Origin of the sequence: Klenkia marina, from assembly GCF_900101025.1 — a bacterium.
Classification (GTDB): Bacteria; Actinomycetota; Actinomycetes; order Mycobacteriales; family Geodermatophilaceae; genus Klenkia; species Klenkia marina.
In genome coordinates, this window is sequence record NZ_FMUH01000001.1 from 56294 (window position 1) to 168195 (window position 111902).

Consider the following 111902-nt stretch of genomic DNA (forward strand, 5'->3'; position numbering starts at 1 on the left):
CCGACGACGAGGCCGGACCCGCCGGTGAGCAGCGTCCCGCCGATGACCACCGCGGCGATGGCGTCGAGCTCCATGCCGATGGCGTGCAGGCTCCAGCCCGAGAGGATGTACAGGCTGAACAGCAGGCCACCCAGGGCGGAGCAGAAACCGCTGATCGCGTAGACCGCGACCTTGGTGCGGCCGACCGCCAGGCCCATCAGGCCCGCGGACTGCTCGTTGCCGCCGATGGCGTACACCGTGCGGCCGAAGCGGGTGCGGTGCAGCACGTACACCGCGATCGCCACCACCACGAGGGCGATGAGGACGCCGTAGGTGAGGTAGGTGTTGCCCGGCAGCTCGATGACGTTCTGCGCCAGGCCGGTGAACAGGTCGTCGCGGATGGGGATCGAGGGCTCGCTGATGACGAAGCACAGGCCGCGGGCCAGGAACATCCCGGCCAGCGTGACGATGAACGGCTGCAGCTGCAGGTGGTGCACGGCCGCGCCCATCGCCCAGCCCAGCAGCGTGCCGGTGGCCAGCACCAGCACGATGACCAGCGGCGCGGCCCAGCCCTTCTGCAGCAGCGAGGCCGCGATGACCGTGGACAGGGCGACCACCGCACCGGAGGACAGGTCGATGCCGCCGGTGAGGATCACGAAGGTCATGCCGACCGCGAGCACGATGAGGTGCGCGTTGTCCACCAGCAGGTTCAGCGCCACCTGCGGGTAGCCGAAGTTCTCGTACCGCAGCGTGCCGGCGCCGAAGAGCACGACGAGCAGGAGGGCGGTGACCAGCACGGAGAACGTGCTGGACCCGGTGTCGGTGCGGCGCAGCCAGGCGTAGGCCGCCTGCCCGAGCGAGCGGTCCGGCCGCTCCGGGGCGGGCGCGGGAGCCGTGCCGGTGGCGCTGTCGGTGGCGGTCATCGGAGTGCCCCCTGGTCGGTGGTGGTGGGCTCGGCTGCGGTCGCGTCGGCGGGCTCGGCCGAGGATGCGGGGGTCAGGGGACGGACGTCGTCCCCTTCGACGGCCGGCACCGGGACGGCCGGCGAGGTGCTGGTGCGCGCCGATCGCCGGCGGCGGCCGAGCGCGGCGCGGATGCGCGGGGCCTGCAGCAGGAAGACCGCGATGATGACGACGGCCTTGAACAGCCGCACGTACTCGTCGGGCACGCCCATGGTCAGCGTGGTGGTGGTCAGGGTCTGCAGGATGAGGGCGCCCAGCACCGTGCCGGTCAGCGAGTAGCGACCACCGGCGAGCGAGGTGCCACCGATCACGACGGCGAGGATCGCGTCGAGCTCGATGAACAACCCGGCCCGGTTGGCGTCGGCGGCGCTGACGTTGGCGTTGGTCATCAGGCCGGCGACCGCGGCGGTGAAGGCGACGAAGACGTAGACGGTCCAGGTGATCGACCGCGAGCGGACGCCGGCCAACCGGGCGGCCTCCGGGTTGGTGCCGACCGCCTCGATCAGCGTGCCCAGCGCGGTGCGGCGGGTGAGCGCGGCGACGACCAGGAGCACCAGCAGGGTGAGCACCACCTGGGCCGGCAGGCCGAGGACGAAGCCACCGCCGAGCCAGTCGAAGGCCGGGTTCTCGGCGGTGATGATCTGCCCGTCGGTGACCAGCATGGCCAGCCCGCGGCCGGCCGTCATGAGCACCAGCGTCGCGATGATCGGCTGGATGCCGACGACGGAGACCAGGAAGCCGTTCCACGCACCGAGCACCAGGCCGACGGCCAGGGCGGTGCCGATGGCGACCGCGGCGGTGGCCGGGGACGTCGGGTCCGACGACCCGTCGATGATCGTGAAGCTGACCGCGCCGGAGATGGCCAGCACGGCGCCGACGGAGAGGTCGATCCCGCGGGTGGCGATGACCAGGGTCATGCCGACCGCGATGAGCAGGGTCGGGGCGACGTTCTTCAGGACGTCGACCGGCGAGCCGAACAGGTGGCCGTCCTGGATCCGCAGGGCGAAGAAGCCAGGGTTGACGACGGCGTTGAACACCAGCAGCACGAGCAGCGCCGACGCCGCCCACACCACCGGGGAGGACATGTCCAGGCGCCGCCGCGTGCGGGGCTCGGTGGGGGTCTCAGGCACGGTCGCCTCCACTGGCGATCAGGTCGACGACGGAGTCGAGGGTGGCGGTGGAGCCGTCGACGTCGGCGACGGTGCGGTGGTCGCGCAGCACGGTGATGCGGTCGCTGATCCGCAGCACCTCCTCCAGCTCGGCGGAGACGAACACGACCGACATCCCCTCGCTCGCCAGCTGGCTGACCAGGGCCTGGATCTGGGCCTTGGCGCCGATGTCGATGCCGCGGGTGGGCTCGTCGAGCAGCAGCAGCCGCGGCTCGGTCAGCAGCCAGCGGGCCAGCAGCACCTTCTGCTGGTTGCCGCCGGACAGGTTGCGGATCAGCGCGTCGGGGTGGGCCGGGCGGATGTCGAGGGCCTTGATGTACTTGGCGACCAGCTCGTCGCCCTGCTTGGTGGGGATGCGGCGCAGCCAGCCCCGGCGGGCCTGCAGGGCCAGCAGCACGTTGTCGCGCACGGTGAGGTCGCCGACGACGCCCTCGCCCTTGCGGTCCTCGGAGCAGAACGCGATGCCCTCGGCGATGGCCGTGCGCGGGGTGCGCAGCTTGACTGGGCGCCCGTCGACCTCGACGGTGCCCGAGCTCGCGCGGTCGGCGCCGAACAGGAGCCGGGTCAGCTCGGTGCGACCCGAGCCCAGCAGCCCGGCCAGGCCGGTCACGCGCCCGGCGTGGACGTCGAGGTCGGTGGGGGCGATGGCCCCGGTGCGGCCGAGGCCGCGGGCGCGCAGGCGCGGGACGGCGTCGGCGGGGGCCTCGTGGGCGGGCTCGCGCTCGAGGTGCTCGAGGGTGGACAGCTCGCGGCCGATCATCTCCTGCACCAGCTGCAGCCGGGGCAGCTCGGCGGTGCGGTGCTCGGCGACGAGGCGGCCGTTGCGCAGCACCGTCATGCGGTCGCTGATCTCGTAGACCTGGTCGAGGAAGTGGGACACGAAGAGGATGGCGACGCCGCGGTCGCGCAGCGTGCGCACGACCCGGAACAGCTCGGCGACCTCGCCGGCGTCCAGGCTCGAGGTGGGCTCGTCGAGCACCAGCACCTTGGCGTCGGTGTCGACGGCCCGGGCGATGGCGACCAGCTGCTGCAGGGCGATGGGGTGCCGGCCCAGGATGCTGCCGGGGTCGAGGTCCAGGTTCAGCTCGGCGAGCACGCGGCGGGTGCGCTCACGGGAGGCACGCCGGTCGATCGACCCGCGCTTGCGGGGTTCGCGACCGAGGACGACGTTCTCGGTGACCGTGAGGTTCGGGCAGAGGTTGACCTCCTGGTACACGGTGCTGATGCCCGCGGCCTGCGCGTCGGCCGGCGTGGCGAACTGCTGCTCGACGCCGTCGACGGTGACCGTGCCGCTGTCGTAGCGGTAGACCCCGGTGAGGGCCTTGATGAGGGTCGACTTGCCGGCTCCGTTCTCGCCCATGAGGGCGTGGACCTCGCCGGGGAACAGGCGCAGCCCCACCCCGTCGAGGGCGCGGACACCGGGGAACTCGATGGTGATGCCGGACATCTCGACCACCGGGGCGGCGGCCGGCCGGGGTGCTGCGGTGCTCATGGGCGAAGGTCTCCAGGAGTAGGGGTGCCCCGCCGCCGGGGACGGCGGCGGGGCGGGTGGCCGGGTCCCGCCACCGACGGCGGGACCCGGCCCGGGGATCAGTACTGCCGGTTCGGCAGGGCCTCGATCGCCTGCTCCTGCGTGAAGGTGGTCTCCTCGGTGACGACCCGCTTCGGGACGTCCTCACCGGCGACGACCTTCTCGGCGAGGTCCATCAGCTGACCGCCCAGCAGCGGGTTGCACTCGACGATGAAGTTGATCTTGCCGTCGGCGAGCGCCTGCATGCCGTCGCGGACCGCGTCGACCGAGATGATCTGGATGTCCTTGCCGGGCACCTTGCCGGCGGCCTCGATGGCCTCGATGGCACCCAGGGCCATGTCGTCGTTGTGGGCGTAGACCGCGTTGATCTGCGGGTTGGAGTTGAGCATGGCCTCCATGACCTCGCGGCCACCGGCGCGGGTGAAGTCACCCGACTGCGACGCGACGACCTGGATGTTGTCGGTGCCCTCGATGGCGTCGGCGAAGCCCTCCTGGCGGTCGAGGGCCGGAGCGGCACCCGTGGTGCCCTGCAGCTCGGCGACGTAGGTCGGCTGCGAGCCCCAGTTCTCCACGGCCCACTCGCCGGCCTTCTTGCCCTCCTCGACGAAGTCCGACCCGAGGAAGGTCTCGTAGAGCGAGTCGTCCTCGGAGTCGACCGAGCGGTCGGTGAGGATCACCGGGATGCCGGCGCGCTGCGCCTCGAGCAGCACCGAGTCCCAGCCGGTCTCGACGACCGGGGAGAACGCGATGACGTCGACCCGCTGCTGGATGAACGAGCGGATGGCCGAGATCTGGTTCTCCTGCTCGCCCTGCGCGTCGGAGAACTGCAGCTCGATGCCGGCCTCCTCCGCGGAGTCCTGGATCGACTGGGTGTTCGCCGTGCGCCAGCCGCTCTCGGCACCCACCTGGGAGAAGCCCATGGTGATCGAGCCGTCCTCGCCCCCACCGCCGGAGCCGCCGCTGCCGCTGTCGCTGCTGCCGCAGGCCGTGGCACCGAACGCCACCGCGACCGCCATGGCAGTCACCACCGTCTTCTTGAACACCGCTGTTCCTCCACCTGTCGAGCCGGGCCGGGGGTCCCCGGCGCGTTCTGGGCCGAAGTGTTAGCGCTCACACATGTGGGGTCAAGCACATCGTGGGTAACGAATGTGCAACGGATCAGCTCGGGCTATGACGCGACGAAACGGGCCTCAGGGCTGCTTGACGGCGACCTGTGAGCGCTATCAGACTGCGGCGGCCCGTTCCCCCTCCAGCTCCGGGAGACCCCTCGCATGAGCGCCCTGCACCCCACCGGCGAGCAGCACGACCTCGTCCTCGACGACGTCCGTGCCGTGGTCACCGAGGTGGGCGGGGGGCTGCGCAGCCTCACCGTGGCCGGCCGCGACCTGGTGGTCGGCTTCCCCGTCGACACCCCGCGCCCGCTCTACCGGGGCTCGGTGCTGGCGCCGTGGCCCAACCGGGTGGCCGACGGCCGGTACACCCGCGACGGCCGCACCCAGCAGCTGGCGCTCACCGAGCCCGACCGGGGCAACGCCCTGCACGGCTTGACCTGCTGGAGCGCCTGGCGACTGCTCGACCGCACCGCCTCCGCCGTCCGGCTGGGTGCCCGCATCTGGCCGCAGCAGGGCTGGCCGCATCTCCTCGACGTCGTCGTCGGGTACGAGCTCACGCCCACCGGGCTGCGCTGGACCGTCGAGGGCCACAACCCCGGCGACGGCCCCGCGCCCTGGGGCAGCTCGGTGCACCCCTACCTGGTCGCGGGCCCCGGGCGGGTCGACGACTGGGAGTTCGAGCTGGCCGCCGAGCAGGTGCTCACCGTCGACGACGAGCGGTTGCTGCCCACCGGGCTGGTCGACGTCGGCACCACCGACCTGGATTTCCGGGCCCCGCGCCCGCTGCGCGGGGTGGCGGTGGACCACGCCTACACCGGGGTGGCCGGCGGCGCCCGGGCCACGGCCACCGTGCGGGCCGCCGACGGCGGCGGAGTGGCCATGCACTGGTCGGCCGAGGACCTGCCGTGGGTCCAGGTGCACACGGCGGACCGGCCCGACCCCGCCGACGACCGCGTGGGCCTGGCCGTCGAGCCGATGACCTGCCCGCCCGACGCGTTGAACACCGGCACCGACCTCGTCGTCCTGGCGCCCGGGCAGTCGCACACCGCCGCGTGGGAGATCGAGGCGTTGCAGCCGTAGCGTCACCGGGCATGGACCTGCCCCCGGCGCTGCTCGACCTGCTCCGCTCCCCCGCCCCCTGCTTCGTCGCCACGCTGATGCCCGACGGCGGGCCGCAGCTGACCCAGACCTGGGTCGACGCCGACGACCAGGGCCGGATCCGGGTCAACTCCGTCGCCGGGTTCCGCAAGGTGCGCAACGTCGAGCGCGACCCGCGGGTGGCGGTCAACGTCGCCGACCCGGCCGACCCGTCGCGCTACTTCGCCGTGCGCGGGCGGGTCGTGGACATCACCGCCGTGGGGGCGGTCGAGCACATCGAGCAGCTGTCGCAGAAGTACACCGGTGGGCCCTACCCCTGGTACGGCGGTCGCGACCAGCAACGGTTGGTGCTGACCATCGAGGCCGACTCCGTGCACTCGCCCCAGGGCTGATCCCGGTGGACCCGACGACCCCGCTGCTGGACGCCCTGCCGCGACTGCCCAAGGCCGAGCTGCACCTGCACGTCGAGGGCACCCTCGAGCCGGAGCTGGCGTTCGCCCTGGCCCAGCGCAACGGCGTGGTGCTCCCCTACCCCGACGTCGCGGCACTGCGGGCGGCCTACGACTTCGGCGACCTGCAGTCGTTCCTGGACCTCTACTACGCGTGCATGCCGGTGCTGCGCACGGCCGAAGACTTCCACGACCTCACCGCGGCCTACCTCGAGCGGTCCCACCGCGACGGCGTCGCGCACGCCGAGCTGTTCGTCGACCTGCAGGTGCACCTGGCCAACGGCATCCCCGCCGACGCCGTGCTCGACGGCATGCTGGCCGCGCTCGCCGAGGCCCGCCGCACGCGGGGCACCACGGGCGGGGTGATCCTCGCCGTGGTGCGCGACCGGCCGGTGGCCACCGCGCACGAGGCGCTGGACGCCGTCGCCCACCGGGTGCACGACCTGGTCGGCATCGGCCTGGACTCGGCCGAGGTCGGCTACCCGCCCGCGCTGTTCGTCGAGGTCTTCGAGCGCGCCGCCGCCCTCGGCCTGCACCGCGTGGCGCACGCCGGCGAGGAGGGCCCGCCGTCCTACGTCGTCGAGGCGGTCGAGCTGCTCGGTGTCGAGCGGGTGGACCACGGCATCCGGGCCGTCGAGGACCCGACGCTGCTGGCCCTGCTGGTCGAGCGCGGCATCCCGCTCACGGTGTGCCCGTTGTCCAACGTCCGGCTGCGGGCCGTGCCCGACCTGGCCTCGCACCCGATCCGGGCCCTGCTGGACGCCGGGGTGGCGGTCACCGTGAACTCCGACGACCCGGCCTACTTCGGCGGGTACGTCGGGGCGAACTACGCGGCCCTGGTGCAGGTGGGGTTCACCGCGCCCGAGTTGGCCCGGTTGGCCGCGGCGTCGGTGCGCGCGTCGTTCGCCGACGACGCGCGCAAGGCCGAGCTGCTCGCGCAGGTCGACGCCTGGGCGGTGTGACCCGCCGTGCCGTTCCTGACCCGCCCGCACGTCGAGCAGCTGGCCGGCGGTGAGTGGTCGCTGACCGAGCCGCTGGTCTACGCCGGCCGCAGCGAGCAGTGGATGGTGCCGACCGGCTTCGTCACCGACTTCGCCTCGGTGCCCGTGCCGGTGCGGTGGCTGATCCCGGCGGACGGGCCCTGGACGGCGGCCGCCGTCGTGCACGACTGGTTCTGCGAGGTCGGCATCGCCGCCGGGCAGGTCTCCAGCCGGGACGCCGACGGCGTCTTCCGCCGCATGTGCCGGGAACTGGGGACGCCGGTGCTGCGCCGCTGGCTGATGTGGGCCGGCGTGCGGTGGGGCGCGGTGGCCAGCCCGGTGCGCCGGCCCGGGTTAGCCCGCGACCTGCCCGCCGTGCTGGCCATCTCGGTGCTGGCCGTGCCGCTGGTGGTGCCGGTGTCGCTGGTGGTCGGCATCGGCCTGGCCGTCGACGCCGTCGTCGACCGGGCGCTGACGCTGGCGCTGCGCCTGACCGGCCACCCCGCCGACCCGCCCGGATCCTGGCTCGACGAGCGTGTCGTCCCGCCTCAGAGCAAGCCGGACAGCCGGTAGAGCACCAGTGACCCGGCGACGGCGACGTCCAGGCTGGAGCCGGTGCCGACCATGGGGATCTCGACGGCCAGGTCCACGAGTTCCAGCGCTTCCGGCGGCATGCCGGTCTGCTCGTGCCCGAGGACGACGACGGTGCGCGCGCGAGCAGCGGGGAGGTCGGCCAACCGGACCGACTCGTCGGTGAGCTCGACGCCGATCACCTGGGTGCCGTCGCGCCGCTGGCGAGCGAGCCAGCTCAACTGGTCCCCGGTGGACGGCGCTCCGCGGCGCGCCGGGGCCATCGTCGACGGAGGGTCTCGTCCCAGGCTTGCCCGCGCGACGCCTCGTTGCGCCTCGTTGCGCCGGGCACACGGGAAGCAGTCGATGACGGCGTCGGCGCGGCACCGACAGGCGGGCAGCGCGCAGCACCGGGCTCGTCCCAGTCGTCCGTCCTACTCGATGCGGGGGCCGATGATGATCTCGGTGCCGTCGGGGCGGTGGGTGCGCCATCGGCCGCCGGGGTCGCGTTCGACGCGGAAGCCGTGGTGGACCTTGGTGTGGTGGGGTTCGCACAGCAACGCCGAGTTGGCCAGCGAGGTCTCCCCGCCGTGCGCCCAGTGCACGAGGTGGTGGACGTCGGCCCAGTGGTGCGGTGCGCCGCAGCCGGCGAACACGCAGGTCTTGTCCCGGGCCACCACCGCCCGCCGCAGCCCCGGGGTGACCACCCGGTGGGTGCGGCCCACGTCCAGCGGGGTCCCGTCGGGGCCCATGACGATGCGGGAGACGGTGGCGTCGCAGGCCAGCCAGCGGGCGCGGGCGGCGGAGATGGTGGCCCCGAACCCCATCGCCGCGGTGGCGGGGCCGGTGCCGTCGGCGACCAGGTCCTCGACTCCGATGGTGACCACCACGTGCGGCTTCACGCTGCGCAGCACCGGCAGCCCGCCTGCGCCCAGCTGCCGGTCGGCCAACGCCACCAGCGCATCGGCCTGGCGCTGCACCCGCGTGCGCAGGTCGCCTTCGGGCCGGTCGGCCTGCACGATCGACTCCAACGCCGTCTTGACCTTCTCCCCACCGACCGCATCGAGGTCGAACCGGCCGGTCACCGTCCCATCAGCGTGGGTGCTGATCGACAGCGCCCGCTGCTGCACCGGGTCCGGCTCCACCCCGTCAGGGTCCAGCGCCTCCACGAACGCGTGCACCGCGGTCACCAGCGCCCGGTGCGAGGACGTCACGGCCACCTCGGTCCAGGCCCGGTCGAACACGCCCAGGTCGATGCCCTGCAGCTGCGCCGCGGCGCGCTCGCGGTCCCCCACCGCCGAAGCCACCACATCGACCTGCGCGGCGGACACCGTGCCGTCGGTGAACGCCTCACCCATGACCGGGAGATGCTCCACGGCACGGCCCACCCGCACGATCCGCGAGGCCTCAGCACCGGGCAGGTGCAGGTGCCCGATCAACCACGACCGCACCGACACCAACCCGTCGACCTGCACCGCCTGCGTCAGCTCCGCATGCCGCGCCAACCGCGCCAGCACCGCATCCAGCCGGTTGCGCTCGGTCGCCAGCTCACGCATCTGGTCCAGCACCTGCACCGAGGACAGGTGGTGCAACGTCTCGACGTCGTCAACCAACAGATCCAGATCAGGGGCGGTGAGCACTGCCGACTCGCTCATTCCTACCCCTCCAATCCGTTCGAACACCTGATCGAAGAATACTCGACGGCGGACGGCGCGACAAGACGAAAGGCGAGGTCAGAGCGTCATCACATGACCGCACACCGTCAGGGGATGAGGCGCTCGGCGCGGTAGCGGTCGAACAGCCGCAGGAACGAGTCCTCGGTGCGCACGTAGCCGGTGAACCCGAGCAGCCGCGACCGGCTCATGTCGGCCAGCACCTCGATCTCGCGGCCGAGGTCGGAGTCGGTGTGCCACCACGACGCCACCCGCGCCAGGTCGGGCTCGACGAGGTCGTGCTCGGCGACGACCTGCGCCCACACCGGCTCGGCGTCGGCCATCTGCTGCTCCAGCGGCTGCGGCTCGGCCGGGAACCCGGCGGACTCGACGCCGAGGGCGTCGGCCAGCCGCGGCCACATGTTCCGCCAGCGGAAGACGTCGCCGTTGACCACGTTGAAGGCCAGGTCCGCCGCGGCCTCGGTGATCGACGCCCAGATCATGTGGTCGGCGAGCTGGCCGGCGTCGGTCATGTCGACCAGCGAGTCCCACTGCGTCCGCGAGCCCGGGAAGACGAAGGGCCGGCCCGTCGCCCGGCAGATCGCGGCGTAGGCGGCCAGCGTCGAGCCCATGTTCATCGCGTTGCCGACCGCGTGCCCGATGACGGTGTGCGAGCGGTGCACGCTCCAGGTGAAGCCCTGCTCCGCCGCGGCGGCGAACAGCGCGTCCTCCTGGGCGTAGTAGAAGTTCTCGACCGGCAGCCGGTCGGCGTCCTCGAGGAACGGGGTGTCGGGCATCTCGCCCTGCGCGTAGGCCTCGAACGGGCCGAGGTAGTGCTTGAGCCCGGTGACCAGTGCGACGTGCCGCAGGCTGCGGCCCGGCGCCAGCGCGGCGAGCAGGTCGGCGACCATCGCCTTGTTGACGACGATGTTCTCGGCCTCGGTGTCCTGCTTGGACCAGGCGCAGAAGAAGACGTGGGTGGGCCGCAGCTCCCCCAACGCCTCGGCCAGCGAGTCGGGCGAGCGCAGGTCGGCCCGGACGTGACGGGCCGACGAACCGGGCACCGGGTTGCGCGACAGGCCCGAGACCTCCCAACCGCCGGAGGTCAGCTTCTCGACCAGCGCGCTGCCGGTGATGCCGCTGGCGCCCACCACGAGGGCGTGCGCGCCGAGGAAGGGCGGGGTGGGGGTGCTGTCGATGCTCATCCCCAGGGGCAGCACCGCCCGTCGTCCTGGTGTTCCGCACCCGGGCCGCTAGCGTCGGCCGCGTGACGACGACCCGTGCGCTGCTGGCCGTGGCGCTCGCGGCGACGGTGCTGACCGGCTGTGCCGCCGACCGGGCGACGGTGCTGCAGCCGATCGCCACCCCGGTCGAGCGGTGGCTGGCCGCGGAGCCCTCGCTGATCGCGCACCGCGGTGGCAGCGCCGACTGGCCCGAGGGCACCACGTTCGCCTACGACCAGGCCGCCGCGTGGTCGCCGGACCTCGCGCTGGAGGCCCCCGTGTGGCTGACCGCCGACGGCGTGTGGGTCGTCTGCCACGACGCGACCACCGGCGCCGAGTTCGACGTCGACCTCGACATCGCCACCAGCACCTGGGCCCAGCTCTCGCAGCTGCGCACGGTCGACGGCGGCCAGCCGCTGGCCCGGCTGAGCGACGTGCTCGCCGCGCACCCCGACCGCGTGTGGCTGGTCGACGACAAGCCGAGCGCCGACGTCCCGGGGTTGCTGGACCTGCTCGACGCCGCCGGCGGTCCGGGTCGGTTCGTGGTGAAGGGCTTCTTCAGCGGCCGGGCGTGGACCGAGCAGGCCCGCGCCCGGGGCTACACGACGTGGGGCTACTACTACCCGACGAACATGGCCGACTTCGCCGCCACGCAGTCGGCGTGGGACATCGTCGCGCTGCAGTGGGACGCCCCGGCCGCCGACTGGACGACGGCGCTGGCGACCGGCAGGCGGGTGTTCGGGCACGTGGTGCGCGACGACGCCCAGGCGCAGCAGGCACTGGCCGCCGGGGCCACCGGTCTCATGGTCGCCGGGGTCACCGAGGTCGTCCCGCGCTGACCCTCCCGGGCGAGAGCACGGCGGGGCGGCTCGACGGGCGACGCGCGGGCGCCGACCATGGGCGGCATGGACTACCTGCGGCAACTGCAGTCCGAACGCCCGCTGCTCTACATGCTCGTGCTGCTCGTGGGCTTCTTCATCGCGTTCCAGCTGATCATCTTCATCGCCCAGCTGATCCTCGGTCCCTTCGGCCTGCCCGGCTGGGCCCCGCTGGCGCTGGTGCTCGTCGTGGCCGTGGTCATCGCCCGCCGGCAGAACTCCCGGTAGCTGCTCCCCCGCTGCGGACCGGTCGGCAGGTCAGCCCCGCAGGAGCTCGTCCAGCCGCCCGTCCGCAGCCAGGTCGCGCAGCCACGCCAGCGCGCCGTCCCGGTCGGTGAACGCCCCGTCGTCCTGGGCAGCCAGCGCGACAGCCAGGACGGCGCCGAACCCCGGGCCCGGGGCGTGCCCGAGGGCGACGAGGTCGGCGCCGCGCAGCAGGGGCCGGCCGGGACGGCGGTCCACCCCGGCCGTGGCGGCCAGCTCGAGCCACGCCGTGGTCGGGTTCGGACCGGACCCGGCGCCCCGGCCGGCGTGGTCGGCGCCGCACACCAACGACCACTCGGTCATCGTCGCCGGGACCAGCCGGCGGGCCAGCCGGCGCACCGCCGCACGGCTCGGGCCCTGCGCGGTGGTGGCCACCATGTGCTCACGCACGACGGGGACGACACGGTCCACCAGGGACGGCGGCGCGCCGATCCCGGTCAGCAGCTCGCGGGCCACGTCGGCACCGGCCTCGGCGTGGCCGTACGAGGTGATCCGGCCGTCGGCCCGGTGCTGCGTGTGGGTGGCCTTGCCGACGTCGTGCAGCAGCGCGCCGAGGACGACGACGGTGCGGTCGTCGCCGGTCAGCCCCGCCGCGTCGGCGAGCGCGGCGGCGGCGTCCCCGGCCAGTGCGGAGTGGGTGAGCACGTCGCCCTCCGGGTGCCAGCGCGGGTCCTGCGGCACGCCGGCGAGCCGGGCCAGCAGCGGCACGTGCGCGAGCCAGCCCGACGCCTCCAGCGCGGCGACCGCCGCGCTCAGGTGCCGGCCGGTCTCGCCGATGCCTCGCCACTCGCCCCAGATGCGCTCGACCGGCAGGTCGCCGAAGGGCAGCGTGCGGCACAGCTCCGCGGTCTCGCGGGCCAGCCGGAAGCCGAAGCGCGCCGCGAACCGGACGCCGCGCAGCACCCGCAGCGGGTCGTCGCCGAAGGCGGGCCCGGTGTGCCGCAGCACCCCGTCGCGCAGGTCGGCCACCCCGCCCACCGCGTCGAGCAGCTCCCCCGTCAGCGGGTCGACCATCAGCGCGTTGACCGTGAAGTCGCGCCGGCGGGCGGCGTCCTCGGGCCGGGCGCCCGGGCCTGTCGTGGGCACGGCGACGTCGAGGTCCTCGCCGTCCCGTCGGACCTTGAGGACGGCGAACGAGCGGCCCACCTCGTCGACCCGGCCGACGGTCTGCAGGGCGCGGCGCAGGTCGTCGAGCCCGAGGCCGAACACCTCGAGGTCGACGTCCTTGGGCGTGCTGCCGGGGGCGAGCAGGGCGTCGCGCACGCAGCCGCCGACCAGGTAGGGCTGCCCACCGGCAGCGCTGATCGCCCGCACCGCGGCGTCGGTCGCGCCGCTCAGCGGGAAATCGGCTGTCCGCACCGTGGTCACCCTGGGAGTGTGACGGCCGTGTCAGCCCGCATTCGGTCGTCGGTCGTGCTCGGGGACCGGTCGCTGCCGGCCGGGTACGACCACCCGCACGCCTCGGAGGAGGCCCGGCGCATCGCCGAGGAGGGCACGATCCTGCGGGTGCAGGTCGGGTCCGGGGTGCACGGGACGTCGATCGGCGGGCAGGACGACCGCGACGAGATGGGCATCTGCCTGGAGCCACCGCAGTACGTCACCGGGGTGGCCCGGGTGGGCGACGGGATCCCGTTCGAGCAGTACCAGCGGCACACCGTGTGGGACCGGCCCGGCGGGCTGGCCAACCGGTCGGGCGCCGGCGACCTCGACGTGGTCGTCTACTCGGCGCGCAAGTGGGCGAGGCTGGCGCTGGCCGGCAACCCGACGGTCCTGCTGCTGCTCTTCGTCCCGGACGCCGAGGTGGTGCACCGCGACGAGGCAGGCGCGGAGCTGGTCGACAACGCGCACCGGTTCGTGTCACGGCTGGCCGCCGACCGGTTCCTGGGCTACCTGACCGGCCAGCGTGCGGCGATGACCGGTGAGGTCGGCGCGCACACCAATCGGCCCGAACTCGTGGCGCTGCACGGGTACGACACCAAGTACGCGATGCACGCGCTGCGGCTGGGGGTGCAGGGCGTCGAGCTGCTGAGCACCGGCCGGATCACGCTGCCGGTGCCCGAGCCCGACCGCTCGTACCTGCGTGCGGTGCGCCGGGGCGAGGTGCCGCTGGCCGAGGTGGTCGCCGCCGTCGACGCCGCCGAGCAGCGGCTGATCGGGCTGCGGGAGAGCTCGACCGTCCCCGACGAGCCCGACCGGGCGTGGGTCGATGCCTGGCTGCACCGCAGCTACCTGGCCTCCTGGGCCAGGCAGCCGACGCTGCGCCGTTGATCGGTGGGCCGGTCGGGTGACGATCGAGCTGGGCGGTCGGCCTCGACGAGAAGCTGCACCGCACGACGAAGGCCGCCCACCCGGTGGGTGAGCGGCCAGTCGATGGTGGAGCTGAGGGGACTCGAACCCCTGACCCCCACACTGCCAGTGTGGTGCGCTACCAGCTGCGCCACAGCCCCTTGCGACCCGGTCTGGTGTGTCCGAGCCGTTGACAACCATACAGTCCCCCGGCGGCCTCCCCGCAGGGGGGTCCCGGTCATCGGCGTGTCATGACCGGGACCCCGCACGGGTCAGCCGAAGGCGCGGTCCAGGGCCAGGTTGAGGTCCAGGACGTCGACGAACGGCGCCCCGATGAAGCCCAGGTCACGGCCGTGGGTCGCGGCGGAGACCAGCGCCTGGACCTCGGACGGCGACACCCCGCGAGCAGCAGCCACCCGGTCGACCTGGATCGCCGCGTAGGCCGGCGAGATGCCCGGGTCCAGCCCGGACGCCGACGTCGTCACCGCGTCGTCGGGCACCGCCGACTCGGGCACCCCGTTGAACGAGGCCACCTCCGAACGCCGGGACGCCACCGCGTCGGCGAGCTCGGGTGACGACGGACCGAGGTTCGACCCCCCGGACGCCGCGCCGTCCCAGTCCCCCGCCGACGGCCGGGACTGGAAGTACTGCGGCAGCGGCGCGCCGTCGGCGTCCACGAAGCCCTGGCCGATCAGCGACGACCCGACCACCGTCCCGCCGGCCGACGTGACCAGCGATCCGTCGGCGCGCGAAGGCACCACCACCTGGGCGAAGCCGGTCATCAGCAGTGGATAGGCGAGGCCGAGCACCACCGTGGCGAGCAGCAGGGCACGGACAGAGGCGAGCAGTTGACGAGTCATCACGAGATCCCGGGAATCAGAGACACGAGCAGGTCGATGGCCTTGATCCCGACGAAGGGCAGCACCACGCCGCCGACGCCGTAGACCAGGAGGTTGCGGGAGAGCAGCGCGGACGCCGTCCCGGGTCGGTACCGCACACCGCGAAGGGCGAGCGGCACCAGCGCCACGATGATCAGCGCGTTGAAGACGACCGCGGAGAGGATCGCCGACTCCGGCGAGTGCAGGCGCATCACGTTGAGCGTGTCCAGCCCGGGGAAGACGGGCGCGAACATCGCCGGCAGGATCGCGAAGTACTTGGCCAGGTCGTTGGCGATGGAGAACGTGGTCAGCGAACCGCGGGTGATCAGCAACTGCTTGCCGATCGCCACGATCTCGATGAGCTTCGTGGGGTCGCTGTCGAGGTCGACCATGTTGCCGGCCTCCTTCGCCGCCGACGTCCCGGTGTTCATCGCGACGCCGACGTCGGCCTGGGCGAGCGCCGGGGCGTCGTTCGTGCCGTCCCCGGTCATCGCGACCAGCCGGCCGCCCTCCTGCTCGCGAGCGATGAGCGCCAGCTTGTCCTCCGGCGTCGCCTCCGCCAGGACGTCGTCCACCCCGGCCTCGGCGGCGATCGCCCGGGCCGTGGCCTCGTTGTCGCCGGTGATCATCACGGTGCGGATGCCCATGCGCCGCAGCTCGTCGAAGCGCTCGCGCATCCCGGGCTTCACGACGTCCTTGAGCTCGATGACGCCGAGCACCCGGGCGCCGTCCGGACCGTTCTCGGCCAGCACCAGCGGCGTCCCACCGGCGGTCGAGATGTCCGCCACGACCGTCCCCACCGAGGGGTCCACGGAACCCTCGAGGCCACGGACCCAGGCCTGCACGGCCCCGGCGGCACCCTTGCGCAGCTGCCGGCCCCCGGGCAGGTCGACCCCGCTCATCCGGGTCTGCGCGGTGAACTCCACGAACTCCGCCCCCGCCGGGCGGTCGACCGCTCCCCCGCCCAGGACGACGACCGACCGGCCCTCCGGCGTCTCGTCGGCCAGCGACGCGAGCACGGCGGCGCGGGCCACCTCGTCGTCCGACGCCGAACCGACCGGCACGAAGCGGGCGGCCTGCCGGTTGCCCAGCGTGATCGTGCCGGTCTTGTCCAGCAGCAGCGTGCCGACGTCGCCGGCCGCCTCCACCGCGCGGCCGCTCATGGCCAGCACGTTGCGCTGCACCAGCCGGTCCATCCCGGCGATGCCGATCGCGCTCAGCAGCGCGCCGATGGTGGTCGGGATCAGGCAGACCACCAGCGCGATGAGCACGGTCATCGACTGCCCGGCGCCCGCGTAGACCGCCACGGGCTGCAGCGTCACCACGGCGAGCAGGAACACGATGGTCAGCGACGACAGCAGGATGTTCAGCGCCGTCTCGTTGGGCGTCTTCTGCCGCGCGGCGCCCTCGACCAGCGCGATCATCCGGTCGACGAACGTCTCGCCGGGCTTGCTGGTGATCTGCACGACGATGCGGTCCGAGAGCACCGTCGTACCGCCGGTCACGGCGCACCGGTCGCCGCCGGACTCGCGGATCACCGGGGCGGACTCCCCGGTGATGGCCGATTCGTCGACACTGGCGATCCCCGCCACGACGTCGCCGTCGCCGGGGATCTGCTGCCCGGCGACCACGACCACCCGGTCACCCGGGCGCAGGTCGGCGGCCGCGACCTCGCGGCCGTCCTCCGTGATCGCGACCGCGGTGGTCTTGGCCCTGCGCAGCGAGGCGGCCTGCGCCTTGCCACGGCCCTCGGCCACCGACTCGGCCACGTTGGCGAACAGCACGGTCAGCCACAGCCAGACCGCGATGGCCCAGCCGAACACCGTGGGTTCGAGCACGGCCAGCACGGTGGAGAACACCGAGCCGACCCAGACGGTGAACACCACGGGCTGGCGCACCAGCCCCCGCGGGTCGAGCTTGCGCACGGCGCCGGCCAGCGCCGGACCCCACTCGATGGTCGGCCGGGTCTGCTCGGGGGCAGGGGTCCGGTCCAGGACGGCGGTCATGAGAGCCCTTCGGCGAGCGGCCCGAGTGCGAGCACCGGGAAGTAGGTGAGACCGACGACCACGAGGACGACGGCGGTGAGCAGCCCGGCGAACAGCGGGCGGTGGGTGGGCAGGGTCCCGGCGGTGACCGGCACCTTCCCCTGGGCGGCCAGCCGGCCGGCCAGCGCGAGCACCAGCACGATCGGCACGAAGCGGCCGAGCAGCATCGCCAGCCCGAGCGCGGTGTTCCAGAAGGGCGTGTTGGCACTGAGCCCGGCGAACGCCGAGCCGTTGTTGTTGCCGGCGGAGGTGAAGGCGTAGAGCACCTCGCTCAACCCGTGCGGGCCGCTGTTGAGCATCCCGGCCTGCCCGGCGGGCACCGCGACGGCGACCGCCGTCCCGACCAGCACGATCGCCGGCGTGGTCAGGATGTAGAGGCTGGCCAGGGTCATCTCGCGGCGGCCGAGCTTCTTGCCCAGGTACTCCGGCGTCCGGCCGACCATGAGCCCGGCCACGAAGACCGCGACGACGGCGAGCACGAGCATCCCGTAGAGGCCCGAGCCGACCCCGCCGGGCGCGACCTCGCCCAGCATCATGTTGAACAGCGTCACCATGCCGCCCAGCGGCGTGTAGCTGTCGTGCATCGAGTTGACCGCGCCGGTCGAGGTGAGCGTGGTGGCCGCGGCGAACAGCGACGAGAGCGGCCCGCCGAAGCGCACCTCCTGGCCCTCGGGCAGCGCCCCGGCCTGGAAGGTGCTGATCAGCGACACCGACACCGCGGCCAGCAGGCCCATCACGCCGAGGATCGCCAGCCCCTGCTTGCGGTCGCCGACCATGCGGCCGAAGGTGCGCGGGAGCGAGAACGGGATCAGCAGCATCAGGAAGACCTGGAACAGCGACACCCACGCGGTCGGCCCCTCGAAGGGGTGCGCGGAGTTGGCGTTGAAGAACCCGCCGCCGTTGGTGCCCAGCTCCTTGATCGCCTCCTGCGAGGCCACCGGACCGCCCGGCACGAACTGCGACCCCCCGGCCAGCGTGGTGACGTCGGTGCCGGCCGACAGGTTCTGGACGACGCCGCCGAGCACCATGACGACCGTCGCGACCACCGCCAGGGGCAGCAGCAGCCGGACGACGGCCCGGGTGATGTCCACCCACGCGTTGCCCAGCCGGTCGGTGCCCCGGCGCAAGAACCCCCGCACCAGGGCCACCAGGACAGCGAGGCCCACCGCGGCGGACACGAAGTTCTGCACCGCCAGGCCGGCCATCTGCACGAGGTGGCCCATCGTCGACTCGCCCGCGTAGCCCTGCCAGTTCGTGTTGGTCACGAAGCTGACCGCGGTGTTCCAGGCACTGGAGGGCTCGACGCCCGGCATGCCGTTGCCCAGCGGGAGCAGTGCTTGCAGTCGCTGCAACGAGTAGAGCAACAGCACGCCGACCAGCGAGAACGCCAGCACGCTGCGCAGGTAGGTGGGCCAGCGCTGCTCGGCGTCGGCGTCCACCCCGACCACGCGGTAGGCCAGCTTCTCCACCCGCCAGTGCTTCTCCGCGGTGAACACCCGGGCCATCCAGTCGCCCAGCGGCTTGTGCGCCAGACCGAGGGCCAGGACCAGGAGGCCGACCTGCAGCCACCCGGTCATCAGAACCTCTCCGAGAACAGCAGGGAGGCCAGCAGGTAGCCGACCAGGCCCACCGCCACCGCCAGTCCGACCACATCGAGCGCAGTCACAGCTTCTCCACCCCTCGAACAGCCAGCGCCAGGAGTCCGAAGACCGCCAGCGTGAGGAGCACGTAGACCACGTCGGTCACCGAGGATCGCCTTCCGCACCGGGGCCCGACCCGTCGTCGGGCCCTCGCAGCCGGCGACGCTAGGAGCGGCCGGGGCCGCTGCCCCCGCTCTTGACGCGTCCTTGACGCCGCGCTGCACCGCCCTTGACGCCGTCCTGACGTGGGCTGCCCGGCGACCGGGCAGTGGCGGCCGGCCCACCCGGCGTGCCGGCGCGAGCCGTCGACCGCAACTGCGCAATCAGCCCGGCGGCGTCACCCCGGACGGGGGATCCTGACGCGACCTTGACGCCGCACCCGGCCACCTCGGCCCCCCGCGGGGTGATCATGGAGGGCATGGGTCGGGGAACGCTGCGCGTCTACCTGGGCGCCGCCCCCGGCGTCGGGAAGACCTTCGCCGCGCTCGGCGAGGCCCGCCGGCGCGCCGAGCGGGGTGCCGACGTCGTCGTCGGGGTCGTCGAGACCCACGGCCGCGACCGGACGGCGACCCAGCTCGAGGGCCTCGAGGTGCTCCCCCGCACCACCGTCACCCACCGCGGGGTGGCGCTGCACGAGCTCGACGTCGACGGCGTGCTGACCCGCCACCCCGAGGTGGTCGTGGTCGACGAGCTCGCGCACACCAACGCGCCCGGCTCGCGCAACGCGTACCGCTGGCAGGACGTCGAGGCGCTCGTCGCCGCCGGCATCTGCGTGATCACCACCGTGAACGTGCAGCACCTGGCCAGCCTCACCGACGTGGTCGCGCAGATCACCGGCGTCGTGCAGGGCGAGACGGTGCCCGACGAGGTGGTGCGCCGGGCCGACCAGATCGAGCTGGTGGACATGAGCCCCGAGGCGCTGCGCCGCCGCCTGGCGCACGGCAACGTCTACCCCGCCGACCGCGTCGACGCCGCGATGGGCAACTGGTTCCGCATCGGCAACCTCACCGCGCTGCGCGAGCTGGCCCTGCTCTGGCTGGCCGACCGGGTCGACGAGGGCCTGCGCCGCTACCGCGCCGAGCACGACATCGACCACGTCTGGGAGACCCGCGAGCGGGTCGTCGTCGCCCTCACCGGGGGTCCCGAGGGCGAGACGCTCATCCGGCGGGCCTCCCGCGTCGCCCGCCGGCAGGGCGAGGGCGACCTGCTGGCCGTGCACGTGCTGCGCTCCGACGGGCTCGTCGACGCCGGGTCCGCCGCGCTGCGGGCGCAGCGGGCCCTGGTCGAGTCCCTCGGCGGCAGCTACCACCAGGTGGTCGGCGACGACGTGGCCGCGGCGCTGCTGGAGTTCGCCCGAGGCGCCGACGCCACCCAGCTCGTCGTCGGCACCTCGCGGCGCAGCCGCTGGGCCCGGGCGCTGCGCGGCGGCGTCGGCGGAGCGGTGGTCGCCGGTTCCGGCGAGATCGACGTGCACATCGTCACCCACGCCGCCGCCGGCTCCCGCGGGCTGCGGCTGCCTCCCCTGACCGGGGCGCTGACCGCCCGGCGGCGCTGGGCCGGGCTGGCGCTCGCCGTCGTCGGCATCCCCGCCGTCACCGCCGTCTGCCTGGCGGCCGGCTCCGCCCTGTCGCTGGCCAGCGTGCTGCTGGTGTTCCTGCTGCTGGTGGTCGCCGTCGCCCTGGTCGGCGGGCTGTGGCCCGCGCTGGTGGCCGGCGTCGTCGGCGCCCTGGTCGAGAACTGGTTCTTCACCCAGCCCACCGGTCGCCTCACCGTGGCCCGGCTCGACGACCTGGTCGCCCTGGGGGGCTACCTCGTGGTCGCCGTCGCCGTGGCCACCGTCGTCGACCGCTCGGCGCAACGGGCCACCGTCGCCGCCCGCTCCCGCGCCGAGACGGCCCTGCTGGCCTCGCTGTCGCGCTCGGTGCTGGCCGGCAACCGCGGCCTGCCGAGCCTGCTGGAGGAGGTGCGCGAGGCCTTCGCGATGCAGTCGGTGGCCCTGGTCGAGGCCGGCGCGGTGGTCGAGTCGTGCGGCGACCCGGTCGGCGACGTCGACGCCCTCGCCGTCACCGACGACCTCACCCTGCAGCTCACCGGCCGGGCGCTGGCCCCGGGCGACCGGCGCGTGCTGGTGGCCTTCGCCGAGCAGGCCGCCCTCGCGCTGCAGCAGGGCCGGCTGGCCGCCGAGGCGCAGCAGATGTCCGCCGAGGCCGAGAAGCTGGCCGCCGGCAACAGCATGCGCACCGCCCTGCTGGCCGCGGTCAGCCACGACCTGCGCACGCCGCTGGCCGGGATCAAGGCGGCGTCGTCGGCCCTGCGCTCCAGCCAGCTCGCGCTCACCGACGCCGACCGCGCCGAGCTGGTCGAGACCGTCGACGAGTCCGCCGACCGGCTGACCGGACTGGTCGACAACCTCCTGGACATGAGCCGCCTGCAGGCCGGGGCGCTCACCCCGGTCACCGCGCCGGCCGACCTGGTCGGGGTGGTGCACCGGGCGCTGACCTGGCTGGAGGACCCCACCCGGGTCACCGTCGCCGCCCCCGACGACCTGCCCCCGGTGCTCGCCGACCCCGGCCTGCTCGAGCGCGTGGTGGCCAACCTGGTCGACAACGCCGCCAAGCACGCGCCGACCGGCCCGCTCGCGGTCACCGCCGGCCGCCTGCCCGACCGCGTCGAGCTGCGGGTGGTCGACCGCGGCCCCGGCGTCGCCGTCGCCGACCGCGAGCGGGTGTTCGCGCCGTTCCAGCGGCTCGGCGACGCCCCCGCCGGGCACGGCGTCGGGCTGGGGCTGGCCGTCGCGCGCGGGCTGACCGAGGCCATGGGCGGCACGCTGGAGGCCGAGGACACCCCCGGCGGCGGGCTGACGATGGTGCTCTCCCTCCGGGTCGCCGCGTGAGCCGCGTCCTCGTCGTCGACGACGACGTCCAGCTGCTGCGGGCGCTGCGGATCACGCTGCGGGCCGCCGGCCACGAGGTGGTCACCGCCCCCGACGGGACGACGGCGCTGCGCGAGGCCGCGGCCAGCCACCCCGACGTCGTCGTCCTGGACCTCGGCCTGCCCGACCTCGACGGCACCGAGGTGCTGGCCGGCCTGCGCCCCTGGTTCACCGGCCCGGTGCTGGTGCTCTCCGCCCGCGCCGACAGCCGTGACAAGGTGGACGCGCTCGACGCCGGCGCCGACGACTACGTGGTCAAGCCCTTCGACATGGACGAGCTGCTGGCCCGGCTGCGCGCCGCGGTGCGCCGCCGCGTGCCCGAGGGCGGCGACCCGGTCGTCATCACCGAGCACTTCACCGTCGACCTCGCCGCCCGGCAGGTGACCGTGGACGGCGTCCCGGTGCGGTTGACCCCCACCGAGTGGGCGCTGCTCAGCGAGCTGGTGCGTGCGCCGGGCCGGCTGGTCGGGCAGAAGCAGCTGCTGCAGTCGGTGTGGGGCCCGGCCTACGAGACCGAGACCAACTACCTGCGGGTCTACCTGGCGCAGCTGCGCCGCAAGCTCGAGCCCGACCCGTCCACCCCGCGGTACCTGCACACCGAACCCGGCATGGGGTACCGCTTCGTGAAGGACCCCCCTGCCCCCCGCCACTCGCAGGCTCGCAGCGGGCCCCTGCAGGAGGGCCGGACGGGCGAGGACTGAAGGCGGTGTCCCTAGAGGTCGACGCCGCGGTCGGCGAGCCACTCGACCGGGTCGACGCGCTCGCCGTCCATCCCGCCCTGGTGCACCTCGAAGTGCAGGTGCGGCCCGGTGGACTGGCCGCGGCTGCCCAGCAGGGCGATCGTCTGGCCGGCCTCGACGGTGTCGCCGGCGGAGACCTCGATCTCCTCCATGTGCCCGTACACGGTGACGTCGCCGCTCACGCCCAGGATGTAGACCGCCTGGCCGTAGCCGCTGGCCGCGCCGGCCCGGAGCACGACGCCGTCCTCGACCGCGTACTCGGGGGTGAGCATGGGGGCGGCGAGGTCGACGCCCCAGTGCATCGCGCCCCAGCGCATGCAGAAGCAGGTGGTCATGCGGGCGCCGTCGACCGGGGCGACGACCGTCGGACGGGCGGCCTCGGCCGCCGCGGCGGCCTCGGCGTCGCGGGCGGCGCGGGACGCCGCGACCTCGGCCAGCCGCTCCTGGGCCTGCGCCTCGGTGATCGCCATCTGCGGCAGCACCGCGGTCTCCTCGGCGAAGGAGGCGTACTCCGACGCCTGCAGGGCCTCGACGACCCCGGTGTCGGGGGCCGCGCCGGCCGGGGTGGGCGAGGGCAGACCGAGCACACCGGCCAGGACGCCGCCGAGGGCCAGCGCGACCAGCAGCGCCGCCGGACGGCGCCGTCCCCCGAACAGCCCGATGGTGCCCCGACCCGCCATGCCGCGTCCCCCGTCGTCGCCCGATCTCTGCGGCGCACAACGTAACGAGCCGTGACCCGGCTGTGACCCCCCGTTCGGCGCGTCGCCCGGGACACGCCGGAGAACGAATCCCATCGATGTCATTCGGGCCCGTTCGGGCCGCACGACGGAGGAGTCGGTCAGTGGTGCGGCGGGGGCGCCGGAGCCGGTGCGGGCACCGCCAGGGGCACCCCGGTGGCGTCGCGGGCGGCCGTGCGGCGGGCCAGCACCGCCACCCCGACCACCAGCCCGACGACGCCGACGACCTGGCCGGCGGTGGCCAGCGCGCCCGGCGCAAGCCGCTCGCCGTAGACCGGCGCGGCCAGCCCGACGGCGACCAGCGGCTCGAGCACCGCCATCACCGGCAGGCACTCGATGAGGGCACCGGACTGGTAGGCCCACTGCGCGAAGGTGATCGACGCGGCGCCCGAGAGCAGCAGCACGTAGAGGGTCCACGAGGTCAGCAGCTCACCCGGCGGGTGGGCGACGACGTCCTTGAGCAGCAGCCCGGTCATGCCGAACCCGAAACCGGCCCCGCAGCCCAGGGCCAACGCCTTGTGCGGAGCTCCCGGCCGGAGCGCCCAGAGCGCGGCCAGCACCATCACCCCGGCGGCGGCGGCCAGGCACACCAGCAGCGGACCCGGGCGGGCGTAGGCCCCGCCGTGGTCGGGCCGGGCCGACACCACGAACAGCCCCAGGGTCACCGCCACGACCCCCGCCGAGATCCACTGGCCCTTCTCGGGCAGCAGCCGGTCGGGGTGCCGGCGGTCCACCAGCGCACCCAGGGCCAGCGAGATGACCAGCCCGCCCGAGAGCAGCGGTTGCACCACCACCACCGGGCCGAACTTCAGCGCCGCGGCGTGCAGCAGGAAACCGCTCAGGGCCGCGGCCTGCCCGCCGATCCAGGCGCGGTTGCGCACCAGCTTGCCGACCAGCCGCAGCACCGCGCCCTGCGGCAGGTCCTGCCCGGCGACGGTGGCCGCCCGGTGCTGCACGACGGTGGAGACGGCGAACGCGCACGCCGACAGCAGGGCCAGCAGCACCGCCAGCCCCATGTTCGGCGAGGCGCCCGACGGCGGCGCGGCCGCGGCGAGCACCTGGACCCCGTTCACGGCTGCGAGCCTGCCACGGTGCGCCCGGCTGCGCGGGTCACGCGGGGACCGTGGCCGATCCGGCGTCGCGGGAACGCCGCGCGGCGAGCACGCCACCCACGACCAGCCCGGCCCCGCCGGCCAGCAGCACGGCCACCGCGGCCCGGCCCAGCAGCGTCGGCCCGGTGGTCAGCACGTGCGCGGTCCAGAGCACGTCGACGTCGGGCAGTCCCTGCACCAGCAGCAGCCACCCGGCCACCACCGCCAGCACGCCGGTGAGCCCCCCGCGCCCGCGCCGCGCGGCGCGGACGCCCAGCACCGCCACCCCGGTGACGAGCAGGGCCGGCAGCAGCGCCGACAGCACCGCACCCAGGTGCCCGCCCTGGGTGACCGCCGGAGCCGGGGTGGCCAGCGCGTGCCACAGCGACGCCGCGGCACCCAGCCCGAGCGCACCCCCCAGCGCCGCCGGCCCGCGCAGCCCGGCGAGCACGACCAGCGAGAGGAGGACGACGTAGACCGGCCACAGCAGCCAGGCCGGCGGCGGGGGCGACCAGGTGAGCTCGCCGGCCACCTCGACGTCCCGCTCGCCGTAGGTCATGGGCACGGTCCAGGCGAACACGGTGTGGTCGACCGTCGGGTCCGCGGCCACCGCCGGGGGCAGCTGGCCCTCGCTCATCCAGTGCGTGCGGTGGTCGTGCCAGGTGTACTGCGGCTGCGTGGACACCTGCACCCAGTCCGGCTCCGCCGCCGGGTCGGGGTCCGCGTCGGCCGGCAGCGGCGTGCGGCCGTACCGGTCGAGGTTGATCGTGGTGGCCGGGCTGAGCCGGTTGCGCCAGACGCCGTCGGGCCCGATGCGCAGGTAGGGCTCGCCCGAGTAGCCGGGCACCTCGAGCTCGGTGCCGGTGCTGTTGACCACCTCGAGCTCGTCGCCGAACTGCAGCACCCGCACGGTGACCCCGGGCAGGTCCGGGGTCACCGACAGCACGGCGCCGTCGAAGTCGCTGCCCGCCCGGCCGTCGCCGACGTGCGCCGACGCCGGGCCGGCCAGCGCGAGGACCCCCACCACCCCGAGCAGGACGGCGAGCAGCCGGGCGCGCAACATGCTCACTCCGCGGCGACGAGGGCCAGGTCGTGGGCGATGTCGCGCGAGGTGTTGCCGGCGTCGAAGGCCACGCTGGCCTGCCCGTCGGTGCCGTAGAGCAGCAGCAGCGACGAGTGCTGCTGGCCCATGTCCTCGGCCAGCGGTACCCCGGCGGCCAGCTGCGCGGCGTCGATCTGCGCCTGGTCACCGGTGAGCCCGACGATGGCCGGGGCCTGCCCGGTGCCGAAGCGGGCCAGGTACTCCCCCAGCACCTCGGGGTTGTCCCGCGCCGGGTCGGTGGTCACGAAGACCACGTGCGTCTTCTCCGCCACCGCCGGGTCGACCGACTGCAGCGCGATCGCGACGTCGGCCATGGTGGTCGGGCAGATGTCGGGGCAGTTGGTGTACCCGAAGAACAGCAGCGTGGGCCCGTCGGCCGTCTGCGCCGCGAAGTCGTAGGCGGCGCCGGTCTGGTCGGTGAGCGTGAACGCCGGCTTCTGGTACGGGCTCTGCAGGTACAGCCCGTCGTAGGGGTTGCTCGGGCCCGACACCGTGGCCGGCGCCTCGCCCGCGGAGTGGTCGTGGCCCCCGCCGCTGCTGTCGGCGTCGGCGGTGCCGCCGCATCCGGCCAGCAGCAGGCCCGCCGCCAGCAGGGCGGCGGCGAGGGGACGGCGTCGCGAGCTCACCCGCCCACCGTACGACGGCGTGCGCGCAGGCCGAGGGCCAGACCCGCGACACCGGCGACCAGCCCGAGCCCGCCCAGCACCAGGGCGGTCACGGCCAGCCCGTCGCCGTCGCCGGACTCGGCCGCCGACGCCGTCTGCGCGGTGTCCGTCCCGGTCGAGCCGCCGTGGTCCGAGCCGTGCGCGTCGGCCGCGCCACCGCCCTCACCGCTCAGCGAGAGCACCGGAGCGGGGTACTGGGGCTCGCCCTGGCCCTCGACGGTGGGCTCGATCCAGGCCGCCTCCGTGCCGTCGCTGTAGGTCTGCACGACGGGCAGCGTCACCTCGTCGGCGTCGGGGAAGGGCCCGCCCAGCAGCCGGAACTGCTGGAACTGCCCCGGCGCGATGCCGCCCCCGGCGTCGGCGGTGAACTGCACGACGCCGACCGCCTGGCTGATGGTGTCGCCGTCGCTCTCGACCGGCGGGTCCAGCTGCGTGGTGGTCTGGGTGATGGTCCAGCCGGCCACCGGCTCGGCCTGCACGAACGTCAGCGGGGTGTCGGTGGGCAGCTGGATGCGCAGCGACACCGTGCTGGCCGTGTCGCTCTCGTTGGGCACCCGGAAGGTCATCACGCCGTAGCCGCCGGCGGTGGCGTCGTCGGAGGACACCCGGACGTGCGCGGAGGCGATGCCGGTGCCGCCCACGAGGGCGACGGTGGTGGCCACCGCCAGGACGGCGGCGCGGCGGAGCGTGCGGGACATGGTTCTCCTCGGTCTCGGGGGTGGGGCGGGCGTCCGGCTCAGCGGACGGGGAACGTGGTGTCGGCGGTCAGGGCGGTGAACTCGTCGAGCCGCACGGTGACCGTGACGGTCCAGGTGCCGGTGGTCGGGATCGCGGCGTCGCCGATCGAGTGGCCGGGGCCGGCGGGCTGCAGGTCGACGGCCAGCGGGCCGATGCCCTGCGCGGCCTCGGTGAGCGTCACCCGCAGCTCCTGCGGCTGGGCCAGCTGCCCCTGCTCGTCGAAGAGGTAGACGTGCAGGACGTTCGGCCCGGGCCGCGCCGGGTCCAGCGAGAGCTGCACGCTGCCCTCGGTGCCGGTGGCGCTCATCAGCGGGAGGGTGACGTCGACCGGCTGGGCCAGCGCGGCCTTGGCCGGCGGGGTGCCGACGAGCACCGCCGACAGCGCCAGCACCACCGCGCCGACGGCGACCTCGAGCAGCACCGACCGGCGGAACGGGCCCACGTCGGCCACGGCGGCCCGGGTGCGCGCGGCGGCCGCGTCGTCCACCTCCTGCGCGAGGGCGTCCGACCCGTCGCCGGGCAGATCGTCGGAGGTCGCGCTGAAGGCGTGCGCGACCACGGTGCGCCGGCCCGGGCGGGGCGCCCCCAGCCGCTGCTGCACCCACACCCGGCTGACCCCGGCCACGGCCAGCACCGCCAGGACGAGCACCAGCTTGGCCACCAGCACCCAGCCGTAGGTGGTCGAGACCAGCGCCTCGGGCGAGCCGACCTCGCGGACGCTCTGCACCACGCCGGTGACCACCAGCGCCGCGACCGACCCGGCGGCCAGCCGGCTGTACCGGGGCAGGGCGGCGGCCAGCTCGTCGCCGGGCACGCCGGGGCGCAGCACGGCCGCGAGCAGCACGGCGAGCCCGCCCAGCCAGACGGTCATGGCCGCGACGTGCACCGCGGTGACCGCGACCGCCAGGCCCGGCAGCGCGCCGGCGACCGGGTGCCCGGTGGCCGCGGTGGTCAGCACGAGACCCGCGCCGAGGACGCCGCCGGCCACCAGACCGGGGGTGCCGACCGTGCCGGCGCGGAGGGGGCCGCGCAGCAGGACGGCGGCCAGCGCCCCGGCCAGCACGACCCGCACCAGCAGCGTCGCCCCGTAGGCCGAGGACGCCGTGGTGCCCAGCAGCTGCGGGTCCACCGCGCCCAGGACGCCGGTGGCCGCGGCGTAGGGGCCCTGCAGCAGGAACGACAGCACCGCCCCGCCGGCGACCGCGCCCAGCCCGCCCAGGGTCAACCGGCGGGCGCGGGGCGAGGCCCAGCCGGCCGGCCAGCACAGCACGAGGAACACCGGGACGCCCAGCCCCAGGGCGATGCCGCCGAAGCCCAGCCAGCGGGCCACGGGCAGCAGCGTGCCGACCACCAGGTCGACGTCGCTGCCGGCCTCCACCTCGGTGGTGGGCACCAGCTCGCCGTCGCCGACGACGAACGCGTAGGCCCCGGAGACGGGGTGCGAGTCGGCCGAGACGACCCGCCAGGTGACGACGTAGCTGGCGTCGGGGAGGTCCGCGCGCAGCGGGATGGTGAGCAGGTCGTCGGTGACCGAGGCCGCCCCGGTGTCCACCCGGTCGCCGTCGGCCCCCAGCACCCGGGCGTACCCGGCCCCCAGCGACACCGACTCGTCGAACTCGACCGTCACCTCGTCGGGCGCGGCCTCCAGCCGGGCGCCGTCCGAGGGGGACGACGTCACGACGGTGGCGTGCGCGCTGGCCGGGCCGGCCGTGCCGAGCAGAACGGCCATCCCGGCCAGCAGCACCAGCACGAACCGGGCGGGGAGGGACCGCCTCACGCGAGCACCCGCACGCCGGCCGCCGCCCGCCCGGCCCGCGGCCGGCGTCCCCGCCAGGCCTGGGCCGCCGTCAGCAGCAACCCGACGACGAGCAGCAGGTGACCGACGACGCGGTCGGCGTGCACGTGCCCGGCCTCCAGGTCCCCGACCGTGGTCACGGTCAGCACCACGGTGAACGTGAGCAGGAAGGGCAGGGCACCCGCGGCCAGCCGGGGCAGCGCTGCGCAGGCCAGGAAGGCGGCGGCCAGGCCCAGGTTCCAGGCGCCGGTCTCGTGCGCCATGTGGACCGGGGCGCTCATCGCCCCGGCTCCGTGCAGCAGCGAGGGCGTGGCCAGGCCGATCTGCCCCACCCCGACGGCCAGCAGGGCCAACCGCAGGGCAGTGGAGACCAGTCGCGCACGGGCGGCGGCCGCGGCCCCCGGCAGGCGCGCGGGCAGGGCTGCCAGCACGGCCGCGGTCAGGTCGGGCACCGCCGGGGCGGGGGCCAGCCGGGCGCGCCGCGTGACCGAGGCGGCGGCGGACTCCCAGGACGCGCAGGCCGGGCACCCGGCCAGGTGCTCGGCGAGCGCGGCGGCCGGGACCGGGGAACCCTCGCCGTCCATCCGGGCCGAGGCCGCCTCGCGGAAGCGATCGCAGTGCATGGTGGGGTGGTCGCCGCCCGGGCCCGCGTGGTTCCCGGCGGGTCCGGGAGATCCGGTATGGGCTGGCTCACAGGTCACACTGGAGGGCGTGAGCGAACCCGTCGACGAGCTGGCCCGGGTCGCCGCGGCCGCCGCCACGGGGGACCCGGTCGCCGCCGCCGCGTTCGTGCGGGCGACCCAGACCGACGTCTGGCGGCTGTGCGCGCACCTCGGCGACCGGCAGTCGGCCGACGACCTCACCCAGGAGACCTACCTGCGGGCCTTCGGGTCGCTGCACCGCTTCGCCGGCCGCTCCACGGTGCGCACGTGGTTGCTGTCGATCGCCCGGCGCACCTGCGCCGACGCCATCCGCTCGCGGAAGCGGCGCCGGATGACCCTGGTCGGCGACGACGAGCTGCTCGAGCGCCCCGAGACCGCCGACCGGGTGGCCGAGGGCGCCGCGGTCGACGACCTGCTCGCCCGGCTGCACCCCGACCGCCGCGAGGCCTTCGTGCTCACCCAGCTCATGGGGCTGCCCTACGCCGAGGCGGCCGAGGTGGCCGGCGTGCCGGTGGGCACGATCCGCTCCCGCGTCGCCCGGGCCCGCGCCGACCTCGTCGACGCCCTCGACGAACGCACCGACGAACGCACCGACGGCGGCACCGGGGAGACCCGCGCCGCCAGATGACGGGCGGGTGAACGGTTGGTGGAGGCAAGGGGGGCCTAGGCTCCCCGCGTGCCCTTCAGCCTCACGCCCAAGGACTCGAGCTTCTACGAGATGTTCACCGCCTCGGCGCGCAACCTCGTCGAGGCCACCGCCGTCCTCGGGGACTTCGTGCACGACCACACCCGGCGCGACGAGCTGGCCAGCAAGCTGCGCGACCTAGAGCACGCCGGCGACGACGCCACGCACGCGGTCTTCCGGCAGCTGAACTCCAGCTTCGTCACCCCGTTCGACCGCGAGGACATCTACAACCTGGCCAGCGACCTCGACGACGTCATGGACGCCATCGAGGCCGCCGCCGACCTCGTCGTCCTCACCGGGCTGGGCACCCTGCCCGCCGAGATGGGCCAGCAGGTGGCCCTGCTGCAGCGCTGCGCCCAGGTCACCGCCGACGCCATGCCGCGGCTGAAGGCCATGAAGGGGCTCTCGGACTACTGGATCGAGGTCAACAGCCTGGAGAACGAGGCCGACAAGCTCTACCGCCGGCTGCTGTCCCGGCTGTACTCCGGGGAGTTCGACGCGCTGGAGATCCTCAAGCTCAAGGAGGTGGCCGACCAGCTCGAGGAGGCCGCCGACGCCTTCGAGCACGTGGCCAACGTCGTCGAGACCATCGCGGTCAAGGAGTCCTGACCCCGCCGTGGACGGGCTCTTCCTGGCGATGGTCGTCATCGTCGTCGTCGCGCTGGCCTTCGACTACACCAACGGCTTCCACGACGCGGCGAACTCGATCGCCGTCGCCGTCTCCACCAAGGCGCTGACCCCCAAGGTCGCCCTGGCGCTGGCGGCCGTGATGAACCTGGTCGGGGCGCTGATCTCCACCGAGGTGGCCAAGACCGTCGGCGCCGGGATCATCGACACCCCCAGCGGCTCCGGCGGGCTGCAGATCGTGTTCGCCGCGCTCATGGGCGCGATCACCTGGAACCTCATCACCTGGTACTTCGGGCTGCCCAGTTCGTCCTCGCACGCCCTCATCGGCGGGCTGGTCGGCGCCGCGCTGGCCGCCGTCCACTCGGTGCAGTGGGCCGGCATCGTCGAGAAGGTCGTCATCCCGATGGTGCTCTCGCCGCTGGTCGGGTTCGGGCTGGGCTACCTGTTCATGCTGGCCATCCTGTGGTCCTTCCGCGGCGCCAACGTCACCCGGGCCAACCGCGGTTTCCGGTACGCCCAGATCGTCAGCTCGGCGACGATGGCGCTGGGCCACGGCCTGCAGGACGCCCAGAAGACGATGGGCATCATCACCCTCGCGCTGGTCACCTCCGGCCAGATCGACACCTTCGAGGTGCCGCTGTGGGTGGTCATCGCCGCGGCCCTGGCAATCAGCGCCGGCACCTACGCCGGCGGGTTCCGCATCATGCGCACCCTGGGCCGCCGGATCATCCAGCTCACCCCGGCCGGCGGCTTCTCCGCGCAGACGGTGGCCTCGACGGTCATGGTCACCACGGCGACGGTGTTCGCCGTCCCGGTGTCGACCACCCACATCACCACCACCTCCATCATGGGTGTCGGCGCGACCCGCCGGTTGTCGGCGGTGCGCTGGGGCGTGGCCGGGAACATCGTCGTGGCGTGGGTGTTGACGCTGCCGGCCGCGGGCACCGTGGCCGCGGGCGTCTACTGGCTGACGCACGCCGTCGTCGGCTGAACCGGAGGCTCCCCGTGGCCGGTCTGCAGCTGGGCACGGCGCCGGCCCGGTGGACGCTGCTGGCCACCGTCCTCGCCTCGGCGATGGCCTTCCTGGACGCCACGGCGGTCAACGTCGCCCTGCCCACCATCGGCCGCGAGCTCGACGCGTCGCTGTCGGGCCTGCAGTGGACGGTCACCGGCTACACCCTCGCGCTGGCCGCGCTCGTGCTGCTCGGCGGCGCCCTCGGTGACCGGTTCGGACGGCGTCGCGTCTTCGTCGTCGGCGTCGTGTGGTTCGCGGCAGCCTCGCTGCTGTGCGGCCTGGCCCCCTCGACCGGCCTGCTGGTCGCCGCCCGCGCGCTGCAGGGCGTCGGCGGGGCGCTGCTGGTGCCCGGCTCGCTGGCGATCATCCAGTCCTCGTTCGCGGCGGCCGACCGGGCCCGGGCGATCGGGCTGTGGTCGGGGCTGGGCGGCATCGCGGGGCTGGGCGGGCCCTTCCTGGCCGGCTTCCTGGTCGACACGGTGAGCTGGCGGTGGGTGTTCCTGCTGAACGTGCCGCTGGCGGTGGCCGTCGTCCTGGTGTCGGCGCGGCACGTGCCCGAGAGCCGGGACGCCGCCCACCACGGCCGCTTCGACGTCGCCGGCGCCGCGCTGGCCGCCCTCGCCCTGGGCGGCACCACCTACGCCCTCATCGACGCCGGCCGCGGACCGGGCACCTGGGTCGCGCTGGCCGCGGGGCTGGCCGGCGCCGTCGGGTTCGTGCTGCGCGAGCGCTCCGCGCCCGACCCGATGCTGCCGCTGGGCGTCTTCGCCGACCGGCAGTTCACCGGCGCGAACCTGACCACCCTGGCGGTGTACGGCGCACTCGGGGGCTTCTCGTTCTTCCTGGTGCTGCAGCTGCAGACCGTGCTCGGCTACGACGCACTGGCCGCCGGCGCCGCGTCGGTGCCCTCGATCCTGCTCATCTCGCTGCTGTCCTCCCGCGCCGGCGCACTCGCCACCCGCATCGGCCCACGCATCCCCATGACGGTCGGCCCACTGGTCGCCTCCTCCGGCGTCCTGCTGCTGTCCTTCGTCGACGACGGCTCGCGGTGGGCCACCGGGGTGCTGCCGGGCACGGTGCTGTTCGGGCTGGGCATGGCCCTCACCGTGGCACCGCTGACCGCCACCGTGCTGGGCGCCGCCCCCGACCACCTCGCCGGGGTGGCCAGCGGGGTGAACAACGCCGTCGCCCGCGCTGCGCAGCTGCTCGCGGTGGCCGCGCTGCCCCTCCTGGTGGGTCTCGGCGGAGACGACTACGCCCGCCCCGACACGTTCACCGACGGCTACGCGCTGGCGATGCAGCTGTGCGCCGGGCTCATCGCTACGGGCGGCCTGGTGTCGCTGGTGACCATCCGGGACGACGTCCTGGAGCCCGATCCCACCTGACGGGACGCACCATGCCCCGTTTGTTCATCGACCTGGTAGACATTGGCCTCGTGCCGACGTCCTGCCTGCTCCCGGGAGACCTCCTGGTGAGCCGCATCCACGTCGACCTCGGGCGCGTCACCACCGCCGGCTGTCCGGCCCGCTGACCACCCCCAGGGCTCTGCTGCCCTGACCCCGGCGCGGGTGCGCGGCCGGGGCGGACCCCTTCGCCACTCCCCCTCCCTGGAGCACCGCTGTGCGCACCCTCATCCTCTTCGCCCTCGTGGGCCTGGGCGCCCAACTGGTCGACGGCAGCCTCGGCATGGGCTACGGCGTCACCTCGACGACGCTGCTGCTGGCCGTCGGCGCGAGCCCGGCCGCAGCCTCGGCCACCGCCCACCTGGCCGAGATCGGCACCAACCTCGCCTCGGGCGTCTCGCACTGGCGATTCGGCAACGTCGACTGGAAGGTGGTCTGGAAGGTCGGTGTGCCCGGCGCGGTCGGCGCCGCCGCCGGTGCCACCTTCCTGTCCTCGCTGGACACCTCGGTCGCCGCGCCGCTGATGAACACGATCCTGCTGGCCCTGGGCCTCTACGTGCTCGTCCGTTTCACCCTCCGCGGCCTCAACCGGCAGAACCTCGGCAAGCCGATGCGCCGCCGCTTCCTCTTCCCGCTCGGCCTGTTCGCCGGCTTCATCGACGCCACCGGCGGCGGCGGCTGGGGCCCGGTCGGCACCCCGGCCATCCTGGCCAGCGGCCGCATGGAGCCCCGCAAGGTGATCGGCTCGATCGACACCTCCGAGTTCCTGGTCTCGGCCTCCGCCTCGGTGGCCTTCCTGCTGGCGCTCGGCTCGCAGGGGATCGAGCTGGTCTGGGTGCTCGGCCTGCTCGCCGGCGGGTTGGTCGCGGCCCCGATCGCCGCCTGGCTGGTGCGGCACGTGCCGCCGCGGCTGCTCGGCTCCGCGGTCGGCGGGATCATCGTGTTCACCAACACCCGGTCGCTGTTCAACGCCTTCGAGGTCGCCGACGCCGTCCGCTGGCCGGTCTACGCGGTCATCGTGGTCGTCTGGGTCGGCGCGGTGGTCTGGTCGTGGAAGCAGTACCGGGCCGACACCGAGGCCGAGTCCGTCGAGGCCGCCCAGCGCCTGGAGGCCGAGCGCCGCGAGGAGCTCGTCCGCCGCCTGTCGCAGGAGGACGGCGTCCCCGCCGGTCGCCCCCAGGCCCCCCGCGACTGAGCCCCCTCCCCCGCACGACCCGGTGATCATGGGGTCGTCGCCGGCGACTCGCCGTCGACCGGCGCGCCCCCGAGCGACAACCCCATGATCACGTCCGGGGCAGGGCCAGCAGGCGGGCCTCCAGGTCGGGCGGGAGGCCGGGGAGGTCGTCGCCGCCGGGTGCGCCCGCGGCCTGGAGCCACGCCCAGGTGTCAGCCACCGTGTCGCGCAGCGGGCGGCTGGGCAGGCCGAGCTCGCGGGCGCGGGTGGTGTCGACGTCCCAGGCGGTGCGGGCCGTGTCGGCCGGCAGCCACAGCGGCAGGTGGACCCACGGCTGCACGCCGGCCGCGAGCAGGTCGTCCTCGGGGACGACGACCCACTCCGCGTCGCCGCCGGTGACCTCCCGGCAGGTGTCCAGCAGGCCGCCGAGGGTGGTCATCCCGGCCGGCCCCGTGGCGTTGACCGGACCGGACACCTGCCCGCACGCCGCCACCAGCCAGCCGGCCAGGTCGCGGGCGTCGACCAGCGCCATCGGCTGGGCCAGGGCGTCGGGGACGACGACCGGGCCACCGGCGGCGATCCGCAGCAGCCACCAGCCCAGCCGGTGCACCCGGTCGTGCGGCCCCACCACGAGGCCGGCGCGCGCGGTGAGGAGCCGGTCGCCGAGGGCTGCGCCGAGCACCCGCTCGGCGTGCGCCTTGGCCGGCCCGTACTCGTCGTCGTCGGTGTCCCACGTGGGGTCGTGCTCGCTGCGCACCGGCCCGGGCGGCCAGTCCCGGTAGGCGTTCAGGCTGGACACGAACGCGTAGCCGGCCGGGTCCAGCACCGCGGCGTGCTCACCGGCGGCCCGGGTGCGGCACGAGGTGTCGACGACCAGCTCGGGCGCCCAGGCCAGCACGTCGCCGGGCAGCGGCTGCTCCCGGTCGCCCCGGAACGCCCGGACGCCGTCGGGCGGGTCCCCGGACACCCCGCGGGTCAGGGTGGCGACGTCGTGGCCGGCGGCCAGCGCCGCGTCGACGACGTGCCGGCCGAGGAAGTGAGTACCGCCGAGCACCAGGACCCGCATGACCCCACCCTCGGGTCGGTGGCCGGCCGGCGTCCAGCCGGTTCGCCGAGAGCCGATGCATTGCGCGCGACCGACCGGGTAGGGGCTCCTCCGACGTGCACCCCACCAGGAAGAGGTCCGGCATGCCGGTCATGGCCATCATCGGAGCAGGACGCGGGCTGGGCGCGGAGACCGCCCGCCGGTTCGGCAGGGAGGGCTACGACATCGCGTTGATCGCCCGCAACCAGCAGCGGGTCACCGACCTGGCGCAGGAGCTGTCGGGCGAGGGCATCACCGCCGGCGGGTTCGTCGCCGACGTCCGCGACCCCGACTCGATCACCCACACCCTCGACACCGCCGCCCAGGCGATGGGGCCGGTCGAGGTGCTGCAGTACAGCCCGCTGCCGGACAAGACGTTCCTGCGCCCGGTGCTGGAGACCACCGCGGCCGACCTCGTCGGCCCGGTGGAGTTCTCGGTCTACGGGCCGGTCGCCGCCGTCCGGCAGGTGCTGCCGGGCATGCGGTACCTGCCCGACGGCGCACGGCCCTCGATCCTGTTCGTCAACGGCGGGTCGGCGGTCGTGCCCAACTCCGGCGTCGCCGGCACCAGCATCGCCTTCGCCGGGCTGACCGCCTACGCGCAGATGCTGCACGAGGTGCTCGCCGACGAGGGCATCCACGTCGCCCAGCTGGTCATCCCGGGCGCGATGGTCGACGGCGACCCGGTGAAGGGCCCCGACGTGATGGCCGGCCACCTGTGGGGCCTGCACACCGGGCGCAGCGACTTCCGCCACCAGGTCGAGGGCTCGGACTAGGGGAAGGACCCCGTCGCCCCCCGGATCACGCTGCGCGCGACCCGGGACCCTGCGACGGGGCCACGAGAGCTGCACGATCCAACTCGGCCCCGTCGTCGGTGGGGCGGGCGGCGCCGCGCACGGTCGGCGTCCGCTCCCCCGCCTCGACGGCGACCGGGAGCCGGTTCTCCGCCGGCGGGGTCGGGCAGGTGGCCAGGTCGGTGTAGGCGCAGGGCAGGTTGACCGCGCGGTTGAGGTCGACCTGCACGCTGCCGTCGGCGGCGGGCACCAGGTCCAGCGAGCGGAACGGGTAGGTGGTGTCACCGGACGTGGCGTCGGAGAACAGCACCATGACCGCCCCGTCGCCGTGCCCGGGGAAGGCGCGCAGCGCGTACGGGGTGCCGTCGAGGGTGAACTCCACGGTGCCCGGGGCGTCGTAGACGTGCTCGACCCCCTCCAGCACACCGGGGACAGCGGTCGGCCGCGGCGCGTCGAAGGCCACGAACCGGCCGGGCACCGACCACCGCGGGTCGGCCGGGAAGGCCGGCGTCCCGGGGTGGGCGGCGAGCAGGGGCGAGCGCGGGTCGCGCACCCGGACGACGTACCGCCCGCCGCGCTCGGCCACCTCGACGGCGACGTCGCCGTCGTGCAGCAGCCGGCTCTCGCGCAGACCGAGCTCACCGACGACGTGCTCCCCGGTCACCCGGGTGCCCTCGACGACCAGCTCGTCCCCGTCGGCCAGCTCGACGACCACGCCGCGGGAGTCGGCCCACCAACGACCGGGTGAGCCCGGGGCGGCTACCGGGTGCTCGCCGAGCCAGGTCAGCGAGGTGACGGCGAGGAAGCCGTGCGGGTGGGTGAGCTGCTGCTCGCGGATGCGGTGCCAGGCGGCCCACTCGTCGGCGAAGGTCTGCGGCACGGTGCTGGTCATGCCCGGCACAACGACGCCGGGCCGCGCGGTAGTCCTCAGCCCGCGGTCTGCACCGGGATCTCGCCGGTGCGCAGCGCCGGGTGCTTCCCGGCGGCGGTCAGCACCGCGCGGGCGGTCAGCGCCGCGCCGGGGTGGGCGGCCATGCGCAGCGCGCGGGCGCTGAACAGCGCCTCGGTGCCCGGCGGGACGACGAGCAGTTCGAGGTGCTGGGCGTCGGGGCCGCAGGTCAGCGAGACCAGCTGCGGGTCACCGGTGGCGAACCCGCCGACCCGCACCAGCCGGTCGCCGACGGCGAGCTTGCGCGGGACGGCGTGCCAGGTGGCGAAGGGGTAGGTGAAGCGGGTGACCTGCACCCCGCGGCGCTCGAGCGCGGCGACCAGCTCGGGCAGCTCGACCGCGAGGTCGGTCGAGCGGGGCCACCACGCGCCGTGCAGGCCGGGGCCCGCGTCGGTGCGCAGGCTGACCCGCACGTCGATGCCTCCGCGGAAACCCGGGAGCTCCTGCTCCCCGATCCACGCCGCCCGGTCGGCCACCGGCACCACACCCCTTGCTCCCCCGGGACCACCGGCCCCGCTCATCCACGCTAGGCCCGCCCGCACGGGACCTCCTACGGACACGCCACGTCCCATCCGCCCCATCACCCCCACGGGGAGCCGTCACGCGCTGTGACCACGCGGCTGCGATGGCCTCCGCTGAACCACCGTCATACGACGCTGAGGCACCACTCCCGGCCGGAAGTGGTACCTCAGCGTCGAACGACGGCCCGCGTGGGCCGCTGATGGTCGGTTACTCGCCGACCTTGGGCTTCTTGTTGCGCTGGCGGCCGCGGACGGTCTGGTCCAGCTCGACCTTGCGGATGCGGACGACCGTCGGGGTGACCTCGACGCACTCGTCCTCGGCGCAGAACTCCAGCGCCTGCTCCAGGTTGAGCACGCGCGGCGGGATCAGCCGCTCGAGCTCCTCGGAGGTGGACTTGCGCATGTTGGTGAGCTTCTTCTCCTTGGTGATGTTCACGTCCATGTCGTCGGGACGCGAGTTCTCACCGACCACCATGCCCTCGTACACCTCGGTGCCGGGCTCGACCATCATCTGGCCGCGCTCCTGCAGCGAGAACATCGAGTAGGTGGTGGCCACGCCGGAGCGGTCGGCCACCAGGGAACCGGTGGGCCGCGCGCGCATCTCGCCCAGCCACGGCTCGTAGCCCTCGAGCACGTGGTTGAACACGCCGGTGCCGCGGGTCTCGGTGAGGAACTCGGTGCGGAACCCGATGAGGCCGCGCGAGGGGGCGATGTACTCCATGCGCGCCCAGCCGGTGTCGTGGTGCACCAGGTTCTCCAGCCGGCCCTTGCGGATGGCCAGCGCCTGGGTCAGCGTGCCGACGTACTCGCCGGGGGTGTCGATGGTGACGCGCTCGACCGGCTCGTGCAGCTTGCCGTCGATGGTCTTGGTGACCACCTGCGGGCGGCCGACGGTCAGCTCGAAGTCCTCGCGGCGCAGCTGCTCGACGAGGATGGCCAGGGCGAGCTCGCCGCGGCCCTGCATCTCCCAGGTGTCGGGGCGCTCGGTGGGCAGCATGCGCACCGAGACGTTGCCGACCAGCTCCTGGTCGAGGCGGTTCTTGATCAGGCGGGCGGTGACCTTCTTGCCCGACTTGCCCGAGATCGGCGAGGTGTTGATGCCCATCGTGATCGAGATCGAGGGCTCGTCGACGGTCAGCGCCGGCAGCGGGCGCGGGTCGTCGGGGTCGGCCAGGGTGTCGCCGATGCCGATGTCCTCGATGCCGGCGATGGCGACCAGGTCGCCGGGGCCGGCGCTCTCGGCCGGCACGCGGGTGAGGCCCTCGGTCGACAGCAGCTCGGTGATCTTGACCTTGGTGATGGTGCCGTCGACCTTGCACCAGGCCACCTGCTGGCCGCGCTTCATCTCACCGGAGTGGATGCGCAGCAGCGCGAGGCGGCCGAGGAACGGGGAGGCGTCGAGGTTGGTGACCTGCGCGCGCAGCGGCTCCTCGGCGTCGTACTCGGGGGCCGGGATGGTCTCCAGCAGGGTCTTGACCAACGGGCCGAGGTCGGGGCTGTCGGGCACCGTGCCGTTCTCGGGCTTGGTGAGCGAGGCCTGGCCGGTGCGGCCGTTGCAGTAGACGATCGGGAACTCGAGCGACTCGGCGGGCAGGCCGGCGTCCTCGAGGAGCTCCATGAAGAGCTCGTAGCACTCGTCGACGACCTCCTCGATGCGGGCGTCGCCACGGTCGGTCTTGTTCACCGCGAGGATGACCGGCATCCCCTTGCCGAGGGCCTTGCGCAGCACGAAGCGGGTCTGCGGCAGCGGGCCCTCGGAGGCGTCGACGAGGAGCACGACGCCGTCGACCATCGACAGGCCGCGCTCGACCTCACCGCCGAAGTCGGCGTGGCCGGGGGTGTCGACGATGTTGACCACGACGGGGTTGCCCTCGTCGTCGGCCAGCCGGATGGCGGTGTTCTTGGCGAGGATGGTGATGCCGCGCTCGCGCTCGAGGTCCATGGAGTCCATGACCCGGTCCTGCGTCGTGTCGTTGTCGGTGCCTTCGCCCTTGGCGCGGCCGAGGGCGCCGGCCTGCCGGAGCAGGGCGTCGACCAGGGTCGTCTTGCCGTGGTCGACGTGGGCGACGATCGCCACGTTGCGCAGGTCGTTGCGGGTGGGCATGGGGGAACGGCACCTCAGGAGCTCGGGAGTGCGCAGCGCTGCACGCCGCGGGGTCGCCGTCCGGCGACCCTCCCATGGTACGCGGCGCGAGGCCCCCTCCCGGCGTGTGCGCGGTCACCCTCCCCCGCCGTGGTCAGGCCAGCAGGTCGTCCAGGGCCGCGGGCTCCGGGGTGGCCGCCAGCTCGCAGCGGGCGCCGACCACCTGTTCCTGCCCGGGCGGCTCGACGGCCAGCCGGTCGGTGCGCTCGTCCACCCGGACCTCGATGCCCGCGGACACCGCCAGCTCGGGGTCCAGCCGGGCCAGCACGTCGCCGCAGGTGCCGGTGAGCTCGGCGCGGACGTCGTCGTCGAACCGCTCTCCCGGTGCCGGTCGCCGCCCCTCGGGCAGGGCCAGGTCCACGTACTGCTGCGCGGCGGCCTCGCCCAGGGTGCAGGTGGTGGGCGCGCCCACCGGGGACGTGCACGACTGCAGGCTGGGCGGCAGCGGCTGGTCGGCCGACACGGCCCGCACGTCGACCCCGCCGTCGATGGTCCGCCCGGTCGGCGCCAGGTACACGCAGGCCACCCAGCGCTCACCGGCGTCCCACTGCTCGCGGGTGGGCAGGCGCACGGCCGGGCGCAGCGCCCAGCTGCGCGCGAAGCCCGCACCCATCGCCAGGGCATGGGCCTCGACGGCGTCGAACTGGGCGCGGCAGCCGGGGGTGGCGCGGCTGCGCAGCTCGGCCTCGTCGTTGGCCGTCCGCCGGTCCTCCAGGGTCCACAGCCCCTGACCGCTGCTGTCGAAGGCCAGGTCGGCCGGGGCGAACCCGTCCGCGCCGACCACCACACCGCCGTGGGCCGCGCCGCAGTCCGCCGGGTCGCCGACCCCGGCGCCGTTGAGGTACCCCACCAGGTCGGTCACCGGGGCCAGGCAGTCGCCGACGACGGGCACCTCGGACCCGACCGGGGCCACCAGCGGCGCGACGGCGTCGAGGCCGGCCGGTGCCGCGCCGACCAGTCCCCGACCGGCGGGGGCGTCCAGACCGGGGACCTGGACGTCGGCCCCGGAGGCGGCGGACCCCGTCGACCCGGTGGCCCGCTCGTCGGCGGGCGCCTCGGGGTCGGTGCAGGCCGACACCAGCGCCAGGGCCAGCAGCACGGCCAGCAGCGGCAGGGCGCGGTGCGCGGAGCGGGTCGTCAGCACTGTTCTCCTCGGACTCGGAGCGCCACTCTGCCCGATCGGACCCCGTCCGGCCGGGCGATCAGCGGTCGGCCACAGCGTGGGAGATCCCGGCGGCCACCGCGGTGACCGTGCCGACGGCCAGCCAAGCCGGCCAGCCGACCCCGATGGCCAGCACGTGGGCGAGCACGAACGCGACGAGGTAGACCACCGCGAGCCCGGCCGTGACGGCCCAGCCGCGCCGGCGCCGCCACAGCCACCCGGCAGCCACGCCGCCGGCGACGAACACTGCACCGCCGAGCGCCCGCACGCCGGTGCCCTGCGCGATGGCGAACCCGGCGGCCAGGCCGACCGCGACCGGGAGGGCACTGGGTAGGTCACGGGTCAGCGAGGAACGGGTGGGCGTGCTGGTCGACATGGTGCCCAGTGTCCCCGATCAGCCGCGCTGGGCGGCCTGGACGGCGGCCGTGAGGCCGGCGGCGGTGCGGTCGGTGAGCGTCGTGCCGTCGACGAGGATGGTGGGCGTCGAGGTCACGCCGTCCTTCGACGCCTGCTCGGTGGCCCCCTTCACCCACTCGCCGTAGACCAGGTCCGTGATGTCGGTGCCGACGTCCTCACCGGTCGCGCCGGCCTGCTGCGCGAAGGCGACCAGCTGGTCGTCGGTGAGGCCGGCGCCGTCCCGCTCGTCGGGCTGGTTCGCGTAGAGCAGGTCGTGGAAGGTCTCGTAGGCCTCCGGGCCGGCGGTGGAGGCGACGACGGCGGCCGCGTTCAGCGCGCGGGTCGAGTAGTCGTCGTTCTGCGCCGAGTCCAGGAACGCCATGCCGTGGTGGACGATCTTCACCGTGCCGGCGGTCGCCAGCTGCTCGAGGGTCGGCCCGGCGGCGTCCTCGAACTGCTTGCAGACCGGGCACTGGAAGTCCTCGTAGAGGTCGACCGTGACCGGGGCGTCGGCCTGGCCGACGGTGAACGTGTAGCCGTTGCCGCCCGCGGACGTGTTCCCCGGCCGCGCAGCGTCGGCGGCCACCGAGGACCGCGAGGTCTGGACGACGATCGTGACCACCACGGCGATGACCACCAGCACGGCGCCGACCGCGCCGCCGATGCGCACGCGGGTGCGTCGCCGCTCGGCGGCCTGCGCGGCGGCCTCGGCGGCCCGCTTGGCGGCGATGCGCTGCCGGGCGGCTTCCTTCTTGCCTGCACTGCGGGACGTGCTCATGGGGTCGCGGTCTCCAGACGGGTGGCGAGGGCGAGACGGGAGTGCGGCCAGCGGGCCAGGGCGAGCGCGACCAGCAGCATCGCGGTGTCCCGGGCGACCTCGGCCGGGTAGGCGGTGTCGGCGGCGTCGACCTGGCCGCCGCCGCCGAAGCAGCCGCAGTCGATCTGCAGCCCGCGCGCCCAGGCCGAGACGATGCCGACGAGGAAGACCACCAGCAGCGCCGCGGTGGCGAGCGCCGCCGTCCGCACGAACAGCCCGGCCAGCAGCGCGAGGCCGACGGCGATCTCGACCACCGGCAGCCCGAAGGCGACCGGCCCGACCAGCCCCTCGGGGAGCAGCTGGTAGGCGCGCACCGCACGGGCGGCAGCGGCCGGGTCGGGGAGCTTCAGCGCCCCGGCGACGACGAGGACGCCGCCCAGCAGCAGCCGGGCGGCCAGCGCCAGCCAGGGGCGCGCGACATCGATCCGCACGACCCCACAGTCGTCGCCCGACCCCCAGGAGTTCCTGGGGGCAGCCTCAGAGATCGCTGGCGAACGCCCGCACGCGGGCTGCGAACCGCTCGGGCTCGCGCAGGTGCGGGTGGTGGCCGAGGTCGGCGCCGGTCCCGTCGGTCCAGTGCTCGACGACGGCGGTGGGGATGCGGGCCGTCAGCCAGGCCGCGTAGTCCGGGCCCGGGTCCAGCCCGTGCAGGGAGAGCACGGGCACGCGGACGGCGGCCGCGGTGCGCTCGACGAACGCCTCCAGGTCGCCGGGCGACCAGTCCAGCAGCGGCGTCCAGATACCGGTGACCACGTCCTGCCGGGGACGGCGGCGCGCGGCCAGCGCGGCGGCCTCGTCGCCGGGGGTGCTGCCCTGCATCGAGGCGAACATGGCCGCCATGAACCCCTCGAACTCGGGCGTGGAGCCGCGCAGCAGCGGCGCGGCCTGCTGCACGCCCGCCTGCAGCCCGCCCAGCGCAAGCGGCTGGTCGACGTCGACGACGCCGCGCACGGGGTGCCGGGCAGCCAGCACGACGGCGAGCAGCCCGCCGAGGGAGTGGCCGACGACGAGCGGTGGCTCGTCGGTGCCCACCGCGGCGGCGACGTCGTCGGCCATGTCCTCGAGGTCGTAGCCCTCGGCGCGCGGGGAATCACCGTGCCCGCGCAGGTCGACCTGCACGACGGAGGCCCACGGGGTGAGCAGCGGGACGACCGGGGCCCAGAAGGTGCGGTCCTCGGTGATCCCGTGAAGCAGAACGAGGCGGGGGCCCGAGCCCTGGACGGCGGTGGCGAGCTCCACGGTCATGCGCGCATGGTGCCGGACGCGCGAGAGCCCCGGTACCCATCGGGGTGCCGGGGCTCTCGTCAGCTGCGTCAGGCGGTGCGGAGCACGGCCTCGATCTCGAGCTCGACGGAGATCTTGTCGCCGACGACGACGCCGCCGCCGTCCATGGGCATGTCGATGTCGACGCCGTACTCCTTGCGGGAGATCTCGGTCTTGCCGGAGAAGCCGGCGCGCGTGCCGCCGTAGGCGTCGGGGCCGAAGCCGTTGAGCTCGAGCTTCAGCTCGGTGGGCTTGGTGATGCCCTTGATGGTCAGGTCGCCCTCGACCACCCAGTCGTCGCCCTTGGCCTTGACGCCGGTGGAGCGGAAGGTCATGACGGTGTGGTTGCCGGTGTCGAAGAAGTCGGCCGACTTGATGTGGGCGTCGCGCTGCTCCTGGCGGGTGTCGATCGAGTCCATGTCGATCGTGGCCTCGACGGTGGAGGCGGTGGGGTCCTCGGCGGTCACGACGACGCCCTCGAACTTCGTGAAGTAGCCGCGCACCTTGCTGACCATCATGTGACGGACCGAGAAGCCCACGGTCGAGTGGCTGGCGTCGATGTCCCAGGTGCCGGCGAGGTAGCCGGGGATCTGCGTGCTGGTCATGGTGGTCTCCAAGTCGTTGAGCGTTTGACTGCTTCGCCGGACCGTAGCGTAGTTGAAGGCTTGAGCATTCCGCTAGTACCCTTCGGAGCATGTCCGCAGAGGTGTCGGCTCCGTCACAGCCGCGTTGGCTCAGCCCCGACGAGCAGCGCGCCTGGCGCGCCTGGCTGTACAGCACCCTGCTGCTGCAGGAGCGGCTCGACCGCGACCTCACCCGCAGCACCGGGATCTCCCATGCCTACTACGAGATCCTGGTGCAGCTCTCCGAGGCCCCTGACCGGGCGCTGCGCATGAGCGACCTCGCCGACCGCTGCCTGTCCTCGCGCAGCCGGCTCTCCCACGCCGTGTCGCGGCTGCAGGAGCGCGGCTGGGTCGCCCGACGCACGTGCGAGACCGACGGCCGCGGCCAGCTCGCGGTGCTCACCGACGAGGGGTTCGGGGCCCTCGAGCAGGCCGCACCGGTGCACGTCGAGAGCGTGCGCAGCCACCTGTTCGACCAGCTGTCGGCCGAGCAGGTGGCCGCCCTCGAGGACGTCGGCCGCACCCTGCTCGCGCACCTCGACCCGCCGGCGGCTCAGCCGAAGTAGCGGTCCGGCGTGATCGGCAGGTCGCGCACCCGGCGGCCGGTGGCGTGCCAGTAGGCGTTGCCGATCGCCGCGGCCGCGCCGACGATGCCGATCTCGCCGATGCCCTTGGCGCCCAGCGGGTTGTGCGCCTCGTCGACCTCGTCGAGCCAGTGGATGTCCATCGCACCGACGTCGGCGTGCGCAGCCACGTGGTACTCGGCCAGGTCGTGGTTGGCGAAGTGGCCGCGGCCGGCGTCGAGCACCGTCTGCTCGTGCAGCGCCATCGACAGCCCCATGGTCATGCCGCCCAGGAACTGCGACCGGGCGGTCACCGGGTTGATGATCCGGCCGGCGGCGAACACCCCGGTCATCCGCGGCACCCGCACCTCGCCGGAGTCGCGGTCGACGCGCACCTCGGCGAAGTGCGCCCCGAAGGCGTGGCTGGACAGCTGCTCGGCCTCCTCGCCGGGGCCGCTGGACCCCGTGACGGTCAGCCCGCCCGGCGGCACCTCGCGGTCGCGGAGCTCGTCGGCCGCGGCCAGGATCGCCGGACCCCACGAGGTGATCCCGGTGGAACCGCCGGCCCCCGAGGCCTTCGGCAGCCGACTGTCGGCGATGCGCAGGTCGACCTGGTCCAGCGGCACGCGCAGGGCGTCGGCGGCGATCTGGGTGAGCGCCGTGCGCGCCCCGGTGCCGATGTCGCTGGCGTCGATGCTCACCACGTACGGCTGCCCGGGCACGGCCTGGATCCGGGCCTCGGACGGACGACGCCGGGTCGGGTAGGTCGCCGCGGCCACACCGGTGCCCACCAGCCACCGGCCGTCCTCGCGCACGCCGGGCCGCGGGTCGCGGCCGGCCCAGCCGAAGCGCTGCGCGCCCTCGGTCAGGCAGGCCACCAGGTTGCGGGTGCTCCACGGCACGTCGCGCTCGGGGTCACGGGCGGGCTCGTTGCGCAGCCGCAGCTCGACCGGGTCGATGCCCAGCTCGACCGCGAGCTCGTCGACCGCCGACTCCAGCGCGTACATGCCCGGGGTCTCCCCCGGCGCCCGCATGATCGTCGGCGGCGGCACGTCGAGGCGGGCCAGCCGGTGCGTGGTGCGCCGGGCGGGGGCGGCGTACATGAGCCGGGTGGCCGTGGCGGTCTGCTCGGCGAACTCGGCGTTCTGCGAGGTGTGCTCGACGACCTCGTGGCTGATCGCGGTGAGCGTGCCGTCGGGCTGCGCGCCCAGCCGCAGCCGCTGGATGGTCGGCGTGCGGTGCCCGACCAGGGTGAACATCTGCTGCCGGGTCAGCTCGACCTTCACGGTGCGACCGGTGACCTTCGCCGCCATGCCGGCGATCAGCTGGTGGACGTGCGTGAACGCCTTGGACCCGAACGCCCCGCCGACGTGCGGCGAGGTGATGTGCAGCTGGTCGGCCGTGATGCCGAACGCCTCGGTGATGACCGGCACGAGGTTGTGCGGGCCCTGGTTGGCGTCCCACATGCGCAGGACGTCGCCGTCCCACCGGGCGACGGTCGCGTGCATCTCGATCGGGTTGTTGTGCTGCACCGGGGTCGTGTAGGTGACGTCGACCGACACGGGTGCGGCGGCCAGCGCGGTGTCGACGTCCCCGATCACGGAGTCGGTCTCGAACCCGGCCATGAGCTGCTCGGGGGCGTAGAGGTCGGTGCGGTCGGCGGTCAGGACGACGTCCGGGGCGCCGGACTCGTAGGTGACCTGCACCCGGGCGGCGGCGTCGCGCGCGACCTCCGAGGTCTCGGCGACGACGGCGGCCACCGGCTCGCCGACGTACTGCACCTGCGGGCCCTGCAGCACCCGCAGCTCCTCGACGACGTCGCCGAGTCGGGGCGCGTCCTCGTGGGTGAGCACCGCGAGCACCCCGGGGACGGCGGTGGCCGCCGCGCTGTCGATCGCGGTGATCCGGCCGCGGGCCACGGTCGACTGCACGAGCGCGACGAACACCGCCTGGGCGCCGAGCTCGTGCTCGTAGGCGTAGGGCGCCCGGCCGCGCACCTTGTCCGGCCCCTCGAGGCGGCGGACGTCGCTGCCGACGGCCCGCTCAGTGGTGGCGGTCATGAGCGAGCCTCCGTGGAGATCTGGAGCAGGGTGCGCGTGATCATGTTCGTCGCCATCGGGACCTTGAAGGCGTTGTCGGCCAGCGGCCGGGCGGCAGCCAGCTCGGCCTCGGCGGCGGCCGCGAAGGCCTCCTCGGTCGCCGGGCCGCCGCGCAGGGCGTCCTCGGCGACGGTCGCCCGCCACGGCGCGTGCGCCATCCCGCCGAGCGCGATGCGCACGTCGCGCACGCATCCGCCGTCGAGGTCCATCGCCGCGGCGACGCTGACCAGGGCGAAGGCGTAGGAGGCCCGGTCGCGCACCTTGCGGTAGCGCGAACGGGTGGCCCACGGCAGCGCCGGGACGTCGATGGCGGTGATCAGCTCGCCGTGGGCCAGAGTGGTGTCCCGGGACGGGTCGTCGCCGGGCAGCCGGTGCAGCTCGGCCATCGGCACGGACCGCTCGCCGCCGGCACCCAGCACCCGTACCTGGGCGTCCAGGGCGCGCAGCGCGACCGCGAGGTCGGAGGGGTGCGTGGCGATGCAGGTGTGCGCCGACTCCGGGCCCTCGTCGGTGGCACCCAGCACGGCCAGGTTGCGGTGCAGCCCGGTGACGGCGCCGCAGCCCGAGCCCGGCGCCCGCTTGTTGCACGGCATCGTGGTGTCGGTGAAGTAGGTGCAGCGGGTGCGCTGCAGCAGGTTGCCGCCGGTGGTCGCCCGGTTGCGCAGCTGCCCCGACGCCCCGGCCAGCAGTGCCTGGGCCAGCAGCGGGTACCGCTCGCGCACCCGGCGCTCGGCGGCGAGGTCGGCGTTGGGCACCGCGGCGCCGATGCGCAGCCCGCCGTCGGGGAGGTCCTCGACCTCGGTGGAGGTCAGCGTGCGGACGTCGACCAGGACGTCGGGGGTGGCCACGCCCAGCCGCATGAGGTCGACCAGGTTCGTGCCCCCGCCCAGGTAGGCACCCTCGGGCTCCCCGGCCAGCAGGGCCACGGCCCCCGCGGGGTCGGTGGCCTTCTCGTAGCGGAACTCCCTCACGCGCGCACTCCCTGCTCGACGGCGACCTCGGCGATGGCCGGCACGATGTTCGCGTACGCCGCGCACCGGCACAGGTTGCCGCTCATCCGCTCGCGGATCTCGGCGTCGGTCAGCTCGGTGCGCTCGGCCACGAGGTCCTCGGTGACCGCGCTCGGCCAGCCCTGCGCCACCTCCGCCAGCACCCCGGCGGCGGAGGCGATCTGCCCGGGCGTGCAGTAGCCGCACTGGTAGGCGTCGTGGTCGACGAAGGTCTCGTGCAGCCGGTGCGGGCCCTCCCCCGCCAGCCCGTCCGACGTCGTCACCTGCGCCCCGTCGGCGGTCACCGCGAGCACCAGGCAGCTGTTGACCCGGCGGCCGTCCAGCAGCACGGTGCAGGCACCGCACTGGCCGTGGTCGCAGCCCTTCTTCGCACTCGTCACCCCCAGCCGTTCGCGGAGCGCATCGAGCAGGGAGGTGCGGGTGTCGACGGTGGACGCCCGCCCGGCGCCGTCCACCTCGAGGGTGATCTCTCGGTCCACGGGTCCTGCGGTGCCCCGTCCGGGGGGTCGACGAAACGGCCTCAGGCCAGGTCGCCCGGTGGCTGCGGCCAGCCGAACCCGACGCCGTCCAGGGGCGCGGCGAACCGGGCGGGCCGCTTCTCCAGGAACGAGGCCACGCCCTCGGCGGCGTCGGCGCCCGACCCGAGCTCGACCAGCGCACGGGACTCGGCCCGGTGGGCGTCCCACGGGCTGGACGCCGACAGCATCGACCACAGCAGCTGGCGACTGGTGGCCACCGAGACGCCGGAGGTGTTGTCGGCGATCTCGTGGGCCAGCCCGTAGGCGGTGTCGAGCAGCTCGGCGTCGGGGACGACGCGGGAGACCAGCCGGCCGCGCAGCGCCTCGGCAGCGTCGAACACCCGCCCCGTCGCCACCCACTCCATCGCCTGGCTGATCCCCACGACCCGGGGCAGGAACCAGCTCGAGGCGGCCTCGGGCACGATGCCGCGGCGGGCGAACACGTAGCCGAAGCGCGCGGACTCCGCGGCGATGCGGATGTCCATCGGCAGGATCATCGTGGCCCCGATGCCCACCGCCACCCCGTTGACCGCGGCGATGACCGGCTTGCGCAGCGCCGCGAACGGCAGTGCGCCGATGCCGCCCCAGTCGCGGGCCACGCCGTCGATGGTGCCGGCGCTGTCGGCCTGCGCGCTGCGGTCGAACGTGCCCGCCCGCTGCAGGTCGGCACCCACGCAGAAGTCCCGGCCCGCGCCGGTCACCACGACCACCCGGACGGCGTCGTCCGCGTCGGCGACCGCGGCCACCTCGGCCAGTTCGCGGGCCATGACCGGGGTGTAGGCGTTGCGCCGGTCGGGCCGGTCGAGGGTCAGCGTGCCGACCCCGCCGTCGACGGCCCAGGACACCTGCTCCCACTGCCGGCTCACGACAGCGCCCCGGCGAGCACGAGGCCGGCGACGACGTCGTGGTGCTCTGCGGCGTCGCCCAGCAGGAGCCGGTCGACCTTGGCCCGGCGCCAGTACAGGTGGGCGTCGTGCTCCCAGGTGAAGCCGGTGCCGCCGTGCACCTGGATGCAGGTCTCGGCGGCCCGCTCGAGCACCTCGGCCGCGAACGCGGTCGCCGAGGCGGCCGCCAGGGGCAGCTCGTCGGGGGCGGTGTCGGCGGCCCACGCGGCCCACCACACCAGCGAGCGCAGCTGCTCGACCCCGACCCAGGCGTCGACCAGCGAGTGCTTGACCGCCTGGTACGAGCCGATGGCGCGGCCGAAGGCGTGCCGCTCCTTCGCGTAGGCCACGCCGAGCTCGACCGCCCGCCCTGCGGTTCCGAGGTCCTCGGCAGCCAGCGCGACGAGCGCGACGTCGCGGGCCCGCGCCCACAGCTGCTGCGCGTCGGGGACCAGCACCCGGGTGCCGGTCAGCGTGACGACCCCCAGGCCCCGGGTGGCGTCCATCGGCCTGCCGGTCGTGACGTCCCCGCCGCCGACCACGAGGTCGCCGTCGACGAGGGCCAGGAAGGTGTCGGCGCCGACGGCGTCCAGCGCCGGGTGCTCGCCGTCCACCACGCAGAACGATCGCGACCCGTCGGCCAGCGCCGCGGCGAGCTCCGGCTGGTCGGCCAGCAGGACGGCGGCCCGCGCCGCGGTGACCAGCGACGGGCCGGCCAGCACCGCGCCGGCCTGCTCGGCGACGACCGCGAGGTCGAGCACCGACCCGCCCGCACCACCGGCCGCCTCGGGCACGGTGATGCCCAGGAAGCCGATGTCGGCCAGCGCCTGCCGGCCGGGGGCGAGCGGGCCGCCCTCGAGCGCCGCGCGGGCCTGCGCCGGGGACGAAAGGCCTGCGAAGAACTGCCGCGCGCCCGCCGCCGCGTCGAGCTGGTCCTGGTCGAGGTCGAAGTTCACCGAGCGCTCCCGAAGGCGTTGAAGGGGCGGTGCTTGTCCTCGCGGGGCTCCGGGGGCAGGCCGAGCACGCGCTCGCCGATGATGTTGCGCAGCACCTCGTCGGTGCCGCCGGCGATGGCGATGCCCGGCAGCCAGGCCTGGTTGCGCTGCCAGCGGCCGGCGTCGTCGTCCCCCGGTCCGGCGGCGAAGACGGCGTCGTCGCCCAGCAGCCGCACCCCGGCGTCGGCGACAAGCTTCGCAGCGGCCGTGCCGGCGAGCTTGCCCGCGCTGGCCTCGGGACCGGGCAACCCGCCCTGGCTGATCGCGGTGAGCCGCCGGTAGCCGGTGTAGCGGTTGGCCAGCGCCGCCACCGCCGCCCGGCCCACCGCCTGGCGGGCCAGCACCTGCCGGTCGGCGGGCAGGCCCGGCAGCTTCGCGGTGGCCAGCCGGGCCAGGGACTCGACCGACAGGCCCAGGTCGTTGCCCCCGCCGCCGACGGCCACCCGCTCGTTGAGCAGCGTGGTCAGCGCGACCCGCCAGCCCTCGCCGGGCTCGCCCAGCCGCTCGGAGTCGGGGATGCGGACGTCGTCGAAGAACACCTCGTTGAAGTCCGACTGCCCGCCCATCTGCCGCAGCGGCCGCACCGTCACCCCGGGGGCGTGCATGTCGACCACGAACATCGTCAGGCCGGCGTGCTTGGGGCGGCCGGGATCGGTACGGGTCAGCAGGATGCCGAAGTCGGCGACGTGGGCCAGCGTCGTCCAGACCTTCTGGCCGTTGACCACCCAGTCGTCGCCGTGGCGGACGGCGGTGGTGCGCAGCGCGGCGAGGTCCGACCCGCTGGCCGGCTCGCTGAACAGCTGGCACCAGACGTCGTCGGCGCGCAGCAGGCGGGCCAGGTACCGCTCGTGCTGCTCGGGTGTGCCGTGCGCGATGACGGTCGGCCCGCACATGCCGATGCCGATGTGGTTGATCAGGCTGGGCACCCGGGCGCGGGCCAGCTCCTGGCCGACGATCGCCTGCTGGGCCAGGCTGCCGCCCTGACCACCGTGCTCGGCGGCCCACGCCACCCCGACCAGCCCGGCCTCGGCCAGCACGCGCTGGGTGCGGCGCAGCGCCTGCTCCTGCTCGCGGGGGTCGGCGGCCTCCTCGCCGGCGTCCAGGTGCACCAGCTCGTCGGCGTGCTCGGCCAGCGCCTGCCGGACGCGGGCCCGGTAGGCGGCCTCGTCGGGTGTGTCGTCGAAGTCCACGGGGGTGGCACCTCATCCTCGTCGTCGAGTGGGGCTGCCCCGCATCCTCCGGTCGGGTGCACGAACGGTCAACCCTGACTGTCCGGTCGGTACGATGACCCGATGGAGACCCGCAGCCGCAGCGAACGGAGCGCCGACAGCCGCGCCCTGATCCTCGACGCCGCCGTCGCCTGCCTGGTGTCCGACGGCTACGCCGGAGCCTCCACGCTCGCCGTCCAGGCCCGGGCCGGGGTGTCCCGCGGGCGACTGCTGCACCACTTCCCCTCGCGCGAGGAGCTGCTGGTCGCGGCCACCTCGCACCTGGCCGAGGCCATGCTCGCCGAGGCCGCCGACCACGCCGTCGAGGTCGGCGCCGGCATCAGCGACGAGGCCGAGCGGGTCGACCGGTGCGTCGAGCTGATCTGGGCCACGTTCTTCGAGCCGCCGTTCTGGGCGGCGATGGAGCTGTGGAACGCCGCCCGCACCGACGAGGCGCTGCGCGCGGCCCTGCGGCCCCAGGAGCGCCGTCTGCGGGTGGCGATCAGGGCGGTGGCCGACCGCATCTGGGGGCCCACCGTCACGGGCCACCCGCGCTACCCGGTCATCTCCGAGCTGCTGTTCACCTCGATGCGCGGCGTGGCGATGGCCTACGCCTTCGAGGACCGCCCCCCGGCCACCGACCCCCACGTCGTGCTGTGGCAGTCGATGGCCCGGGAGCTGCTGGTCTGATCAGCGCGGCGCCATGCGGATGGCGCCGTCGAGGCGGATGACCTCGCCGTTGAGCATCGGGTTGGCCACGATGTGGGCCACCAGCTGGCCGTACTCGTCGGGCTCGCCCAGGCGGGCGGGGTGCGGCACCTGGGCGCCGAGGGAGGCCTTGGCCTCCTCGGGCAGCCCGGCCAGCAACGGGGTGTTGAACAGACCCGGCGCGATGGTGACCACGCGGATCGCCTCGCCGGCCAGGTCGCGGGCGATCGGCAGGGTCATGCCGACGATGCCGCCCTTGGACGCCGAGTAGGCCGCCTGCCCGATCTGGCCGTCGAACGCCGCCACGGAGGCGGTGTTCACGATGACCCCGCGCTCCTCGCCCTGCAGGTCGGCCGAGAGCATGCGCTGCGCGGCCAGCCGGATGACGTTGAAGGTGCCGACCAGGTTGACCTGGATGACCTTCTGGAACGCGTCGAGGGGGAAGGCGCCCTTCTTGCCCGCGGTCTTGATGCCGTTGCCGATGCCGGCGCAGTTGACCGCGACCCGCAGGGTGCCGAGCTCGGCGGCCAGGTCGAGAGCGGCGGTGACCTGCTCCTCGCTGGTGACGTCGCCGGCGGCGAAGTGCGCACCGATCTCGGCGGCCACGGTCTCCCCCGCCGAGCTGGGCAGGTCGAGCAGCACGACCTGGGCGCCGGCCTCGCGCAGGCAGCGGGCGGTGGCCAACCCGAGGCCGGAGGCACCCCCGGTGACGACGGCTACGGCATCGGTGACGTCCATGGATCTCCTTCAGGCGGGCTCGGGCAGAGCGTGGCAGTCAGGGTTGACCGTAACGGATCGGCCGGGCGAGCATGACGCCCACCACATCCCCCTCCCCACGGAGTCCCCTGTGCAGCAGACCCGGCACGACAGCGGCTGGCGCGGCATGACCATGAGCTCCCAGCTCGGCCGGCACGCGCGGTCGACCCCCGACGTCGTCGCCCTGCGCTTCGAGGGCCGCGGCCTCACCTACGCCGAGCTCGACGAGCGGGTCACCCGGCTGGCGCACGCCCTGGCCGACCGGGGCGTGCACGCCGGCGACCGGGTCGCCGTCCTGGCGCTGAACGGGCCCGAGGTCTGGGAGGCCTACCTGGCCGGCGTGCGGCTGGGTGCCGTCGTCGTCCCGGTGAACTTCCGGCTGGTGGCCGCCGAGGTCGCCTACGCCCTCACCGACAGCGGCGCCGTGGCGCTGGTGGTCGACGCCGCGCTGGCCGACGTGGCGGCCGCCGCGCGGGCCGAGGCGCCGGGCGTGGCGACGGTGCTGCAGATCGGCGCGGAGTACGAGGCGGCCCTGGCGGCTGCGTCGAGCGACCCGCTGGACGTCGAGGTCGACGAGTCCGCGCCCGCCTTCATCATGTACACCTCCGGCACGACCGGCCGTCCCAAGGGCGCCGTGCTGACCCACCGCAACCTGCTGATGCACGCCTTCAGCCAGGTGGTGACCAACGGCGTCGACCCGACGGCGGAGCGGGTGCACGCGCCGGGCACCCCGATGTTCCACATCGCCGGGCTGGCCGGCGGCCTCCCCCCGCTGCTGCTGGGCGGCACGCAGGTGGTGCTGCGGTCGGGCGGGTTCGACCCGGTGGCGACGCTGGACCTCATCGAGCGCGAGCGGGTCAACAGCATCTTCCTGGTCCCGGCGATGTGGGCGGCCGTCGTCGCCGTCCCCGGCATCGCCGAGCGCGACCTGTCGTGCCTGCGCCGGGTCAGCTGGGGTGCCGCACCGGCCTCGACGACCCTGCTGCGCACCTTGATCGACACGTTCCCGCAGGCCGAGGTGATGACCGCCTTCGGGCAGACCGAGTGCAGCCCGGTGACCACGCTGCTGCGCGGTGAGGACTCGATCCGCAAGCTGGGCTCGGTCGGCACCCCCATGCTCAACGTCGAGGTGCGGGTGGTCGACGAGCTCATGCGCGACGTGCCGCAGGGCGAGGTGGGGGAGATCGTCTACCGCTCGCCGATGGTGATGAGCGGCTACTGGGGCAAGCCCGCCGAGACCGCCGCGGCGTTCGAGGGCGGGTGGTTCCACTCCGGCGACCTCGTGCGCCAGGACGAGGACGGCTACTACTTCGTCGTCGACCGCAAGAAGGACATGATCATCAGCGGCGGCGAGAACATCTACTGCGCCGAGGTCGAGGACGTGCTGGCCGCGCACCCGGGGGTGGCCGAGGTGGCGCTCATCGGCGTCCCGGACGAGCGGTGGGGTGAGGCGCCGCTCGCCGTCGTCGCCCCCCGCGACCCGGCGTCCCCGCCGACGTCGGCCGAGCTGACGGCCTGGTGCCGCGAGCGCCTGGCCCGCTACAAGTGCCCGCGCGAGTTCACGGTGGTCGGCGCCCTCCCCCGCAACCCCAGCGGCAAGGTGCTCAAGACCGACCTCCGGCGGGAGCACGCCGCGGGCTCGCTGGTCAGCGACCCCGCCGTGTAGCCCGCGGCGCACGGCTCATCGAGTGGCAGCTCGGCCCCGGCTGCGCTCAGCCGTCACGCGAGGTCGGCCCTCAGACGCCGCGCCAGACCGGGGGGCGCTTCTCGGCGAAGGCGCGGGCGCCCTCCTGCGCGTCGGCGGAGCTGAAGACCGCCTCGGTCACGGTCGCCTGGTGGTCGAGCAGGTCGCGGTCGGTCCAACGCACGGCGCCGGCGACCAGCTGCTTGGTGGCACGCAGGGCCAACGGCCCGTTGACCGCGATGCGCCCGGCCAGCTCGCGCGCCCCGGCCAGCGCCCCGCCGGGCTCGGTGAGCGCGTTGACCAGGCCGAACCGGTGCGCCTCGTCGGCGCTCATCGGGTCGCCGGTCAGCGCGAGCTCCATGGCCCGCTGGTAGGGCAGCGTCTTGGGCAGCCGCAGCACGCCGCCGCCGGCCGCCACGAGCGAGCGCTTGACCTCGGGGATGCCGAACCGGGCCTCGCGCGAGGCCACGACGAGGTCGCAGGCCAGCACCAGCTCGAAGCCGCCGGCCAGCGCCCAGCCCTCCACCGCGGCGATGAGCGGCTTGGCCGGCGGCGCCTCGGTCAGACCGGCGAACCCGCGCCCGGGCAGGGAGGGCCGCTCGCCGCGGGAGAAGGCCTTGAGGTCCATGCCCGCGCAGAAGACGCCGCCGGCCCCGGTGAGCACGAGGACGGCGACGTCGTCGCGGGCGTCGAAGTCGTCCACGACGGCCGCGAGGGCCTGCGTCGTGGCCAGGTCGATCGAGTTCTTCGCCTCCGGGCGGTTCAGCGTGATCACGCCGACCCCGTCGGAGACCTCAGCGAGCACCGTGTCGGTCATGGCCGCATGTCTGCCAGGTGCAGCCGAGGCAGTCAACCCTGACCGTCAGGAGGTGGGCGCCAGCTCCCGCTCGATGTCGGCCAGGCTTCGGTTCTTGGTCTCCGGCACCGCCTTGACCACGTAGACCAGCGACAGGACGGTGACCACGGCGTAGAGGCCGAACGTGGCCGTCTCGCCGATGGCGGCGATGATCGACAGGTAGCTGACCGCGACGACGAAGTTGGCCACCCAGTTGGCCATGGTGGCCACCGACGACGCCCGGCCGCGCACCGCGAGCGGGAAGATCTCGCTGATCAGCAGCCAGACCACCGGGCCCAGGCTGATCGCGAACGAGCCCACGTAGAAGGCCAGCACGACCGTGGTGACGACGGCCCCGGCGCCCTGGACGTCGAACAGGAACGCCACGGCCAGGCCGACCAGCCCCAGCACCATGCCGCTCATGCCCCAGATCAGCAGCGCCCGGCGGCCCACCCGGTCGATCACCTTGATGGCCACGATGGTCATGACCACGTTGGTGAGGCCGACGACCAGCAGCGCGAGCAGCGCCGCCTGCGAGCCCAGGCCCGAGTTCTCCAGCACGGTCGGGGCGAAGTAGATGACGGTGTTCACGCCGGTGATCTGCTGGACGATCGCCAGCGTCACCCCGAGGACCAGCGCCGGCCGCAGCTTGGGCGCCAGCAGCGAACGCTTCTGGCCCTTCTCCTCCTCGGTCGCGGTGCCGCGGATGTCGTCGATCTCCTCGGTGATGGCGTCCTCGGAGTCGCGCAGCGTGCGCAGCACCTCGCGCGCCTCGTCGTCGCGGCCCTGCCGGACCAGCCAGGCCGGGCTCTCGGGCTCGCGGACCATCCCCAGCCCGAGGACGACGGCCGGCAGCAGGGCCAGCCCGACGCTGATGCGCCAGTCGCCGCTGCCGGCGAGGAAGTAGGCGACCAGCTGGGACACCAGGATGCCCAGCGTCACCGACAGCTGGTTGAGGCTGACGAGCGCGCCGCGCCGCTCGGGCGGGGCGATCTCACCGATGTAGACCGGGACGACGAAGGACGCCGACCCCACCCCGACGCCGATGAGGAACCGCGAGAGCAGCAGCACCCAGAACGCCGGCGCGACGATCGACAGCAGCAGGCCGACGACGAAGACCAACGAGGTGGCGATGATCGCCCGGCGCCGACCCAGGGAGTCGGCGACCCGGCCCGCGACCAGCGCCCCCACCGCGGCGCCGACCAGCAGGATGGACACCACGGTGCCCTGCAGGAACGGGGTGTCCAGGGTGAAGTCGTCGCTGATGTTGGGCAGGACGCCGCCGATCACGCCGGTGTCGTAGCCGAACAGGATGCCGCCGACCGCGGTGAGCGCGGCGGCCTTGGTGACCGCCCGCCGGTGCGCGGCGGTGGCCTGGGGGGTCGTCATGGTGGTCCCATCTCGTTGCAACTCTCAACTACCCGAGCATGGTGCGCCTGCGCGGCGCCCACGGCCACCCGAGGTCACCCGCACCGCCCCCGCACGACGCAGCAGCCGCGCCGCCCCGGTGCGGGGCGACGCGGCTGCTGCGTCGTGGGCGGGTGCGGTCAGCGGGCGGAACGGCGGGCGACGAACGTGGTCAGACCGCCCAGGCCGAGGAAGAGACCGGCGAGCAGCAGCAGGCCGGCCGGCTCGGCACCGGTGCTGGCCAGCGCGGCCGGGCGGGCCGGGTGGGCCGAGACGGGGACCACCGGGGCCGGGCTGGTGACCACCGGCGGGGCCGGGGCGACCGGCAGGGGCTGCGGCGCGGTGCACGCCCCGAGCTCGACGTCGTCGCCGCCGATGGTCGCCAGCGTGCGGCCGTCGACCACGAGGGCGACCCCGACGAAACCGGACAGCGGGACCGACCCGCTCAGGCTGACCAGGGGCAGGGTGCCGGCGAAGCCGGTGCCGGTGACCTCGACGTCCTGGCTGGCAAGCTCGACCACGCCGCCGTCGGCGGTCTCGCCGACGACCCCGATGCCGTAGACGCCGGGGGTGAGCCCGCGGACGTCGACGGTGGCCAGCACGGCGTCCGGTGCGGTGCAGTCGCGGGCCAGGGAGATCGCGGCCTGCGCGGTGCAGGCGTCGGCCGCGGCCGGCACCTGCACGACGTACGGGCCGAACGCCTGGTCGCCGACCAGGACGCCGAGGGTCAGCTCGGTGACGCCGTCGAGCACCTCGGGGGCGATGCGCACCGGGATGCCGCCGTCGACGACCAGCGACGGGACGTCGACCGTGCCGCCGGGCAGCAGGACCTGGACGACGACCTCGGTGCCGTCGGCGAGCTCGGTGCCGCTGACCACCACGGAGAGCTCACCGAGGCAACCGCGCACCGGCGTGGCGGTACCCCGGGCGCCCGCCGGGCTCGAGCCCGAGGCGGTGGCCGGCGTGCTCGACGACGTGGTCGAGGTCGACGAGGTGGAGGTCGACGAGGTGGTGGAGGTCGTCGTGGCCGGAGACGTGGTGGCCGAGCTGGTGGCCGGCGTGCCGGACGTCGTGGCGGCCGGGGTCGTCGTGGCGGGCGAGGAGTCGCCGGACGAGGAGCTGCTGGCCGAGGAGCTGCTGGGCGAGGAGCTGCTGGCCGAGGAGCTGCTGGGCGAGGAGGACCCGTGGGCCGCCGCGGCCCCCGCACCGCCGAGGAGCATCCCCGCGGTCACCACCGCGGCGACCGTCGTCCGTACTGCGAGAGCCCGCACGGAGCCCACCTTTCGTCAGCCCCGGGAGGAGGGCGGGTCGCGGGCCGGATGGCCCGTCGGTGACGGACCGTGACAGCACAGCGGCCGCACAGCCACTCCGATGGGCGTCCCGACCGGGTGAACCCGTCACGCTTCACTCCCGGACTCGCGTGCCGTCACCGGGCGTGACCGAGACCTGACGAGCAACGTCACACCCCGGGCTCGACAACGGATGTGACCCGGGCCACCCTGGGCCAGGTGACCGACGCTTGGCCCGCCGACCTGCCCCGCTCCCTCGACTACCCGGCGGTGCCGGTCGGGTCCGTGCTCCGGGCGGGTGTGCGCCGGTGGGACGACCGCACCGCGTTCGTGCACCACGGCACCGCGCTGACCTTCACCGAGCTGGGCCGGCGGGCGCACGCGGTGGCCGCCGGGCTGGTCGAGCGCGGGGTGGCGCGGGGGGACGTGGTCGCGGTCCACCTGCCCAACTGCCTGCAGTACCCCGCCGTCTACTACGGGGTGCTGCTGGCGGGGGCGACCTTCTCCCCCACCAACCCGCTGCTCACCCCGACCGAGCTGGCCCACCAGCTGGCCGACTCCGGCGCCCGCACGCTCATCACGTGGGAGGCCTGCCTGCCGGCGGTGCGTGCGGCGCTGCCGGGCACCGCGGTGACCACCGTCGTCGTCACCGGTCCGCAGCAGATCGCCGACCCCGGGGCGCCCGTCGAACTGCCCGAGGGCGCCGTCGACCTCGCCGACCTGCTGCGCGCCGACCCGGCCGACGCCCACCACGACGCGGGCCTGGACCCCGCATCGGCCCTCGCGCACCTGGCCTACACCGGGGGCACCACCGGCGTCAGCAAGGGCGTCGAGCTGCCGCACCGCCAGGTGGTGACCAACATCCTGCAGTCGGCCTGCTGGTCGACGGGGTCGCTGCCGGTCCTCGACGAGCACGGCGACGTGACGCTGGACCAGGTGGGCCCGGCCGAGGAGTACCCGGTGCGGCTGGGCACCGCGTGCGCGATCAACCTCACGCCCTGGTTCCACGCGATGGGGGTCATCGGCTACCTCAGCGGCCAGGTGCTCTGCGGGTCGACCGTGGTGATCCACGACCGCTTCGACCCCGTCGCCTACGTCGCCGACGCGGTCGCCCACCGGGTCACCGGCATCGGCGGCGCCCCACCGGTGTTCGCCGCCCTGCTCCAGGTGCCCGGCATCGACGAGGCCGACCTGTCCGGCGTGCGGGGCATCTCCAGCGGCGCCGCGCCGCTCGCGGTCCCCCTCATCGAGCGGCTGCGTGCGCTGCTGCCGCAGGCGGTGATCGGTGAGGGCTACGGGCTCACAGAGGTGACCATGCAGGCCACCGGCAACCCGTCGGCCCGGTCGGGGCTGCGAAAGGCCGGCACCGTCGGGCTCCCCGTGTTCGACACCGAGGTCAGCATCCGGGCGCTGGACACCGGCGAGGAGGTGCCGGTCGGCGAGCGTGGCGAGATCTGCATCCGCGGACCGCAGGTGATGCGCGGGTACGCCCACCGCCCCGACGCCACCGCGCAGTCCATCGACGCCGAGGGCTGGTTCCACAGCGGCGACGTCGGCGTGCTCGACGAGGACGGCTACCTGGCCGTGGTCGACCGCACCAAGGACATGCTGCTGCACAAGGGCTACAACGTGTTCCCGCGCGAGCTCGAGGAGATCCTGCTGGGCGTGCCGGGCATCGCCGGGGCCGCGGTCGTCGGCCGGCCCGACCCGATGGCCGGCGAGCTGCCGGTGGCCTACGTGGTCCGGCGGGACGACGAGGCCGGCGCCGACCTGACCGAGGCCTCGGTGATGGCCGCGGTCAACGACCGGGTGACGCCCTACAAGCGCCTGCGCGACGTGGTGTTCACCGACGCCATCCCGGTGTCGGCGGCGGGCAAGGTGCTCAAGCGGGTGCTGGCCGAGCGCGAGCGGGCGGCCGTCGGCTGACCCGTTCGAGCGGTCCGGGGGCGCCCCACGGCGGTGGGCTCACTACTGTCCCTGCGGTGACCACGGGATGCTGAGCGACCACGGCGGTGTGCAGCTCGCGCACACCGAGCAGTCCCCGTTCCGGCAGGTCGGCAAGCGGGTGGTCATCGCCACCGTGGTGCTGGTGGCCACCGTGCTGATCGTCTACTTCGACCGCGACGGGTACCGCGACAACAACGGCGGTGAGCTCTCGCTGCTCGACGCCACGTACTACGCGACCGTCAGCCTCTCCACGACCGGCTACGGCGACATCACCCCGGTCACCGCCAGCGCCCGGCTGGTCAACATCCTGCTCATCACGCCGCTGCGCGTGCTCTTCCTGCTCATCCTCATCGGGACCACCCTCGAGGCGCTGACCGCGCGCTCGCGGGAGGAGTTCCGGGTCCGTCGTTGGAGGTCCACCGTGCGCCAGCACGTCGTCGTGTGCGGGTACGGCACCAAGGGCCGCAGCGCCATCCGTGCGCTGCTGGCCAACGGCACGGACAAGGAGCACATCATCGTCGTCGACCCGAGCCCGACCTCGATCGACGAGGCCAACTCGATCGGGCTCACCGGCATCGTCGGCGACGCCGGCCGGGCCGACGTGCTGCGCCGCACCTCGATCGAGAAGGCCCGGGCCGTGGTGGTGGCCGCCAACCGCGACGACACCGCCGTCCTCATCACCCTCACCGTGCGCCAGCTCAACCCGAGCGTGCCCATCACCGCCAGCGTGCGCGAGGAGGAGAACGCCAGCCTGCTGCGGCAGAGCGGGGCCGACTCGGTCATCACCTCCTCCTCGACGTCGGGCCGCCTGCTGGGCCTGGCCACCGACAGCCCGCGCGTGGTGGCGGTGGTCGAGGACCTGCTCACCGCCGGGCACGGCCTGGACCTCACCCAGCGCACGGTCACCAGCGCCGAGGTGGGCATGGGTGCCCGGCAGCTGCGCGACGTGGTGCTGTCGGTGACCCGGGGCGGGCGCACGCTGCGCTTCGACGACCCCGCGATCGGCACGCTGCAGAGCGAGGACGTGCTGGTCGTCGTCCGCTCGAACTAGACCCGCACCCAGGTCGTCGTCGGCTCCGACCGACCCCGCAGCACCACCTCGTCCGCGCGCCGCCAGTGCGCGCGCTCGGCCGGGTCGGCCGCCTGCACCGCCTCCTCGCTGGCCACCGCCCGGCCGTCGTGGTCCTTGGCCAGTTCCGTGAGCCGGGCGGCGGTGTTCACCGCGTCGCCGATGACGGTGTACTCCGACCGGCTGTCGGCCCCGATCTGCCCGGCGACGACGTCGCCCCAGGCCACCCCCACCCCGACCTCGACCTCCCCGGCCTCGGCCACCGCCGCGCAGATCGCCCGGGCCGCCCGCAGCGCCGACCCGGCGGCGTCGGGCAGGGCCTGCGGGGCCCCGAAGACGCACAGGGCGGCGTCGCCCTCGAACTTGTTGACCAGCCCGCCCTCGGCCTGGGTGGCGTCGACCACGACGGCGAAGAACCGGTTGAGCAGTCCGACCATCTCCTGCGGGCCGAGCCGCTCGGCCAGCGAGGTGGAACCGGCGACGTCGACGAACAACGCGGCGACGGTGCGGGTCTCCCCGCCGAGCTCCACGCCGTTCTCCAACGCGCGGCTGGCGACGTCGGCCCCGACGTGCCGGCCGAAGAGGTCCCGCAGCCGCTCGCGCTCGGCGAGCCCGGCGGCCATCGTGTTGACGCCGTTCTGCAGCAGCCCGATCTCGCCGGCGTCGTCGACGACCAGGTGGACGTCGGTCTCGCCGTCCCCGATCCGCTGGACGGCGTGCCGCAGCTGGCGCAGCGGCGTGCCGACGCCGCGGGCCACCAGCAGCGTGCCCAGCAGGCCGACCACCAGGCTGACCCCGGGCAGGAACAGCGCGGTGAACGTGCTGGGGGTGCCCTGCCCGGTCGGGTCGAGCACCAGCAGCATGAGGCCGACCATCGGGACGCCGCTGGTCAGACCCCAGGTCAGCAGCATGCGCCGGCGCACGTTCAGGGTGCGCGGCTGGTCCGGCGGGTGGGCGGCCAGGGCGCGGGCGGTGACGTGCCGGGCGGCCCGGGCGACCAGCAGGTAGCTGACGCCGGCGGTGACGAAGCCGCCGAGGACGACGGAGATCCCGATGCGCAGCCCCACCAGCGGCTCGGGGTAGACCGAGGCGGAGACGACGCCCAGGCCGACCGCGGCCACGGCCCAGGTCCAGGCCACCAGCCGGGCGATGTCGGCGGGCATGCGCAGGGCGATGACCACCTCCTCGGGAGTGGGGGTGCGTCCGGCCCACAGCCAGCGGTTGGTGCGGCGCTGCTTGTGCAGGCCCAGGGCGACGCCGACCGGCAGGGCGAGCACCAGGTACCCGGCGCCGACGATGCCGGTGACGAGCCGGCCGGTGGGCGACTCGACGTCGCCGCCGCCGTTGACCCCGAGCAGCAGCACCGCCACGACCGCCGCGCCGACGACGTTGGCGACGACCACCAGCAGCGCGATGCCGGGGGCGACGACGCGGTCGGCGGGTACGACCCGGCGGATGCCGGGCACGACGACGCGCAGCACGCCCCGGGCGACGCGGGTGATCACGAGGGCTCCACGGCCTGACCCAACGACAGATCGGCCCCGCGGACACTCCGACGCGCCGGATGCGCCCGGGAGGACCACCCTGGGCCGGTGACCGATCAGGACCGGAACCCGTCCGACCGCGAGGGCGGCACCGCGCTCAAGCGGGCCATCAGCGGCAAGCTGCTCTACGTCTTCGTCCTCGGCGACGTGCTCGGCGCGGGCATCTACGCGCTGATCGGCGAGGTCGCCGGCGAGGTGGGCGGCGCCGTGTGGGTGCCGCTGCTGGTCGCACTGGCCCTCGCGATGCTCACCGCGGCCTCCTACGCCGAGCTGGTCACCAAGTACCCGCGGGCCGGCGGCGCCGCGGTCTTCGCCGAGCGGGCCTTCGGGGTGCCGCTGGTGTCGTTCCTGGTCGGGTTCTGCATGCTCGCCGCCGGGGTGACCAGCGCGGCCGGGCTGGCCCTGGCGTTCAGCGGCGACTACCTGACGGTGTTCCTCGACGTCCCCGCCGTCCCGGCGGCGGTCGTGTTCCTGGTGCTGGTCGGGCTGCTCAACGCCCGCGGCGTGCAGGAGTCGATGCGGGCCAACCTCGTGATGACCTGCGTCGAGGTGAGCGGGCTGGTGTTGGTCGTCGTCCTGGGCGCGATCGTCCTCGGGCGGGGGGACGGCGACGCGTCGCGGGTGACCCAGTTCCCCGAGGGGGTGTCCGCGGGGTCGGCGGTGCTGGCCGCCGCGGTGCTGGCCTACTACTCGTTCGTCGGCTTCGAGACCTCGGCGAACATGGCCGAGGAGGTGCGCGACGTCCGGCGGGTCTACCCGAAGGCGCTGTTCGGGGCGCTGCTGACCGCCGGCGCGGTGTACGTGCTGGTCGGGCTGGCCGCCTCGGTGGTGCTGGCCCCCGATGAGCTGGCGTCGTCCTCGGGCCCGCTGCTGGCGGTGGTGCAGGCCAGCGGCGTGGGCATCCCCGACCAGGTGTTCTCCGCCATCGCGCTGGTCGCGGTCGCCAACGGCGCGCTGCTCACGATGATCATGGCCAGCCGGCTGGTGTACGGGCTGGCCGAGGAGCGTCTGCTGCCCCCGGTGCTGTCGCGGGTGCTGCCGCGCCGCCGCACGCCGTGGGTGGCCATCGTCGTGACCACGGTGGTGGCCATCGGGCTCACGCTCACCGGCGACCTGGCCACGCTGGCGACGACCGTCGTCCTGCTGCTGCTGTTCGTCTTCCTGTCCACGAACATCTCGGTGCTCGTGCTGCGCCGCGACCACGTCGAGCACGACCACTTCACGGCGCCCGTGGTGCTGCCCGTCCTGGCCATCGCCTCGTGCGTGCTGCTGCTGTGGCAGCAGGAGGCGGGCACCTGGCTGCGGGCGGCGATCATGCTGGCCGTCGGGGTGGTGCTGTACCTGCTGGCCCGCGTGACGCGCACCTCTACCGCGGAGACGCCCGGGCGGTGAGGATGGGTCATGCCGGTCGCCCAGCCCACGCCGCACGACATCGCGCTCATGGCCGGGCGGGCCGGCTACGTGCTCAAGGCCAACGACCGCGGCCGGTTCACCGTCGCGTCGCCGACCCTGTACCCGCACATGTGGAGCTGGGATGCCGGGTTCGTCGCCCTGGGCATCGCCACCGTCTCGGTGCCCCGGGCCCTCGACGAGCTCCGCACGCTGCTGACCGGGCAGTGGGGCACCGGGATGATCCCGCACATCCTGTTCCACTCCCCCAGCGACTACTTCCCCGACCCGGACCGCTGGCGCACCCAGGTGGCCGCGGCGCGCCCGGCCGGTGTGCTCACCAGCGGCATCACGCAGCCGCCCATCCACGTCATCGCGCTGTCGCGGATCCTGCACGACGCCCGGCGGCGGGGCGGGGGCGACCAGGAGCTCGCCGAGCGGTTCGTGCTGGACACCTTCCCGCAGTGGCTGGCCTGGCACCGGTACCTGGCCACGGCCCGTGACCCCCATGAGCACGGCCTGGTCGAGATCCACCACGGCTGGGAGTCCGGCATGGACGACTCGCCCCGCTGGGACGCCCCGTACTCCCGGGTGCACCCGGGCGCGATGCCACCGTTCACCCGCCGCGACCTCGCGCACGTCTCCGACCCCTCGCAGCGGCCCTCGGACGCCGAGTACGCCCGCTACCTGTGGCTGGTCGAGCAGAAGGTGCTCACCCGCTACGACGACGCGGCCTACCGGGCCACGGGCGACTTCGTGGTCGGCGACGTGCTGGTCTCGGCGCTGCTGGCCGCCGCCTCGGACCTGCTCGCCGACATGGGAGCCGAGCTCGGCGCCGACCCGGCCGGCATCGAGGAGTCCCGCGCGATCGCCCGCCGGTTCCGCACCGGGGTGCTGCGCACGGTCGACCCGGCCACCGGCCTGGCCCGTGACCTCGACCTGCGCACCGGTGAGCACCTGGACGTCGAGTCCGCCGCCGGGTTCGCGCCCCTGCTGTGCGGCGGGGACGACGCCCTGCTGCGCCGCCAGCGCGACCTGTTGCTGGGGCCGAGGTGGTGCGGGCACTCGCGGCTGCGGTGGCCCGTCGTCCCCTCGGTGTCCCCGGCGTCGCCGGCCTTCCGCGAGCGCACCTACTGGCGGGGCCCGCAGTGGCCGGTGCTCAACTGGCTGATGGCCTGGGCGCTGAACCGGTCGGGCGAGCAGGAGGCGGCCAACGCCCTGCGGCTGGCCGGGCTCGCCCAGCTGGTCGACTGCGACTTCGCCGAGTACTACGAACCGCTCACCGGTGAGCAGCTGGGCTCGCGGGACCAGTCCTGGACGGCGGCCATCGCGCTGGACTTCCTCGCCGCCCGCCGTCCCGGTCGCCGCAGGCACGTGCGCCTGCTGACCGCGGAGCTACCCGCGGTCACCCCCGCCGGCCCCCGCTAGGAACCCCTCGACCGCGTCCGCCAGCGGCCCCAGGACGGCGGGTGGCAGCGCATGGCCCATGCCCGGGATCCTCACCAGCCGGGCGTCGCCGAACGCGTCGGCCAGGCGCTGCGCGTTGGGCGGCGGGTAGGCCGGGTCGGCGGGGGCCTCGACCACGAGCACCGGGACGTCGACGGCGGCCAGCTCGGCGCCCCGGGCCAGCCCGCCCTGGTCGGCGACGGCGTGCGGGGTGGCCGGCAGCAGCCCGCCGGAGTGCGCGGCCACCCGCTGCTCCAGCGCCACCCACTCGCCCGGGTCGACGTCGAGCTGGTCGCCGTTGAGCCGCCGCCAGTGCTCGGCCCGCCACGCGAGCTCGGCGGCGTCGTCCCGTGGCTCGGCCATGGTGGCCCAGAAAGCCAGCAGCTCGTCCGACGGCGGCGGTGCCGGGTCACCCGCGGCCCCGCCGAGCGGACCGGTGCAGAACAGCGTGGCGCTCCGCAGCCGGTCGGGGTGGTCGAGCAGCAGCAGCTGGGTGAGCAGGCCGCCCATCGACATGCCGACCACGTGCGCGCGGTCGATGGCCAGGCCGTCGAGCACGCCGACGGCGTCGGTGGCCAGGTCGCGCAGGGCGTAGGTGGTCCCCCGCGTCGACCGGCCGGTGTCGCGGTGGTCGTAGCGCACCACCCGGTGCGTCCGGGCCAGCCGGTCGACCAGCGCGTCGGGCCAGACCAGCCCGGACGACGCCGCCCCCATCACCAGCAGCACGGCGGGCGCGGCCGGGTCCCCGCGCTCCTCGACCCACAGCTCGACCCCGTCGGCGACCGGCACGGTGCGTTCCATGCAGCCGACCGTGCCGGACGCCGGTGCCGGGCGCGAGCGGTTTCTCAGACCTCGGTGGCCAGCAGCTCCGTCAGGTTCGCGTCGACCGCGGCCAGGTAGGCCGGCTCGAACCCGAACAGGCCGAAGTGGCCGGCGATGCTGGGCAGCACCCGGACCTCCGCGCCCGGGACGAGCTCGGCCTCGCGGCGGCAGTCGCGGGGCGGGAAGAACATGTCCTCGTCGATCGGCATGACGAAGGTCTTCGCGGTCACCCGGCTCAGCGCTGCGGCGAGGTCGCCGTCGGTGTGCCGGGCGACGTCGCCGCGCTGCCACTTCCAGCCCATCGACAGCAGCGCGTTGGGGTCCATGGCGCCGAACACGGCGCGGGTGAACCGTTCCTGGAACTCGGTGAAGGTGTCCCAGCTGGTGTCGGGCAGCTCGATGCCCTTCCAGAACCCGGACCGCCAGAACTCGGTCGACAGGCCCATGATCGCCCAGATGTCGGCGTGCCGGGCCAGGCCGGCCGCGACCTCGGTGTGCGACGTGTACTCACCCCCGTTCCACCCGGGGTCGGAGGTGATGGCGTCCATGAGGGTCTGGGTGAACAGGAAGTCGTGCGGGGTGTTCTGCGCGGTGCCGGCGATGGGGGCTGCCCGCAGCACGGCGTCGGGGTAGCGCACCGCCCACTCGTAGGTCTGCTGCGCGCCCATCGATCCGCCGACGACCAGCGCCCACCGGTCGATGCCGAACAGCTCCTGGGTGAGCTGCCGCTGCGCCCGGACGTCGTCCCCGATGCGCACCTTCGGGAACCGCGACATCGCGATGCTGGGGTCGTCGGTGGTGTGCGGGGACGTCGAGAGCCCGTTGCCGATCTGGTTCACCACGACGATGAAGTACCGCTCCGGGTCCAGCGCCCGGCCCGGCCCGATGTAGACCTGCCACCACGTCGCGTGGGTGCCGCTGAACCAGGTCGGGACCAGGATCGCGTTGTCCTTCGCCTCGTTCAGCTGACCGTAGGTGGCGTAGGCCAGCTGGAGGTCGGGGATCGTGCCGCCCTCCTCCAGGTCGAAGGCGCCCAGGGAGTGCAGGTGGTAGGCGCCCTGCACCTCGGGTGAGTAGAACGGGTTCTCGATCACGAGCAGCTCCTCGTCGAGCCGGATGGGGTGACGCCGCTCACCATGGCCCATGACCGGCCCGACCGACAGACCTGCCGTCGGGCAGGATCGTGCCCATGCCCCGCCCGTTGCCGAAGCTGCCCACCACCGTCGTCGGGAGCCTCCCGCAGCCCGGCTGGCTGATCGACCGCGACCGGTTGGGCCACCAGTTCCCGCCGCGGGTGCGCGCCGCCGAGCTGTGGCGCATCCCGGCCGACCAGCTCCACGAGGCCCAGGACGACGCCACCCTGGTCACCATCCGCGCCCAGGAGGAGGCCGGGCTGGACATCATCGGCGACGGCGAGATCCGGCGGGAGTCCTACTCCAACCACTTCGCCACCGCGCTCGAGGGCATCGACCTGGACAACCCGGGCACGGTGCGCAACCGCTCGGGCCTGGACATCCCGGTGCCGCGGATCAGCGGCCCGATCACCCGGCCCCGCCCGGTGCAGGCCGACGACGTCCGGTTCCTGCGCGCGCACACCGACCGGGCCGTGAAGATCACCGTGCCGGGTCCGTTCACGATGGCCCAGCAGGCGCAGGACGACCACTACGGCAGCGACCGCGAGCTGGCCCTGGCCTACGCCGACGTCGTCCGCGCCGAGATCGCCGACCTGTTCGCCGCCGGTGCGGACATCGTGCAGCTCGACGAGCCGTGGCTGCAGGCCCGCCCCGACGTCGCCCGGCAGTACGGCGTCGAGGCGCTGAACCGGGCCCTCGAGGGCGCAGCCGGCACCACGCACGTGCACCTGTGCTTCGGCTACGCCGCGATGGTCGCCGAGCGGCCCGACGGCTACTCGTTCCTTCCCGAGCTGGCCGACGTCGCGTGCGACGCCGTCTCGGTCGAGACCGCCCAGTCGCACCTGGACCCGACCACGCTGGAGCCCCTGCGCGGCAAGGGCATCGCGCTGGGCGTGCTCGACCTCTCGACGCCCGAGGTCGAGACGCCCGTGCAGATCGCCGACCGCGTGCGCCGGGCGCTGGACCACGTCGACGTCGAGAAGCTGGTGCTCTCCAGCGACTGCGGCCTGAAGTACCTGCCGCGCGAGGCGGCCGCGGGCAAGATGCGGGCCCTGACGACGGCGGCCGAACTGGTGCGCGGCGAGCTGTAGCGGTGGCCCTGCTGACCTTCGCAGGCAGGCTGACCGCCGACCCGGTCGTCGACCGGTCCGACCGGACCCTGTCCGCGGAGTTCGTGGTGGCCGAGTCGACCGGGGCCTACGTCCGGGGTGAGTGGGTGCCGCACGCGGTGCCCACCACCCGGTGGGTGCGCACCCCGCACCAGCTCACCGACGCGGTGGCCGCCACCCTGCGGTCCGGCGTCCACGTCGTCGTCACCGGCCGCGAGCACACCGAGCTGCGCGGCCGGCACGAGGTGCGGGTGGTCGAGGCGGTCCGGGTCGGCGTGCTGCTCGCCGCGGAGCAGACGGTCACGGTGCACCCGCACCCCGGGCCGGGCAGCTGGTGGCCCACGGACGTCTGAGCCGTGCTCAGCCGGCCCGGGCCTCGGCGACCTGGGCCAGGGCGACGTCGAGCGAGCGGACGGCACCGTCGGGGTCGACCCGGGCCAGCGCGAACGCGGCCACCACCAGCGAGGTGCAGGTGTCGGCGAGCGGCCCGGGATCGCGGGCGGGGAACCGCGCTGCCACACCGCGCTCGAACGCCGTCCGCAGCTCGGCGCGGTAGCCGGCCACGACGGCGCGCACGGCGGCGTCGGCGCCGATCGGCGCGGTGGCCGCGTTGACCAGCAGGCACCCCTGCCCGGCCCCGGCCGGGTCGGCGGCCGCGATCGCCGCCCGCAGCCCGTTCAGGTACCCGACCAGCGCGTCGGGGGCGACGACGTCACCGGTCAGGACGGCGAGGCGCGGGCGGACCACCTCGTCGAGGTAGCTCTGCACGGCGGCGTCGAAGAGCCCCCGCTTGCTGCCGAACGCGTGGTAGATGCTCGACCGGTTCAGCCCCGTGGCGCGCTCGAGCTCGGGCACGGAGGCGCTCTCGTACCCGTGGGTCCAGAACACGTCGCGGGCCGCACGGACGGCGGTCTCGGTGTCGTAGGCCTGCGGTCGGGCCATGGTTCCTCCTCGTTCTGGACCTTCCGTTGCAGGATAGTCGGCTCGCGCGCTATCGTGCAACGGTCGGTCCACAACCCGGAGGTCAGCATGGTCGTCGCAGGTCTGGTGCTCGTCGGCGTCGCTGCCGCGATCCACCTGTACATCTTCGTGCTCGAGTCGCTCGCCTGGACCGGCGAGAAGGCCCGGGCCACCTTCGGCACCACGCCCGCCGAGGCCGAGGCCACCCGGTCGATGGCCTTCAACCAGGGCTTCTACAACCTGTTCCTGGCCGTCGAGATCGCCGCCGGCATCGTCGTCGTCGCGGCCGGGGCCACCGCCGTCGGCGCCACGCTGGTGTTCGTCGGCGCCGGCTCGATGGTCGCCGCCGGGCTGGTCCTGCTGACCAGCGACCGCTCCAAGACCCGACCCGCCCTGATCCAGCTCACCCCTCCCCTGCTCGGCATCGCGCTCCTCGCGGCCGGGCTCGCCCTCTGACAAGGAGACACGTCATGACCGAGAGCACCCAGATCCAGCTGGTCAACCGCCCCCAGGGGTGGCCCACCCCCGAGGACTTCCGCACCGTCACCGTGACCTACGGCGACCTGGCCCCCGGCCAGGTGCGCGTGCGCAACGAGTTCCTCTCCGTCGACCCCTACATGCGCGGCCGCATGAACGACGTCAAGAGCTACGTGCCGCCCTTCGCCCTCGGCGAGACCCTGACCGGCGGCGCCGTCGGCCGCGTCGTCGAGTCGACGTCGGAGGCGCACCCCGTCGGGTCGCTCGTGCTGCACAACTTCGGCTGGCGCGACGTCGTCCAGGAGGACGCCCGCGGCTTCCGGGTGCTGCCCGAGATCCCCGGCGCCCCGGCCTCGCTGCACCTGGGCATCCTCGGTCTCACCGGCATGACCGCCTACGTAGGCCTCACCGCCATCGCGCAGCTGAAGGAGGGCGACACCGTGTTCGTCTCCGGCGCCGCGGGCGCCGTGGGCTCGGCGGTCGGCCAGATCGCCAAGCTGCTCGGCGCCGGCCGCGTGATCGGCTCGGCTGGTTCGGCCGAGAAGGTCGCGCTGCTGACCGAGAAGTACGGCTACGACGCCGCGTTCGACTACAAGGCCGGCCCCGTGCTCGACCAGCTGCGCGACGCTGCCCCCGACGGCATCGACGTCTACTTCGACAACGTCGGCGGCGACCACCTCGAGGCCGCGCTCGCGGTGCTCAACGACGGTGGTCGCGCGGCCCTGTGCGGCGCGATCAGCGGCTACAACGCCGACGAGGCGCCGGCCGGGCCCCGCAACATGATGAACATCATCAAGGGCGGGCTCACACTGAAGGGTTTCACGCTGGGCAACTACTCCCACGTCGCCCCGGAGTTCCGCGAGCACATGACCACCTGGTTCGCCGACGGCGAGATCGCCTACGACGAGACGGTGGTCGAGGGCGTGGAGAACACCGTCGAGGCGTTCCTGTCGATGATGCGGGGCGCGAACACCGGCAAGATGGTCGTGAAGATCTAGCCTCAGTCCTCCGGCAGCTCGGCGAAGGCCCGCTGCGCGCCCCGGTACCAGTCCATCGACTTCTTCGGGTGCCGCCAGCGGGCCTTCATCGCGTCCCGGGCCTCCTGGTGGGTGGAGTCGCCGGCCGCCTCGCGCTCCTTCAGGTGCTGGTCCTGGGCGTTGATGACGGCGTTCGCGTCCTCGCCGCGGTGCGGGTGGTCGCAGGGCCCGCCGAGCTGGGCGCAGGTCATGGTCTTCATCGGTGCTCCTCCGTCGTGGTGGTGTCCTGCTCCTGCGACGACGGCGAGGCCGCCGGTGTGACCGACCTGCGCTCGACGCCGTCGAGCACCCCCGGCTCGGCCCGGAAGACGATGCCGGCGACCCGCCCGTCGACCACGGTGAAGTCGAAGACGACCTTCGCCTCGCCGCGGTGGTACCAGGCGTAGCCGGGCCGGTCCTCGACCAGCACGGGCAGCGCGGCGTGCGCACTCCCGTCGAAGAACGCCGCGACGGCCTCCCGGCCGTCGATCCGCTCGGGGGTGCCGGCCCGCAGGGCGGCCGCGTCGGCGGTGACCCCGGCCCCGGGCGCCAGCAGCTCGAGCAGCCGGGCGAGGTCTCCCCCGCGGGCGGCGGCCATGAACGCGTCGACCACCACCCAGTCGGCCAGCCGGTCCTCCGCGGCCGGCTGCGCGACGCGCGCCCGGGCCCGCGACGCCAGCTTCCGCGCCGCGGCGGGGGTGGTGTCCAGGACGGCGGCGACGGTGCCGAACTCGAACCCGAAGCTGTCGTGCAGCACGAAGGCCACCCGCTCCCGGGGCGGCAACCGGTCCAGCACCACCTGCAGCGCGACCCCCACCGTGTCGGCCAGCGCGACCGCGTCGGCCGGGTCGAGAGCGGTGTCCGGGACGTCGTCGACCTCCTCGACCGGGCTCGGCACCCGGGCCTTGAGCCGGTCCAGGCACAGCCGGGTGGTGACCGTGGTCAGCCACGCGGGCAGGTCCAGCACCTCGACGTCGGTGCGGTCCAGCCGCAGCCACGCCTGCTGGACGACGTCCTCGGCCTCCGCCCGGTCGCCCAGCACCCGGGCGGCCAACGCCGTCAGCCGGTGTCGCTCCGCCTCGAACTCCTCGACCATCCCCTCGACCATCTCCACGCCCTCCTGACGACCCGGCCCCACCGGGTGTGACCGGGTCGGAATCGTCGTCAGGATGCGGTAGACAGCACGCCGTGGACACCCCCGCCCCGCACGCCGCCGACACCCACGACCTCATCCGGGTCGTGGGCGCCCGTGAGAACAACCTGAAGAACGTCGACCTCGAGATCCCCAAGCGCCGGCTCACGGTGTTCACCGGGGTGTCCGGCTCGGGCAAGAGCTCGCTGGTCTTCGCCACCATCGCCGCGGAGTCCCAGCGGCTGATCAACGAGACCTACCCGGCGTTCCTGCAGGGCTTCATGCCCAGCCAGGCCCGCCCCGACGTCGACCTGCTCGACGGCCTGACCACGGCGATCATCGTCGACCAGGAGCGCATGGGCGCCAACCCGCGCTCGACGCTGGGCACCGCCACCGACGTCAACGCACTGCTCCGCATCCTGTTCTCCAAGATCGGCACCCCGCACATCGGCTCGGCGCAGGCCTTCTCGTTCAACACCGCCACGGTGAGCGGCAAGGGCGGGCTGACGGTGGAGAAGGGCGACCCGGCGGCCGGGAAGAAGGTCGAGCGCCAGGAGTTCCGGGTGCAGGGCGGCATGTGCGCCCGGTGCGAGGGCCGCGGCTCGGACACCGACTTCGACCGCAGCGCACTCTACGACGACACGAAGTCCATCAATGATGGTGCGCTGACCATCCCGGGCTGGTCGATGGACGGCTGGCAGGGCCGCATCCTGCGCGGCTGCGGCCTCTTCGACTGCGACGTGCCGATCCGCGACCTGCCCGAGCGCGAGCTGCGCGCCCTGCTGTACCAGGACGCCACCAAGATCAAGGTCGAGGGCATCAACCTCACCTTCCTCGGCATCATCCCGCAGATCCAGAAGACGTTCCTGAGCAAGGACGTCGACGCCATGCAGCCGCACATCCGCGCCTTCGTCGAGCGCGCGGTCACCTTCACCACCTGCCCCGACTGCGCCGGCACCCGGCTCAACGACACCGCGCGGAGCTCCCTGGTGGCCGGCAAGAACATCGCCGAGCTGTGCCAGATGCAGATCAGCGACCTGGCCGAGTGGGTGCGCAAGCTCGACGAACCGAGCGTGGCGCCGCTGCTGGCCGGCCTGCGCGACACCCTCGACGCCTTCGTCGAGATCGGGCTGGGCTACCTCTCCCTCGACCGCCCGGCCGGCACGCTGTCCGGCGGCGAGGCCCAGCGCACGAAGCTCATCCGGCACCTGGGCAGCTCGCTCACCGACGTCACCTACGTCTTCGACGAGCCCACCATCGGCCTGCACCCGCACGACATCGGCAAGATGAACACCCTGCTGCTGCAGCTGCGCGACAAGGGCAACACCGTGCTGGTGGTCGAGCACAAGCCCGAGACCATCGCCATCGCCGACCACGTCGTCGACATCGGCCCGCGGGCCGGCACCGCCGGCGGCGAGGTCTTGTACCAGGGCTCGCTCGAGGGGCTGCGGGCCAGCGGCACGCTCACCGGCACCCACCTCGACGACCGGGCGCGGCTCAAGCCGGAGGTCCGCACCCCGACCGGGGTGCTCGAGGTCCGCGGGGCCAGGACCCACAACCTCCGCGACGTCGACGTCGACGTCCCGCTCGGCGTGCTGACCGTCGTGACCGGCGTGGCCGGGTCGGGCAAGAGCTCGCTGGTGCACGGGTCCGTCGCCGGGCGCGAGGGCGTGGTGAGCATCGACCAGAGCGCGATCAAGGGCTCCCGCCGCAGCAACCCGGCCACCTACACCGGACTGCTCGAGCCGGTGCGCAAGGCTTTCGCCAAGGCCAACGGGGTCAAGCCCGCCCTGTTCAGCGCGAACTCCGAGGGCGCGTGCCCCTCGTGCAACGGCGCCGGCGTGATCATCACCGAGATCCCGACCATGGGCACCGTCTCGACCCCGTGCGAGGAGTGCGAGGGCAAGCGGTTCCAGGCCGCGGTGCTGGAGTACACCCTCGGCGGCAAGAACATCGCCGAGGTGCTGGCACTGCAGGTGACCGAGGCCCGGGAGTACTTCGCCGCCGGAGAGGCCAAGACCCCCGCCGCGGAGAAGATCCTGGCCCGCATGGTCGACGTCGGCCTGGGCTACCTGACCCTCGGCCAGCCGCTGAACACGCTGTCCGGTGGCGAGCGGCAGCGGCTCAAGCTGGCCACCCAGATGGGCGAGGGCGGCACCGTCTACGTGCTCGACGAGCCCACCACGGGTCTGCACCTGGCCGACGTCGACCAGCTGCTGGGCCTGCTCGACCGGCTGGTCGACTCCGGCAAGTCGGTCGTCGTCATCGAGCACCACCAGGCCGTGATGGCGCACGCCGACCGCATCATCGACATCGGCCCCGGCGCCGGGCACGACGGCGGGCGGGTGGTCTTCCAGGGCACCCCGGCCGAGCTCGTCGCCGACCGCAGCACCCTCACCGGCCAGCACCTGGCGGAGTACGTCGGCGCCTGACGCGGTGTCGGTTCTCTGGTTGGCGCGTCGCTGACAACCCAGGAACCGCCATTGGAAGCAGGTGGTGCACCGCTGAGAGACGAAGGGCGAATTCGATGGAACCCCTCGCCGTGAGCGAGGCTCGGGCATGGAGCGGTGACCGCCAGCTACCCCGTCAGCACTATGGCTCTCGGCCGCTCGACCCCCTCGCGCCTCACCAGCAGCGTGCGCACCTCGGCGCTGTCCGCGACCACATGCGCATCACTCGTTGACGTCTGCGACACCGTTCCCGTTCAGGTCCGAGCCAGGCCCGAAGCACTCCTCGACGGTGGCCGTCCCGTCCGAGCATCGGACTTCGAGGTCGGAGTAGACGTATCCGTCGTCCTCGTCGGCGACCGTCTCAGACCTGGTGCATCCGAGCGCGTCGTCGAAGTACCAGCCTGGTGGGCAGCCGCCCTCGGCATCGATGACTGCCTGCGCGGCTGCTTCCTCGGCTGCCTGTTGTGACGCGGCGTCCTCGGCCGCTTGTTGTGCCGCGGCCTCTACCGCTGCGAGCTCAGCAGCCACCCGCTCGGCCTCCGCACGCTCAGCCTCAGCCCGCTGGGCCACGAGCACAGACCGGGCGTCTGCCTCGGACTCGAGCTCAAGACCCGACGGCCCGACCCAGGTCGCGGCGCGCGTCGCGCCCACCGCGGACGTCGTGGACAACTCGGACTCGTTGCCGCAACCGGCAAGGAGGACGACGGCGAACGTCGCGAATGCCGTAAGGCGCGACTGCTTCATGTGGACCCCCGTGGATGCGCCGCCGAGTTCCGGACGGCGAAACTGCGGACAGGGTGACATGCCCACGGCGCGCAGGAGAAGTCGACCGCCCACTCCCGATGGCAAGCCCCTGGCTGACATGTCGTCGTCTGATGCTGACCGCGTTGCTCGATCTCGGTGCGATTGCTGAGCGCTCTGAGCGCGGAATGCCCAGTAGCCGCGCCCAGCCTTCGAGGGTCGGGGTGTGGTCAGGCCTCCGGGGCGTCAGCCGGGTCGGCTGCGAGGTAGCCCGACCAGCCGTCGTACTCGCCGCCGTGGCGGTCGACGACGTCGAAGATCTGCTGGCTGGAGGCGTCGGCGGTATCGACGTCGGCGGCGTCGATGCGGGAGAACTCGATCCGCACCCGTCGCAGACCCCGGCCCACACCGTCCACGCGGAAACCGAGGGCGACCAGGTCGGTCTGCACGGCGGCGGCGTGCCGGCGCGGCACCACCACGAGGTGGTCCAGCGGACGCGGCACGTGCGGCGCGTCCCCCAGCTCCACCCGCTGCGCCACCAGCGCCACGTTCGCCTCGTGCTGGGCCGCCATGTCCGAGGTCATGCCGCCGACGCTAGCTCCCCGCGACGCAGCAGAGCCCGGGCGGTCCGAGGACCGTCCGGGCTCTGCTCTGCAAGGGGTGGTGCTGTGATGGTGGAGGTGGCGGGAATCGAACCCGCGTCCTTCGACGCGCGACCAGGGCTTCTCCGAGCGCAGTCCGCTGTGTCCCTGCTCGACCTTCCCGATCCCACGAACAGGTCGGGACGACAGGCCCAGTCGCTGTGGGGTGTCCCGTGCCGGTCCGCGACCGACCAGCACGGTGAGTCATCTAGCTGATGCCAGGATCCGGGCCGATGACAGAACCCGGGCTGACAGACTCACTCTGGCTGCTTACGCAGCGAGAGCGAAGTCGCGCTGACTGGAGTCGGCGCTTGTGTGTTTTCCAACGCGTGGTTAACGAGCTCATCGTTGGCTTCCTCGGCTCGCTTCCCCTGGTGACCCGACCGAAGTCGAGACCAATCACCCCCTGTGCAGTTGTACCGGCAGATCCTACGCCTAGATCCAGTCGCGCCGCTTGAAGATGACGTAGAGCGCCAGGCTGATGCCGAACATCAGCGCCAGCGCGAAGGGGTAGCCGAACACCCAGGTCAGCTCGGGCATGTGGTCGAAGTTCATGCCGTAGACGCCGCCGACCAGCGAGGGGGCGAACAGGATGGCTGCCCAGGCCGAGATCTTCTTGACCTCCTCGCCCTGGGCGATCGAGGTCTCCGACAGCGTCTTCATCTCCTCGTTCTGCCGCTGGGCGACCAGGGTCGCGTTCACGGTGAGGATGTCGCGCAGCTGCGACCGGAAGGCGTCGACCCGCTCGTTGATGCCGGTGACGTGGTCGGCGACGTCGCGCAGGTTGGCCCGCAGGTCCTCGTCGACGCCGTACTTCTCGAACCCGGCGGTGATCGCCGCGCAGATGCCGGCCAGCGGCGCGGTGGCCCGCTGGACGTCGAGCACCTCCTGGGACAGCTCGTAGATGCGCCGGGACACCTTCGGGTCACCGCGGAACACCTCGAGCTCGATCTCGTCGATGTCCTTGTCCAGCCCGGCCAGCACCGGCAGGTACCCGTCGACGACGGCGTCGAGGATGGCGTAGAGCACCGACTCGCTGCCCTTGGCCAGCAGCTCCGGGTCGCTCTCCAGCCGCCGGCGCACGCGCGCCAGGTCCGGGGACTCCGCGTGCCGGATCGTGATGACGAAGTCGCGCCCGAGGAACAGGTGCAGCTCGCCGAACTCGACCTCCTCGCGGGCGTCGAGGTACCGGGCGGCCTTGAGGACGACGAAGAGCGTGTCCCCGTAGCGCTCGAACTTCGGCCGCTGATGGGCGTGGATGGCGTCCTCGACGGCCAGCTCGGGCAGGTCGAACAGCTCGGCCAGCTCACCGACCTGGTGCGGCTCGGGCCGGTAGAGGCCCAGCCAGGCGAGGCGGTTCTCGGTGAACCCGTCGGTGAGGCGCAGCCAGGTGCGGCTCTCCTCCGGCGACCCGGGGGTGTCCACGCGGCGCCCGTTGCTGTAGACGGCGTTGTCGACCATCTTCGGCGCGCGTCCGGGCAGCTCCAGGCGGGTGACCGGCTCGGGCGCCAGACCGGTCGGCCGGGGCCGGCGGGTGAGCGTGCTCAGGGCGGTGAGCGGGGCAGTGAGCTGGGGACGGCGGCGATCGGCCACGACGGACTCCCTGGGGTGGTGCGGGCGGGGACGTCGGAGGAGGTCCCGCGGGCACCGGCCCCGGACGGGGACCGTGGCCGGCCGCGTCAGGCGGCGGGGACCTCGGGACTGTGACTGGGGGGCTCGCTGCGCATGCGTGCCACCTCCCGTCCGGTCGGGCCCCGGCGTCCGGGCCGTCGTCGATGATCGCACGCCCCGTACCGGCCGGCATGCACGGCAGGCACACGTGCGGTGAAGACCACTCCCCCGGGGTGCGCCACCGACTGCCGACCGACCCTGGTGCATCACCGGCGCCTGTGGGCAGACTGTGCGCGTCCCGCGGTCGGCTGGTGCCGGCACCGTCAAGAACAGGCGCAGGGATCCGGCCCCGTCCGACGAGAGGGATCCTGACGTGACGCGGCTCCTCCGCACCGCCGTCCACCTGCTCACCTCCACCGCCGTCGTCGGCACCGCGCTCGCCGCGACCGTCGTCGGCACCGCGGCCCCCGCCGCAGCCGCCTGCGCCGACGTCGACGTCGTCTTCGCCCGCGGCACCGGCGAGACGCCCGGCCTGGGCATCACCGGCCGGCCGTTCGTGTCGGCCCTGACCAGCCAGCTGGCCGACCGCACGGTCAGCTCCTACGCCGTCGACTACGCGGCCAACAGCAGCCAGACCAGCGCCGGCCCCGGCTCGGCGGACATGAGCCGGCACGTGAGCGAGGTGGCCGCGGCCTGCCCCGGCACCCGGTTCGTGCTGGGCGGCTACTCGCAGGGCGCCACGGTCACCGACCTCGCCGTCGGCATCCGCACCGGGGTCAGCACCGGCACGCCGATCCCCGCGGCGCTGGCCGACCGGGTCGTCGCCGTCGTCGTCTTCGGCAACCCGCTGGGCCTGTCGGGCGGGCGGACCATCGCCACGGCCAGCCCCACGTACGGCCCGCGGTCGGTGGACTACTGCAACAGCTCGGACACCGTGTGCGGCAGCCAGCCGAAGAACGGCACGGGTGGGCACCTCAGCTATGCCAGCAACGGGGCGACCACGGCCGGTGCCTCGTTCGCCGCGGCCCGGGTGCGTGCCGCCGGCACGCCGACCACGCCGACCCCGGGGGCCACCTGCGTGACGGCGACCCCCGGTGAGCACGTCTCCGCCGACCGCGCGGTGTCGGTCTACGGCGTGGCCTACGCCCGCGGCAGCCGCGACCGGCTGGGCTACACGGTCAGCCAGACGGCGGTGTCGCTGCGCCAGGACGGCACCGCCTCCTGGTCCCGGGTCACCGGCTGCTGAGCCCACTCCGGCCGGTGGACTGCTGTCCACCGGCCGGAGTGGACTGGTCCTCCCCCCGGTGGACGGCGTCAGGCTGGTCGACGTGCCCACTCCCGCGCTGACGCCCCTGCAGCAACTGCGCACCGGTCGCCTCCCCCGCCGGCTGGTGCAGCTGTACGTCGGCCTGGTCCTCTACGGCTTCTCCATGGCGCTGGTGCTGCGCGCCGAGCTCGGGCTGGACCCGTGGGACGTGCTGCACCAGGGACTGGCCGAGCAGCTGGGCTGGTCGTTCGGCACCGTGACCATCGCCGTCGGGGCGCTGGTGCTGCTGCTGTGGATCCCGCTGCGTCAGTGGCCTGGGCTGGGCACCGTGAGCAACGTGGTGGTGATCGGGCTCGCCGTCGACGCCGGGTTGGCCGTGCTGCCGCCGGTGGAGTCGCTGCCGCTGCGCATCGGGCTGCTAGTGGCCGGCGTCGTCCTCAACGGGCTGGCCGGTGCCACCTACCTGGCCAGCGCCTTCGGGGCCGGCCCCCGCGACGGCCTGATGACCGGCCTGGTCGCCCGCACCGGCCGCAGCGTGCGGCTGGTGCGCACCTGCCTGGAGCTGACCGTGCTGGCCGTGGGCCTGCTGCTCGGCGGCTCGGTCGGGGTCGGCACCGTGCTGTACGCGGTCGCCATCGGCCCGTTGGTCCAGCTGTTCCTGCCGCTGGTCGCGGTCCGGCTGCCCGAGCCGGACCGCGACGCCGACGCCCCCGCCGTCCCCGCCTAGACCGAGGCGACCTCGCCCTCGGGCGGCGGCACCCGCAGGGCGACCAGGAACCGGCTGACCATCGCGTACCCGCCGATGGTGACCATGAGCTCGACGATCTCGCGCTCGCTGAACTCGGCGCGCACCTGCTGGAAGAGCAGGTCGGGGATCTCGATCTCCATGGTGGCGGTGTCGGTGAGCTCGAGCACCAGGTTCTGCCGGTAGTCGAAGTGCGCCCGCGGGTCCTGGTCGTAGAGCGCGTCGATCTGCGCGTCGGTGATCCCGGCCCGGCGGGCGGCGTCCTTGTGCGCCACCCACTCGAAGGCGGCGTTGTTGAGCACCGCCACCCGCAGGATGGCCAGTTCGCGCAGGTCCGCGCCCAGGGACGACTTGTGCCGCAGCGCTCCGAGCAGCTCGTTCCACCCGTCGGCGACCGGCGGGCTGTGCAGCAGCAGCTTGTCCAGCGCGGACAGCTCGCCGCCGCGGCGGGCGGCCATGCGGTCGGCGATGGGCCGGGCCTCGGACGTGACCTCGGGGAAGGACAACCGGGCCGGGCCGGTCGCCTCGTGGTGGGTGCCGCTCACCTGGAGCCCCCGGCGAGCACACCGGCGGGGTAGGCACCCGCGGCCACGACGGTGCGGGCCATGTTCTTGGCCAGCTGCACCACCCGCTCGGTGCGCTCGACCCCCAGGTGCTCGAAGGGCTGCACGCTCAGCATGTCCGTCGCCTCCTCCACGGCGGCCCGCCGGGCCACGCCGTCCTCGGTCAGGCCCTGCTCGTCGAGCAGGCCCCGGGCGGTGAGCCGTTGCACGGCGCCCGCCCACTCCTCGGGGCTCCAGCCCCGCGTGCGCTGCGCCGCCTCGACGGTGAACCCGCGGCCGGTGACCGTGTGCGTCACCAGGGCCTCGAGACCGGTGAGCCCGTGCAGCTGCAACGCCATCAGGTGCCCGTCGCCGCGGTGCTCGCGCAGCAGGGTGACCGCGTGCCACAGGCGGGTCACAGGATCGGTGGGCCACTCGAGGTCGGCGTGGCCGGCGTAGAGCGGACGCGCCTCGGGCGTGAGCACGGTGCAGGCCTCGGCCAGCAGGTCGCCCAGCTCGACGACGTCGGCGGTCGGGGTGTCACCGAGCAGCCGGGTGAGCGAGGCCCGCGCGCTGGCGAACCGGGCCGCCACCACCGCCTCGGGCGAGGCCAGCGTCCAGCACCGCGGCACGTGCCGGGCCACCAGGCCGGGCGCGAAGTTGTAGAAGGTCGCGGTCACCACGCCCGGGGACACCGCACCCATCGGCGCCGCCCGGCCGGCGAAGTAGGTCATCCGGCCCGGCCGCAGGCCGGTGGCGGCCAGGTGCTCGTCGAGCTCGGGCGAGAAGTAGTGGTGGGAGTGCAGCGGTTCGACCGAGCGGTGCGCCCGGGCGGCCAGCCGGACGTCGACGCCCGGGGGTGTGAGCTGATCCACAGTGACCATGTGCGGACCCTACTGGTCGTTCACCCCAGCGGGGGCAGGTGCACCGACCACGACACCTGGGTGCGGGCCACCGCGAACCCCATCGAGCGGTACAGCCCCTGCGCCTCGTCGACGTTGTCGGTGTCCACCTCCAGCGACGCGCTGTCGCAGCCGGCGTCGGCGGCTGCCCGCAGCGCCGCGGCGATCACCGCCTTGGACAGCCCCCGGCCGCGGGCGGCGGGCACCACGCCGATCTGGCCGTAGTAGGCGTCGACCGTGCCGGTCGCGGCGGTGTCGGCCTCGTGCACGTAGGCCAGTACGTACCCGACCACCTCGTCGTCCTGGACGGCGAGCACCGAGAGGTCGGCCCGGAACGCCCGCTGCCCGGTGAACATGGTCTGCCAGGACGTGCGGTCGCGTTCGCTGGAGCCGTAGTGCTCGGTGAAGGCGGCGTTGTGCGCGTGCCGCACCTGCTCGTCGCGCGCCCAGTCGAAGCGCACCAGCTCGACGCCGTCGACGGTGCGCGGCGCGGGCAGGTCGGTCAACGGGCGGGACATGCTCTGGAACCACCGCGCCGGGGTGAAGCCGCCGCGGCGCAGCAGGCCCTCCTGGCCGGTGATGGTGGCCTGGTGCAGCACGGTGAGCCGCGCCGGCGCCTCGGGGTGCCGCTCGGCGTGGATCTCGCGCCCGCGCGCGACCTGCCAGTCCAGCACCGCCCGCCCGATGCCCTCGCCGCGCCGGTCCGGGCGCACCCGTCCGTCCAGGTGGACACCGTAGGCATCGCGGAAGGTGGGGGCGGCGACGGTCGCCGCCACCGCCACGAGGTCGTCCCCGTCGAGCACCGCACGGGTGTCGGCGTCGACCTCGACGAAGGGGGCGAACCACTGCTCGGCCAGGTCCGCGGCGTCGTAGTGCTCGCCGGTGTCGTCGACCCGCTCCGCGGCCTCGTACAGCGCGGCGGCGGCGGGGAGGTCGTCCCGGGTGAGCGGACGGACGGTCAGCGCAGCGGGGAAGGACACCCGGCGACCCTACTCAGAGCCCGAACAGGCGGGCCCCGTTGCGCCACAGCACCGCGCGCAGCCACTCCTCCCCCAGCCCGAGCCGGTGCAGCGCGGCGAGCTGGTGGGCGTAGGGGTACGGGATCGACGGGAAGTCGCTGCCCAGCAGCACCTTGTCCCCGAGCGCGGCCAGCCGGGGCAGCAGCGCCCGGTCGAAGGGCATGAGCGCCTCGGTGAAGTCGGTGGCGAACATCGTGGTGTCCAGCCGCACGCCCTCGTAGGTCTCGGCCAGGTCGAGGAACTCGGCGTACTCGGGCATGCCCAGGTGGGCGATCACCAGCTGCAACCCGGGGTGCCGCTGCAGCAGGCCCTGCACCGGCGCCGGCCCGGTGTGCTCGCCGGCCAGCGGCCCGGACCCGCAGTGGATGACCACCGGGGTGCCGGTCTGCTCCAGGTGCGCCCACACCGGGGCCAGGTGCGCATCGCGCGGGTCGAACGAGCCGACCTGCACGTGCACCTTGAACACCCGGGCCCCGGCCTCGACCGCCGCCGGCACGTAGTCCGCGGCCTCGGGTTCGGGGAAGAAGGTCGCCGACTGCAGCACCTGCGGGTGCTCGCGGGCGAACGCGGCCGACCAGTCGTTGAGGTCGGCGGCCATGCCCGGCCGGTGCGGGTAGTTCAGCGCCGAGAACGCCCGGACACCGAGGGCGTCGAGCTGGGCCAGCCGCTGCTCGACGGGCCCGCGGTAGGTGATCGGCCAGGCCGGGCCGTAGTGCTCCTCGGCCCGGTCGAAGTAGGCCCACACCGCGGCCTGCACGCGCTCGGGCATGAAGTGCACGTGCACGTCGACGAGCCCGGGCAGCCCCAGCTCGGCGACGTACCGCGGGACGTCGGCGTCGTCGACCGGGGGCTGCACCGTCATCGCCGCACCGTCATCGCAGGGTGACGACGACCTTGCCGCGCACGTGCCCGGCGGCGACGAGCTCGTGGGCCTCGGCGGTGCGGTCGAGCGGGAACGCCTTGGCCACCGGCACCCGCAACTGGCCGTCGTCGGCCAGCCGGGCGAGCTCCTCGAGGTCGTGGGCGTCGGGCCGCACGAACACGTACTGGCCACCCAGGTCGTTGACGGCCGGGTCGACCACCGACGCGATGCGCGCGACGTCGCGCACCTGGTCGGGTGCGTCGGCCAGGGTCGCCCCACCGACCAGGTCGAGGACGGCGTCCGCCGGCTCGGACAGCTGCTCGGAGAGCGGGCCGTCGGCGTAGTCGTACACCTCGGCGCAGCCGGCGTCGCGCAGGAAGCCGTGGTTCTTCGCGCTCGCCGTGCCGATCACGTGCGCGCCCAGCGCGACGGCGATCTGCACCGCGTTGAACCCCACGCCACCCGAGGCGCGGTGCACCAGCACCCGGTCGCCCTCGCCGACGTCGAGGGTCTCGGTGAGCGCCTGGTAGGCGGTCAGCCCGGCCAACGGCAGCGACCCGGCCTCGGCGAAGCTCAGCGACTGCGGCTTGTGCGCCAGGCACCGCTGCGGGGCGGCGACGTACTCGGCGCACGTGCCCAGGCCGACGTCGTCGCGGCGCACGTAGCCGAACACCTCGTCGCCGGGGGCGAAGCCGGTGACCGCGGGGCCGACCTTCTCGACCACGCCGGCGACGTCCCAGCCCGGCACGACCGGGAAGTGGTGCGGGAACAGCTCGGCCAGCCCGCCCGAGCGGATCGCCATGTCGACCGGGTTGACCCCGGCGGCGTGCACCCGCACCAGGACGACGTCCGGCCCGACCGGCGGCACCGGCAGGTCGTCGCGCAGCCGGAGCACCTCGACGCCGCCGAAGCGGTCGTAGGCGACACCCCTCATCGCCGACCCCCGCGCTTGACGTACTGGCCGAACGCGCGCTCCATCTCGCGGCGGCTGTCCTTCTCGGCGAGGTCCTGGCGCTTGTCGTAGCTCTTCTTGCCCTTGGCGAGGGCGAGCGTGGCCTTGGCGCGGCCGTCCTTGAAGTACAGGTCGAGCGGGACCAGGGTGAGCCCGCCCTCCTTGGTCTTGCCGATCAGCTTCTCGATCTCGCTGCGGTGCATGAGGATCTTGCGCTTGCGGCGCGGGGTGTGGTTGGTCCACGTGCCCTCGGTGTACTCCGGGATGTGCACGTGGTGCAGCCAGACCTCGCCGTCGTCGATCATGGCGAACCCGTCGACGAGGGAGGCACGACCCATGCGCAGGCTCTTGACCTCGGTGCCGGTCAGCACGAGGCCGACCTCGTAGGTGTCGAGGATCGAGTAGTCGTGCCGCGCCTTCTTGTTCTGGGCGATGAACTTGCGCCCCTGTTCTCGCGGCATGGGGCCCAGGTTACCGAGCCCCTGCCACTCGGATCCGGGTCAGAGGCGCACGTACAGCCGCAGGGTCACGTACGCCGCGATCGCGGCCAGGCCCATGCCGGCGCCGGTGATGACCGGGCTGATGGTCGCGATGACCCCCCAGTCGACCGGCGGGATGATGCCGGCCTTGATCGGCCCGGCCAGGGTGCGGTCGATGAACAGCACCTTGGTGAGCACCAGGCCGACCGTCGCGAGCAGCCCGCCGAGCAGGCCGGCCAGCGCCGCCTCGAGGATGAACGGCAGTTGGGTGTACCAGCGCGAGGCGCCGACCAGCCGCATGATGTTGGTCTCGTTGCGCCGGTTGAACGCGGCGAGCTGGATCGTGTTGGAGATCAGCAGCAACGCGGCCAGCGCCTGCACGACGGCCACCGCGATGGTGGCGTTGCGGGCGCCGTTGAGCAGGCTGAACAGGCGGTCCAGGAAGTCGCCCTCGTCGCGCACCTCGTCGACGCCGTTCTCGCCGTTGGGGAACTCCTGCGCGATGACCGGGTACCGCTCGGGGTTCACCAGCTCGACCCGGAAGCTCTCGGGCAGCGCGTTCGGGTCGGTGTTCTCCACCAGCGCGGGCTGCTGGGAGAACTGCTCGGTGAACCGCTGGTAGGCCTCGGCCTTGGACTCGTAGATGTAGTTCGCGACGTCGGGCGAGTCGTCGAGCTGCGTGGCGATGGCCTCGCGCTGCTCCTCGGTGACGTCGTCGGACAGGTAGATCGAGACCTGCACCTTGTCGTAGTAGATCGCCCGCATGTCGCTGATCATGTTGGCGATGACGAGCCCGGTGCCCATGAGGGCCAGGGAGATCCCGGTGGTCAGGATCATGGCGACCGTCATGGTCAGGTTCCGGCGCAGCCCGGTGGCCACCTCGGAGAGGACGAAGTTGACGCGCATGGGTTCCTTCGAGGATTCGGGGGTCGGCCGCGCTCAGCGACCGACGCCGTAGACGCCGCGGGACTGGTCGCGGGACACCTGGCCGTCGTTGAGCTCGATCACGCGGCGGCGCATCGAGTCGACGATGTGGTAGTCGTGCGTGGCCATGACCACGGTCGTGCCGGTGCGGTTGATCCGCTCGAGCAGCAGCATGATGCCCTGGCTGGTCTCGGGGTCCAGGTTGCCGGTGGGCTCGTCGGCCAGCAGCACCAGGGGCCGGTTCACGAACGCGCGGGCGATGGCGACGCGCTGCTGCTCACCACCGGAGAGCTCGTTGGGCAGCCGCTCGGCCTTGCCCTCGAGCCCGACCATCTCCAGCACCTCGGGCACGACCCGGCGGATCGTGCGCTGGGGCTTGTTGATGACCTCGAGGGCGAAGGCGACGTTCTCGGCGACGGTGCGGTTGCGCAGCAGCCGGAAGTCCTGGAAGACGCAGCCCATCGTGCGGCGCAGCTTGGGCACCTGCCACTTGCTCATGGTGTTCAGGGTCTTGTCGTTGACCTTGATCGTGCCCGAGGTCGGGTTGTCCTCCTTGAGCAGCAGCCGCAGGAAGGTGGACTTGCCCGAGCCCGACGACCCGATGAGGAAGACGAACTCGCCCTTGTCGATCTCCATGGAGACGTCGTCGAGGGCCGGACGAGGACTCGTCGGGTACACCTTGGTGACGTTCTGCAGCTCGATCACGAGGACTGACCGTACCCGCCGGAGCTGGTCATCCCGACCGGCTCGCCGTGGCTCACACAGCCTCGGCGGCCTGCTCCTGCTCCTTGCGCCAGCGGATGCCGGCCTCGACGAAGGCGTCGATGTCGCCGTCGAGCACGGTGGACGGGTTGCCGCTCTCGACCTCGGTGCGCAGGTCCTTCACCATCTGGTACGGGTGCAGCACGTAGGAGCGCATCTGGTTGCCCCAGCTGCTGCCCTCGCCCTTCAGCGCGTCCATCTCGGCCTTCTGCTCGCGCTGGCGCACCACGAGCAGGCGGGCCTGCAGCACCCGCAGGGCGGCGGCGCGGTTCTGGATCTGGGACTTCTCGTTCTGGCAGGAGACGACGATGCCCGTGGGGATGTGGGTCATGCGGACGGCGGAGTCTGTGGTGTTGACCGACTGGCCGCCGGGGCCCGACGAGCGGAAGACGTCGACCCGGATCTCGTTGTCGGGGATGTCGACGTGGTCGGTCTGCTCCACCACGGGCAGCACCTCGACCCCGGCGAAGGAGGTCTGCCGGCGGCCCTGGTTGTCGAAGGGCGAGATGCGCACCAGGCGGTGGGTGCCCTGCTCGACCGACAGCGTGCCGTAGGCGTAGGGCTGCTTCACCGCGAAGGTGGCCGACTTGATCCCGGCCTCCTCGGCGTAGGAGGTGTCGTAGACCTCGGTGGGGTAGCCCTTGCGCTCGGCCCAGCGCAGGTACATGCGCAGCAGCATCTCGGCGAAGTCGGCGGCGTCGACGCCCCCGGCCTCCGAGCGGATGGTCACCAGGGCCTCGCGGGCGTCGTACTCCCCCGACAGCAGGGTGCGCACCTCGAGCTCCTGGATGGACTTCTGCAGGTTCTCGACCTCGCGCTCGGCCTCGGCGCGGGTGGCCTCGTCGTCCTCCTCGGCGGCCATCTCCCAGAGCACGGCGACGTCGTCGATGCGGCTGCGCAGCTCCTCGACCCGGCGCAGGTCGCCCTGCAGGTAGGACAGCCGCGAGGTGATCTTCTGCGCGGCCTCGACGTCGTCCCACAGGTCAGGGGCGGCCGACTGCTGCTCGAGGTCGCGGATCTCGTCGCGCAGGTCGTCGAGCTTCATCACGGCCTCGATCGACCCCAGGGTCCCGTTGAGGTCGTCCAGGCGTGAGGAGAAGTCGGCAGCCACGTCCGACCACGGTAGTGGCTGCCTGCAAGCCCCAGCCGCGTGCGGTCTCCCCCGGACGAGCGAGGCGCCGGTGATGGCCTGCAGGGGTGGCCCAGCGGTGCCGATGCCCGGGTCGTGGTGCGGAGCGCAGCACGGAGACAGAGGTGGAGCGTGACGAGCAAGCACGAACGGGCATCGCGGCCGCAGGGGCACTGGCTGGCGCTGGGCGTCTACGGGTGCGTCGCGGCCGCCGCGCTGCTCACCTGGGGCGTCGACCCCGTGCTCGGCGTGGTGGCCGGGGCGCTCAACGTGGTCTTCGCCGTGTTCTTCCTGCGGCACCTGGGCTTCGCCGTCGCCGCGGCCCGGTGGGCCGAGCGCGACCTGTTGGCCGCCGACGTCGACCTGGCCGGCTGGACGCCGTCGGTGGCGGTCCTGGTGGCCTGCAAGAACGAGGCACTGGTCGTCGAGGGCATGCTCACCGCCCTGCTGGCCCTGGAGTACCCGGCGGACCGGATCACCTTCGTGGTGGTCGACGACGCCTCCGACGACGAGACCGGCGTCCTGCTCGACGCCCGGGCCGCCCTGGACCCCCGGCTGCGGGTGCTGCACCGCCCGCCGGGCGCGGGGGGCGGCAAGTCCGGCGCCCTCAACCTCGGCCTGGCCTCCGTGGATGCCGAGATCGCGTTGGTCTTCGACGCCGACCACGAGCCCGAGCCCAATGCGTTGCTGCGCCTGGTGCGGCACTTCCGCGACCCCCGGGTCGGCGCGGTGATGGGCCGCTGCGTGATCCGCAACGGCAAGGAGTCGTCGATGGCCACGACGGTGTTCGTGGACTTCCTCTCGGGCTACCTGGTCAACGAGTACGGGCGGCAGGCCCTGTTCGAGCTGCCCGCCTACGGCGGGGCCAACTGCGCCGTCCGGGTCAGCACCCTGCGCGAGCTCGGCGGGTGGAACCCCGCCAGCGTCACCGAGGACACCGACCTGACCCTGCGCATCCTGCTCAGCGGCCAGCGGGTGCGCTACGACCTCACCGCGATCGACTACGAGGAGGGCGTGGTCTCCGCCCGCCGCTTCTGGACCCAGCGCTACCGCTGGGCCCGCGGCCACCAGAAGTGCTTCCGGGACTACACGTGGCCCGTGCTGCGCTCGCCCCACCTGCGGGTGGTCGAGAAGGTCGAGTCGGTGCTGTTCCTGCTGACCTACCACGTGCCGGTGCTGTGCGGGCTGGGTCTGCTGCTCACCGCGCTCCGCGCCGCCGGGCTCGGCGGCGCGCCGGCCGTCGCTCTGCTCCCCCTGGCCATGCTGCTGTTCGTCGGGCCGATGGCCGAGCTGGCCGTGGGCCTGCTCGTCGGTCGGGTCGAGCGCCGGGCGGCCTGGCGCCTGATCGGGTTCCTGCCCGCCTTCGCGCTGTCGGTGTGGATCACGACCCGGGCCTACGTGGACGGCATGGTCGGCCGGCCCTACGCGTGGGTCAAGACCTCCCGGACCGGCGGCACGTCGACCGTGGCCCCGGCTCCCCTGACCACGGCGGTGTCGCGGTGAGCGCCGCGGCGCCGGCCCTGCCCCGCCCCGGGCACCTCGGCACCGACCGGCGGTTGCTCACCATCGCCGGCGAGCTCGCAGTGGCCATCACCATCTGCGTCGTCGGCTACTTCTGGGCGGCCGAGTGGTTCCAGGTGCACGAGGCCGCCTGGACGGTGCAGGTGCTGCAACTGCTCGGCGTGGACACCTCCGGCGTCGTCCCCGGGTCGATCCTGATCTTCCGCGGGCCCGGCGAGGTGCTCGAGGGGATCGTCACGCTGTCCTGCTCGTCGGTGCTCAGCGTCGGCGGCCTGGTCGCGCTCACCGCGGTGGTGCTGCGCGGTCGCGGGCTGCACGCCCTGTTCGGGCTCGTGGTCGCCACGGCGGCCGTGGTGGTCGCCAACATGGTGCGGCTGGTCCTCTCGGCGCTGGCCGGGTGGGCGTGGGGTGGACCCGCCATGACCCTGTTCCACGACTGGGCCGGCACCCTGTGGGCCCTGGCCAGCACGCTGGGCGGGTTCCTGCTGATGGTCTGCCTCACGCTGCCGGCCGCCGAACGCGCCGAGCAGGACGTCGCCGGCCGGCACACCGCGCGACGTCCGCAGAGCTGGGCCCGCCCCGGGCTGGGCTACCGCACCGCCGACGTGGTAGCCCCACCCGCGGGCAGCCGCCCGCGCCTGGCCTCGTTCGTGCACCGCCGGGTGCTCCCCCGGCGGCTGTCCGCCCACCTGGCCGCCCGCCGGGAGTCCGGCCGCATCGACTACCGGATCGGGCACCAGCCGGTCGACCGCCGCATCGCCACCGTGCAGCGGCTGGCCGCCGACGGCCTCGGCGCCCACTCGGCGTCGCTGGTGGCCGTGGCGACCTACGACGACGACGCGCGCGTGCTCGAGGCGCTGGCGCTCGCCGTCGCCGCCCGCCAGTGGGAACCGGTCGTCGACGCCCGCGTGAGCGCCCTGCGGCTGTGGGCGCGCGGCTGGATGCAGGCCAGCGGGCACCGCGACGACGCGCCCCGACCCCGGCGGCCGCACGGCGCCCACGCCGCTCCCGACGGCGCGGTCACCGCCCCCCGCACCGCCCCGCCGCCGGCCCGCGGAGCACTGCCGACGCCCCTCGACTTCGCCCGACCCCACCCCGAGGACCTCCCGTGACGCTCGCCCCGCCGCCCGTGCCCCCCACCGACCGCGCTGCCCCGCGCCCGGCCCCGCCGAGCGAGACCACGGTCCGGATCCGGGTGCCGGTCCCGGTGCCGCCGCCGGCGCGCACCGGTGGGCGGCACACCCCACCCGCCGTCCTGGTCACCGGCGCCGGCGGGCCGGCCGGCGTCGCCGTCGTGCGGCACCTGGTGGCCTCGGGCCACCGCGTGGTGGCCGTCGACGCCGACCCGCACGCCGCCGGCGGCGCGCTCGCCGATGCCTCGGCCACGGTGCCGCGCGGGGACCACCCGGGCTACGCCTCCGCCCTGCTGGCCGTGGCCGTGCGGCACGGGTGCGACGCGCTCGTGCCGACCGTCGCCGAGGAGCTGCCCGCGCTGCGCACCGCCGCGCCGTGGCTGTCGGCCCACGGGCTGGCCAGCTGGCTGCCCGACGAGGAGGCCGTGCAGCTGTGCTGCGACAAGGACCTGTTCGCCCGCCGCATGGTCGCCGCGGGCGTGGCGCACCCGGCGACGTCGGCCCACCGCGACGGCGTCGCCGACGTGCCCGGCCCCTGGGTGGTCAAGCCCCGCACGGGCCGCGGCAGCCGCGGCGTCCAGCTGCTCGACGACCCGACCGCCGTGCGCGCCGCCCTGGCGGCCGACCCCGACCTGGTCGTGCAGACCCGGCTGACCGGCCGCGAGTTCACCGCCGACGCCCTGGTCGACCGGGACGGCGAGCTGCTCACCGTGGTGCCGCGCTGGCGCACCGAGACCCGGGCCGGCATCTCCGTGAAGGGCACGACGTTCGCCTCGGTGCCGGTCACCGAGCTGGTGCAGGCCACGCTGGCCGCGGTCGGGCTGACCGGGCCGGCCAACGTGCAGGGCTTCGTGGCCGAGGACGGGACGGCGACGGTCATGGAGGTCAACCCGCGGTTCTCCGGCGGGCTCCCCCTGACCCTCGCCGCCGGCGCCGACGTCGTCGGGACCTACCTCACCGGGGTGCGCACCCCCGGCACCGCCCTGCCCCGGCTCTGGTTCACCCCCGGGGTGCGCATGAGCCGCTACTTCGCCGAGACGTTCACCGGCCCCGACGGGGTCGCGCTGCCGGCGCTGCCCGCCTCGGCCCCGGCGCGCTCCGGCGTGCGGTCGTGACCGGGATCCGCGCCCGGCACGTGCTGGTGCCGTTCGGCACCCGCCCCGAGGTGGTCAAGCTGGCGCCGGTCGTGCGGGCCCTGCGCGCGGCCGGGCACACGGTGACCGTCGTGGACACCGGCCAGCACGCCGACCCGGCCATGGGGTCGGGCGTGCAGGCCAGCCTCGGGCTGCACCCCACCCACCGGTTCGAGCTGCCGGCCGGGCAGCCGGCCCGCACCGGTGCGGTGCACGCCGACGCCGCGGCCGCGGTGGCCCGGTTCGCCCCCGACCTCGTGCTGGCCCTCGGCGACACCGCCACCGTGCCCGCCTACGCCCTGGCCGCCCGCGCCGCCGGGGTGCCCTTCGCGCACGTGGAGGCCGGGCTGCGCAGCTTCAACGGGCGCAGCGTCGAGGAGGTCAACCGGCGGGTGGCGGCCGCGGTCGCCCAGCTGCACTTCGCCCCGACCACCCGCGCGGCGCAGTTCCTGGCCGCCGAGGGCGTGCCGGCCGAGCGGGTGTTCGTCGTCGGCAACCCGGTCGTGGACACCCTCGTCGAGCGCGGCACGACCCCCCGTCCGGTCGCGGACCGGGCCGGGGTGCTGGTGACCGCGCACCGGCCGACCAACGTCGACGACCCCACCCGGCTGGCCCGGCTGGTGGACGTCGTGCGCGGGCTGGCCGACGAGGTCGGCCCGGTCACCTTCCCGGTGCACCCCCGCACCGCGGCCCGGCTGGCGAGCACGGGGCTGGACCGGCGACTGGACCACCCCGGGGTCAGGTGCACCGGTCCGCTGGACTACGACGACCTGCTCGCCGTCCTGGCGGGCTCCGTCCTGGCCGTCACCGACTCCGGCGGGATCCAGGAGGAGGCCGCCTACCTCGGCGTCCCGGTGGTCGTGCTGCGCTCGTCGACCCCGCGCTGGGAGGGGGTCGAGGCCGGGACGACGACGCTCGCCGGGCTGGCCACCGACCAGGCGGCCGGCGACGTGCTGGCCGCCGCCCGGGCGCACGCCGCCGCCGAGGGCCAGGCGCGCGCCGCCGCACTGCCCTGCCCCTACGGCGACGGGACGGCGGGCGCCCAGGTCGCCGCGGTGCTGGCCGACCCCCGCACCGACCAGCTGCTGGCGCTGACCGAGCCCGACTTCACCGGCGGGCGGCTCCCGTGGTGAGCCACCTCCACCGCGCGCCGTGGGCGGTGGTGGTCGACCTCGACGACACGCTGTACCCGCAGTCGGCCTACCTGGCGGGGGCGGCGGCGGCGGTGGGCGCCGCCGCCGCCGCCGCGGGCCTGGACGGCCCCGCCGTGCACCGGGCGCTGGACGCCGAGCTGGCAGCCGGCTCCGACACGGGGGGCACCATCGACCGCGCCCTGCTGGCCGCCGGCGTCGTGGCCGAGGACGTCGGGGAGCACGTGCCGGCGCTGGTGGCCGCCTTCGTGGCCCACCGGCCCGCGTCGCTGCCGCTGCACCCCGGGGTGGTCGAGGCGCTGCACGCCCTGCGCGCCGTCGCACCGCTGGGCTGCCTCACCGACGGCGACCCCCGCACCCAGGACGCCAAGCTGGCCGCGACGGGGGTGCTCCCCCTCCTCCACGAGGTGGTCGTCACCGACGCCCTGGGCAGCCGGGCGGTGCGCAAGCCGCACCCCGCCGGACTGCTCGAGCTCGCGCGCCGGCTGGGGGTGCCCGCCGACCGCGTGCTGGTGATCGGCGACCGGCCCGACAAGGACGTCGCCGTGGCAGCTGCGGTCGGGGCGCCGGCCATCCGCGTGCGGCAGGGCGAGCACGCGCACCGGGTGGACGGTCCGACGCCCTGGCGGACGGTCGACTCGTTCCCCGAGGCGGCCGCAGCGGCGTTGGGGGCGCTGCACGCGGCGGGTGGTCTCACCCCTTCGGCGTAGACCGCGTCGATCAGCTGTACGTACGCCCAGAGCTGCCCCAGGGTAAGCCTGCGATCACGCACCGTCATTCGAGGAGACCCGCCTTGTCCAGCACCACCCGCACGTCGAGCCCGACCCGGAAGGGCGCCCGGCTCGTCGTGGTCGTCCTCCTCTCGCTGCTCGCGATGGCCATCGCCCCGGGCAGCGCCTCGGCCGCCAGCGGCACGGTCCGCCCCATCGCCGACTGCTACCGCGACAACGGCGACGGCACGTACACCGGCGTGCTGGGCTACGTGAGCGACGAGTCGGTGACCCGCGACATCCCGGTCGGCCCGGACAACCGGACCGAGCCCGAGGCGTGGCAGTCGCAGGTGCCCACCCGGTTCGAGCCGGGCACCCACCACGGTGTGGCCTCGGTCGTGCTGACCCAGCGCCAGCTGGAGGGGCTGGACCCGGCCTCGTGGAGCCTGGACGGCACCACCCTGTCCGCCGGCACCGTGGGCCAGGTGTCCGCGTGCGACGGCTCGGAGATGCCGCAGCTGGCCAACGGGGCCGTCGTGGTCGGCTCGCTCGCCGCCGCCGCGCTGGTCGGCCTCGTGCTGCTGCGCCGCAACGACCGCCGCAACGACCGCCGCTCCGGCGCACGCGCCGCGCAGTCCGGCGTGTGAGGCCCTCTCCCCCACCACCACCTGCCCTGCGGGGCCGGTGACCTCCCCCCTCCGAGCGATGCCGGGGCGGTCGGGCTACGCCCGGCCGACCACGGGCCGAACAGCAGACAGTGCGGCGGAACCACCGCCGTCGGTACGAGAAGGACCACCCATGCCGCACCGCACCGCAGGACCCCGGACCCCCGGTCGTCGACGCACCGCGTACTCCCTCGCCGCCGTCCTCGGTGTCGTCGGCCTGGCACTGGCACCCGGGGTGGCCTGGGCCGCGCCCGGTGCGGACGCGACCGACCTCGCGGCCGGTGCGACCGTGTCGGCGAGCTCCTCGTACGAGAACAACTCCGACGGGTGGTCGGCGGCCCACGCGGTCGACGGCAGCACCGACTCGACGCCCGGCTCCCGGGGGTGGAGCAGCGTCGACCGGTACGACACCGCCCACACCGAGTGGTTCCAGGTGGACCTCGGCGAGCAGTCGTCCGTCGACGAGATCGTCCTGTGGCCCCGCAACGACGGCGCCGAGGCCGGCTACGGCTTCCCGACCACGGCGACCGTGGCGACGTCGACGGACGGCAGCACCTGGACCACCGTGTGGGAGCTCGACGACCCCACGTTGTCCGCCGCTCCGCGGTCGAGCGCGTTCTCCGACCTCACCGCCCGCTACGTGCGCATCACCGGTCAGACGCGCTACGTGGACAGCGACGGCAGCGGCTACCGCATGCAGTTCGCCGAGGTGCAGGTGTACGGCGCGACGGCGACGCAGCCGCCGCCCAGCACGACCCGGGGCGGTCTGACGCCGCTGGCCGACTGCTACACGCAGAACGAGGACGGCACGTACACGGTGGTGTTCGGCTACGCCAACGACTCGGACACCCCGGTGGACCTCGCCCCCGGGCCGGACAACACCTTCACCCCGTCGACCTACAACTCGGTCCTGCCGACGACCTTCCAGCCGGGCACGCAGCACGGGGTGTTCCAGCTGACCCTCACGCAGGCCGACCTGGACGCGAACCCGTCGTGGCAGCTGGACGGCAAGCGGCTGGACAGCTCCGCGGACCTGCCGCCGTCCTGCGCGAGCTCGCAGCTGCCGGCGTTGGCCAACGGTGCCGTGCTGGCCGGCGCCGTCGTGCTGGCCGGCGCGGTCGGTGCGGTCGCCGTCCGCCGTCAGCGGGGCACCCGGGACGCCGAGGCGGCCGGCCGTGGCTGACGTCCTCGCGATCGGCGCGCACCCCGACGACGTCGAGCTGGGCTGCGGGGGTGCGCTCCTGGCCCACGTGGCCGCCGGGGACACCGTCACCGTCCTGGTCCTCACCGGCGGTGAGGCCGGACCCGGGACCGCGAACCGCCACCAGGAGCAGCGGGCCGCGGCGGAGACGCTCGGCGTCAGCCTCCGCTGGGGCGGGCTGCTGGACTGCAGCCTCACCCCGGACGCGGCGACGGTGCGGTTGGTCGAGGGGGTGCTCGAGGAGACCGGGGCGGACCTGGTGTACGTCCACGCCCCGGACGACAGCCACCAGGACCACCGGGCCGCGGCGGCCGCCACCCGGTCGGCCGCCCGCCGACTGCCCCGGGTGCTGCACTACCAGAGCCCGTCGACGCTGACGTTCAACCCCACGGTGTTCGTGGACGTCACCGGGTTCCTCAGCGGGAAGCTGGTGGCCCTCAAGGCGCACGCCTCCCAGGTCGAGCTCTCCCCGATGGTGGAGCCCGACGCCGTCGTCGCCGCTGCCCGCTACTGGGGGTCGCAGGCCCGGATCGGCTACGCCGAGGCCTTCGTGCCGACCAGGATGGTGCTGGACCTGGCGCCCACCCCCCGCGCTGCTCCCGCCGCCCGGCGGGAGCAGGCCCAGGTCGTGGCCGAGCGGCGAGCCGTGCCGCGCGACCTGGCCGCCCTGCTCGACTGAGCGCCGCCCCGGGGTCCGGGAGCCTCAGCCGGCCAGGTGCCCCCACTCGGCAGCCAGGTCTGACCAGCGGCCACGGTCGACCACCCGTCCGGCGTCGAGGACCACCACCTGGTCGGCCAGCGCGAGCGCGGCGCGCTTGGACGACGCCCCGACGACGGTGGACCCCCGCTCGCGCAGCGCGGCCCACAGCTCGAGCTCGGTGCGGGCGTCCAGCGCCGAGCTGACGTCGTCGGCGAGCACCAGCTCCGCGCCGGTGGCCAGCGCACGGGCCAGGGCCAGGCGCTGCACCTGCCCGCCGGACAGCCGCACGCCGCGGTGCCCGACGAGGGCGCCCACTCCCCCGGCGTCGGCGACGTCGGGCTGCATGCGGGCGGTGTGCAGGGCGGCGTCCACCCCGCGCCGGTGCGAGAGCGCCACGTTCTCGGCGATGCTGCCCGAGAGCACCCGGGGCACCTGGGCCACGTGGGCCACCTGGCCCGGGCGCAGGAACAGCTGCGGGTCGGTGACGTCGACCCCGTTCCAGCGGATGGCGCCCTCGTGGTCGACCAGGCCGGCCAGGGCGGCCAGCAGGCTGGACTTGCCGGCGCCCACCCGCCCGACCAGCAGGGTCAGCGAGCCGGCCGGGACCCGCAGGTCGACGTCGGCCACCCCCACCGTGCCGTCGTCGTGCACCGCGGTGACCCCCTGCAGCTCGAGGGTGCGCAGCGGCACGCGGTCGGGGTCGGCCGGGGCCGGCGCGCTGCCGGTGACCAGGTCGACGCCGTCGGGCAACGACACCAGGTCCGAGCGGCCGGCCAGCGTGCTGGCCTCGCGCAGCCACACCCCGGCGATGGGCCGCTCGACCACGGCCAGGCCGGCGGTGATGCCGTACCAGCCGAAGCCGGCGACGGCGGTGCTCACGGTGAGGGCGGTGGCGAGGTCCCAGGCACCGGTGAGGAACAGGGCCCACGACGCCACGATCGCGGTCTGCACCAGCACCACGGGCCCGCCCTCGAGCAGCGTGCGGATGCGGGTCTCGCGGACCGTCGCGGCCACCCGGCGGGCGTCGACGGCCTCGAGGTGGCGCTGCACGGTGCCGGTGGCGGCGGCCAGCTTCACGGTGCGCACCGCCTCGAGCGCCGAGACCAGCTGCCGGCCGAACACCGCACGCAGGTCGCCGGCCACCCGGCCCGCCCGACCGGCGGCGGGAGCACCGAGCGCGGCGAGCACCACCGCCCCGACGATCACGCTGCCGGCCACCAGGCCGGCGACCGGCTGGCCGGTGACCAGCACGGTGGCCACGGTGGCCGCGGCGCCGAAGGAGACGTCGATCCAGCGGTCGGCGAGGTTGAGCAGGCGGTCGGAGTCCAGCGCCCGGGCGGTGACCTCGCCGGGCGGGGTGCGGGCCAGGCGGTGCTGCTCGGTCTGCCCGCGCAGCACGGCCAGCCGCAGGCGCAGGGTCACCGCCGTCCACCACACGGGGAACCAGCGGAACGCGACGGCGACGCACACCGAGGACACGAGCAACCCGGCCGCGAGCAGGGCGGCGGTGAGCACCGGGGTGCGGCCGTCCTCCAGGCCCTCGACCAGCCGGCCCCACAGGGCGCCGGTGAGGATGCCGTAGGTGCCGGTGACCGACCCCATCCAGAACGCCACGCACGAGGTGATGCCCCAGGCCGGGTGGGCGACGATCGCCCGCACCACCGACCGGGCCAGGCGCACCCGCGGGGGCCGGGGGGCCGGTCGCACGGGCCGCCGGTCGGCCGGCGCGCCCATCCCGCGGTCGGCCCCGGGCCCTATTACGGGCTCGGTCGCGGGCTGGGTCACGCGCTCGGTCACGGCGGGCTCGGGCGCCGGGACGTCGACGGCCCCGTCGGCCCCCGCCGCCACCAGCAGGTCGCGGAAGGGCCCGAGCGTGGTGGCCAGCTCGGCGCGCGGGCCCTGCTGCACGATGCGCCCGCCGTCGAGCACGGCGACCGCGTCGCACCACCGGGTGGTGCCCAGCCGGTGCGCGACGACGACGCCGGTGCGCCCCTGCAGCAGCCGCTGGGCGGCGCGGGTGACCAGCTGTTCTGTCACCGGGTCCATGCGGGCGGTGGCCTCGTCGAGCACGACCACCTGCACGTCGCGGACCAGCAGCCTGGCGAAGGCGACGAGCTGCTCCTGGCCGGCCGACAGCGTGACCCCGCGCGGGCCGAGCTGGGTGTCCAGACCGTCGGGCAGGCCGGCGACCCACTCGGTGAGGCCGAGCTCGGCGACGGCGGCCTCGACCCGGGCGCGGGGGACGTCGGCGAACAGGGTGAGGTTCTCGGCGAGGGTGGCGGCCAGCAGCTCGGTGCGCTGGGTGACGACCCCGACGCCGGCGCGCAGCGCCTGCAGGTCGGTGGCGGTGACGTCCTGGCCGCCCACGTGCACGGTGCCCGGCGGCGGCTCGACCGCCCGCGACAGCAGCTTGGCCAGCGTCGACTTGCCCGCGCCGCTGCGGCCCACGAGCGCGCAGGTGGTGCCGGCCGGCACCGACCAGCTCGGCACGCGCAGGTGGAAGGGCTCGGCGTGGCCGTCGGTGCGGTACGTGAAGTCGAGGTCGTGCACCTCGACGGCGCCGCCGGTGGCCGGCAGCGGGCGCCCGCCCTGCGGCTCGGGCGCGGCGGCCATGAGCGCCCGGATGCGGGCCAGGGCGCCGAGGCCCTCGTGCATCTCGGGCAGGTGGTGGTTCACCTCGTCGAGCCGGCCGACGAAGGTGGTGACCAGCAGCCAGAGGGTGACCAGGGTGCCGACGTCGAGGGTGCCGCCGTCGACCAGCGCCACGGCCCCGACGGCCAGCGCCGCGAGCAGGCCGTGCAGCACGAGCCCGCTGCGCAGGGCGACCCGGGAGGCCACCCGCGAGGTGCGCCCGTTGCGGCGCAGGATCTCCGCCGCCCGGGCGGCGAACTGGGCGAGGACGTAGGGCTGGCCCAGGGAGGTGCGCACGTCGTCCCGGCCGGCGACGGCCTCCTCGAGCTGGGCGGCGCCGTCGGACCAGGCCTCCTCCTCCAGCGTCTTGGACCGGGCCAGCAGCGGCGTGAGCCGGCGCACCGCGGCCAGCACCAGGACGGCGACCAGCGGGAACGCGATCCACGCCGGCCACCACACCAGGCCCGCGGCCACCCAGGCCAGCACCGAGCGCAGCACCGCGCGGCCCATGGCCCAGCCGCTGATGCGCAGCAGGACGGCGAGCTGGCGGGTGTCGTCGTCGACCCGGTCGAGCAGCTCGCCGACGCCCTGCTCCTCCAGCCGGGTCAGCGGCTGGTGCAGCGCGGCGTCGAGCAGGTCGGCGCGCAGCACGCCCTCGGCCCGGCCGACCGCGGTGGCGAACAGGGTGCGCCCGACGACCTCGCACAGCGCGGACCCCACGAGGAACACGGCCAACGCGGCCAGCAGCGCTGCGGTGGGGCCCTCGGCGATGCGGCCGGTGACCACGGTGCCGAAGGTCTCGGCGACGGCGGCCAGCACGGCGAGCAGCACGGCGGCCCGGGCGCCCGGACCGGAGAGCCGACGCCGGCCCAGCGGCGCCCGCGCCGTCCTGCCCTCCACCTCCGCACCAGCACCGTCCACACCGGCACCGTACGGACCGGGTACGACGCTGCGCGCCCGGTTTTCGCCGCGGGTGGTCAGCCCGCGAGCGCGGCCCGGCGGCGGCTGCGGGCACCCAGCCAGCGCGGGAGGTCCTCGGCCGGCATCGGCCGGGCGATGACGAACCCCTGGGCGTAGGTGCAGCCCAGCGCGGCGACGGTGGCCAGCTGCTCGGGGGTCTCGACGCCCTCGGCGACGCTGCGCATGCCGCAGGCCTTGGCCAGGCTGACCACGGTCTCGACCGCGGCCGCGGACTGACTGGCCTGCTTGTGGCCCGATCCGGCGATGCCCTGCACCAGCGACTTGTCGATCTTGAGGATGCCGGCCGGCATCGACACGATCTGGCCCAGGCAGGAGAAGCCGCTGCCGAAGTCGTCGATGGAGACCTCGATGCCCGACACCCGCAGCTCGGCGAACTGCTCGGCGGCGCGCTCGGGGTCCTCGGCGACGCTGGTCTCGGTCAGCTCCAGCACGAGCCGCTCGGGCCGCAGCCCGCTGCTGGCCAGGGCCGCGGTGACGTCGGAGACGAGCGTGCCCGACCCCATGTGGGTGGCGCTGATGTTGACCGCGGCGGTGAGCGGCAGGCCCATGGCGTCCCACTCGGCGGCGTCGCGGGAGACGGTGGCCAGCACCCAGCGGGTGAGCTCGTCGACCAGTCCGCTGGCCTCGGCGACCGGCACGAACTCCGCGGGCGGCAGCAGGCCGCGCTCGGGGTGCTGCCAGCGCACCAGTGCCTCGACACCGGTGACCGTGCGGGTGCGCAGGTGCAGCAACGGCTGGTAGTGGACGACCAGCTGGCCGGCCGCGATGGCGTCGCGCAGCTCGGTGGTGACGTGCAGGCGGCGCTGGGCGGCCGCGCGCAGCTCACCGGAGAACAGGGTGACGGTGTCGCGACCGGCGGCCTTCGCGGCGTACTTGGCGAGGTCGGCGTCGCGGATGAGGTCCGTGGCCGTGCGGCGCTCACCGCCGCTGACCGCCACCCCCACGCTGACGGTCAACGGCACGGTGGCCCCGGCGACGCTGAACGGGTCGGCGAAGACCGCACGGCAGCGCTGGGCCAACTGCACGGCCTCCTCGGCGTCGACGTCCCGGCCGAGGACGACGAACTCGTCGCCGCCGAGCCGGCCGACGGTGTCGCGCTCGCGGGTGGCGCGGGCCAGCCGGGCGGCCACCTGGCGCAGCAGCAGGTCGCCGGTGTCGTGACCCAGGGTGTCGTTGACCGCCTTGAACTCGTCGACGTCGAGCACCAGGACGGCGACCGAACCGCCGTCGGCGCCGCCCAGCTCGGCCTCGACCAGCTCCTGCAGGTGCACCCGGTTGGGCAGGTCGGTGAGGTGGTCGTAGAGCGCGCGGCGGGCGCTGTCGCGCACGGCCTCGACGCTGGCGGTGATGTCGGTGTGGGTGACCACGAGCTGACCGGACTCGTCGACCCGGGCGGCCTGCACGTGCACCCAGCGGCCCACCGGGGCCGCGCCGAGCGCGACGTCGACCGACACCGGGGCGCCGCCGTGCTCGATGAGCGCGCCCAGGCCCTCGATGAGCTGGCGGACGTCGTCGTCGTCGCGGGCGGTGAGCACGGCCTCGGCGTAGTCGTCGCCGACCTCCAGCGGGAGCCCGGCGCCCTCGGCGAGCTGGTCGGCCCAGGCGGCGTTCAGCAGCAGCACGGTGCCGTCGGTGTCCAGCAGCGCGGTCGGCGCGGGCAGGGCGTCGAGCACCGACCCGGGCAGCGCCGGCGTGGCGGGGTGGCGACGGCGGGACCGGTGGCCGCCCGGACGCCCGCCGTCCTCGACGGGGACGGCAGGTGTCGGCACGGGGACAGCCTAGGTTCTGCTCGGGCCCCGGTGACCGCCGACCGCACCGGGTCCGCGTGACTTCCGCGCGTCCTGCGCGACTGCCCGTCGCAGGAGCCCCACCGACCCCATCCGTCCCCCGGTTCAGGGGTCGACGTAGCGGTCGCGCTCGACGACGAACTGGCCGGTGGCGGTGTTGGCGTCGACGAAGTCGGGCAGCAGCGGCACCCGCACGGTCACCGTGACGCAGACGCCGAACTCCTCCCCCGGCGCCAGCGCGGGCCGGTACCCGCCGTTGGTCGCCGTGCAGGTCACCCCCGGGGGCACGAAGGCCACCCGGACGTCGGTGGCGTCCACCGACTGGTCCTGCACCGCCAGCGCCGCCGCGGCCAGGGCGCGGGTCTCGCCGGTGGCCGGGTCGGGCGCCGACCCCATCGCCCGGCCGGCCTCACGAGCGGCGGCGTCGGCGGCGAAGACCCCCCGCTGGACGGCGGAGAACCCGGCCACCAGGTAGACCAGCGGCAGGAACACGACCACCGCGATGAACACGAACTCGACGATGGCCGACCCGCGCTCGCCGTCCTCGCCCTCGCGGCTCACGGCGCCTCCTCCACGGCGCGCCCGGTGACCGACAGCGGGAGCAGGTCGCCGAGGGCGGCCAGCAGGCTGGGCACCGCCCCCTCGCAGCGGACGACGACCAGCACCAGACCGCTGGGGTCGGTCTCCTGGTCGCTGGTGCAGGTCAGCCCGGCGGCCGTGGCAGGGCTGGTGGCGCGGGCGACGACGTCGAGGGTCCGCTGCGCGCCGGCCGCGGCGGGCACGTCGGCGTTGGCGGCGTAGCGGGCGCCGTCCTGGGCGCTGCTGGTGACCACGTTGCGCACGTGCACGTAGACGGCGACCTGCAGCACCGCCAGCAGGAGGACGACGACGAGCACCGAGACCAGGGCGAAGTCGACGACTGCGCTGCCCCGCTCCCGGTCGTCGGTCACGCCGTCGGTCACGCGGTCAGCCGGCACCGCTGGTGACCGAGGAGAGCGCGTTCTGGATGGCCGCGACGATCGCCTCGCGGAACGGGATGAGGATCGCCAGCACCAGCGCGGCGGTCATCACCGTGATCATGACCCAGCCCGGGACGTCGCCCCGTTCGGGGTCCTCGCCCCGCAGCCGGTCGAGCGCGCCGGTGATCATCAGGGTCAGGAACAACATGCAGGTCTCCTCATTGGGCCAGCGTCACGATGCTGATCAGTCCGGGGAACAGGGCGAAGAGGACCGTCACGGGGAGCACCAGGAAGACGACGGGGACCATCATCTGGATCTCCTTGGCACCCCCGGCCTCCAGCAGCCGGCGCTTGCCGGCCTCCCGGACGTCGGCGGCCTGGGCGCGCAGCACCTCGGCGAGCGGGGTGCCGCGCTCGATCGCGACGACGAGGCCGTCGACGAAGCGGGCCAGCGCCTCCACCGAGGTGCGGTCGGCGACCTCCTGCAGCGCGGTGACGAGCGGCACGCCGGCCCGGGCGCGACCGAGCGCGCCGCCGAGCTCGCGGGCCAGCTCTCCGCCGGAGAGCCGGGTGACCCGGGCGATCGCCGAGGTCGGGCTCTCCCCGGCCGTGACGGCCAGGGCGAGCAGTTCGGCCACGACGGGGAACTCCGCCAGCAGCAGCTCCTCGCGCCTGCGCACCTGCTGGGTGAGCCACCAGTCCCGGCCGAGCACCCCGCTGACCAGGCCGCCGAGGCAGACCAACGCGGCGCTGAGCAGGTTGAGGCTCCCGCTGAGCCCGGCCACGACGATGGTGGCCACACCGCCGCCGAGCAGGCCGAGCCCGCCCCACACGACCTGCTCGACGCGGAACTCCTCGACCCCGCCGGCCGCACCGAGGGCGTCGAGCCGGCGGCGGACGGCGACCCGGCCGCCGAGCACGCGGTCGACCAGGCGGGCGCCGTCGGAGAGCACCGGGCCGAAGACGCGGCGGGTCGCCGACAGCATCCCCGGTTCGGTGGCGGTGCCCAGCAGGCGCGAGGGCGGCGGGGTGTCGGCGACGTAGGGCGCCAGCCGGTCGACCAGCCGCACGGCCCGGAAGGGCGGGGCGTAGCGGAGCACGAGCAGCACCCCGGCCGACAGGGTGAGCCCGAGCAGGACGCCCAGCACGCCGCCGCTCACTGCAGCACCCGGACGTCCTCGGGCAGCCGCCCGATGTGCAGCATCAGCCGGTAGGCGAGGAAGCAGACGCCGCCCCCGCCGAGCAGGATCGCGGTGCCCACCGGGCTGTCGTAGGCGGCCAGCGTCTGTTTCTGGGTGGCCAGCAGGAGCAGGACGACCCAGGGTGCGGCCACCGCGAGCCGCGCGGCCTGCACGATCCAGCCCTGCCGGGTCTCAAGCTCGGCGCGGGCCCGGGCGTCCTCGCGCAGGAAGGTGGCCAGGGTGCGCAGCACGCGGCCCAGGTCGCTGCCACCCACCTCGCGGGCCACGCGCAGGGTCTCGACGATGCGGTCCCCGACCGGGTCGGCCAGCTCGTCCTTGAGGCGGTCGAGGCTGTCGGCGAAGCGGCCGGTGGCCCGGTGGTCGGCGGCGAACCGGGCGAACGGCTCGCGCAGCACCTCGGGCCCGCGGACGGCCAGCGCGGCCAGCGACTCCGGCAGCGACAAGCCGGCCCGCACGGCCGACGCGAGGTTGTCGACGACCTCGGGCCACACCTCGCGCAGGTCGGCCCGCCGCTTGTGCGCCAGCCGACGCACGAGCAGGTAGGGCGTCGCGGCACCGAAGGCACCGAAGACCAGGGAGATGGTGACGGTCGCGGTGGTGACGAGCACGAGGACGGCGACCACGAGCCCGAGCACCACCTGCAGGGCGGTGAGCTGGGCAGGGTTGATCCCGGTGAGCCCGGCCGCGGCCAGCAGCCGGCGCCGGCGGCCGTCGTCGCGGGGTGCGCTGCGGCGCTGCGGGGCGCGGGGACCGCTGCGCCAGACGAGCAGCAGCCCGACCCCGAGCGCCAGCCCCAGCAGCGCGCCGGGGACGGTCACCGGCGGTCGCCCAGCAGTGCGGGGAGGTCGAGGCCCAGGGCGGCGTAGCGCTCGGGGTGCGGCGGGTAGCCGTCGGCGCGCACCAGCCGCCCGTCGCGGGTGGTGAAGATGTCCGCCGTCTCGACGACGGCGCCCTCGGCGCGGCCGGGCAGCGCGACGACCTCGCGCAGCCGTCGCTGCCCCGAGGGGTCGGTGCCCACGTGCACGACGAGGTCGACGCTGCTGGCCACCGTCGGGACGACGAAGCCGTGGCCCACGTTCTCCCCGGCCAGCAGCGGCAGCGTGCACATCTTGACCACGGCCTCGCGGGCGCTGTTGGCGTGCAGCGTGCACATGCCCGGCAGCCCTGAGTTGAGCGCGATGAGCAGGTCGAGGCACTCCTCCTGGCGCACCTCGCCGACCACGATGCGGGAGGGGCGCATGCGCAGCGCCTCCTTGACCAGCCGGCGCAGCGGGATCTCACCGGCGCCCTCGAGGTTGGGCTGGCGGGTCTGCATGGCGACGACGTCGGGCAGGGGCACGCGGAGCTCGAAGCTAGAGCTGTTGCACAAGTAGCCGCCAACCAAAGCAGGAGACCGCCACCATGCTGAGCACCACTTGGACCGAGACGATGCTGCGCCTCGAGCTCACGACCTACGAGTACGACCCGACCGAGTTTGACCTGCCGGCGATGCTGACCCGCCTCAACAACGACAACGACGTCAGCTGGTTTGACCTCGTTCACGACCACCACGTCGCCCGTCAGACCAGCGTTGCCTGCCCTGACTGGTGCACTCGAGAGCAGGGCCACCTGTTCATGGCCGGGGACGAGCCGGGCGCGCAGCAGAGCCGAGAGCACACCGTGGACATGGCCCCCGCCGGCGTCGCGGCTCGGGAGGACTACGTCGGCCAGATGTCCATCACCGTCACGGTCCCCGAACTACGAGACGACAGCAACGACAGCACCATCAGCCAGGGCAACCCCTCCGTGTGGTTGCACATCGAGGGCAGCTTCGACCCGGACGACGTGCACAAGCTGTCGGCAGCGTTGCTGGCCGCCGCCGACAAGGCCCGCGAGGTGTCGCAGTGACCGACAGCGTGCACTTCCTCCGCGATGACCACGGGGGGCCGCTCGGGGTGGTCAGCGTCAACGCCGTCAACGAGCGGGGCGCGATCCTCGCGTTCGCTGCCGCGGTCGCGAGCAACCGCCCACGAGATCTAGAGCAGCTCACGCAGGAGCTGGTCGAGGAGGTCGGCCCTCGTGAGGCTGGATACGTGTTCGCCGCAGCGCTGGGCACGTTGGTACAGGACGTGTTGGACCCGCTGTTGGACGTCGTGGAAGCAACCGGCCACCCGGTTCGGACCAAGCTGGCTCAGACCCTCCAGGGAATGAAGGCCGGACGGTGACCGCCAACCTGCGCCTCATCCCTCCGGCCCGCGAGGATCACGACCCGCAGATCGACGCTTACATCACCTGGGCTCGCGAGCTACGCGGCCTATCGAAGAACACCCTTCGGGTGCGTCGGGGGTTCCTCATCGGACTGGCCCTCTACCTCGGCAAGCCCCTGGTGGAGGCCACCGAACGAGACCTCCTCTACTGGGAGCGGGACAAGGTGTCCGGGCGAGCCCCAGAGAGCCGCAACGCCTACGTCTCTCACGCTCGAGCGTTCTATGTCTGGGCCGTCAAGACCAAGCTGCTCGATGACGACCCGAGTCAGTGCCTGACGCGACCCAAGCTGACCCGGGGACTCCCCCGACCCATCAGCGACGAGGACTTCCGGCTGGCAGTGGGTGCGGCCAGTCCCAAGATGCGGGCATGGCTGCTGCTCGGCGGGTTCTGCGGGCTTCGCTGTCAAGAGATTGCCGGGCTGAACTGGTCGGACCTGCACACGGCCGGCCATGAACCGACCTTGCTGGTTCGGGACGGCAAGGGCGGCAAGGAACGCGTGGTGCCAGTCCCCCAGCCTGTCATTGATGCACTGGTCGCCCATGGCAGGCAGAGGTCGGGGCCGATGTTTTACGGCCTGGATGCTCGACAGATCGAGGCACGCTCGGTGTCGTCGGGACTGAACGCGTTCTTCAAGCGCGTCGGCATCGACGCCACGGCACACCAATTACGTCACAGGTACGCAACGACCGCCTATCGACTGACGAAAGACATCCGGTTGGTCCAGGAGTTGCTGGGTCACTCGTCACCCAACACGACCGCTGTGTACGCGGCGTTCGATCAGAGCCAGGCCGCCGGGATGGTCGCCGCAATGGAAGAACAGTGGGCCGCCGACGTCGCCGAGACGGCCTAGGCTGGCAGGGCTCCGCCGGTTACCCCCGTGGCCGGCGGAGCCCTACCGCCGCTAGATCAGCGGATAGACCCGCTCGAACCGCTCGATGGTCCGGGCGTCGAGTTGCATCGCCCCCGCCAGTCCGATCTGCCGCACATACCAGTCGACGCCAGCAGCGGTCTCGTCCAGCGGCCATGCGTACGCAGCCGCGATGCGCCGAGCAATTTCATTCGTGCTCATGGGTGCTCCAAGTTGATTAGCCGTGCAATACCCCTCAAGGGTGCACCCATGTCGGCCTGCGGCGAAAGCCCAACTAGCGTCGCCCGCGTGACAGAGCTCCGCGCCGAGGTGTCGTTGCCCTTCCGGGACGACGAGCGGGCCACCATGGCCCTGCGTGGGGACCTCCGCTTGCGGGCTGTGGCGAGCTTTGGTGGGCCTTTGGGGCAGGTGACAGTCACGGGACCGGTCGAGGAGGTCGACGACCAGGGGCGCACCTGGTGGCGATGGACGGCAACAGTTGATCGACCCGCCAACTAGCCCTGAGGTAACCCTACCCGCGGCCCTTCATCTTGTTCCACAGAATCCAGCCGCCGACGAGAACGAAGACGATGGCAAAAGTGATAAACACCGGCCAGTCCATCGGTCCGCCGGGGCTGTTCGTGGGGGTATGGGTAAAGGCCAGCGGGTCGACACTCATGTGGGAATGTTGACGTGCGGGTGATCGCCCCGCGACCTGGCCACCTAGGTCGGTGAATCACCCTGCTTGAGTCGGTAGTGCACCGACGACGCAGCTACCCCAGCAGCCCTAGCGATGTCCGCGATGGGGTGGCCGTCGGCGTAGGCGGCTCGGATGAGCCGGGTCCACTCGTCGGTGGCCTCGGCATAGGCCTGCTTCTGCGGCAGTCGCAGCGGCGACCCCTGGCCGTGCTCGGCGGTGGCGTCTGCCAAGAGCCGCCTCGCGGACCGTCTGGTGGTAGCAGATGCTCGCAGCTCCACCAGACGGTCTTTCACGCTGAGTCCGGCGAGCAGGTCATGCCCTCGATTGGCGGAGACATCAGTAAGGCGAGCTCCCCAAGAGTTCACGAGCGCGGATACCGACCTCTTCGACTCGGTCCAAGGGAACTACATGGGCCCTGAGGTCCATGAATATGTCCATTGCCACATCGAAGACCCTATTTTGCGCATCATTCTCCGGTTGCGCAATCACGACCTCGAGAGGCACATCGGGGGATACGACGACGAACTCATCCCGTCCCGTAATTATGCGAGCTTCGTCATTGTTGCGAAGACGCATCATCGCATAGCCCCACGCCTTGATGTCCGTGTTTAGGGCATCAACACTGGCCCGCTGAAATGACCACGCTTGGGTCAGTTGAACTGCCCGCCGATGCCCCAGGACGATGTCAAGCCTGGTGTCGACTTTGTCCCCTACGAACATCTCCACCCGCGACTGCAACATACGCTCATCCACGCCCGCAGAAACGTATGAATCTCTAACCTGCTTGAGTACTCTTGCTTTCGAGAGTCCCCCGCGCTTCTGCCGAGCGGGATCGATCAGCATCCGCGAAAAAACCAGGTCAAGTGCGGCTTCTGCATCCGCTGCGATCACGGGTCGAGGACGGGACAATTGCACGACATTGTTGAGCTCGCCATGCCAAAGTGCCAGTGCAGCTTCGCTAAGATGCTCACCGTCATTGAACCCATCGACAGCTAGCATTTCCTGGTCTTCCGCTCGAGAACTCAGCGTTGCGAGAAAATGCATCGTCGCGTCGATAGCCGAGACATCGGCGATCTTCTGCACCCTACTGAAGTTCTCGACATGCCGAACACCCCAGTCGCCCGTCGTGGGGTCACCAGCGATTGCGCCGACGTTGATGAATTCGCCAGTGATCGGTTCGGGCACGCATCGAACTAGCGCGTAGATGTACTTGGCCACCGAACCTCCTACACCCGACTCGTCAATTGCATCAACCGCTGCGCCACGCCCTCGCGGCGCTCGAACAGGAACCATCCTAGCGCGCCCAAAGTCTCATCATCCACGGGCCAAGAAGCCGGGACGCCCTTGAGAATGGTCAACAGGTCATTCTCGGACACCTTCAACAAATCCGAGGCAACGTCCATCAACTCATTCGCATTCAGGCCAACCGGCGAATCGGTCAGTGAGTTGTCCCGGCCCACCTCAGCCTCCAAGGCAGCTCGGGTCAGAAAGCCAGTGTCCATGGGAGGCAGGTAGCGACCATGGTCGTGGGAATAGATCGACAGGTTGTCGTCAATGTCATAGAGCCATTGAGCATCCGACCCGCAGCACCAGTCGAAGAGTGCGTAGATGCGGGCGTGGCGGCGAACATTGTCATCGCTTTTGCGTTCTACTAAATAAGGCCGACCGCGCTCGTCGGCCCGCTCCACTGCCAGACTGCCGTGCGCAAGCCCGGCCTTCAGGAACATCCCGTCGCGCAGCTCCTCGCCGTCGAGATCGGGTGGGATCCGGATCAAAGTGCTGCGGCACACCGGAGCTCCGATCAAAGCCCCCGCTCTGGCCACCACGTATTCCTTAACTAGGGCTGCGGGCTCGGCGGGAGGTAACAGCGAGCTACTTTTTACCCAATACAGATTCTCGTCGTCCGCTTGCACCTCAAAGGGCGCGAGCAGGCTTCCGGCCACTTTGTCAGTCAGCAACACGACAGACGGATACGAGCCGGCGTCAGTTCGTCCGGCTATAGCTTCGGCCCACTGGTCGACGTCCAAAGCTGCCTCCCATGGTCGAGCACCGAACCGGAAGCCTAACCGGGCGATGAGCGGAAAGGATGCAACGTGGCCATGACGGAGGCGGCAGTCGCCCCGGCTTAGTGCGGGTTCCGCCGTCGCTCTAGCGCTGGCGGCTTGGGCGCCGGCCGCAACGCCTCGAGGTATCGGCCCTCGACCCAGGCGTGCACGAGGTTCTGCTCGAAGTAGCCGGGCACGGTGTAGGCGACGCGGCCCCACCAGGTGCCGTCGTCAGCCTGTCGCCAGTCGAGCAGGACGGCGGGAAACGGCTCGACCTGGTGGGGCATCCCGGTGACCCAGCAGTGGCGCGGCTGCGAGCGGGGGTGCTCGGCAGCAGTCACCCAGCCAGGATGACACGCTCATCGAACACATGTTCGATTCTAGGAGGCGAGCTCCTGCGCCATCACCGCAGCCAGCGCTCGGCGCGCCGTTGCCTCGTCCTTGGCCCGGTCACCCATGAGCTCGACGTCTGCGACTGCGGGAGCCTGAAACGGGTCGCCGCCGTCGTTGTCACGGTTCCAGAACGCGATGTCCCTCTGGCGCTCGTACTCCCCTACCGACTTCGACCACGCTCGGAACGCGTCCTGGCAGGCCGTGGACCCAAGCACACCCAGTAGCGCCGCCGCGGACGCACGGCGGTCGATTGATGGCCTGTCAACGTGCGCTCGAGTGAACGCTTCGTACTCATCCTCGATGGCCAACTTGAGGTTGCGATGACTGTGGTAGACCCACGACCCCTCAAGTTGGGCGAATTGCAGTACCTCGAGGTACGCCTTCTCTAGCCTCAGCTGTGTGCGCTGCTCACGGGCCAGCTTGGCCGCCTGCTGCTGAGTCCGGAACGACAAGCCAAGACCACCGAGACCGACCAGCCCCGAACTCACAACCGCCGCTAGGGCGACACCGTCCATTGCCGCATCTTGGCACGCGTGGAGGGTTCGAAACGGTACGGTTCCGTCAACCGCACGACCACGGGGGATCACATGCGCCGCACCGCTCTTGCCTGCCTGCCCTTCGCCCTACTGCTGACGGCCTGCGGGTCTGACCCAGCGCCCGTGACCAGCGCCCAGCAGTCCACCGCGCCGGCCTCCACCTCGGAGGCTTCTGCGGCACCGACCACGACCGCTGCCCCGACCACCGAGGACCCTCTACTCGCCGACCAGGCCCTGGTGCGGACCCTGTTCTATGGCCTGTCGCAGTCCAGCATGGACGGGCTGCAAGGCTTCGCGGAGTACATGGCTGGCAACAACCATCCAGAGTTCAGCTACTCGGTAGACGAATGCCTCACAGGGATAGAGCGGTCCGGCGCCACCGACAACTACCGCGTCGACTACGTCCCCGACGTCGCCAGCATGGCCATCGATCCGGGGTGGGCGCTGGGGGCAACCTCAGGTCGCTACGCCGGCCTGGTTCCGTCGGGCCGCAACTACATCCTGCCCGTGGCCATCAATGAGTCGGATCTGTCGTTCAGCAACAGCACTACGGCTCAGATGCACGCGTCGGTGCTTGACGGTCGCGCCTACTTCTTCTTCGGCTGCAACGAGACCACCTGAGGTTACTCGCCCTGACCGCTCTCGACCTGGCCGACGACCCACGACATCCCGGTGTGCCCCAGAGGCACCCGCTCGAGCCAATCTCGGTACGCCTGCATGTGCGCATCGGGGTCGTTCAGTGTCGCCCGCAGGTCGTGGATCAGGCGGTCGCCCTGGGTCTGCTGCGCCGAGAGCATGAGCGCGGTGAACGTGATGGCCTTGACCGCCGCCTCATGCAGCTCTTCTGCGTCAAGGCCTTGCAGTGCCGCGTCGACCCCCGACGGATCTTCGAGCGCCTGCCCGAACCATGCCAGGACATCGCTGTTCTCGACGCTCATGCCGTCCCCCGTCGCTCGTTAGGTGCTCGTCCGCCCCAGATGCCGAACCGTTCGTCGGCGGCGAGGGCGTAATCCAGGCAAGCTTCCCGCGCCCGGCACTGCCTGCACAGCCCCTTCGCCTCCTCGTGCTTGGCCCGCCACCACAGCTCCGGGGGCTTCCGCCGACACGGCACCGGCTCACCGACGGACAGTTCCTCGACGAGGGCGAGGAACTGCGGCACGGCCTGCGACGGGATCAACCCGTCAGGTGTGCCGCTCACGGATGGACGACCCGGCCCAGGATGATCGGGAGGTTTGCGTCGTACTTCGCACAGATCACCCGGTGCCCAACTGTTGGGGTGTAGGACGACAGGTAGGCACTCGGCAACTCGGCCAGGCGGTACCCGATGGTCACGTTCGGCGGGTTGTCGGCGCTGACACTCAGCACGGTCGCCACCCAGAAGTTGCTGTTCTCGTACTTGCCGGCGCCGATGATGTAATCGGCGAGCTGACCCGCCTCGTCTGCGGGGGGCATCAGGCGCGGACCCCTCGGTTCATCATGTTCCGCTTGAGCGACCCGAAGCCCTCGTTGACCGCCTGGTCGGCGACCACTCGGGCGATGCCGCGGAACTCCTGGCCGTCGATGAACACCTGCACGTTGGTGTCGCCGCCCTGGAACACCGCCGACCCGCCACCGACCGACGACCCTGAGAACTCCCGCGACCTCATCCCGGCCGCTGACGTCTCCTGCGACGACCACGACGAGCTCGAGAGCATTGAGACCTCGCGGCTTGTGGACGTGAAGCCAGTGGAGGGTGCTGCGAAACCGGCCGCAAACCCGGTGCCGCCACCTGCCAGCAGCGCCCGGGTCTTCGGTGCGTTGAACACCATCCCGGCCTGAGCGAACCGCACCAGCTCGGGGCCTTCCTCCCCCACCAGGTACGTCCGCCCGGCGCTCACAGGCCCACCAGAGGCCCTCCCCGGCACGTCCGGCACCCCGACCAGCCCCGAGGACCCCAGCCCCGCCTCGGACGACGGGGACGCCCCCAGGATTCGGTTAATGGTCTGCGTGACCACGGTGTTCACGTAGGTCGTCGCCGTCCGCCCGTTGATCTGGTCGAGCGCAGCGTTCACCGCGTTGATCCCCGGCGTGGCGTTGTCCACCAGCGCCGCCGCCGACTGCACATCCGACGGCACCCGGAACAGCTCGTTGATGAGGTTGGTGACCTCATCGCGGTTGAACCCGGTCGCCACCGCGTTGTTGATGAGCGCGTCCCGCAGCTCAGCCAGCTTCGCCCGCCCCGCCTCAGGGCCCGACACGTCCCCCACCGCCGCCGCCCAGTCTCGGGCCTGCGTGGCGGCGTTGATGAACTGCTCCGCGTTGTCCGCGCCGGCCGCGCTGTTCAGGTCCAGCGACGTCGACCCGTTCTCGGCGGCGATCGACAGGTCTGCCATTGCCTGCGTCCACTGCACATTGGCCTCAGCGGCGGTCAGGTAGATCCCGTTGAGCGCGTCGAACGACTGCTTGAGCAGGTCCGAGGCTGACTTTGCCTCACCCATCGCCCCAGTGATCGCCCCGGTCT

General features: G+C 73.6%; 117 protein-coding genes, 1 tRNA gene and 1 other RNA gene (2 of these 119 running past the window's edge). 42 read left to right on the forward strand and 77 right to left on the reverse strand.

Annotated features, from left to right (window positions below; translation table 11 throughout):
• The 4 genes from yjfF to BLP29_RS00300 form a co-directional block, all read right to left on the reverse strand.
• Nucleotides 1-902, reverse strand: partial view of a galactofuranose ABC transporter, permease protein YjfF gene (yjfF, locus tag BLP29_RS00285; RefSeq protein ID WP_092798780.1) — the 5' portion only. Its footprint begins 151 nt before the window's first position; 902 of the gene's 1053 nt are visible here — the first part of the coding sequence; the start codon lies at nucleotides 900-902; its stop codon lies beyond the left edge, outside the window.
• Entirely contained in the window at nucleotides 899-2071 is a 1173-nt protein-coding gene (locus tag BLP29_RS00290) for an ABC transporter permease (RefSeq protein WP_207798234.1), read from the reverse strand. Before BLP29_RS00290 ends, yjfF begins: the two co-directional genes overlap by 4 nt.
• On the reverse strand, nucleotides 2064-3602 hold the full coding sequence (locus tag BLP29_RS00295) for a sugar ABC transporter ATP-binding protein (RefSeq protein WP_092798781.1): 1539 nt from the start codon (nucleotides 3600-3602) through the stop codon (nucleotides 2064-2066). The genes BLP29_RS00290 and BLP29_RS00295 overlap by 8 nt, the downstream gene beginning before the upstream one ends.
• A 98-nt stretch (nucleotides 3603-3700) precedes the next feature.
• Nucleotides 3701-4657: an ABC transporter substrate-binding protein gene (locus BLP29_RS00300; protein WP_243469699.1), complete on the reverse strand. Its 957-nt coding sequence runs from the start codon at nucleotides 4655-4657 to the stop codon at nucleotides 3701-3703.
• A gap of 255 nt (nucleotides 4658-4912) precedes the next feature.
• On the opposite strand from BLP29_RS00300, the gene BLP29_RS00305 reads away from it, so the two are divergent.
• From BLP29_RS00305 to BLP29_RS00320, 4 genes are read left to right on the forward strand one after another with little or no spacing between them, the layout of a single operon-like run.
• Nucleotides 4913-5833, forward strand: coding sequence for an aldose 1-epimerase family protein (locus BLP29_RS00305; protein WP_092798788.1), 921 nt, complete (start codon nucleotides 4913-4915; stop codon nucleotides 5831-5833).
• An 11-nt stretch (nucleotides 5834-5844) separates the two neighbouring features.
• Nucleotides 5845-6243 (forward strand): TIGR03618 family F420-dependent PPOX class oxidoreductase, encoded by a 399-nt coding sequence (locus BLP29_RS00310; protein ID WP_092798789.1) that lies wholly within the window; start codon nucleotides 5845-5847, stop codon nucleotides 6241-6243.
• A gap of 5 nt (nucleotides 6244-6248) precedes the next feature.
• Nucleotides 6249-7262, forward strand: coding sequence for an adenosine deaminase (locus tag BLP29_RS00315; protein ID WP_243469588.1), 1014 nt, complete (start codon nucleotides 6249-6251; stop codon nucleotides 7260-7262).
• Nucleotides 7263-7268: 6 nt separating this feature from the next.
• On the forward strand, nucleotides 7269-7853 hold the full coding sequence (locus tag BLP29_RS00320) for a DUF1353 domain-containing protein (RefSeq protein ID WP_092798790.1): 585 nt from the start codon (nucleotides 7269-7271) through the stop codon (nucleotides 7851-7853).
• Here the strand turns inward: BLP29_RS00320 and BLP29_RS00325 are convergent.
• The 3 genes from BLP29_RS00325 to BLP29_RS00335 all read right to left on the reverse strand — a co-directional run bounded on the left by BLP29_RS00325 (nucleotide 7829) and on the right by BLP29_RS00335 (nucleotide 10707).
• Nucleotides 7829-8092, reverse strand: coding sequence for a TrmH family RNA methyltransferase (locus tag BLP29_RS00325; RefSeq protein WP_207798236.1), 264 nt, complete (start codon nucleotides 8090-8092; stop codon nucleotides 7829-7831). The two genes, BLP29_RS00320 and BLP29_RS00325, sit on opposite strands and share 25 nt — an antisense overlap.
• A gap of 192 nt (nucleotides 8093-8284) precedes the next feature.
• Complete coding sequence (locus tag BLP29_RS00330) at nucleotides 8285-9505, reverse strand: HNH endonuclease (protein ID WP_092798792.1); 1221 nt, start codon at nucleotides 9503-9505, stop codon at nucleotides 8285-8287.
• A 107-nt stretch (nucleotides 9506-9612) separates the two neighbouring features.
• Complete coding sequence (locus BLP29_RS00335; protein WP_092800491.1) at nucleotides 9613-10707, reverse strand: SDR family oxidoreductase; 1095 nt, start codon at nucleotides 10705-10707, stop codon at nucleotides 9613-9615.
• A 62-nt stretch (nucleotides 10708-10769) separates the two neighbouring features.
• Here BLP29_RS00335 and BLP29_RS00340 point away from each other — a divergent pair, with 62 nt between their 5' ends.
• Both BLP29_RS00340 and BLP29_RS00345 read left to right on the forward strand, forming a co-directional pair.
• The gene (locus BLP29_RS00340) at nucleotides 10770-11564 is read left to right on the forward strand and encodes a glycerophosphodiester phosphodiesterase (RefSeq protein ID WP_165839229.1); all 795 of its coding nucleotides are present in this window, start codon (nucleotides 10770-10772) and stop codon (nucleotides 11562-11564) included.
• A 66-nt stretch (nucleotides 11565-11630) separates the two neighbouring features.
• Nucleotides 11631-11831, forward strand: a complete 201-nt coding sequence (locus BLP29_RS00345) for a hypothetical protein (protein WP_092798794.1) — start codon at nucleotides 11631-11633, stop codon at nucleotides 11829-11831.
• Nucleotides 11832-11861: 30 nt separating this feature from the next.
• Here BLP29_RS00345 and BLP29_RS00350 read toward each other — a convergent pair whose 3' ends face one another.
• Complete coding sequence (locus tag BLP29_RS00350; RefSeq protein ID WP_092798795.1) at nucleotides 11862-13235, reverse strand: CCA tRNA nucleotidyltransferase; 1374 nt, start codon at nucleotides 13233-13235, stop codon at nucleotides 11862-11864.
• 45 nt (nucleotides 13236-13280) lie between these two features.
• On the opposite strand from BLP29_RS00350, the gene BLP29_RS00355 reads away from it, so the two are divergent.
• Complete coding sequence (locus BLP29_RS00355) at nucleotides 13281-14135, forward strand: nucleotidyltransferase domain-containing protein (RefSeq protein WP_207798237.1); 855 nt, start codon at nucleotides 13281-13283, stop codon at nucleotides 14133-14135.
• A gap of 103 nt (nucleotides 14136-14238) precedes the next feature.
• Here BLP29_RS00355 and BLP29_RS00360 read toward each other — a convergent pair.
• The 5 genes from BLP29_RS00360 to kdpF form a co-directional block, all read right to left on the reverse strand.
• Nucleotides 14239-14314: transfer RNA gene (locus tag BLP29_RS00360), tRNA-Ala, on the reverse strand.
• A 111-nt stretch (nucleotides 14315-14425) separates the two neighbouring features.
• Nucleotides 14426-15013: a potassium-transporting ATPase subunit KdpC gene (gene kdpC, locus BLP29_RS00365; RefSeq protein ID WP_092798796.1), complete on the reverse strand. Its 588-nt coding sequence runs from the start codon at nucleotides 15011-15013 to the stop codon at nucleotides 14426-14428.
• A complete protein-coding gene (gene kdpB, locus BLP29_RS00370; RefSeq protein ID WP_092798797.1) occupies nucleotides 15013-17037 on the reverse strand; it encodes a potassium-transporting ATPase subunit KdpB in 2025 nt (674 codons plus the stop codon). The genes kdpC and kdpB overlap by 1 nt, the downstream gene beginning before the upstream one ends.
• Entirely contained in the window at nucleotides 17034-18653 is a 1620-nt protein-coding gene (gene kdpA / locus BLP29_RS00375; protein WP_092798798.1) for a potassium-transporting ATPase subunit KdpA, read from the reverse strand. The genes kdpB and kdpA overlap by 4 nt, the downstream gene beginning before the upstream one ends.
• Nucleotides 18653-18742 (reverse strand): K(+)-transporting ATPase subunit F, encoded by a 90-nt coding sequence (gene kdpF / locus BLP29_RS20525; protein ID WP_133378925.1) that lies wholly within the window; start codon nucleotides 18740-18742, stop codon nucleotides 18653-18655. Before kdpF ends, kdpA begins: the two co-directional genes overlap by 1 nt.
• Nucleotides 18743-19134: 392 nt before the next feature.
• Here kdpF and BLP29_RS00385 point away from each other — a divergent pair, with 392 nt between their 5' ends.
• Nucleotides 19135-21609, forward strand: coding sequence for an ATP-binding protein (locus BLP29_RS00385; protein ID WP_243469589.1), 2475 nt, complete (start codon nucleotides 19135-19137; stop codon nucleotides 21607-21609).
• Nucleotides 21606-22349: a response regulator gene (locus BLP29_RS00390; protein WP_092798800.1), complete on the forward strand. Its 744-nt coding sequence runs from the start codon at nucleotides 21606-21608 to the stop codon at nucleotides 22347-22349. Before BLP29_RS00385 ends, BLP29_RS00390 begins: the two co-directional genes overlap by 4 nt.
• 11 nt (nucleotides 22350-22360) lie before the next feature.
• Here BLP29_RS00390 and BLP29_RS00395 read toward each other — a convergent pair whose 3' ends face one another.
• The 7 genes from BLP29_RS00395 to BLP29_RS00425 all read right to left on the reverse strand — a co-directional run bounded on the left by BLP29_RS00395 (nucleotide 22361) and on the right by BLP29_RS00425 (nucleotide 29139).
• Entirely contained in the window at nucleotides 22361-23068 is a 708-nt protein-coding gene (locus BLP29_RS00395) for a M23 family metallopeptidase (protein WP_092798801.1), read from the reverse strand.
• A 158-nt stretch (nucleotides 23069-23226) separates the two neighbouring features.
• Nucleotides 23227-24198 carry a DMT family transporter gene (locus tag BLP29_RS00400; RefSeq protein ID WP_092798802.1) on the reverse strand — a complete coding sequence of 324 codons (972 nt, stop codon included), beginning with the start codon at nucleotides 24196-24198 and terminating at the stop codon, nucleotides 23227-23229.
• 37 nt (nucleotides 24199-24235) lie between these two features.
• The gene (locus tag BLP29_RS00405) at nucleotides 24236-25279 is read right to left on the reverse strand and encodes a hypothetical protein (protein WP_092798803.1); all 1044 of its coding nucleotides are present in this window, start codon (nucleotides 25277-25279) and stop codon (nucleotides 24236-24238) included.
• 2 nt (nucleotides 25280-25281) lie between these two features.
• Nucleotides 25282-25944, reverse strand: coding sequence for an SCO family protein (locus BLP29_RS00410; RefSeq protein ID WP_092798804.1), 663 nt, complete (start codon nucleotides 25942-25944; stop codon nucleotides 25282-25284).
• Nucleotides 25941-26681 (reverse strand): YcnI family copper-binding membrane protein, encoded by a 741-nt coding sequence (locus tag BLP29_RS00415; RefSeq protein ID WP_092798805.1) that lies wholly within the window; start codon nucleotides 26679-26681, stop codon nucleotides 25941-25943. Before BLP29_RS00415 ends, BLP29_RS00410 begins: the two co-directional genes overlap by 4 nt.
• 38 nt (nucleotides 26682-26719) lie before the next feature.
• On the reverse strand, nucleotides 26720-28498 hold the full coding sequence (locus BLP29_RS00420; RefSeq protein WP_243469701.1) for a copper resistance CopC/CopD family protein: 1779 nt from the start codon (nucleotides 28496-28498) through the stop codon (nucleotides 26720-26722).
• The gene (locus BLP29_RS00425; RefSeq protein ID WP_092798806.1) at nucleotides 28495-29139 is read right to left on the reverse strand and encodes a zf-HC2 domain-containing protein; all 645 of its coding nucleotides are present in this window, start codon (nucleotides 29137-29139) and stop codon (nucleotides 28495-28497) included. Before BLP29_RS00425 ends, BLP29_RS00420 begins: the two co-directional genes overlap by 4 nt.
• 88 nt (nucleotides 29140-29227) lie before the next feature.
• Between BLP29_RS00425 and BLP29_RS00430 the strand changes: the two genes are divergently transcribed.
• The 5 genes from BLP29_RS00430 to BLP29_RS00450 all read left to right on the forward strand — a co-directional run bounded on the left by BLP29_RS00430 (nucleotide 29228) and on the right by BLP29_RS00450 (nucleotide 34103).
• Nucleotides 29228-29806, forward strand: a complete 579-nt coding sequence (locus tag BLP29_RS00430) for a sigma-70 family RNA polymerase sigma factor (protein WP_243469590.1) — start codon at nucleotides 29228-29230, stop codon at nucleotides 29804-29806.
• A 48-nt stretch (nucleotides 29807-29854) separates the two neighbouring features.
• Nucleotides 29855-30472 (forward strand): DUF47 domain-containing protein, encoded by a 618-nt coding sequence (locus tag BLP29_RS00435; RefSeq protein WP_092798808.1) that lies wholly within the window; start codon nucleotides 29855-29857, stop codon nucleotides 30470-30472.
• Between the two features lie 7 nt (nucleotides 30473-30479).
• Entirely contained in the window at nucleotides 30480-31481 is a 1002-nt protein-coding gene (locus BLP29_RS00440) for an inorganic phosphate transporter (protein ID WP_279385425.1), read from the forward strand.
• 14 nt (nucleotides 31482-31495) lie between these two features.
• Nucleotides 31496-32890, forward strand: a complete 1395-nt coding sequence (locus BLP29_RS00445) for an MFS transporter (RefSeq protein WP_092798809.1) — start codon at nucleotides 31496-31498, stop codon at nucleotides 32888-32890.
• Between the two features lie 235 nt (nucleotides 32891-33125).
• Nucleotides 33126-34103, forward strand: coding sequence for a sulfite exporter TauE/SafE family protein (locus BLP29_RS00450; protein ID WP_092798810.1), 978 nt, complete (start codon nucleotides 33126-33128; stop codon nucleotides 34101-34103).
• An 88-nt stretch (nucleotides 34104-34191) separates the two neighbouring features.
• Here BLP29_RS00450 and BLP29_RS00455 read toward each other — a convergent pair whose 3' ends face one another.
• Nucleotides 34192-35148, reverse strand: a complete 957-nt coding sequence (locus tag BLP29_RS00455) for a Rossmann-fold NAD(P)-binding domain-containing protein (protein WP_092798811.1) — start codon at nucleotides 35146-35148, stop codon at nucleotides 34192-34194.
• Between the two features lie 122 nt (nucleotides 35149-35270).
• On the opposite strand from BLP29_RS00455, the gene BLP29_RS00460 reads away from it, so the two are divergent.
• Complete coding sequence (locus BLP29_RS00460; protein WP_092798812.1) at nucleotides 35271-35942, forward strand: SDR family NAD(P)-dependent oxidoreductase; 672 nt, start codon at nucleotides 35271-35273, stop codon at nucleotides 35940-35942.
• Between the two features lie 25 nt (nucleotides 35943-35967).
• Here BLP29_RS00460 and BLP29_RS00465 read toward each other — a convergent pair whose 3' ends face one another.
• From BLP29_RS00465 to BLP29_RS00505, 9 genes are all read right to left on the reverse strand, one after another.
• Nucleotides 35968-36852: a DUF1684 domain-containing protein gene (locus tag BLP29_RS00465; RefSeq protein ID WP_092798813.1), complete on the reverse strand. Its 885-nt coding sequence runs from the start codon at nucleotides 36850-36852 to the stop codon at nucleotides 35968-35970.
• Nucleotides 36853-36887: 35 nt separating this feature from the next.
• Nucleotides 36888-37385, reverse strand: coding sequence for a DUF5994 family protein (locus tag BLP29_RS00470; RefSeq protein ID WP_133378927.1), 498 nt, complete (start codon nucleotides 37383-37385; stop codon nucleotides 36888-36890).
• Between the two features lie 253 nt (nucleotides 37386-37638).
• On the reverse strand, nucleotides 37639-39534 hold the full coding sequence (gene typA / locus BLP29_RS00475) for a translational GTPase TypA (RefSeq protein WP_092798815.1): 1896 nt from the start codon (nucleotides 39532-39534) through the stop codon (nucleotides 37639-37641).
• 133 nt (nucleotides 39535-39667) lie between these two features.
• On the reverse strand, nucleotides 39668-40717 hold the full coding sequence (locus tag BLP29_RS00480; RefSeq protein WP_092798816.1) for a hypothetical protein: 1050 nt from the start codon (nucleotides 40715-40717) through the stop codon (nucleotides 39668-39670).
• A 58-nt stretch (nucleotides 40718-40775) separates the two neighbouring features.
• On the reverse strand, nucleotides 40776-41111 hold the full coding sequence (locus tag BLP29_RS00485) for a hypothetical protein (protein ID WP_092798817.1): 336 nt from the start codon (nucleotides 41109-41111) through the stop codon (nucleotides 40776-40778).
• Nucleotides 41112-41129: 18 nt separating this feature from the next.
• Complete coding sequence (locus BLP29_RS00490; RefSeq protein WP_092798818.1) at nucleotides 41130-41909, reverse strand: DsbA family protein; 780 nt, start codon at nucleotides 41907-41909, stop codon at nucleotides 41130-41132.
• Nucleotides 41906-42379 (reverse strand): MauE/DoxX family redox-associated membrane protein, encoded by a 474-nt coding sequence (locus BLP29_RS00495; protein WP_243469591.1) that lies wholly within the window; start codon nucleotides 42377-42379, stop codon nucleotides 41906-41908. The genes BLP29_RS00490 and BLP29_RS00495 overlap by 4 nt, the downstream gene beginning before the upstream one ends.
• 46 nt (nucleotides 42380-42425) lie before the next feature.
• On the reverse strand, nucleotides 42426-43193 hold the full coding sequence (locus BLP29_RS00500) for an alpha/beta fold hydrolase (protein ID WP_092798819.1): 768 nt from the start codon (nucleotides 43191-43193) through the stop codon (nucleotides 42426-42428).
• A gap of 68 nt (nucleotides 43194-43261) precedes the next feature.
• Nucleotides 43262-43816 (reverse strand): YceI family protein, encoded by a 555-nt coding sequence (locus BLP29_RS00505; RefSeq protein WP_092798820.1) that lies wholly within the window; start codon nucleotides 43814-43816, stop codon nucleotides 43262-43264.
• 89 nt (nucleotides 43817-43905) lie between these two features.
• On the opposite strand from BLP29_RS00505, the gene BLP29_RS00510 reads away from it, so the two are divergent.
• On the forward strand, nucleotides 43906-44400 hold the full coding sequence (locus BLP29_RS00510) for a MarR family winged helix-turn-helix transcriptional regulator (protein ID WP_092798822.1): 495 nt from the start codon (nucleotides 43906-43908) through the stop codon (nucleotides 44398-44400).
• Here BLP29_RS00510 and BLP29_RS00515 read toward each other — a convergent pair.
• From BLP29_RS00515 to BLP29_RS00540, 6 genes are read right to left on the reverse strand one after another with little or no spacing between them, the layout of a single operon-like run.
• Entirely contained in the window at nucleotides 44388-46457 is a 2070-nt protein-coding gene (locus tag BLP29_RS00515) for a xanthine dehydrogenase family protein molybdopterin-binding subunit (protein WP_092798824.1), read from the reverse strand. The genes BLP29_RS00510 and BLP29_RS00515 overlap by 13 nt on opposite strands.
• Complete coding sequence (locus BLP29_RS00520) at nucleotides 46454-47467, reverse strand: FAD binding domain-containing protein (protein WP_092798826.1); 1014 nt, start codon at nucleotides 47465-47467, stop codon at nucleotides 46454-46456. Before BLP29_RS00520 ends, BLP29_RS00515 begins: the two co-directional genes overlap by 4 nt.
• Nucleotides 47464-47985: a 2Fe-2S iron-sulfur cluster-binding protein gene (locus BLP29_RS00525; RefSeq protein ID WP_092798828.1), complete on the reverse strand. Its 522-nt coding sequence runs from the start codon at nucleotides 47983-47985 to the stop codon at nucleotides 47464-47466. The genes BLP29_RS00520 and BLP29_RS00525 overlap by 4 nt, the downstream gene beginning before the upstream one ends.
• Nucleotides 47986-48026: 41 nt before the next feature.
• Complete coding sequence (locus BLP29_RS00530) at nucleotides 48027-48890, reverse strand: enoyl-CoA hydratase-related protein (protein WP_092798830.1); 864 nt, start codon at nucleotides 48888-48890, stop codon at nucleotides 48027-48029.
• Entirely contained in the window at nucleotides 48887-49864 is a 978-nt protein-coding gene (locus tag BLP29_RS00535; protein WP_092798832.1) for an acyl-CoA dehydrogenase family protein, read from the reverse strand. The genes BLP29_RS00530 and BLP29_RS00535 overlap by 4 nt, the downstream gene beginning before the upstream one ends.
• Complete coding sequence (locus BLP29_RS00540) at nucleotides 49861-51093, reverse strand: acyl-CoA dehydrogenase family protein (RefSeq protein ID WP_092798834.1); 1233 nt, start codon at nucleotides 51091-51093, stop codon at nucleotides 49861-49863. The genes BLP29_RS00535 and BLP29_RS00540 overlap by 4 nt, the downstream gene beginning before the upstream one ends.
• Before the next feature lie 102 nt (nucleotides 51094-51195).
• Here BLP29_RS00540 and BLP29_RS00545 point away from each other — a divergent pair, with 102 nt between their 5' ends.
• Nucleotides 51196-51801, forward strand: a complete 606-nt coding sequence (locus BLP29_RS00545; RefSeq protein WP_092798836.1) for a TetR/AcrR family transcriptional regulator — start codon at nucleotides 51196-51198, stop codon at nucleotides 51799-51801.
• Here the strand turns inward: BLP29_RS00545 and BLP29_RS00550 are convergent, their stop codons facing one another.
• The gene (locus tag BLP29_RS00550) at nucleotides 51802-52557 is read right to left on the reverse strand and encodes a 3-hydroxyacyl-CoA dehydrogenase (protein WP_092798838.1); all 756 of its coding nucleotides are present in this window, start codon (nucleotides 52555-52557) and stop codon (nucleotides 51802-51804) included.
• A 109-nt stretch (nucleotides 52558-52666) separates the two neighbouring features.
• On the opposite strand from BLP29_RS00550, the gene BLP29_RS00555 reads away from it, so the two are divergent.
• Entirely contained in the window at nucleotides 52667-54241 is a 1575-nt protein-coding gene (locus tag BLP29_RS00555; RefSeq protein WP_243469592.1) for a long-chain-fatty-acid--CoA ligase, read from the forward strand.
• Nucleotides 54242-54311: 70 nt separating this feature from the next.
• On the opposite strand, the gene BLP29_RS00560 is transcribed toward BLP29_RS00555, so the two are convergent.
• The 3 genes from BLP29_RS00560 to BLP29_RS00570 all read right to left on the reverse strand — a co-directional run bounded on the left by BLP29_RS00560 (nucleotide 54312) and on the right by BLP29_RS00570 (nucleotide 57409).
• Nucleotides 54312-55076, reverse strand: coding sequence for a crotonase/enoyl-CoA hydratase family protein (locus BLP29_RS00560; protein ID WP_092798840.1), 765 nt, complete (start codon nucleotides 55074-55076; stop codon nucleotides 54312-54314).
• Nucleotides 55077-55121: 45 nt separating this feature from the next.
• On the reverse strand, nucleotides 55122-56483 hold the full coding sequence (locus tag BLP29_RS00565; protein WP_092798842.1) for a sugar porter family MFS transporter: 1362 nt from the start codon (nucleotides 56481-56483) through the stop codon (nucleotides 55122-55124).
• Nucleotides 56484-56641: 158 nt separating this feature from the next.
• Nucleotides 56642-57409 carry a hypothetical protein gene (locus tag BLP29_RS00570; RefSeq protein WP_133378929.1) on the reverse strand — a complete coding sequence of 256 codons (768 nt, stop codon included), beginning with the start codon at nucleotides 57407-57409 and terminating at the stop codon, nucleotides 56642-56644.
• Between the two features lie 4 nt (nucleotides 57410-57413).
• Here BLP29_RS00570 and BLP29_RS00575 point away from each other — a divergent pair, with 4 nt between their 5' ends.
• From BLP29_RS00575 to BLP29_RS00585, 3 genes are all read left to right on the forward strand, one after another.
• Entirely contained in the window at nucleotides 57414-57845 is a 432-nt protein-coding gene (locus tag BLP29_RS00575) for a hypothetical protein (protein ID WP_133378932.1), read from the forward strand.
• Between the two features lie 164 nt (nucleotides 57846-58009).
• The gene (locus tag BLP29_RS00580) at nucleotides 58010-59716 is read left to right on the forward strand and encodes a class I adenylate-forming enzyme family protein (protein ID WP_243469593.1); all 1707 of its coding nucleotides are present in this window, start codon (nucleotides 58010-58012) and stop codon (nucleotides 59714-59716) included.
• Nucleotides 59717-59783: 67 nt separating this feature from the next.
• Complete coding sequence (locus BLP29_RS00585; protein WP_092798848.1) at nucleotides 59784-60788, forward strand: potassium channel family protein; 1005 nt, start codon at nucleotides 59784-59786, stop codon at nucleotides 60786-60788.
• Here the strand turns inward: BLP29_RS00585 and BLP29_RS00590 are convergent.
• Nucleotides 60785-62311: an adenylate/guanylate cyclase domain-containing protein gene (locus tag BLP29_RS00590; protein ID WP_207798239.1), complete on the reverse strand. Its 1527-nt coding sequence runs from the start codon at nucleotides 62309-62311 to the stop codon at nucleotides 60785-60787. The two genes, BLP29_RS00585 and BLP29_RS00590, sit on opposite strands and share 4 nt — an antisense overlap.
• Before the next feature lie 87 nt (nucleotides 62312-62398).
• Here BLP29_RS00590 and BLP29_RS00595 point away from each other — a divergent pair, with 87 nt between their 5' ends.
• Both BLP29_RS00595 and ggh read left to right on the forward strand, forming a co-directional pair.
• Nucleotides 62399-63742, forward strand: a complete 1344-nt coding sequence (locus BLP29_RS00595; protein ID WP_092798850.1) for an APC family permease — start codon at nucleotides 62399-62401, stop codon at nucleotides 63740-63742.
• A gap of 9 nt (nucleotides 63743-63751) precedes the next feature.
• Complete coding sequence (gene ggh, locus BLP29_RS00600; RefSeq protein ID WP_133378934.1) at nucleotides 63752-65167, forward strand: glucosylglycerate hydrolase; 1416 nt, start codon at nucleotides 63752-63754, stop codon at nucleotides 65165-65167.
• Here ggh and BLP29_RS00605 read toward each other — a convergent pair.
• The gene (locus BLP29_RS00605; RefSeq protein ID WP_092798852.1) at nucleotides 65135-65986 is read right to left on the reverse strand and encodes an alpha/beta fold hydrolase; all 852 of its coding nucleotides are present in this window, start codon (nucleotides 65984-65986) and stop codon (nucleotides 65135-65137) included. The two genes, ggh and BLP29_RS00605, sit on opposite strands and share 33 nt — an antisense overlap.
• Before the next feature lie 44 nt (nucleotides 65987-66030).
• Entirely contained in the window at nucleotides 66031-67101 is a 1071-nt protein-coding gene (locus BLP29_RS00610) for an alpha/beta fold hydrolase (RefSeq protein ID WP_243469594.1), read from the reverse strand.
• Nucleotides 67102-67196: 95 nt separating this feature from the next.
• Between BLP29_RS00610 and BLP29_RS00615 the strand changes: the two genes are divergently transcribed.
• Both BLP29_RS00615 and BLP29_RS00620 read left to right on the forward strand, forming a co-directional pair.
• Complete coding sequence (locus tag BLP29_RS00615) at nucleotides 67197-68231, forward strand: uroporphyrinogen decarboxylase family protein (protein WP_092798856.1); 1035 nt, start codon at nucleotides 67197-67199, stop codon at nucleotides 68229-68231.
• A gap of 2 nt (nucleotides 68232-68233) precedes the next feature.
• A complete protein-coding gene (locus BLP29_RS00620; protein ID WP_092798858.1) occupies nucleotides 68234-68602 on the forward strand; it encodes a hypothetical protein in 369 nt (122 codons plus the stop codon).
• Between the two features lie 7 nt (nucleotides 68603-68609).
• Here BLP29_RS00620 and BLP29_RS00625 read toward each other — a convergent pair whose 3' ends face one another.
• Nucleotides 68610-69191 carry a TetR/AcrR family transcriptional regulator gene (locus tag BLP29_RS00625; RefSeq protein WP_092798860.1) on the reverse strand — a complete coding sequence of 194 codons (582 nt, stop codon included), beginning with the start codon at nucleotides 69189-69191 and terminating at the stop codon, nucleotides 68610-68612.
• 87 nt (nucleotides 69192-69278) lie between these two features.
• On the opposite strand from BLP29_RS00625, the gene BLP29_RS00630 reads away from it, so the two are divergent.
• Together BLP29_RS00630 and BLP29_RS00635 are read left to right on the forward strand one after the other, a co-directional pair.
• Nucleotides 69279-69665, forward strand: a complete 387-nt coding sequence (locus BLP29_RS00630; protein ID WP_092800519.1) for a DUF1304 domain-containing protein — start codon at nucleotides 69279-69281, stop codon at nucleotides 69663-69665.
• 14 nt (nucleotides 69666-69679) lie between these two features.
• Nucleotides 69680-70684: an NADP-dependent oxidoreductase gene (locus BLP29_RS00635; RefSeq protein WP_092798862.1), complete on the forward strand. Its 1005-nt coding sequence runs from the start codon at nucleotides 69680-69682 to the stop codon at nucleotides 70682-70684.
• Between the two features lie 2 nt (nucleotides 70685-70686).
• Here the strand turns inward: BLP29_RS00635 and BLP29_RS00640 are convergent, their stop codons facing one another.
• Both BLP29_RS00640 and BLP29_RS00645 read right to left on the reverse strand, forming a co-directional pair.
• Nucleotides 70687-70923 carry a hypothetical protein gene (locus BLP29_RS00640; RefSeq protein WP_092798864.1) on the reverse strand — a complete coding sequence of 79 codons (237 nt, stop codon included), beginning with the start codon at nucleotides 70921-70923 and terminating at the stop codon, nucleotides 70687-70689.
• Nucleotides 70920-71810 (reverse strand): sigma-70 family RNA polymerase sigma factor, encoded by an 891-nt coding sequence (locus BLP29_RS00645; protein WP_092800522.1) that lies wholly within the window; start codon nucleotides 71808-71810, stop codon nucleotides 70920-70922. The genes BLP29_RS00640 and BLP29_RS00645 overlap by 4 nt, the downstream gene beginning before the upstream one ends.
• 80 nt (nucleotides 71811-71890) lie before the next feature.
• Here BLP29_RS00645 and BLP29_RS00650 point away from each other — a divergent pair, with 80 nt between their 5' ends.
• Nucleotides 71891-74266: an ATP-binding cassette domain-containing protein gene (locus tag BLP29_RS00650; RefSeq protein ID WP_092798866.1), complete on the forward strand. Its 2376-nt coding sequence runs from the start codon at nucleotides 71891-71893 to the stop codon at nucleotides 74264-74266.
• A gap of 240 nt (nucleotides 74267-74506) precedes the next feature.
• On the opposite strand, the gene BLP29_RS00655 is transcribed toward BLP29_RS00650, so the two are convergent.
• The 4 genes from BLP29_RS00655 to BLP29_RS00670 form a co-directional block, all read right to left on the reverse strand.
• Entirely contained in the window at nucleotides 74507-75028 is a 522-nt protein-coding gene (locus tag BLP29_RS00655) for a hypothetical protein (protein ID WP_092798868.1), read from the reverse strand.
• 227 nt (nucleotides 75029-75255) lie between these two features.
• Complete coding sequence (locus tag BLP29_RS00660) at nucleotides 75256-75609, reverse strand: ribonuclease E inhibitor RraB (protein ID WP_092798870.1); 354 nt, start codon at nucleotides 75607-75609, stop codon at nucleotides 75256-75258.
• Nucleotides 75610-75697: 88 nt separating this feature from the next.
• Nucleotides 75698-76073: a transfer-messenger RNA gene (gene ssrA, locus BLP29_RS00665) on the reverse strand.
• Nucleotides 76074-76101: 28 nt separating this feature from the next.
• Complete coding sequence (locus BLP29_RS00670) at nucleotides 76102-77259, reverse strand: magnesium and cobalt transport protein CorA (RefSeq protein WP_207798240.1); 1158 nt, start codon at nucleotides 77257-77259, stop codon at nucleotides 76102-76104.
• Between the two features lie 391 nt (nucleotides 77260-77650).
• Between BLP29_RS00670 and BLP29_RS00675 the strand changes: the two genes are divergently transcribed.
• Both BLP29_RS00675 and yczE read left to right on the forward strand, forming a co-directional pair.
• Nucleotides 77651-78523, forward strand: a complete 873-nt coding sequence (locus BLP29_RS00675) for a cutinase family protein (RefSeq protein ID WP_207798241.1) — start codon at nucleotides 77651-77653, stop codon at nucleotides 78521-78523.
• Between the two features lie 82 nt (nucleotides 78524-78605).
• Nucleotides 78606-79271 (forward strand): membrane protein YczE, encoded by a 666-nt coding sequence (yczE, locus tag BLP29_RS00680; protein ID WP_207798242.1) that lies wholly within the window; start codon nucleotides 78606-78608, stop codon nucleotides 79269-79271.
• On the opposite strand, the gene BLP29_RS00685 is transcribed toward yczE, so the two are convergent.
• The 9 genes from BLP29_RS00685 to prfB are packed head-to-tail and all read right to left on the reverse strand — an operon-like array spanning nucleotide 79268 to nucleotide 86842.
• Nucleotides 79268-79834 carry a carboxymuconolactone decarboxylase family protein gene (locus tag BLP29_RS00685; RefSeq protein WP_243469595.1) on the reverse strand — a complete coding sequence of 189 codons (567 nt, stop codon included), beginning with the start codon at nucleotides 79832-79834 and terminating at the stop codon, nucleotides 79268-79270. The genes yczE and BLP29_RS00685 overlap by 4 nt on opposite strands.
• Nucleotides 79831-80715: an SCO6745 family protein gene (locus BLP29_RS00690; protein ID WP_092798872.1), complete on the reverse strand. Its 885-nt coding sequence runs from the start codon at nucleotides 80713-80715 to the stop codon at nucleotides 79831-79833. The genes BLP29_RS00685 and BLP29_RS00690 overlap by 4 nt, the downstream gene beginning before the upstream one ends.
• 20 nt (nucleotides 80716-80735) lie before the next feature.
• Complete coding sequence (locus BLP29_RS00695) at nucleotides 80736-81713, reverse strand: GNAT family N-acetyltransferase (protein WP_092798874.1); 978 nt, start codon at nucleotides 81711-81713, stop codon at nucleotides 80736-80738.
• A 13-nt stretch (nucleotides 81714-81726) separates the two neighbouring features.
• Entirely contained in the window at nucleotides 81727-82614 is an 888-nt protein-coding gene (locus tag BLP29_RS00700; RefSeq protein WP_092798876.1) for an amidohydrolase family protein, read from the reverse strand.
• Between the two features lie 10 nt (nucleotides 82615-82624).
• Entirely contained in the window at nucleotides 82625-83548 is a 924-nt protein-coding gene (locus BLP29_RS00705) for an NADP-dependent oxidoreductase (protein ID WP_092798878.1), read from the reverse strand.
• Nucleotides 83545-84027 carry an SsrA-binding protein SmpB gene (gene smpB, locus BLP29_RS00710; protein ID WP_092798880.1) on the reverse strand — a complete coding sequence of 161 codons (483 nt, stop codon included), beginning with the start codon at nucleotides 84025-84027 and terminating at the stop codon, nucleotides 83545-83547. The genes BLP29_RS00705 and smpB overlap by 4 nt, the downstream gene beginning before the upstream one ends.
• Before the next feature lie 39 nt (nucleotides 84028-84066).
• Entirely contained in the window at nucleotides 84067-84951 is an 885-nt protein-coding gene (gene ftsX, locus BLP29_RS00715) for a permease-like cell division protein FtsX (RefSeq protein WP_092798882.1), read from the reverse strand.
• A gap of 33 nt (nucleotides 84952-84984) precedes the next feature.
• Nucleotides 84985-85674 (reverse strand): cell division ATP-binding protein FtsE, encoded by a 690-nt coding sequence (gene ftsE, locus BLP29_RS00720; protein WP_092798884.1) that lies wholly within the window; start codon nucleotides 85672-85674, stop codon nucleotides 84985-84987.
• Nucleotides 85675-85726: 52 nt separating this feature from the next.
• Nucleotides 85727-86842: a peptide chain release factor 2 gene (prfB, locus tag BLP29_RS00725; RefSeq protein ID WP_092798886.1), complete on the reverse strand. Its 1116-nt coding sequence runs from the start codon at nucleotides 86840-86842 to the stop codon at nucleotides 85727-85729.
• A 150-nt stretch (nucleotides 86843-86992) separates the two neighbouring features.
• Between prfB and BLP29_RS00730 the strand changes: the two genes are divergently transcribed.
• The 8 genes from BLP29_RS00730 (at nucleotide 86993) to BLP29_RS00765 (ending at nucleotide 95053) form a co-directional block, all read left to right on the forward strand.
• Nucleotides 86993-88363 (forward strand): glycosyltransferase family 2 protein, encoded by a 1371-nt coding sequence (locus BLP29_RS00730; protein ID WP_243469596.1) that lies wholly within the window; start codon nucleotides 86993-86995, stop codon nucleotides 88361-88363.
• A complete protein-coding gene (locus BLP29_RS00735) occupies nucleotides 88360-89493 on the forward strand; it encodes an exosortase/archaeosortase family protein (RefSeq protein ID WP_165839231.1) in 1134 nt (377 codons plus the stop codon). The genes BLP29_RS00730 and BLP29_RS00735 overlap by 4 nt, the downstream gene beginning before the upstream one ends.
• A complete protein-coding gene (locus BLP29_RS00740) occupies nucleotides 89490-90629 on the forward strand; it encodes an ATP-grasp domain-containing protein (RefSeq protein WP_092798890.1) in 1140 nt (379 codons plus the stop codon). Before BLP29_RS00735 ends, BLP29_RS00740 begins: the two co-directional genes overlap by 4 nt.
• Nucleotides 90626-91780: a non-hydrolyzing UDP-N-acetylglucosamine 2-epimerase gene (gene wecB / locus BLP29_RS00745; RefSeq protein WP_243469597.1), complete on the forward strand. Its 1155-nt coding sequence runs from the start codon at nucleotides 90626-90628 to the stop codon at nucleotides 91778-91780. Before BLP29_RS00740 ends, wecB begins: the two co-directional genes overlap by 4 nt.
• A complete protein-coding gene (locus BLP29_RS00750; protein ID WP_092800544.1) occupies nucleotides 91777-92508 on the forward strand; it encodes an HAD family hydrolase in 732 nt (243 codons plus the stop codon). The genes wecB and BLP29_RS00750 overlap by 4 nt, the downstream gene beginning before the upstream one ends.
• 83 nt (nucleotides 92509-92591) lie before the next feature.
• Nucleotides 92592-93155 carry a hypothetical protein gene (locus BLP29_RS00755; protein WP_092798892.1) on the forward strand — a complete coding sequence of 188 codons (564 nt, stop codon included), beginning with the start codon at nucleotides 92592-92594 and terminating at the stop codon, nucleotides 93153-93155.
• A 151-nt stretch (nucleotides 93156-93306) separates the two neighbouring features.
• Nucleotides 93307-94356: a discoidin domain-containing protein gene (locus BLP29_RS00760; RefSeq protein ID WP_165839232.1), complete on the forward strand. Its 1050-nt coding sequence runs from the start codon at nucleotides 93307-93309 to the stop codon at nucleotides 94354-94356.
• Nucleotides 94349-95053, forward strand: a complete 705-nt coding sequence (locus BLP29_RS00765; RefSeq protein ID WP_092800547.1) for a PIG-L deacetylase family protein — start codon at nucleotides 94349-94351, stop codon at nucleotides 95051-95053. Before BLP29_RS00760 ends, BLP29_RS00765 begins: the two co-directional genes overlap by 8 nt.
• Before the next feature lie 24 nt (nucleotides 95054-95077).
• Here the strand turns inward: BLP29_RS00765 and BLP29_RS00770 are convergent, their stop codons facing one another.
• The 8 genes from BLP29_RS00770 to BLP29_RS00805 all read right to left on the reverse strand — a co-directional run bounded on the left by BLP29_RS00770 (nucleotide 95078) and on the right by BLP29_RS00805 (nucleotide 103973).
• Nucleotides 95078-98626, reverse strand: a complete 3549-nt coding sequence (locus tag BLP29_RS00770; protein WP_207798243.1) for an ATP-binding cassette domain-containing protein — start codon at nucleotides 98624-98626, stop codon at nucleotides 95078-95080.
• 56 nt (nucleotides 98627-98682) lie between these two features.
• Entirely contained in the window at nucleotides 98683-100455 is a 1773-nt protein-coding gene (locus tag BLP29_RS00775) for a putative bifunctional diguanylate cyclase/phosphodiesterase (protein WP_092798898.1), read from the reverse strand.
• A gap of 123 nt (nucleotides 100456-100578) precedes the next feature.
• Nucleotides 100579-101034, reverse strand: coding sequence for a hypothetical protein (locus tag BLP29_RS00780; protein WP_092798900.1), 456 nt, complete (start codon nucleotides 101032-101034; stop codon nucleotides 100579-100581).
• Nucleotides 101031-101435: a TadE/TadG family type IV pilus assembly protein gene (locus BLP29_RS00785; RefSeq protein WP_243469598.1), complete on the reverse strand. Its 405-nt coding sequence runs from the start codon at nucleotides 101433-101435 to the stop codon at nucleotides 101031-101033. Before BLP29_RS00785 ends, BLP29_RS00780 begins: the two co-directional genes overlap by 4 nt.
• Nucleotides 101436-101439: 4 nt before the next feature.
• Entirely contained in the window at nucleotides 101440-101640 is a 201-nt protein-coding gene (locus BLP29_RS00790) for a hypothetical protein (protein ID WP_092798904.1), read from the reverse strand.
• A gap of 10 nt (nucleotides 101641-101650) precedes the next feature.
• The gene (locus tag BLP29_RS00795) at nucleotides 101651-102592 is read right to left on the reverse strand and encodes a type II secretion system F family protein (protein WP_092798906.1); all 942 of its coding nucleotides are present in this window, start codon (nucleotides 102590-102592) and stop codon (nucleotides 101651-101653) included.
• Nucleotides 102589-103452, reverse strand: coding sequence for a type II secretion system F family protein (locus BLP29_RS00800; protein ID WP_092798908.1), 864 nt, complete (start codon nucleotides 103450-103452; stop codon nucleotides 102589-102591). Before BLP29_RS00800 ends, BLP29_RS00795 begins: the two co-directional genes overlap by 4 nt.
• On the reverse strand, nucleotides 103449-103973 hold the full coding sequence (locus tag BLP29_RS00805; protein ID WP_243469599.1) for an ATPase, T2SS/T4P/T4SS family: 525 nt from the start codon (nucleotides 103971-103973) through the stop codon (nucleotides 103449-103451). The genes BLP29_RS00800 and BLP29_RS00805 overlap by 4 nt, the downstream gene beginning before the upstream one ends.
• 62 nt (nucleotides 103974-104035) lie before the next feature.
• On the opposite strand from BLP29_RS00805, the gene BLP29_RS00810 reads away from it, so the two are divergent.
• From BLP29_RS00810 to BLP29_RS00820, 3 genes are read left to right on the forward strand one after another with little or no spacing between them, the layout of a single operon-like run.
• A complete protein-coding gene (locus BLP29_RS00810; protein WP_092798910.1) occupies nucleotides 104036-104521 on the forward strand; it encodes a DUF6907 domain-containing protein in 486 nt (161 codons plus the stop codon).
• A complete protein-coding gene (locus BLP29_RS20830) occupies nucleotides 104518-104838 on the forward strand; it encodes a hypothetical protein (RefSeq protein WP_092798912.1) in 321 nt (106 codons plus the stop codon). Before BLP29_RS00810 ends, BLP29_RS20830 begins: the two co-directional genes overlap by 4 nt.
• Nucleotides 104835-105731 (forward strand): tyrosine-type recombinase/integrase, encoded by an 897-nt coding sequence (locus BLP29_RS00820; protein ID WP_092798914.1) that lies wholly within the window; start codon nucleotides 104835-104837, stop codon nucleotides 105729-105731. Before BLP29_RS20830 ends, BLP29_RS00820 begins: the two co-directional genes overlap by 4 nt.
• Before the next feature lie 51 nt (nucleotides 105732-105782).
• Here the strand turns inward: BLP29_RS00820 and BLP29_RS20835 are convergent, their stop codons facing one another.
• The 6 genes from BLP29_RS20835 to BLP29_RS00850 all read right to left on the reverse strand — a co-directional run bounded on the left by BLP29_RS20835 (nucleotide 105783) and on the right by BLP29_RS00850 (nucleotide 109381).
• Nucleotides 105783-105950 carry a hypothetical protein gene (locus tag BLP29_RS20835; protein WP_165839233.1) on the reverse strand — a complete coding sequence of 56 codons (168 nt, stop codon included), beginning with the start codon at nucleotides 105948-105950 and terminating at the stop codon, nucleotides 105783-105785.
• 310 nt (nucleotides 105951-106260) lie between these two features.
• Nucleotides 106261-106407 (reverse strand): hypothetical protein, encoded by a 147-nt coding sequence (locus BLP29_RS20840; RefSeq protein ID WP_165839234.1) that lies wholly within the window; start codon nucleotides 106405-106407, stop codon nucleotides 106261-106263.
• 357 nt (nucleotides 106408-106764) lie between these two features.
• Nucleotides 106765-107646: a DUF3037 domain-containing protein gene (locus tag BLP29_RS00835; protein WP_165839235.1), complete on the reverse strand. Its 882-nt coding sequence runs from the start codon at nucleotides 107644-107646 to the stop codon at nucleotides 106765-106767.
• Between the two features lie 8 nt (nucleotides 107647-107654).
• Nucleotides 107655-108389 (reverse strand): HipA family kinase, encoded by a 735-nt coding sequence (locus BLP29_RS00840; RefSeq protein WP_133378940.1) that lies wholly within the window; start codon nucleotides 108387-108389, stop codon nucleotides 107655-107657.
• Between the two features lie 164 nt (nucleotides 108390-108553).
• Nucleotides 108554-108814, reverse strand: a complete 261-nt coding sequence (locus tag BLP29_RS00845) for a hypothetical protein (protein ID WP_092798924.1) — start codon at nucleotides 108812-108814, stop codon at nucleotides 108554-108556.
• A gap of 39 nt (nucleotides 108815-108853) precedes the next feature.
• Nucleotides 108854-109381: a hypothetical protein gene (locus tag BLP29_RS00850; protein WP_133378942.1), complete on the reverse strand. Its 528-nt coding sequence runs from the start codon at nucleotides 109379-109381 to the stop codon at nucleotides 108854-108856.
• Between the two features lie 144 nt (nucleotides 109382-109525).
• On the opposite strand from BLP29_RS00850, the gene BLP29_RS00855 reads away from it, so the two are divergent.
• Nucleotides 109526-110023: a hypothetical protein gene (locus BLP29_RS00855; RefSeq protein ID WP_133378944.1), complete on the forward strand. Its 498-nt coding sequence runs from the start codon at nucleotides 109526-109528 to the stop codon at nucleotides 110021-110023.
• A gap of 2 nt (nucleotides 110024-110025) precedes the next feature.
• Here the strand turns inward: BLP29_RS00855 and BLP29_RS00860 are convergent, their stop codons facing one another.
• The 4 genes in view from BLP29_RS00860 to BLP29_RS00875 are tightly spaced (each overlapping or abutting the next) and all read right to left on the reverse strand, a layout consistent with a single transcriptional unit that may run on beyond the window.
• Nucleotides 110026-110340 (reverse strand): hypothetical protein, encoded by a 315-nt coding sequence (locus BLP29_RS00860; protein ID WP_092798930.1) that lies wholly within the window; start codon nucleotides 110338-110340, stop codon nucleotides 110026-110028.
• Nucleotides 110337-110600 (reverse strand): WhiB family transcriptional regulator, encoded by a 264-nt coding sequence (locus tag BLP29_RS21385; RefSeq protein ID WP_424321704.1) that lies wholly within the window; start codon nucleotides 110598-110600, stop codon nucleotides 110337-110339. Before BLP29_RS21385 ends, BLP29_RS00860 begins: the two co-directional genes overlap by 4 nt.
• The gene (locus BLP29_RS00870) at nucleotides 110597-110854 is read right to left on the reverse strand and encodes a hypothetical protein (RefSeq protein WP_092798934.1); all 258 of its coding nucleotides are present in this window, start codon (nucleotides 110852-110854) and stop codon (nucleotides 110597-110599) included. Before BLP29_RS00870 ends, BLP29_RS21385 begins: the two co-directional genes overlap by 4 nt.
• On the reverse strand, nucleotides 110854-111902 hold the 3' portion of the coding sequence (locus BLP29_RS00875) for a phage tail tape measure protein (protein ID WP_092798936.1). It continues 1879 nt past the right edge of the window; 1049 of the gene's 2928 nt are visible here — the last part of the coding sequence; its start codon lies off the right edge, out of view; it ends in the stop codon at nucleotides 110854-110856. Before BLP29_RS00875 ends, BLP29_RS00870 begins: the two co-directional genes overlap by 1 nt.

What these genes read in the sequence shown, in the direction of transcription:
- BLP29_RS00640 (WP_092798864.1), bottom strand. Translation starts at nt 70,923, where the DNA reads ATGAAGACCATGACCTGCGCCCAGCTCGGCGGGCCCTGCGACCACCCG.
- BLP29_RS00565 (WP_092798842.1), bottom strand. Translation starts at nt 56,483, where the DNA reads ATGACGACCCCCCAGGCCACCGCCGCGCACCGGCGGGCGGTCACCAAG.
- BLP29_RS00335 (WP_092800491.1), bottom strand. Translation starts at nt 10,707, where the DNA reads ATGAGCATCGACAGCACCCCCACCCCGCCCTTCCTCGGCGCGCACGCC.
- BLP29_RS00615 (WP_092798856.1), top strand. Translation starts at nt 67,197, where the DNA reads ATGCCCCGCCCGTTGCCGAAGCTGCCCACCACCGTCGTCGGGAGCCTC.
- BLP29_RS00490 (WP_092798818.1), bottom strand. Translation starts at nt 41,909, where the DNA reads ATGAGCACGTCCCGCAGTGCAGGCAAGAAGGAAGCCGCCCGGCAGCGC.
- ftsX (WP_092798882.1), bottom strand. Translation starts at nt 84,951, where the DNA reads ATGCGCGTCAACTTCGTCCTCTCCGAGGTGGCCACCGGGCTGCGCCGG.
- BLP29_RS00850 (WP_133378942.1), bottom strand. Translation starts at nt 109,381, where the DNA reads ATGGACGGTGTCGCCCTAGCGGCGGTTGTGAGTTCGGGGCTGGTCGGT.
- ggh (WP_133378934.1), top strand. Translation starts at nt 63,752, where the DNA reads ATGCCGGTCGCCCAGCCCACGCCGCACGACATCGCGCTCATGGCCGGG.
- BLP29_RS00405 (WP_092798803.1), bottom strand. Translation starts at nt 25,279, where the DNA reads ATGTTGCGCGCCCGGCTGCTCGCCGTCCTGCTCGGGGTGGTGGGGGTC.
- BLP29_RS00560 (WP_092798840.1), bottom strand. Translation starts at nt 55,076, where the DNA reads ATGACCGACACGGTGCTCGCTGAGGTCTCCGACGGGGTCGGCGTGATC.
- BLP29_RS00810 (WP_092798910.1), top strand. Translation starts at nt 104,036, where the DNA reads ATGCTGAGCACCACTTGGACCGAGACGATGCTGCGCCTCGAGCTCACG.
- BLP29_RS00385 (WP_243469589.1), top strand. Translation starts at nt 19,135, where the DNA reads ATGGGTCGGGGAACGCTGCGCGTCTACCTGGGCGCCGCCCCCGGCGTC.
- BLP29_RS20835 (WP_165839233.1), bottom strand. Translation starts at nt 105,950, where the DNA reads ATGAGCACGAATGAAATTGCTCGGCGCATCGCGGCTGCGTACGCATGG.
- BLP29_RS00605 (WP_092798852.1), bottom strand. Translation starts at nt 65,986, where the DNA reads ATGGAACGCACCGTGCCGGTCGCCGACGGGGTCGAGCTGTGGGTCGAG.
- BLP29_RS00645 (WP_092800522.1), bottom strand. Translation starts at nt 71,810, where the DNA reads ATGGTCGAGGGGATGGTCGAGGAGTTCGAGGCGGAGCGACACCGGCTG.
- BLP29_RS00790 (WP_092798904.1), bottom strand. Translation starts at nt 101,640, where the DNA reads ATGTTGTTCCTGACCCTGATGATCACCGGCGCGCTCGACCGGCTGCGG.
- kdpB (WP_092798797.1), bottom strand. Translation starts at nt 17,037, where the DNA reads ATGACCGCCGTCCTGGACCGGACCCCTGCCCCCGAGCAGACCCGGCCG.
- BLP29_RS00425 (WP_092798806.1), bottom strand. Translation starts at nt 29,139, where the DNA reads ATGCACTGCGATCGCTTCCGCGAGGCGGCCTCGGCCCGGATGGACGGC.
- BLP29_RS00635 (WP_092798862.1), top strand. Translation starts at nt 69,680, where the DNA reads ATGACCGAGAGCACCCAGATCCAGCTGGTCAACCGCCCCCAGGGGTGG.
- BLP29_RS00700 (WP_092798876.1), bottom strand. Translation starts at nt 82,614, where the DNA reads ATGACGGTGCAGCCCCCGGTCGACGACGCCGACGTCCCGCGGTACGTC.
- BLP29_RS00300 (WP_243469699.1), bottom strand. Translation starts at nt 4,657, where the DNA reads ATGGCGGTCGCGGTGGCGTTCGGTGCCACGGCCTGCGGCAGCAGCGAC.
- kdpC (WP_092798796.1), bottom strand. Translation starts at nt 15,013, where the DNA reads ATGACTCGTCAACTGCTCGCCTCTGTCCGTGCCCTGCTGCTCGCCACG.
- BLP29_RS00515 (WP_092798824.1), bottom strand. Translation starts at nt 46,457, where the DNA reads ATGACCGCCACCACTGAGCGGGCCGTCGGCAGCGACGTCCGCCGCCTC.
- BLP29_RS00345 (WP_092798794.1), top strand. Translation starts at nt 11,631, where the DNA reads ATGGACTACCTGCGGCAACTGCAGTCCGAACGCCCGCTGCTCTACATG.
- BLP29_RS00705 (WP_092798878.1), bottom strand. Translation starts at nt 83,548, where the DNA reads ATGAGGGGTGTCGCCTACGACCGCTTCGGCGGCGTCGAGGTGCTCCGG.
- BLP29_RS00500 (WP_092798819.1), bottom strand. Translation starts at nt 43,193, where the DNA reads ATGACCGTGGAGCTCGCCACCGCCGTCCAGGGCTCGGGCCCCCGCCTC.
- BLP29_RS00625 (WP_092798860.1), bottom strand. Translation starts at nt 69,191, where the DNA reads ATGGCCCGACCGCAGGCCTACGACACCGAGACCGCCGTCCGTGCGGCC.
- BLP29_RS00295 (WP_092798781.1), bottom strand. Translation starts at nt 3,602, where the DNA reads ATGAGCACCGCAGCACCCCGGCCGGCCGCCGCCCCGGTGGTCGAGATG.
- typA (WP_092798815.1), bottom strand. Translation starts at nt 39,534, where the DNA reads ATGCCCACCCGCAACGACCTGCGCAACGTGGCGATCGTCGCCCACGTC.
- BLP29_RS00760 (WP_165839232.1), top strand. Translation starts at nt 93,307, where the DNA reads ATGCCGCACCGCACCGCAGGACCCCGGACCCCCGGTCGTCGACGCACC.
- BLP29_RS00690 (WP_092798872.1), bottom strand. Translation starts at nt 80,715, where the DNA reads ATGGTCACTGTGGATCAGCTCACACCCCCGGGCGTCGACGTCCGGCTG.
- BLP29_RS00305 (WP_092798788.1), top strand. Translation starts at nt 4,913, where the DNA reads ATGAGCGCCCTGCACCCCACCGGCGAGCAGCACGACCTCGTCCTCGAC.
- BLP29_RS00870 (WP_092798934.1), bottom strand. Translation starts at nt 110,854, where the DNA reads ATGCCCCCCGCAGACGAGGCGGGTCAGCTCGCCGATTACATCATCGGC.
- BLP29_RS00395 (WP_092798801.1), bottom strand. Translation starts at nt 23,068, where the DNA reads ATGGCGGGTCGGGGCACCATCGGGCTGTTCGGGGGACGGCGCCGTCCG.
- BLP29_RS00485 (WP_092798817.1), bottom strand. Translation starts at nt 41,111, where the DNA reads ATGTCGACCAGCACGCCCACCCGTTCCTCGCTGACCCGTGACCTACCC.
- BLP29_RS00860 (WP_092798930.1), bottom strand. Translation starts at nt 110,340, where the DNA reads ATGAGCGTCGAGAACAGCGATGTCCTGGCATGGTTCGGGCAGGCGCTC.
- BLP29_RS00505 (WP_092798820.1), bottom strand. Translation starts at nt 43,816, where the DNA reads ATGACCAGCACGCAGATCCCCGGCTACCTCGCCGGCACCTGGGACATC.
- kdpA (WP_092798798.1), bottom strand. Translation starts at nt 18,653, where the DNA reads ATGACCGGGTGGCTGCAGGTCGGCCTCCTGGTCCTGGCCCTCGGTCTG.
- BLP29_RS00545 (WP_092798836.1), top strand. Translation starts at nt 51,196, where the DNA reads ATGGAGACCCGCAGCCGCAGCGAACGGAGCGCCGACAGCCGCGCCCTG.
- BLP29_RS00460 (WP_092798812.1), top strand. Translation starts at nt 35,271, where the DNA reads ATGCCGGTCATGGCCATCATCGGAGCAGGACGCGGGCTGGGCGCGGAG.
- BLP29_RS00310 (WP_092798789.1), top strand. Translation starts at nt 5,845, where the DNA reads ATGGACCTGCCCCCGGCGCTGCTCGACCTGCTCCGCTCCCCCGCCCCC.
- BLP29_RS00330 (WP_092798792.1), bottom strand. Translation starts at nt 9,505, where the DNA reads ATGAGCGAGTCGGCAGTGCTCACCGCCCCTGATCTGGATCTGTTGGTT.
- BLP29_RS00550 (WP_092798838.1), bottom strand. Translation starts at nt 52,557, where the DNA reads ATGGACGTCACCGATGCCGTAGCCGTCGTCACCGGGGGTGCCTCCGGC.
- BLP29_RS00455 (WP_092798811.1), bottom strand. Translation starts at nt 35,148, where the DNA reads ATGCGGGTCCTGGTGCTCGGCGGTACTCACTTCCTCGGCCGGCACGTC.
- BLP29_RS00630 (WP_092800519.1), top strand. Translation starts at nt 69,279, where the DNA reads ATGGTCGTCGCAGGTCTGGTGCTCGTCGGCGTCGCTGCCGCGATCCAC.
- BLP29_RS20840 (WP_165839234.1), bottom strand. Translation starts at nt 106,407, where the DNA reads ATGAGTGTCGACCCGCTGGCCTTTACCCATACCCCCACGAACAGCCCC.
- BLP29_RS00660 (WP_092798870.1), bottom strand. Translation starts at nt 75,609, where the DNA reads ATGACCTCGGACATGGCGGCCCAGCACGAGGCGAACGTGGCGCTGGTG.
- BLP29_RS00510 (WP_092798822.1), top strand. Translation starts at nt 43,906, where the DNA reads ATGTCCGCAGAGGTGTCGGCTCCGTCACAGCCGCGTTGGCTCAGCCCC.
- BLP29_RS00415 (WP_092798805.1), bottom strand. Translation starts at nt 26,681, where the DNA reads ATGTCCCGCACGCTCCGCCGCGCCGCCGTCCTGGCGGTGGCCACCACC.
- BLP29_RS00655 (WP_092798868.1), bottom strand. Translation starts at nt 75,028, where the DNA reads ATGAAGCAGTCGCGCCTTACGGCATTCGCGACGTTCGCCGTCGTCCTC.
- smpB (WP_092798880.1), bottom strand. Translation starts at nt 84,027, where the DNA reads ATGCCGCGAGAACAGGGGCGCAAGTTCATCGCCCAGAACAAGAAGGCG.
- BLP29_RS00585 (WP_092798848.1), top strand. Translation starts at nt 59,784, where the DNA reads ATGCTGAGCGACCACGGCGGTGTGCAGCTCGCGCACACCGAGCAGTCC.
- BLP29_RS00465 (WP_092798813.1), bottom strand. Translation starts at nt 36,852, where the DNA reads ATGACCAGCACCGTGCCGCAGACCTTCGCCGACGAGTGGGCCGCCTGG.